The sequence below is a fragment of the Rhodopirellula baltica SH 1 genome (assembly GCF_000196115.1).
GTDB classification, from domain to species: Bacteria; Planctomycetota; Planctomycetia; order Pirellulales; family Pirellulaceae; genus Rhodopirellula; species Rhodopirellula baltica.
Genome location: NC_005027.1, coordinates 2,249,190 through 2,364,532, shown reverse-complemented (window position 1 = coordinate 2,364,532; position 115,343 = coordinate 2,249,190). Strand labels below are relative to the sequence as shown.

General features: G+C 54.9%; 104 protein-coding genes and 1 riboswitch (1 of these 105 only partly in view). Of the genes, 54 read left to right on the top strand and 50 right to left on the bottom strand.

All coding sequences use genetic code 11. The features are described 5' to 3' along the window. Position 1: 1 nt before the first annotated feature. Positions 2-1,447 carry a Gfo/Idh/MocA family oxidoreductase gene (locus RB_RS09195; protein ID WP_011119999.1) on the bottom strand — a complete coding sequence of 482 codons (1,446 nt, stop codon included), beginning with the start codon at positions 1,445-1,447 and terminating at the stop codon, positions 2-4. Between the two features lie 575 nt (positions 1,448-2,022). Between RB_RS09195 and RB_RS09190 the strand changes: the two genes are divergently transcribed. The 6 genes from RB_RS09190 (at position 2,023) to RB_RS09165 (ending at position 6,740) form a co-directional block, all read left to right on the top strand. Continuing rightward, positions 2,023-2,355 carry a HesB/IscA family protein gene (locus tag RB_RS09190; protein ID WP_007326964.1) on the top strand — a complete coding sequence of 111 codons (333 nt, stop codon included), beginning with the start codon at positions 2,023-2,025 and terminating at the stop codon, positions 2,353-2,355. A gap of 121 nt (positions 2,356-2,476) precedes the next feature. Next, complete coding sequence (nusB, locus tag RB_RS09185) at positions 2,477-2,914, top strand: transcription antitermination factor NusB (RefSeq protein ID WP_007326965.1); 438 nt, start codon at positions 2,477-2,479, stop codon at positions 2,912-2,914. Next, positions 2,911-3,534, top strand: a complete 624-nt coding sequence (gene ruvA / locus RB_RS09180; protein ID WP_007326966.1) for a Holliday junction branch migration protein RuvA — start codon at positions 2,911-2,913, stop codon at positions 3,532-3,534. Before nusB ends, ruvA begins: the two co-directional genes overlap by 4 nt. Before the next feature lie 437 nt (positions 3,535-3,971). Further along, on the top strand, positions 3,972-4,577 hold the full coding sequence (locus tag RB_RS09175; RefSeq protein WP_164921765.1) for a thioredoxin family protein: 606 nt from the start codon (positions 3,972-3,974) through the stop codon (positions 4,575-4,577). A gap of 8 nt (positions 4,578-4,585) precedes the next feature. Continuing rightward, entirely contained in the window at positions 4,586-5,569 is a 984-nt protein-coding gene (locus RB_RS09170; RefSeq protein WP_011119992.1) for a dihydrodipicolinate synthase family protein, read from the top strand. Between the two features lie 109 nt (positions 5,570-5,678). Next, positions 5,679-6,740 (top strand): GNAT family N-acetyltransferase, encoded by a 1,062-nt coding sequence (locus RB_RS09165; protein WP_011119991.1) that lies wholly within the window; start codon positions 5,679-5,681, stop codon positions 6,738-6,740. 58 nt (positions 6,741-6,798) lie between these two features. Here the strand turns inward: RB_RS09165 and RB_RS09160 are convergent, their stop codons facing one another. Both RB_RS09160 and RB_RS09155 read right to left on the bottom strand, forming a co-directional pair. After that, positions 6,799-7,668: a DUF1559 family PulG-like putative transporter gene (locus RB_RS09160; RefSeq protein ID WP_164922796.1), complete on the bottom strand. Its 870-nt coding sequence runs from the start codon at positions 7,666-7,668 to the stop codon at positions 6,799-6,801. Positions 7,669-7,806: 138 nt separating this feature from the next. Then, a complete protein-coding gene (locus tag RB_RS09155) occupies positions 7,807-8,727 on the bottom strand; it encodes a tetratricopeptide repeat protein (RefSeq protein ID WP_011119989.1) in 921 nt (306 codons plus the stop codon). Between the two features lie 2 nt (positions 8,728-8,729). On the opposite strand from RB_RS09155, the gene RB_RS09150 reads away from it, so the two are divergent. Beyond that, positions 8,730-9,743, top strand: coding sequence for an AEC family transporter (locus RB_RS09150; RefSeq protein ID WP_007326973.1), 1,014 nt, complete (start codon positions 8,730-8,732; stop codon positions 9,741-9,743). 12 nt (positions 9,744-9,755) lie between these two features. Here RB_RS09150 and lptE read toward each other — a convergent pair whose 3' ends face one another. The 3 genes from lptE to recO all read right to left on the bottom strand — a co-directional run bounded on the left by lptE (position 9,756) and on the right by recO (position 12,408). Then, the gene (gene lptE, locus RB_RS09145) at positions 9,756-10,307 is read right to left on the bottom strand and encodes an LPS assembly lipoprotein LptE (protein WP_011119987.1); all 552 of its coding nucleotides are present in this window, start codon (positions 10,305-10,307) and stop codon (positions 9,756-9,758) included. Then, positions 10,304-11,461 (bottom strand): tetratricopeptide repeat protein, encoded by a 1,158-nt coding sequence (locus RB_RS09140; RefSeq protein ID WP_007326975.1) that lies wholly within the window; start codon positions 11,459-11,461, stop codon positions 10,304-10,306. The genes lptE and RB_RS09140 overlap by 4 nt, the downstream gene beginning before the upstream one ends. A gap of 116 nt (positions 11,462-11,577) precedes the next feature. Beyond that, positions 11,578-12,408: a DNA repair protein RecO gene (gene recO, locus RB_RS09135; RefSeq protein ID WP_011119985.1), complete on the bottom strand. Its 831-nt coding sequence runs from the start codon at positions 12,406-12,408 to the stop codon at positions 11,578-11,580. A 762-nt stretch (positions 12,409-13,170) separates the two neighbouring features. Between recO and tpx the strand changes: the two genes are divergently transcribed. From tpx to RB_RS09090, 8 genes are all read left to right on the top strand, one after another. Continuing rightward, positions 13,171-13,689: a thiol peroxidase gene (gene tpx, locus RB_RS09125; protein WP_007326977.1), complete on the top strand. Its 519-nt coding sequence runs from the start codon at positions 13,171-13,173 to the stop codon at positions 13,687-13,689. A 91-nt stretch (positions 13,690-13,780) separates the two neighbouring features. Beyond that, on the top strand, positions 13,781-14,827 hold the full coding sequence (locus RB_RS09120) for a phosphatidate cytidylyltransferase (protein ID WP_011119982.1): 1,047 nt from the start codon (positions 13,781-13,783) through the stop codon (positions 14,825-14,827). A gap of 106 nt (positions 14,828-14,933) precedes the next feature. Next, positions 14,934-16,082: a PhoH family protein gene (locus tag RB_RS09115; RefSeq protein ID WP_011119981.1), complete on the top strand. Its 1,149-nt coding sequence runs from the start codon at positions 14,934-14,936 to the stop codon at positions 16,080-16,082. Beyond that, on the top strand, positions 16,079-18,463 hold the full coding sequence (locus tag RB_RS09110) for an HD family phosphohydrolase (protein ID WP_007330940.1): 2,385 nt from the start codon (positions 16,079-16,081) through the stop codon (positions 18,461-18,463). Before RB_RS09115 ends, RB_RS09110 begins: the two co-directional genes overlap by 4 nt. Then, positions 18,463-19,044, top strand: a complete 582-nt coding sequence (gene ybeY, locus RB_RS09105) for an rRNA maturation RNase YbeY (protein ID WP_164921764.1) — start codon at positions 18,463-18,465, stop codon at positions 19,042-19,044. The genes RB_RS09110 and ybeY overlap by 1 nt, the downstream gene beginning before the upstream one ends. Next, a complete protein-coding gene (locus RB_RS09100; RefSeq protein ID WP_011119979.1) occupies positions 19,041-20,333 on the top strand; it encodes a hemolysin family protein in 1,293 nt (430 codons plus the stop codon). Before ybeY ends, RB_RS09100 begins: the two co-directional genes overlap by 4 nt. A gap of 72 nt (positions 20,334-20,405) precedes the next feature. Further along, positions 20,406-22,310 carry an asparagine synthase (glutamine-hydrolyzing) gene (asnB, locus tag RB_RS09095; RefSeq protein WP_011119978.1) on the top strand — a complete coding sequence of 635 codons (1,905 nt, stop codon included), beginning with the start codon at positions 20,406-20,408 and terminating at the stop codon, positions 22,308-22,310. A 100-nt stretch (positions 22,311-22,410) separates the two neighbouring features. After that, positions 22,411-23,883: a hypothetical protein gene (locus RB_RS09090; RefSeq protein WP_390175018.1), complete on the top strand. Its 1,473-nt coding sequence runs from the start codon at positions 22,411-22,413 to the stop codon at positions 23,881-23,883. Positions 23,884-23,889: 6 nt separating this feature from the next. Here the strand turns inward: RB_RS09090 and RB_RS09085 are convergent, their stop codons facing one another. Beyond that, entirely contained in the window at positions 23,890-24,864 is a 975-nt protein-coding gene (locus tag RB_RS09085) for a DUF4465 domain-containing protein (RefSeq protein WP_231846341.1), read from the bottom strand. A gap of 250 nt (positions 24,865-25,114) precedes the next feature. Next, a riboswitch (cobalamin riboswitch) is annotated at positions 25,115-25,361 on the bottom strand. Between the two features lie 151 nt (positions 25,362-25,512). Between RB_RS09085 and RB_RS09080 the strand changes: the two genes are divergently transcribed. Next, positions 25,513-26,094, top strand: coding sequence for a TetR/AcrR family transcriptional regulator (locus tag RB_RS09080; RefSeq protein WP_164921763.1), 582 nt, complete (start codon positions 25,513-25,515; stop codon positions 26,092-26,094). 138 nt (positions 26,095-26,232) lie between these two features. Beyond that, entirely contained in the window at positions 26,233-27,057 is an 825-nt protein-coding gene (locus RB_RS09075; protein WP_011119974.1) for a haloacid dehalogenase type II, read from the top strand. 42 nt (positions 27,058-27,099) lie between these two features. On the opposite strand, the gene RB_RS09070 is transcribed toward RB_RS09075, so the two are convergent. The 4 genes from RB_RS09070 to RB_RS09055 form a co-directional block, all read right to left on the bottom strand. Continuing rightward, complete coding sequence (locus RB_RS09070; RefSeq protein WP_011119973.1) at positions 27,100-28,908, bottom strand: sodium:solute symporter family protein; 1,809 nt, start codon at positions 28,906-28,908, stop codon at positions 27,100-27,102. Between the two features lie 72 nt (positions 28,909-28,980). Beyond that, on the bottom strand, positions 28,981-31,095 hold the full coding sequence (locus RB_RS09065; RefSeq protein WP_164921762.1) for a family 20 glycosylhydrolase: 2,115 nt from the start codon (positions 31,093-31,095) through the stop codon (positions 28,981-28,983). A gap of 416 nt (positions 31,096-31,511) precedes the next feature. Beyond that, positions 31,512-31,982, bottom strand: coding sequence for a hypothetical protein (locus RB_RS09060; protein WP_011119970.1), 471 nt, complete (start codon positions 31,980-31,982; stop codon positions 31,512-31,514). 91 nt (positions 31,983-32,073) lie between these two features. After that, a complete protein-coding gene (locus RB_RS09055; protein WP_007330953.1) occupies positions 32,074-33,105 on the bottom strand; it encodes a DUF1559 domain-containing protein in 1,032 nt (343 codons plus the stop codon). 890 nt (positions 33,106-33,995) lie between these two features. Here RB_RS09055 and RB_RS09050 point away from each other — a divergent pair. From RB_RS09050 to RB_RS09025, 6 genes are all read left to right on the top strand, one after another. Continuing rightward, positions 33,996-34,235, top strand: a complete 240-nt coding sequence (locus tag RB_RS09050) for a hypothetical protein (RefSeq protein ID WP_011119965.1) — start codon at positions 33,996-33,998, stop codon at positions 34,233-34,235. A 235-nt stretch (positions 34,236-34,470) separates the two neighbouring features. Beyond that, positions 34,471-35,685, top strand: coding sequence for an ankyrin repeat domain-containing protein (locus RB_RS09045; protein WP_164921761.1), 1,215 nt, complete (start codon positions 34,471-34,473; stop codon positions 35,683-35,685). Between the two features lie 143 nt (positions 35,686-35,828). Then, a complete protein-coding gene (locus tag RB_RS09040) occupies positions 35,829-36,305 on the top strand; it encodes a protease complex subunit PrcB family protein (RefSeq protein WP_011119962.1) in 477 nt (158 codons plus the stop codon). A gap of 425 nt (positions 36,306-36,730) precedes the next feature. Further along, positions 36,731-38,167, top strand: coding sequence for a TolC family protein (locus RB_RS09035; protein WP_011119960.1), 1,437 nt, complete (start codon positions 36,731-36,733; stop codon positions 38,165-38,167). A 240-nt stretch (positions 38,168-38,407) separates the two neighbouring features. After that, entirely contained in the window at positions 38,408-38,653 is a 246-nt protein-coding gene (locus RB_RS09030) for a hypothetical protein (RefSeq protein WP_231846339.1), read from the top strand. A 35-nt stretch (positions 38,654-38,688) separates the two neighbouring features. Next, complete coding sequence (locus RB_RS09025; protein WP_231846338.1) at positions 38,689-38,832, top strand: hypothetical protein; 144 nt, start codon at positions 38,689-38,691, stop codon at positions 38,830-38,832. Positions 38,833-38,880: 48 nt separating this feature from the next. Here the strand turns inward: RB_RS09025 and RB_RS09020 are convergent, their stop codons facing one another. Continuing rightward, on the bottom strand, positions 38,881-39,105 hold the full coding sequence (locus RB_RS09020) for a hypothetical protein (protein ID WP_231846337.1): 225 nt from the start codon (positions 39,103-39,105) through the stop codon (positions 38,881-38,883). On the opposite strand from RB_RS09020, the gene RB_RS09015 reads away from it, so the two are divergent. The 3 genes from RB_RS09015 to RB_RS09005 all read left to right on the top strand — a co-directional run bounded on the left by RB_RS09015 (position 39,104) and on the right by RB_RS09005 (position 44,679). After that, positions 39,104-40,606, top strand: a complete 1,503-nt coding sequence (locus tag RB_RS09015; protein ID WP_164921758.1) for an efflux RND transporter periplasmic adaptor subunit — start codon at positions 39,104-39,106, stop codon at positions 40,604-40,606. The genes RB_RS09020 and RB_RS09015 overlap by 2 nt on opposite strands. A gap of 113 nt (positions 40,607-40,719) precedes the next feature. Beyond that, the gene (locus RB_RS09010) at positions 40,720-44,058 is read left to right on the top strand and encodes an efflux RND transporter permease subunit (protein WP_164921757.1); all 3,339 of its coding nucleotides are present in this window, start codon (positions 40,720-40,722) and stop codon (positions 44,056-44,058) included. A 105-nt stretch (positions 44,059-44,163) separates the two neighbouring features. Then, positions 44,164-44,679, top strand: a complete 516-nt coding sequence (locus RB_RS09005; protein WP_164921756.1) for a hypothetical protein — start codon at positions 44,164-44,166, stop codon at positions 44,677-44,679. Between the two features lie 198 nt (positions 44,680-44,877). On the opposite strand, the gene RB_RS09000 is transcribed toward RB_RS09005, so the two are convergent. From RB_RS09000 to RB_RS08985, 4 genes are all read right to left on the bottom strand, one after another. Next, positions 44,878-46,212: a beta-ketoacyl-[acyl-carrier-protein] synthase family protein gene (locus RB_RS09000; protein ID WP_011119953.1), complete on the bottom strand. Its 1,335-nt coding sequence runs from the start codon at positions 46,210-46,212 to the stop codon at positions 44,878-44,880. A 220-nt stretch (positions 46,213-46,432) separates the two neighbouring features. Further along, positions 46,433-47,770 (bottom strand): hypothetical protein, encoded by a 1,338-nt coding sequence (locus RB_RS08995; RefSeq protein WP_007329429.1) that lies wholly within the window; start codon positions 47,768-47,770, stop codon positions 46,433-46,435. Between the two features lie 144 nt (positions 47,771-47,914). Continuing rightward, positions 47,915-48,253, bottom strand: a complete 339-nt coding sequence (locus RB_RS08990; protein ID WP_007329428.1) for a hypothetical protein — start codon at positions 48,251-48,253, stop codon at positions 47,915-47,917. After that, positions 48,250-48,603 (bottom strand): 4a-hydroxytetrahydrobiopterin dehydratase, encoded by a 354-nt coding sequence (locus tag RB_RS08985; RefSeq protein ID WP_011119951.1) that lies wholly within the window; start codon positions 48,601-48,603, stop codon positions 48,250-48,252. Before RB_RS08985 ends, RB_RS08990 begins: the two co-directional genes overlap by 4 nt. An 89-nt stretch (positions 48,604-48,692) precedes the next feature. Here RB_RS08985 and RB_RS08980 point away from each other — a divergent pair, with 89 nt between their 5' ends. Continuing rightward, positions 48,693-49,382: an RNA polymerase sigma factor gene (locus RB_RS08980; RefSeq protein WP_164921755.1), complete on the top strand. Its 690-nt coding sequence runs from the start codon at positions 48,693-48,695 to the stop codon at positions 49,380-49,382. Positions 49,383-49,488: 106 nt separating this feature from the next. Further along, positions 49,489-50,415 (top strand): YihY/virulence factor BrkB family protein, encoded by a 927-nt coding sequence (locus tag RB_RS08975; RefSeq protein WP_164921754.1) that lies wholly within the window; start codon positions 49,489-49,491, stop codon positions 50,413-50,415. A gap of 46 nt (positions 50,416-50,461) precedes the next feature. On the opposite strand, the gene RB_RS08970 is transcribed toward RB_RS08975, so the two are convergent. The 10 genes from RB_RS08970 to RB_RS08925 all read right to left on the bottom strand — a co-directional run bounded on the left by RB_RS08970 (position 50,462) and on the right by RB_RS08925 (position 61,852). Further along, positions 50,462-51,685: an App1 family protein gene (locus tag RB_RS08970; RefSeq protein WP_011119948.1), complete on the bottom strand. Its 1,224-nt coding sequence runs from the start codon at positions 51,683-51,685 to the stop codon at positions 50,462-50,464. A gap of 23 nt (positions 51,686-51,708) precedes the next feature. Next, the gene (locus RB_RS08965) at positions 51,709-56,622 is read right to left on the bottom strand and encodes a PAS domain S-box protein (RefSeq protein ID WP_011119947.1); all 4,914 of its coding nucleotides are present in this window, start codon (positions 56,620-56,622) and stop codon (positions 51,709-51,711) included. Between the two features lie 441 nt (positions 56,623-57,063). Beyond that, positions 57,064-57,558, bottom strand: a complete 495-nt coding sequence (locus RB_RS08960; RefSeq protein WP_007329422.1) for a response regulator — start codon at positions 57,556-57,558, stop codon at positions 57,064-57,066. Between the two features lie 109 nt (positions 57,559-57,667). Continuing rightward, on the bottom strand, positions 57,668-58,459 hold the full coding sequence (locus RB_RS08955; protein ID WP_011119944.1) for a CDP-alcohol phosphatidyltransferase family protein: 792 nt from the start codon (positions 58,457-58,459) through the stop codon (positions 57,668-57,670). Positions 58,460-58,462: 3 nt separating this feature from the next. Further along, positions 58,463-59,614: an endonuclease/exonuclease/phosphatase family protein gene (locus RB_RS08950; RefSeq protein WP_011119943.1), complete on the bottom strand. Its 1,152-nt coding sequence runs from the start codon at positions 59,612-59,614 to the stop codon at positions 58,463-58,465. Between the two features lie 80 nt (positions 59,615-59,694). Next, positions 59,695-60,240 carry a DUF421 domain-containing protein gene (locus tag RB_RS08945; RefSeq protein ID WP_011119942.1) on the bottom strand — a complete coding sequence of 182 codons (546 nt, stop codon included), beginning with the start codon at positions 60,238-60,240 and terminating at the stop codon, positions 59,695-59,697. 121 nt (positions 60,241-60,361) lie between these two features. Beyond that, positions 60,362-60,541 carry a YqaE/Pmp3 family membrane protein gene (locus RB_RS08940; protein WP_007329418.1) on the bottom strand — a complete coding sequence of 60 codons (180 nt, stop codon included), beginning with the start codon at positions 60,539-60,541 and terminating at the stop codon, positions 60,362-60,364. A gap of 83 nt (positions 60,542-60,624) precedes the next feature. Next, entirely contained in the window at positions 60,625-60,888 is a 264-nt protein-coding gene (locus tag RB_RS08935) for a hypothetical protein (RefSeq protein ID WP_007329417.1), read from the bottom strand. 545 nt (positions 60,889-61,433) lie between these two features. Next, positions 61,434-61,577 (bottom strand): hypothetical protein, encoded by a 144-nt coding sequence (locus RB_RS08930; RefSeq protein WP_007330979.1) that lies wholly within the window; start codon positions 61,575-61,577, stop codon positions 61,434-61,436. Positions 61,578-61,624: 47 nt separating this feature from the next. Then, positions 61,625-61,852, bottom strand: coding sequence for a carbon storage regulator (locus RB_RS08925; protein ID WP_276665081.1), 228 nt, complete (start codon positions 61,850-61,852; stop codon positions 61,625-61,627). A gap of 384 nt (positions 61,853-62,236) precedes the next feature. Here RB_RS08925 and RB_RS08920 point away from each other — a divergent pair, with 384 nt between their 5' ends. Further along, entirely contained in the window at positions 62,237-62,410 is a 174-nt protein-coding gene (locus tag RB_RS08920) for a hypothetical protein (RefSeq protein WP_231846336.1), read from the top strand. Positions 62,411-62,627: 217 nt separating this feature from the next. Here RB_RS08920 and RB_RS08915 read toward each other — a convergent pair whose 3' ends face one another. The 10 genes from RB_RS08915 to RB_RS08870 form a co-directional block, all read right to left on the bottom strand. Then, positions 62,628-63,140, bottom strand: coding sequence for a hypothetical protein (locus RB_RS08915; RefSeq protein ID WP_164921753.1), 513 nt, complete (start codon positions 63,138-63,140; stop codon positions 62,628-62,630). Next, the gene (locus tag RB_RS08910; protein ID WP_164921752.1) at positions 63,130-64,593 is read right to left on the bottom strand and encodes a sigma-54-dependent transcriptional regulator; all 1,464 of its coding nucleotides are present in this window, start codon (positions 64,591-64,593) and stop codon (positions 63,130-63,132) included. The genes RB_RS08915 and RB_RS08910 overlap by 11 nt, the downstream gene beginning before the upstream one ends. Positions 64,594-64,762: 169 nt before the next feature. After that, positions 64,763-65,881: a glutamate--cysteine ligase 2 gene (locus RB_RS08905; RefSeq protein WP_011119935.1), complete on the bottom strand. Its 1,119-nt coding sequence runs from the start codon at positions 65,879-65,881 to the stop codon at positions 64,763-64,765. Between the two features lie 86 nt (positions 65,882-65,967). Next, a complete protein-coding gene (locus RB_RS08900) occupies positions 65,968-67,116 on the bottom strand; it encodes a M20 family metallopeptidase (RefSeq protein WP_231846335.1) in 1,149 nt (382 codons plus the stop codon). Between the two features lie 53 nt (positions 67,117-67,169). Continuing rightward, positions 67,170-67,499 carry a DUF4235 domain-containing protein gene (locus RB_RS08895; protein ID WP_007335925.1) on the bottom strand — a complete coding sequence of 110 codons (330 nt, stop codon included), beginning with the start codon at positions 67,497-67,499 and terminating at the stop codon, positions 67,170-67,172. A 118-nt stretch (positions 67,500-67,617) separates the two neighbouring features. Continuing rightward, positions 67,618-67,887, bottom strand: a complete 270-nt coding sequence (locus RB_RS08890; RefSeq protein WP_007329404.1) for a hypothetical protein — start codon at positions 67,885-67,887, stop codon at positions 67,618-67,620. 5 nt (positions 67,888-67,892) lie between these two features. Beyond that, complete coding sequence (locus RB_RS08885; protein WP_164921750.1) at positions 67,893-68,378, bottom strand: phage holin family protein; 486 nt, start codon at positions 68,376-68,378, stop codon at positions 67,893-67,895. 5 nt (positions 68,379-68,383) lie between these two features. Beyond that, positions 68,384-68,593 (bottom strand): hypothetical protein, encoded by a 210-nt coding sequence (locus RB_RS08880; RefSeq protein ID WP_011119931.1) that lies wholly within the window; start codon positions 68,591-68,593, stop codon positions 68,384-68,386. Continuing rightward, positions 68,590-68,976, bottom strand: coding sequence for a hypothetical protein (locus RB_RS08875; protein WP_011119930.1), 387 nt, complete (start codon positions 68,974-68,976; stop codon positions 68,590-68,592). The genes RB_RS08880 and RB_RS08875 overlap by 4 nt, the downstream gene beginning before the upstream one ends. A gap of 2 nt (positions 68,977-68,978) precedes the next feature. Then, positions 68,979-69,410, bottom strand: coding sequence for a CsbD family protein (locus tag RB_RS08870; RefSeq protein WP_007335921.1), 432 nt, complete (start codon positions 69,408-69,410; stop codon positions 68,979-68,981). 500 nt (positions 69,411-69,910) lie between these two features. Here RB_RS08870 and RB_RS08865 point away from each other — a divergent pair, with 500 nt between their 5' ends. Further along, positions 69,911-70,366: a TIGR03067 domain-containing protein gene (locus RB_RS08865; protein ID WP_231846334.1), complete on the top strand. Its 456-nt coding sequence runs from the start codon at positions 69,911-69,913 to the stop codon at positions 70,364-70,366. Positions 70,367-70,428: 62 nt separating this feature from the next. Beyond that, a complete protein-coding gene (locus RB_RS08860) occupies positions 70,429-70,917 on the top strand; it encodes a hypothetical protein (RefSeq protein ID WP_011119926.1) in 489 nt (162 codons plus the stop codon). Positions 70,918-71,031: 114 nt separating this feature from the next. Here RB_RS08860 and RB_RS08855 read toward each other — a convergent pair whose 3' ends face one another. Next, complete coding sequence (locus RB_RS08855; RefSeq protein WP_011119925.1) at positions 71,032-72,132, bottom strand: YheT family hydrolase; 1,101 nt, start codon at positions 72,130-72,132, stop codon at positions 71,032-71,034. A 325-nt stretch (positions 72,133-72,457) separates the two neighbouring features. Here RB_RS08855 and RB_RS08850 point away from each other — a divergent pair, with 325 nt between their 5' ends. The 5 genes from RB_RS08850 (at position 72,458) to RB_RS08830 (ending at position 78,472) form a co-directional block, all read left to right on the top strand. Next, positions 72,458-73,129 carry a hypothetical protein gene (locus RB_RS08850; RefSeq protein WP_011119922.1) on the top strand — a complete coding sequence of 224 codons (672 nt, stop codon included), beginning with the start codon at positions 72,458-72,460 and terminating at the stop codon, positions 73,127-73,129. A 289-nt stretch (positions 73,130-73,418) separates the two neighbouring features. Next, positions 73,419-74,840, top strand: a complete 1,422-nt coding sequence (locus RB_RS08845) for a mechanosensitive ion channel family protein (protein WP_011119920.1) — start codon at positions 73,419-73,421, stop codon at positions 74,838-74,840. Then, on the top strand, positions 74,837-76,105 hold the full coding sequence (locus RB_RS08840) for a DUF2254 domain-containing protein (RefSeq protein ID WP_011119919.1): 1,269 nt from the start codon (positions 74,837-74,839) through the stop codon (positions 76,103-76,105). The genes RB_RS08845 and RB_RS08840 overlap by 4 nt, the downstream gene beginning before the upstream one ends. Further along, positions 76,095-77,444, top strand: coding sequence for a mechanosensitive ion channel family protein (locus RB_RS08835; protein ID WP_164921748.1), 1,350 nt, complete (start codon positions 76,095-76,097; stop codon positions 77,442-77,444). Before RB_RS08840 ends, RB_RS08835 begins: the two co-directional genes overlap by 11 nt. Next, positions 77,444-78,472: an AI-2E family transporter gene (locus RB_RS08830; protein WP_011119917.1), complete on the top strand. Its 1,029-nt coding sequence runs from the start codon at positions 77,444-77,446 to the stop codon at positions 78,470-78,472. Before RB_RS08835 ends, RB_RS08830 begins: the two co-directional genes overlap by 1 nt. 640 nt (positions 78,473-79,112) lie before the next feature. Here the strand turns inward: RB_RS08830 and RB_RS08820 are convergent. The 8 genes from RB_RS08820 to RB_RS08780 all read right to left on the bottom strand — a co-directional run bounded on the left by RB_RS08820 (position 79,113) and on the right by RB_RS08780 (position 88,486). Next, positions 79,113-81,149, bottom strand: a complete 2,037-nt coding sequence (locus RB_RS08820; RefSeq protein WP_165447209.1) for a flagellin — start codon at positions 81,147-81,149, stop codon at positions 79,113-79,115. 989 nt (positions 81,150-82,138) lie between these two features. Then, a complete protein-coding gene (locus tag RB_RS08815) occupies positions 82,139-84,169 on the bottom strand; it encodes a right-handed parallel beta-helix repeat-containing protein (RefSeq protein ID WP_231846332.1) in 2,031 nt (676 codons plus the stop codon). Between the two features lie 438 nt (positions 84,170-84,607). Then, a complete protein-coding gene (locus RB_RS08805) occupies positions 84,608-85,651 on the bottom strand; it encodes an amidohydrolase family protein (RefSeq protein ID WP_011119907.1) in 1,044 nt (347 codons plus the stop codon). 152 nt (positions 85,652-85,803) lie between these two features. After that, a complete protein-coding gene (locus tag RB_RS08800) occupies positions 85,804-86,286 on the bottom strand; it encodes a pyridoxamine 5'-phosphate oxidase family protein (protein WP_011119906.1) in 483 nt (160 codons plus the stop codon). A gap of 154 nt (positions 86,287-86,440) precedes the next feature. Next, positions 86,441-86,713: a GlsB/YeaQ/YmgE family stress response membrane protein gene (locus RB_RS08795; protein ID WP_011119905.1), complete on the bottom strand. Its 273-nt coding sequence runs from the start codon at positions 86,711-86,713 to the stop codon at positions 86,441-86,443. A gap of 123 nt (positions 86,714-86,836) precedes the next feature. Further along, a complete protein-coding gene (gene dps, locus RB_RS08790) occupies positions 86,837-87,325 on the bottom strand; it encodes a DNA starvation/stationary phase protection protein Dps (RefSeq protein ID WP_007326579.1) in 489 nt (162 codons plus the stop codon). A 68-nt stretch (positions 87,326-87,393) separates the two neighbouring features. Continuing rightward, positions 87,394-88,200 carry an SDR family oxidoreductase gene (locus RB_RS08785; RefSeq protein ID WP_011119904.1) on the bottom strand — a complete coding sequence of 269 codons (807 nt, stop codon included), beginning with the start codon at positions 88,198-88,200 and terminating at the stop codon, positions 87,394-87,396. Between the two features lie 67 nt (positions 88,201-88,267). After that, positions 88,268-88,486 (bottom strand): hypervirulence associated TUDOR domain-containing protein, encoded by a 219-nt coding sequence (locus RB_RS08780; RefSeq protein ID WP_007335899.1) that lies wholly within the window; start codon positions 88,484-88,486, stop codon positions 88,268-88,270. 260 nt (positions 88,487-88,746) lie between these two features. Between RB_RS08780 and RB_RS08775 the strand changes: the two genes are divergently transcribed. From RB_RS08775 to RB_RS08755, 4 genes are all read left to right on the top strand, one after another. After that, positions 88,747-88,929 (top strand): zinc ribbon domain-containing protein, encoded by a 183-nt coding sequence (locus RB_RS08775; protein WP_007331008.1) that lies wholly within the window; start codon positions 88,747-88,749, stop codon positions 88,927-88,929. A 548-nt stretch (positions 88,930-89,477) separates the two neighbouring features. Further along, positions 89,478-89,945, top strand: a complete 468-nt coding sequence (locus tag RB_RS08765; protein ID WP_164922788.1) for a nucleoside deaminase — start codon at positions 89,478-89,480, stop codon at positions 89,943-89,945. Then, a complete protein-coding gene (locus RB_RS08760) occupies positions 89,938-90,408 on the top strand; it encodes a response regulator (protein ID WP_007331011.1) in 471 nt (156 codons plus the stop codon). Before RB_RS08765 ends, RB_RS08760 begins: the two co-directional genes overlap by 8 nt. Positions 90,409-90,439: 31 nt before the next feature. Then, positions 90,440-91,060 carry a DedA family protein gene (locus RB_RS08755; protein ID WP_011119898.1) on the top strand — a complete coding sequence of 207 codons (621 nt, stop codon included), beginning with the start codon at positions 90,440-90,442 and terminating at the stop codon, positions 91,058-91,060. A gap of 24 nt (positions 91,061-91,084) precedes the next feature. On the opposite strand, the gene RB_RS08750 is transcribed toward RB_RS08755, so the two are convergent. After that, complete coding sequence (locus RB_RS08750; protein WP_164921747.1) at positions 91,085-91,603, bottom strand: MgtC/SapB family protein; 519 nt, start codon at positions 91,601-91,603, stop codon at positions 91,085-91,087. A gap of 197 nt (positions 91,604-91,800) precedes the next feature. On the opposite strand from RB_RS08750, the gene coxB reads away from it, so the two are divergent. From coxB to RB_RS08720, 6 genes are all read left to right on the top strand, one after another. Further along, positions 91,801-92,733, top strand: coding sequence for a cytochrome c oxidase subunit II (gene coxB, locus RB_RS08745; RefSeq protein ID WP_164921746.1), 933 nt, complete (start codon positions 91,801-91,803; stop codon positions 92,731-92,733). Further along, positions 92,730-95,231, top strand: a complete 2,502-nt coding sequence (gene ctaD / locus RB_RS08740; protein WP_011119895.1) for a cytochrome c oxidase subunit I — start codon at positions 92,730-92,732, stop codon at positions 95,229-95,231. The genes coxB and ctaD overlap by 4 nt, the downstream gene beginning before the upstream one ends. A gap of 59 nt (positions 95,232-95,290) precedes the next feature. Then, on the top strand, positions 95,291-95,644 hold the full coding sequence (locus RB_RS08735; protein WP_164921745.1) for a transmembrane prediction: 354 nt from the start codon (positions 95,291-95,293) through the stop codon (positions 95,642-95,644). After that, entirely contained in the window at positions 95,644-96,315 is a 672-nt protein-coding gene (locus RB_RS08730; protein WP_011119893.1) for a cytochrome c oxidase assembly protein, read from the top strand. The genes RB_RS08735 and RB_RS08730 overlap by 1 nt, the downstream gene beginning before the upstream one ends. A 42-nt stretch (positions 96,316-96,357) precedes the next feature. Further along, a complete protein-coding gene (locus RB_RS08725; protein ID WP_011119892.1) occupies positions 96,358-97,452 on the top strand; it encodes a c-type cytochrome in 1,095 nt (364 codons plus the stop codon). A 201-nt stretch (positions 97,453-97,653) separates the two neighbouring features. Next, positions 97,654-97,998 (top strand): DUF3140 domain-containing protein, encoded by a 345-nt coding sequence (locus RB_RS08720; protein ID WP_231846330.1) that lies wholly within the window; start codon positions 97,654-97,656, stop codon positions 97,996-97,998. A gap of 87 nt (positions 97,999-98,085) precedes the next feature. Here the strand turns inward: RB_RS08720 and RB_RS08715 are convergent, their stop codons facing one another. After that, positions 98,086-98,988 (bottom strand): SDR family oxidoreductase, encoded by a 903-nt coding sequence (locus RB_RS08715; RefSeq protein WP_164921744.1) that lies wholly within the window; start codon positions 98,986-98,988, stop codon positions 98,086-98,088. Positions 98,989-99,295: 307 nt separating this feature from the next. On the opposite strand from RB_RS08715, the gene RB_RS08710 reads away from it, so the two are divergent. Beyond that, positions 99,296-100,282: an NAD(P)-dependent alcohol dehydrogenase gene (locus tag RB_RS08710; RefSeq protein WP_011119887.1), complete on the top strand. Its 987-nt coding sequence runs from the start codon at positions 99,296-99,298 to the stop codon at positions 100,280-100,282. Between the two features lie 363 nt (positions 100,283-100,645). On the opposite strand, the gene RB_RS08700 is transcribed toward RB_RS08710, so the two are convergent. The 3 genes from RB_RS08700 to RB_RS08690 all read right to left on the bottom strand — a co-directional run bounded on the left by RB_RS08700 (position 100,646) and on the right by RB_RS08690 (position 103,161). Then, positions 100,646-102,001: a dihydrolipoyl dehydrogenase family protein gene (locus RB_RS08700; protein ID WP_011119884.1), complete on the bottom strand. Its 1,356-nt coding sequence runs from the start codon at positions 101,999-102,001 to the stop codon at positions 100,646-100,648. Then, on the bottom strand, positions 101,998-102,510 hold the full coding sequence (locus RB_RS08695) for a carboxymuconolactone decarboxylase family protein (protein WP_011119883.1): 513 nt from the start codon (positions 102,508-102,510) through the stop codon (positions 101,998-102,000). Before RB_RS08695 ends, RB_RS08700 begins: the two co-directional genes overlap by 4 nt. Positions 102,511-102,594: 84 nt before the next feature. Then, positions 102,595-103,161: a type 1 glutamine amidotransferase domain-containing protein gene (locus tag RB_RS08690; RefSeq protein ID WP_011119882.1), complete on the bottom strand. Its 567-nt coding sequence runs from the start codon at positions 103,159-103,161 to the stop codon at positions 102,595-102,597. A 530-nt stretch (positions 103,162-103,691) separates the two neighbouring features. Here RB_RS08690 and RB_RS08685 point away from each other — a divergent pair. The 7 genes from RB_RS08685 to RB_RS08645 all read left to right on the top strand — a co-directional run. Next, the gene (locus RB_RS08685) at positions 103,692-104,531 is read left to right on the top strand and encodes a C39 family peptidase (protein ID WP_164922787.1); all 840 of its coding nucleotides are present in this window, start codon (positions 103,692-103,694) and stop codon (positions 104,529-104,531) included. A gap of 208 nt (positions 104,532-104,739) precedes the next feature. After that, complete coding sequence (gene sbnA / locus RB_RS08675; protein WP_164921742.1) at positions 104,740-105,768, top strand: 2,3-diaminopropionate biosynthesis protein SbnA; 1,029 nt, start codon at positions 104,740-104,742, stop codon at positions 105,766-105,768. Further along, entirely contained in the window at positions 105,765-107,402 is a 1,638-nt protein-coding gene (locus RB_RS08670) for an FAD/NAD(P)-binding protein (RefSeq protein ID WP_011119876.1), read from the top strand. The genes sbnA and RB_RS08670 overlap by 4 nt, the downstream gene beginning before the upstream one ends. A 142-nt stretch (positions 107,403-107,544) precedes the next feature. Further along, entirely contained in the window at positions 107,545-108,915 is a 1,371-nt protein-coding gene (locus tag RB_RS08665; RefSeq protein ID WP_164921741.1) for a Y4yA family PLP-dependent enzyme, read from the top strand. 603 nt (positions 108,916-109,518) lie between these two features. Beyond that, positions 109,519-110,703, top strand: coding sequence for an AI-2E family transporter (locus RB_RS08655; RefSeq protein WP_164921740.1), 1,185 nt, complete (start codon positions 109,519-109,521; stop codon positions 110,701-110,703). An 86-nt stretch (positions 110,704-110,789) separates the two neighbouring features. Then, a complete protein-coding gene (locus RB_RS08650; RefSeq protein ID WP_011119871.1) occupies positions 110,790-112,271 on the top strand; it encodes a catalase in 1,482 nt (493 codons plus the stop codon). Positions 112,272-112,429: 158 nt separating this feature from the next. Further along, positions 112,430-115,343, top strand: the beginning of a protein-coding gene (locus tag RB_RS08645; protein ID WP_011119870.1) for a choice-of-anchor Q domain-containing protein. Its footprint extends 6,257 nt past the window's final position; the window shows 2,914 of its 9,171 coding nt (coding positions 1-2,914); its start codon is at positions 112,430-112,432; the stop codon falls past the right edge of the window.

Genomic DNA, 115,343 nt, shown 5'->3' with positions numbered 1-115,343 from the left:
CTCAGGCTTCGTAAAGATAGCCTTCGCGAGGTTCGAAGCTCAGAAACGAGTTGGCTTCTTCGGAGCCAGCGAACTGTTGTTTCTCGTCGCCCCAGGTCAATGTCTGACCGGGGTAGCGAGTTGCGATGCAGCCGAGCAGCGCTGACTGCGTCATCGTTCCAGCGATCTGCAAATCACTGGTCAATGATTCCGACTTGCCTTCACGAGCTGCTTGAATCCAACGTTCGTAATGAGATTTCGACGTTTCATCGTTTTCTGCGGAGAGTTGCTCCACGCGTTTGCGTCCGGCTTGGCGTGCTTCCGCGAGTTCGTTGTCATCGTCGCTGGAAACGGCGACGATTTGTGGCATTTGGTCCGGTTCGCCTGCAAGCGTTGATCCAACCAATGTCATCTTCTTGCCGACAATCATGCATCCGCTTCCACCAGCCGAATAGCCTGGTTCGCCAGTCGTTTCATCGGCGATGATGGTTGGGGTTTCGGGTTGTTTGCCGCCGTCGTACCAAGTCAGCTTCAGCCCATTCGGGCAAACATCCGTCGCGTCGAACTCCATCTCGATTTGTGACCAAACCGGATAAGCGATCGACGTCGCGGTTTCGCAGTCAGCGGTGATGCGACGAGGCAGTTGCAAACCCATGGTCGTGAAAGCGGGGTCAAGCAGGTGGCAACCCATATCACCGAGTGCACCGGTGCCGAAGTCCCACCATCCACGCCAAGCGACCGGCAGGTAGCCTTTGCAGAACGGACGATCTGCGACGGGGCCGAGCCATAGATCCCAGTCAAGTGAAATTGGAGCTGTTGTCGATGTAGGCACCGAGGTCATGCCTTGCGGCCACTCAGGGCGATCGGTCCAACAATGCACGGATTCAATTTCGCCGATCACACCGCGCTCGATGATGTCCCTGAACGCTCGCATGTGCAGGCTGGAATGACCCTGGTTGCCCATCTGGATCGCCAACCCGGATTGCTTTGCCGCAGCCTTCAATCGTTGGACTTCGTCAAACGTCCGGGCCATCGGGCATTGCATGTAAACATGTTTGCCATGACGTATCGCGGCCAAGCCAATCGTGGCGTGGGTGTGATCGGGGGTGCTGATGACCACCGCGTCGAATTCCTTGTCGAATTCATCCAACATCACTCGATAGTCAGTGAATCGTTCGACGTCTGGGTGCTGGCAAAATGTTTTGCCCGCACGTTGGACATCGACATCGCATAGTGCGACGGGGGTTCCTCCGGCGTGGATCATCCGGCGGACATCGCGTGCCCCCTGGCCGCCGACGCCGATCTGAGCGAATCGAAATTGGTCGCTGGGGGGCGTTTTGCCCGGACCACCCAACACGTGCGGCGAAACCACCATCACGGATGCGGCGGCGAGCGATGAGCGTTTCAAAAAAGAACGGCGGTTGGCCGCTGCGCCGCGACCAATGCGGTTGGCGAGAGAATCGGACATAGAGATCACCTGACGGTGCGATAGAAGAGAAAAGGACACGCGAAAAGACTCGCTGTGATCGATCTCAGCGAACCTCCGCCTGCCGTGGAGCATTTTACCGGTCGAGCAGCTTGCGGGCCAAAATTTCAATTCTTGACGGGCAGATTTCACCCGGCAGAAACGTTTGCCAACGATTCCCGGGGCGTGCGGCGATGTCAAAAATGGCGGGAAACACCGTGTTGAATGCTAGCAACCCGGTGCTGGGTGGTTGCATTCCGAACCCGCACCTTCGGAGGCAAAATGAACCGGACACTCCTTCGGTGCGAAAAGAGGTTGTTGATTTGGCCGGCCTGCGGGTACAATCGTCAATCACTAAGTAGTGGGCCGATTGGTGCAAAAACTGCCAAGTTGACTGGTTTTGGCATTGGCAAGCCGTTTGCATTGTTGAAACGATTTGCATGGCTGCGGGCAGTGAACGAATATGGCCATTGACTGTTTATGTCGATGGAACAAGTTCGGGCAACTCGTTCTGTGCAGTTCCGACTCGGACCTAACTTCAAACAACTGTCCATCCATTCACGAGGATCATCCGAACGATGGCAATCAAATTGACTGAGCGCGCGGCCGAAGAAGTCATGCGTTTTCGCAAGGAACACAACTTCGACGATTCGATGCTATTGCGGATTGGTGTCGCCGGCGGTGGCTGCAGCGGATTCAACTACACGTTGAACTTCGACGACAGCTTCGACATGAAGGCTGATTCAAAGTATGACTGCCACGGTGTCAGCGTCGTGGTCGACAAGAAGAGCTCGCTCTACCTCGACGGCACCGAAGTCGACTGGTACGACAGCCTCGAAAAACAAGGCTTCACGTTCAACAACCCGAACGCTGTGAAAAGCTGCGGTTGCGGAAGCTCGTTCCAAGCGTAGTCGGCTCGCTCGATTACCAAGAAAATTCATCGAAAGCCGGCTCACTTCATCGAAGTGGCCGGCTTTTTGTCATGGTCGATTTTTGTTGTGGCCTAGTTGACACTTCTGAGGTCCCTGCGGGATGATCGCTCGCATGTCCACACGTCGACGCGCCCGCGAAATAGTCCTGCAGCTTCTCTACGAAGCCGATCTCAATGATTGGCGTGATGCAGCCACGTCACGCAAATTCATCCGCTCCCGTTTGCAAGGTCGAAAGGTCCTCACGGATTTTGCGGCTGAGCTTTTGGATGGCACGATGGCGCGTCGCGATGACATCGACGCGAAGCTCACCAAGCTTTCCACGAACTGGGCCCTGCACCGCATGCCGGTGACAGATCGCAACGTGTTGCGTTTGGGAGCCTACGAGATTCTCTACAGTGGAACGCCCGGCCAAGTGGCGATTTCCGAGGCGTTGACCTTGGCGAAACGCTATGGCGGCGAAAACAGCCCGCGGTTCATCAACGGTGTTCTGGATCGGTTGTTCAAGTATCACTCCAATCCTGAATCTGTTTCCTCATGATCGTTTCGATTGCTGGCAAACTGGTCCAAGTGGGCGAGATCAGTGTCATCATCCAGGCGGCCCCGTTTGACTATGAAGTCTACGTGGGCGACTACACCCGCCGGCAGTTGCAAAACCAGATCGGCAACGAAGTTCGGTTGCACACGCTGGACTACATCGAGGGCAACGCTCAAGGCGGACGCCTCACTCCGCGGCTAATCGGATTTTCAACGCTACCCGAGCGACAGTTCTTTGACCTGTTCTGCAGTGTCGATGGTGTTGGCGTGAAGAAGGCTCTTCGGGCGATGGTTCGACCCGTCAAAGAGCTCGCCGTTTTGATTGAAGAGCAAGACGCGAAAACGTTGTCAGCGCTTCCCGGCATCGGACCGGCAACCAGCGAAAAGGTCATCGCGAAACTGCGTCGCAAAATGCCTCGTTTCGCGTTGATGGTCGCTGGGGGAGAAGTTGCCGATGCGATGGAAGTCGAATCTCCAATCGTTTCGGATACCTACGATGCATTGGTCACGCTGGGGCACTCCGAGTCGGATGCTCGTAAGTTGATCGACGAAACGTTGGCAACGGGCAAGAAGTTCAAAGACACCGAGTCCTTGCTCACCGCAATCTATCAGCGGTCCAAGTAAGAATCGGTCGGGGAATAGTTGTCAGGTACCTTTTGCCGGAACGGCCCATGGGGTGCTTCGCACAAAAAGGTAACTGACACTTGCTTCCCGCTCATTGCTAAGCGACGAGTCAAAGACGGTTGTTGCAACCTTGCATGCCGTCTGATCCGAATCGGTGAACGGATTAGCCGCGCCAGCCAAAGACCATTGCCGGTGGTCGTTTGTCTAGGCGTTTGCGGCTGATTTCACCGCGTGAGGGTGAAGCATGTTCCGATCGAGGGGCGGCGATCGAGCGTTTTCTAGGCTGTCGTCATAAAAACGACGCAAATTGCCCGATCGCTAATTTTTGACACTTGTGAGGCCATTTTCAGACGCATAGGTTTCGACCGTTCTAGGTCCTCATGGCTTCCGTCTTTTCGCTGTGAGGGTTGTGTCTTTGCCTTACGAGGGGAAATCTCATGGCTCAGTCAGTGGTTGCGGGAAGCAACCGGATTTGCGGAACCGGCGATGATCGCCAATCTGTTTCGCCGCGTATCGGACGATGCGTTTCTTTTCTTTTTCGGTTTAGCTATGGATGGCGGATGGCGGCGATGACCGCATTCATTGGGCTCTTCTCATCCACCGCAAGTGCCGAGATGCCCATCATCGGCAAGGTGGTTTCGAGTTTGTCTGCATCGAAAGTGGCTCGACCGAGTGCCACCGAGCTTGTTTCGGCAGACACGCCAATGTGGCACGATGATTTTGACTCGGGATGGGCTGCCGCTCGGCGTTCTGGGCGACCGATGCTGATTTTCATCACGTCAGAGGATTGTCGCTTTTGCGACGCGATGAAACAAAACACTTTCTGCGATGCGAGCATCCGGTCTCGACTCGCCAATGGTTTTGTGCCGATCATCCTGCGGCCCGATACGAATCCGAATATCCTGGCTCGGATTCCAGTGACCACTTATCCGACGACATTGTTAGCCGTTCCGCGCGGCAAAGTGATCGCTCACCGAGTAGGCTATCAGCCACCTGACCGACTCCATGAACTGCTGGGGTTGGCTCCTTCCTCTCCGAACTGACACTCAGCATGAATCGACGCATCTCCGGCATTTTGACTCCCAACATCACGCCGGTGGATGACCGGGGACGCGTTGATGAAGACAAGCTGCGTGGGTATGTCGATTGGTTGATCGACCATGGCGTCGATGGTTTGTACCCCAATGGCAGCACGGGTGAGTTCGTTCGTTTCACCGCGGAGGAACGCCGTCACATCGTTCGGATTGTCGTTGATCAAGCAGCCGGACGGGTTCCCGTATTGGCGGGGGCGGCGGAGGCCAACGTCGAAGAAACGATCGAGGCCTGCAATGCTTATGGCGACATGGGGGTTCGAGCGGTCGCGATCGTCGCGCCTTTTTATTATCCGATCAGCAGCGAAGGCGTTCACGCTTACTACGCCCACATCGCTCGCGGCGTGCGGGTCGACGTGACGCTGTACAACATTCCTTTGTTTGCGTCGCCGATCGAAGTCGATGTGGTGATCCGATTGGCGGAAGAGTACCCGCGAATCATCGGTTTGAAAGACAGTTCCGGTGATCTACCGAACTTGATGCGAATGATGGCCGCGATCCGACCGATGCGAGACGATTTTTCGTTTCTGACAGGGTGGGATGCTGCACTCGCGCCCATGTTGATCGCGGGAGCAGATGGTGGAACGAACGCGACCAGTGGCGTATTGCCTGAGCTGACGCGTGCGATTCATCGGGCTTGCGCCGACGGTGATCACAAACTAGCGATGGAGTTGCAGTACATGTTGCTGCCGTTGTTCGACGCGATGATCGGCCTGGGAGAGTTTCCGGCGGGCTTCCGCGCGGGAGCGCGAGCGCGTGGATGGGACCTTGGTCGAGGCCGCGTTCCATTGTCGGACAAGCAACAAGCATTGATCGTGACGGCGGAACGAGAGATCAATGCGATGGTTCGATCCACCCAAGCAAAGATGACCGGTTCGTCGGAGTTGCCATTGGAAGCGATCCAAGTGATCGCTCGCCGCGTGATGGAACAACTCGAAAAGTAGTGTCCGCAATCCCGCGTGATGAGACTGGTGTGTGGGACACATGAAAGCGATTTCACGGTAGGATGAACCACCGACCTGTTTCGTTTTCATTGCACCGTGTTTTACCCTCATGGCGAACATCCGTCCGTTTCGCAACTCTGATCTTCCCGGCCTATTTGACGTTTGGATGCGTCACTGGGAAACCGCCGGTCAGATTCCGCCGGTCAGCGTTTCGATCTTGGAACGTGCCGTGCTTTCGCGAACGTTCTTTGATCCGGCCAGTCTTTTGGTTGCCGAGGTCGATGGTGAAGTGGTGGCGTGGTGCCATCAGTTCTCTGACGATTGGCAATCGCCGCCACCCGAATTGCTGGAAAGCGATTCGCCCGAAGCCATCGCGGAAGTCCCCGAAGTGGATGCGGTGCCAACATCGTTGGTCGCCGCAATTTGCTTTGCTGGCGAAGCCGGTTTGTCGATGTGCGATTCGTTGTTGATCGAAACGATGCAGCGGGCCGCGGACGCGGGAGTCAAACGCATTTGTGTCGGGCCCGTTCGCGATGCACGAAATGGTTATGGCGGGTTGCCGCCGATTGGGCATGGGTTGGGAGTCCCCGTGACGGACGCACGCGTGGCGTCGTTGTTGTCTCGGCATGGATTCCATGTTGCACGTAGTTTGTTGCGTTTGGTCGTGAACACATCGACCTATCGCCCGCCGGTCAATCGCGAATTTCTGCAACTGCGTCGTTCGACGCGGATCGATCGCTTGCCGATGTTGCCGCTGAACCATCGCACGGCGGTCGCGATGAGCCATTTCGATATGGAACGCAATGTTTTGGTTGATCACCAAACCAACGAGCAGCTCGCCGCGATGGATTTATGGGTGGGCGATCCGGAAGGCCAGGTCATGGATGGGGCCCGATCGATTCTCTCGCTGCGTTTAATGCATCCGGTTGAGCTGAATGGTTTTCCCGCGCCGCAGCCCAAGAAGGGTTTCGTAGCATCGATGGCCGAACGCGAATTGTCGACGCATGAGCAGTTTCTGGTCTCGTCGATCGTGCAGGCACTTTCCAACCGCCAGATCTTCACGGTTGAAACGACGATTGATTCCAATGCGGTGAAGTTGAAGGAACAATTTGCTACGCTGAAGTTCACTGAAGACGAACAAGGCCGTCAGTGGGAAAAAGACCTCGGTTGAGGTTTGGTGGACCCCAGGGCAATTCGTCGGCAGCGCATCTGAGCCGGCTCGTCCAGGATCATTCAGTGGTTGCCGCGTCGGTTCCGAGTTCCAGTTGGTCGTTGCGATTGACCATCGATCGGAACAGCGGTTGATCGATTGTTTCCGAGATAAACGTCACTGCTCCGTCACCTTTGATGATGCTGGCTCCACCAAAATGTCGGCTTCCTAATCCGCCGACAAAGCTCGGGTTCTCAAGTTGGTCAGCTTGCGGAATCGTGTTGATCACGTGTCCGGCGTTGCGAAGCGTTGACCGCGTGCCACTGCACCATCCAAGTTCTCCCGCGAAGGAAAGCTTCTCGCCGAACAGGATCGTCGAGGACATTCCGTCAGGGACTTCTTCCGGGCGAACCCAACCATTGAGGAACATCAGTCCGTCGTTGGACGCTCGGATTGGGCTGGCCGTGGAATGGTGCAGTCCCGCATAGCTCGCGTTCGTGGGCACAGAATCATCCGACGGGCAGCGGAAGACCGGAATCATCGTTTCGCGAATCAGGCGATTGGAATCGGAATAGATACTTGCTGCGGTATCAACCGATTGAAACAGTCCCACTTGGTCAACGTACGGGAGTGAGGCCAGTGCCCAGTTGTGATGATAGCCATCGGGTTCGCTGACGATGGCAAGATCGACTGGCGAGGCATCGGTGTTGGGTTCGTCCGGCGATGGGACGTCCGGCCAAAATCGAAAGGTTGCGTTGAATGATGCGGTTCCGGAAGGCAGGTGGGCTTGGTCGGTCGAGTAGGCCTGCATGGCTAGTCCCAAGCGGATCAAATTCTGATCGCAATTGCTTCGTCGAGTCAGCTCACGCATGTTGCGAACAAACGGAATCGACAACGCCAGCAGAATGATGAGGATGAACACCACAACGATGACTTCCACCAATGACACACCAGCGTGTCGCGGCCTTTTGCAGTCGCTGCTTGGGGAAGAAGTGGGGCGAGATGGAAGATGTCGGCGAGCGGGGAAAGCATTCATGCTCTGATTTTATCGAGCGAACGCGTCTCCGCGAAGAACGCTGAAACGAGATCAGGCCGCTTCTGAATAACCGGAGTTTGGTCGCTCGTCATCGAGGTCATGTTCCTCATTGGGCGAGAAGGATTGCAGTGCTGTGTCGATGGAGAGCGTTGCAGGATCGGATTCATCGTCATCGGCCATGTCTGCTTCACCGTCGTCCGACGCTTCCGCGACAGCAGGATGGGGGCCGGTTGTTTCGCTTGCTGATTCGGCCGTTGAGGCGGCAGGTGGTGGGCTGGTGTCGGTGTCTTCGATGTTCTCAGGTGTTTCGTGACCAGGGTCAGCGTCGTCCTGCAGTTCGCCTCGTGCATCGAGGTCGCGTTCCAGACGGGCGCGTTCGCTTTCCCATTCCAGGTTCCAAGCGGCGGCGGCTTCTAATTTTGGAATTTCGGTCAGCAGGGCATCAGCGGCGTTCAGTCGCCCGGTGTGTCTCAGCACGGCGGCCAGGAGCAGCAAAGCGGGCGGATCACGCGGTTCGATTGACAATCCTGCTGTCAACGCCTCTTCTGCCAACGCGTAGTTGCCCGTTAAATAGGCGAGCTGAGCCTCGGCGAAGCGGTCCGGTTGATCGCTGACTTGCCGCGGCGCCAGTAGCAATGGCAGTTCGCGGAACGAACGTACCGTCAGCACGACCCAGGCGGCGACGGCAATCCAGCAGGCCAGCATGACCAGTGCCCCGGACAACCAGCCGGGATAGATGAATTTAGCGATCAGCAATGCGTTGACGACCGCGGCAAACGCGACGGCGGTGGGCAGGGCTGACAATCGTCCGCGCCACCACAATTCCGACATCCCCGGCCACAGGCACGTCCAATAATGTTTCGCTTGGATCGACACGGTTTCCATCGCATCACAGATACGAAACCCGGTACCCGCGTGGCAAGTCGAAACGTGAAAACGGAAGCTCTCGACGATCGATGCGAGGAAGCTCACCCATGTTGATGGACCCGGAAGCTTTCGCCGTCATCATCAGCAGCGTGTTGGGGGTCTTTCTCGTCATGGGCGTCGGTGCGTTGTGCCGGATTCAGCATTGGCTGACGCACCAGGCCGACGTTTCGCTGGCCAAGTTGACCGCGAAAGTGCTGCTACCTTGTTTGTTTCTGGACCGGATTTTGGGCGATTCGACATTGGATTCGCTCGCGTCCGCGTGGCTGCCACCGCTGCTTGGGTTCACCATCACCACCTTTGGATTTCTGGCAGCTTGGTATGTCGCCAAGACGATCGGTCCATACGTTGGTCTGAAAACGGATGCTCAGCAACGTGCGTTTGCCCTTTGTGCCGGGATCTGCAATTACGGGTACATCCCATTGCCGCTGGCCCAGATCACTTATCCGAACGCGGAAGTCGAGATGATTTTGCACAACGTCGGCGTCGACATTTCGCTTTGGAGCGTCGGTGTGGCGATCGTGACCGGCAGCAACGGCAAGAAGCGTCCGAAGGATCAGCAGAGTGCTTGGCGTCGAAATTGGGAGCGAGTCAGCCCGGTCGCAACCAGTGCTCCTTTGATCGCGGTTATCGTCGCATTGTCGATTCGTGCAACGGGAGCGGAAACCTTGATTCCAACTTCGGTGATGCGATCGGTCGGGTTGTTGGCGTCCAGTTCCATTCCGCTGGGGCTGTTGCTCAGCGGAGCGATCCTGGTCGACTTCTTGCGAGCAGCGGACTGGAGCGGTTCCGCGCCGGTGATCGGGTTGGCGGTCGGATTCCGCCAGTTGTTCATGCCGATCGTGATGCTAGGGATCGCATCGGTGACGGTGACCGCGACGGATTTGAAGCAAGTGCTGTTGTTGGAAGCAGCGATGCCGTCGGCTGTGTTCCCGATTGTTTTGACAAGGCTGTACGAAGGCGACACGGCGACGGCTCTTCGGGTGGTCTTGTCGACTTCTTTGCTGGGGATTGTTTTGATCCCGGTGTGGATGGCGATCGGGGCGTGGTGGCTGGCCGTTTGATTTGCCAGGTTCTTACCAGCGAGCTTCCATTTGGCTGACGATTCGGTTCGCCAGGTCCTCGAGTGCTTTTTGAGTTGCCATATCGATTGATTGGCCGGCCTCGGGGACGAATCGTTCGTCTTGGCTGAACAAGATGGTTAGGTCATCGGTGGGCACGATTGAGTTCTTCATCAGCAGGCGACCTTGTCGGTCTGACCAAGAAGCTCGGACCTGGATCGCAGCGTCGAGGGCTCGCACGTAATCGGCGTCGTTCTCGGTGAGCACGCGTTTGGTTTCGTCGATGACTTCGCATCGCAGCACGGTGTCAGCAAGTGGATCGGCGGTGACCTTGTAAGGCGTTCGCAGTTCAATCTCTTTCGTGAGCGCCTCGGTCAGGCGAACGCCCAGGTCTTCGCGAAACGTTGCGTTGCGAATGATGGGCACGTGAACCGTGCGAATGTTTTGGGGGAACAAAGCGGCATTGCCGAGTTGGTACGGCGCGCATCCGATCAGGCATCCCGCAACGATTGTCACGAATAGGCTGAGCAGGGCGGTCGAGTGCCGGCGTTGCGTTCGAAAGCTCATCGGTAAATCGACTCGCTGCGTTCGCCGGTCGGTGAGTTGAACTTGGTTTCCAATGGCGATGAACGTCGGCTGTCCGGGAAGATTCGTTTCAGCAATGTGGCTGAAACGCGTTCGGCGGGCACATCGGGATAGCTGGTGATGGCTTCGAGTCGCTGGCGAGCACGGTCGGCAAACGGTGTGCTGGGGTAGTCACGCAGAATCATTTGGTAGTGCAAACGAGCGGCTCCGTATTCGGAGCGTTTCTCCCGATAGATCGCTCGGTCGTTCAGTTTTTCTGCTCGGCGGTAGGCGACTTCAGCGGCCGCGCGGGCGACCATTTCGGACGTCTCAGGATCTCGTAAGCGGTCAGGAAAACGTTCGCGGGTTTGGCGGACGAGCTTGTCAGCCTCTTCCAGCATCAAGCCACTGTATTTGGGGCCCGCGAAAACTTCGAGTTTGCAGCGGATGCCCATCAGGTGAGCGTTGAAAAAGTGGTCGCTTTCGGGAAACGTTTCGCGAAGGTCGGTCAGGAATTCGTCGGCGGTTTCGAAATCGCCTTGTCGCATGTATTCCACCGCAGCGGCCATCGTCGCGTCGTCGGCCAGACGGCCCGTCGGGTTGTCGTAGCGAATTTGGTCCAGCACGCGAACGGCGTGGCCTTCGGCGTCCAGTCGCGGTCGGCTGGCGTCGAAGAGGTTGAATTTGAACCAGTCGTCTTGGGTCGCGACTTCCGTGTCGATCCAGTACTGAGAGATCGCAAAGGCTCGAGCGGCGGCCTGGTCAACGTGACGGTTATTCGGGAATTCTTTGTTCAGGCGTTCGTAAACGTCCGCTGCGTCTGGCAATTGATCGGAAAAGAACAGGCTTTCCGCTTGCATGAACATCGCGTCCTGAGCGAGTGCGGTGCCCGGTTGTGCGTCGGCGGCTCGAGCAAACAATTTGGCGGCGCGAGCAAAGTCTTTCTTTTCCGTGCCCTCGGCTTCGCCATCACGTTCGGTTTGGTTGAAGCGAGAGGCGGCGCCACGGAACAATTGGTCGGCTTCCTGGTACAAATCGCGGGCTCGTTCCGCATTGGGTTGCTCACGCATCGTGAGGAACCGCATGGCACGGTCGGTGGTGTCTTTGGTGGAATCCCAAAAACCCGATTGGGCATACAGCGAATCAGTCACCAGCACGGGGCAGGCACAGACAGCAGCGGCGAATAAAAGCGAACGGCAAGACGTCACGAGCAACTTCCTTCGGTCAAGTTCGAAATGACTCGTTGGAGATACTCAACCTCGACTTCACAACGCTAGAGCGAATCAAGCTTGTCAGGCAGGAATGGTTGCATTCGAGGCGTCTGTCCGACCAGCGATTCCAGCGTGCGATTGAGCAATCCCCGAAGGTCTCGGTAGATTGCAGGAGTCATCGCGGGAAACAGGCGTCCGATCGGAAAGGCGGTCGACGGGGGTTGGCTGGGATTGTCCGTGTCCGCGTCGATGGTGGATGGCGGCAATTCTGGCTCGCTGGCCAGTTCACGTAGTGCGTCCAACGCATCCCAGCTGGCTGTCATCAGGTGACTTTGAGACGGACGGCAGTTTTCACAGACAACACCGCCACCGACCAGTGAAAATGAGGCTCGACGGCGGCTGCGTTCGGCGTCGCGACCGCAGACGGTGCACCGCTGTGTCGCGGGTGAATGTCCCAGCAACCGCAAGCATTGTGCGTCAAACGCCAACAGCGTTTTTGCGACATGGCCCTCGCCATCGATCATCCCCATCGCCGACAGCGTCATATCGAACAATTCGCGGTGCGGGTCATCGTCGTCGACCAGCAGCCGAAGCATTTCCGCGATGTAGTAACCGGCATGCAGACGTTCCAAAGATCGTTGGGCCCCGCGAAAACGTCGGCGAAGTTTGGATTCGGTCAGCAAATCCAGCGTATCGCCTGGTTTATCGATCAGAGTGATCGCGCAAACGGATAGCAGATCCAGCGAGCCTTCGAACGGTCCCTTGAGTCGGCGAGCTCCCTTGGCCAGCGCCGAGATTCGGCCCAGGTCCTTGGTCAACAACGTCACAATCAGGCTGGTTTCGCTGAAGTCCACCGTTCGCAGGACGATCGCCATGGTGGATTGATTGGTCATAGTGGCAACGAAGAGGGATCCAACCCAAAGTTGAGCATCGATTCAGCGACCCATCGCGGAGCGATCTACTGGGTGAACTGATTGCCGCGATCGACCGAAGTTGCGGTCAGAGAAAGCGTTGCGACATTGTAGAAGCGAGTTGCGCCCGAAGGGAGTGCGAGGAACCTTGAAATACGCAGCCGTTACATGCAAATCCCATTACTCCTGCGCACCCCGTCCGGACGCAAATCACCGCAGCGAACTTGTCGCTACGAATAGTGTGTTCTATTCGAACACGCTTTGTGAACATCTTAGCAACCTGTTGATTCAGTCGAATACCGAATGACAACAATTAGCCGATGGGCGTTAGCCCTGGTTGGCATTTGGCTAACCGCCGCCAACGCGGTACGGCTCATTCAATCAACAGCCCGTTAGTCGATGGGGGGCTTCATGGTGGTTAGGCGTATCCCACCACCACTTTGCGTAGTCTAGCTCGTTGTCGGTTTGGGGAAACCTGCGTCTGACCGAATTACCCCATTTGCGCATCCCTGAGAGCAGTTTGCAACCTGAAAGTACGTCAATTGCGTCAGATACCGCTCTAGATTCACAAAGATTTCAAATGTTCTTTTGGCCGGTTGCTGGACACGGTCGTCGAAAGCATCAAATTGACGGCAAAGTGGCGTGATTCGAGCAGGGGCATCGCCGGGGGTTCACGACCGGAACGGCGATGCGCATACTGCCGACTTCCCGTCCGACCTGTTCTCTCAATCAAAGTGAATTTCGATGAGTCAAAGTGGTGTGATCACGTTCAAAGGCAATCCGATGACTCTCGCTGGCAGCGAATTGGCCGTCGGTCAGGCAGCTCCGGATTTCAGCCTGCACTACGCCCACGAAGGTTTGAAGGAATTGAAGTTGGCCGATCTGAAGGGAAAACCTTCGATGATCAGCATCGTGCCCAGCTTGGACACGCCAACTTGCGCGACTCAAACGAAGAAGTTCAACGAGCAGTTGGGCGAATTGGGCGACAAGATCAACGCCGTGACGGTCAGCCGCGATTTGCCATTTGCTCAAGCACGTTTCTGCGGTGCAGAAAACGTTCAAATGCGAACCGCCAGCGATTACCAAACCCACGCATTCGGTGAAGACTACGGAGTCGAAATCGAAGAGCTGAAGTTGCTGAGTCGTGCCGTCATCGTTTTGGATGCCGACGGAAAGGTTGTTTACAAGCAAATCGTGTCCGAAGTCACCGAAGAACCAAACTACGACGGAGCCCTGCAGGCTCTGAAAGATTTGGTTGGCTAGTTGAACCAACGCCCTGGCCGTTGGCGTATTGGGCGATGATGTTTGAGTCACACGGTGATCGTCTTGAGAATGACGTTCGCCGTTTTGGGCTTTGACGGACAATTTTGAATCTGACTTTTCGCAAGGATCCCATTCATTGTTGATCGACCGGCTTCGCAGCGCAGCGGTGTTGATTGCGATCGCATTGGGATGCTTGTTCGTTGACGCGAAATTCAGCACCGCCGGAACGGAAGGTTTGCTTCTTGTTCCGTTGTTGCTTTTTTTCGCACTGGGAACGACCTGGGATGTCACCTCGTTGTTGATGTCGTCTGGTCGAGATGTTTGGCGAGCCGGGTGCATGATCGCCGTTGGTGCGATCAGTCTTGGCCCCGCCATTCCGGCGCTGGTCAATGCGGCGTCGCAGCTCAGCGGTGGTGCGATAGGTGCCTACCCAAGGGATTGCCCCATCGGACAATTGGGTTGGGTGATCACCATGGCGATTGCTTCGGTGTTTGCGTTGCTCATTCGCGAAATGCGGTCTTACGTTGCGGTAGTTCCTGAGCAGTTGGATGCCTCGACCGCGAAGGTGGACTCCGTTGTGTTACCGGCTTCCAGCAGTATTGACCGAACCATGCGGGCGGCGTTTGTCTCCCTGTACGTCGGGTTGCCAATGAGTTTGCTTTTCGCAATTCGGGGTTTGGGAAGCGACATCAGCACGTCTTGGGGATTGGCTGCGTTGCTGACGATGATCGCGACGACCAAGTCTGCCGATGCGGGGGCGTACTTCGCCGGCAAAACGTTTGGTCGTCACAAGCTGATCCCGCGACTGAGTCCAGGAAAGACTTGGGAGGGAGCGGTTGGCGGTGTCGTGATGTCGACATTGGTGGCGATGGCTTGTTTGCGGTGGTTGTTTCCAGCGTTGGTTTCCGACGCGATTCCGTTGAGTTCGCTGCCGTCGACCAGTTGGGCGTTCATCTTTGGCCCGGCCCTTGCAATCACCGGAATGGTCGGTGATTTGGCGGAATCGATGTTCAAACGAGACTGTGGGGCAAAAGATTCCGGAAATTGGCTTCCCGGTTTGGGGGGAGTCTGGGATGTGACGGATTCGTTGATTGCTGCGATTTTGCCGGCTTTTCTTTGTTTAGCGGCCGCGGCATGACGGCCCGTTGGCCTACCGTGAATTCTGCTCAATCCAACGTCGCACGATGGTCGGACCACGTGTGGGACGGTTAGAATTAGTCACTCTTTATGAAACGCTCTGACGCATGTCGGTCCAATCTGCAATGAACGAAGCCACGCTGTCGACAGCGGGTCCCAATGAAGTCCTGACGTTGTTCGGTCCTCGCGATCAACACGTGCGCAAGCTGCGACGGCTGTTTGGCGTCGACATCACGCATCGAGCTGGGAAAATCCGCGTCGCCGGAGAAGAGACTGGCGTCGGTGCCGCGATGCGCACGCTGGAAAAACTGCGTTTGCTGTGCCGCAAGAAAGGCTCGCTCAGCATCGGCGATATCGAGACCGCGGCGGCGGAAGAAGGTGCCAAGATCGAAAACGGTCGGCCACCGACGCCGAGTGGCGAAGCGATCAACTTACAAAACGCGGGTCGCAAAATCGCACCGCGAACTCCCGGACAAGCTCGCTACGTCGAAGCTATCCGGCAAAACGATTTAACAATCGCAACGGGGCCGGCAGGTTGCGGCAAGACTTATTTGGCCGTGGCCACCGCGGTCGAGGCTTTGCGAAACGAATCCATCAAGAAGATCGTGCTGGTTCGGCCAGCCGTGGAAGCTGGCGAAAGCCTTGGTTTTTTGCCGGGTGATTTGCGAGCCAAGCTGAATCCTTACCTGCGCCCGCTGCTCGATGCACTCGGCGAAATGGTTGACTATGACCAAGCTCGTGCATTGATGGAACAAGATGTCATCGAAATCGTTCCCTTGGCGTACATGCGAGGTCGGACATTGAACGATGCGTTCATCATCTTGGACGAAGCTCAAAACACGACTGTTGCACAAATGAAGATGTTCCTGACCCGAATGGGTGAACGGAGCAAGATGGTGGTCAGTGGCGACGCAACGCAGCTCGATTTGCCGCGTGGCGTTCGCAGTGGACTTCATGACGCGTTGTACCGACTCAGCAGCATCAAGGGGATCGCACAGATTCGCCTCGGAGCCGCCGATATCGTGCGTCACCGTTTGGTTCAGCAGATCGTTGCAGCGTATGAAGCTGATTCGGAAAAGTCGGACTCAGACGGCTCCGCAACGGAACGATCAGACGAAGGTTTGACCGAAGCCAATGCAGGTGATTCAGAGGCGCTCACCAAATCGCAGGATCGAACCTCCAGCGATTCGGCAGCGTCCAGCTCGGAATCCGAGCCGATCACGAACTCTGATTCGGAGACTCAACCGAGCGAATGAGCGGTGCGAGCAAAAGCGGGACGACCAAAGGCAAACAACGTGCGGGCAAAGAACGCATCGAGTCGCTAGGGATCCCGAAGTCCAAATGGGCGACTTGGTGGGACCGCAAAGACAAAGCGGAGTGGTCGCTTCGCGTCGGAATGACGCTGATCGCCGCGTGTACGATTCTGGTCCTGTGTTTCACTTGGAAACCAGCGTTCAGTTACCGAAGCGGTGCGATCCCGGCGCGGGATTTAATTTCGCGAGTGGACTTTCAAGTCGCCGACGCGATTGCGACGGGTGATTTGAAAGAACGTCGCCGTCGTGAAGTGATGACGCTGTACCGGAATTCGCCACAGCGGTTGGAGCAGTTGCGTGCGGCACTGAAAAACCGATTGTTCCTGGTTCTTGGTGCGGCCAACTATGAGCAGCTTGGCAAAGAAGAACGATCCGCTCTGACCGAATTCTATGAGGGCAGCGAGACCGCGCCCGACGGCGAATCACCCGCCGAAAGATTCGCGTTGCTCAAGCGAGTCTTCAGCAAAGACAAGGACTTGGCGACTTTGGAAGCTGCGGTCGATTCCGCAATGCTGAAGCTCTACAAAAACGGCATCCTTCAAGCCCCGCAGCACCCGCCCGAAAAAGGTTCGCAGCGGATGATTCGTGTCTTCACCGGTGACCAAACCGATGAAGCCGTGCCAGTGGAATTGTCAAAAGTCATCATCGCCGAAGCCGGCAATCAATTGGTCAAAGAACTCCGCGACCAATTCCGTTCGCGTTTTCCCGGCGACGAAGGTTTGATCGCTGCGGACATGATCGGTGACTGGTTACGAACTCGGTTGCCGGAATTTGAGACGCTGAAATACGACGACGAAGCCAGCCAAAAGGTTCGCGATCAAGCGGCCGCTGCGGTCGAAGACGTGATGATGACTTTCTATGCGGGCCAAACGAAATTGGCTGACGCGGGCAAACCGCTGACCGGACGCGAATTGGGGCTGCTTCGAAGTGAGTGGTCCAAGTTGGTCGAATCGATGCGTTGGGGCGACCGAGTCGCTCGCGTCGCGGCCTACGCCGGAATGATTGCCGCGTTGTATTTGCTGTGCGGTTCCTATATCTGGTTCGTCGATGATCGTTCGTTGCTGTTGGATCGCAACAAGCTCGTCAAGCTGCTCGCGTTGATGGTGGTCACGATTGTTTTGGCTTATCACGCGTCACGAGATGCGTGGCGAGCCGAGCTGGTACCACTTGTTTTGGCATCGATCACCGCCGCGGTGGTCTACGGTCGCGAACTCGCGATTCTGTTGCTGGCGTCGGTCTGTTTGTCCGTCATTCTTTTGCTCGGAGCGGACATTCCGAACTTGGTCGTCGTGACGGCGGCCTGCACCACGTGCACCTTGTTGACGGGCCGCATTCGTTCGCGAACTCACTTGGTCACGGTTGGTTTGATCTCAGCAACGATCACCATGTTCACGGTCGTGGGCGTTGGAATCGTGACCGGACAAACGCTTTCGTCTGGTGCACCGGGCGGAAACTTGGAAGGAATGCTGAGCGGCGGATCTTTGAATCACGTCGTCAACGGCTTGGTTGCCGAAGCCGGCTGGGCGGGCGTTTGCATTTTGTTCTCGTCCTTGGCGATGACCGGCTTGCTGCCTCTGGTCGAGAAAGCGTTTGGTGTGCAGACCGACCTCAGTTTGTTGGAGCTCGGGGATGCATCGCATCCGTTGCTGCGCCGTTTGGCTCAGCGTGCACCGGGGACTTACAACCACTCGATCAACGTTGCGTCGATCGCCGAAGCCGCGGCGGATGCGATCGGAGCAAACGGTTTGCTGGTTCGCGTGGGAGCGTACTTCCACGACATCGGCAAGATGTTCAAACCGGAATACTTCATCGAGAATCAATCGGCGGGAATCAACCAGCACGATTCGTTGCAGCCCGCGATGAGCACATTGGTCATCATCGCGCACGTGAAAGACGGAGCCGATTTGGCTCGCAATCACCACTTGCCTGAACCGATCATCGATTTCATTCTTCAGCATCATGGCACAACGCTGGTTGAATACTTCTATCGCGAAGCCGCTAAACGCAGCGAAGAAGATCCCAATCGTGAAGCGGTTAGCGACAAAGATTTTCGTTATCCGGGGCCAAAGCCGCAAACGTTGGAAGCGGCCGTTTTGATGTTAGCGGACACGGTTGAGAGTGCGTCGAGAACGTTGGTCGATCCGACGCCTGCTCGAATTCAAGGGTTGGTCGACGCGATCGCTCAAAAGAAGGTCGCCGATGGTCAGTTTGATGACTGCGGGATCACCTTTGCTCAGTTGCATCGTGTCCGACAAAGTTTGGTGAAGTCGCTGACGGCGATTTATCACGCACGCGTGAAGTATCCTGGACAACAATCGGCGTGATGGAACAGCCTTCAACCAACTTGACCGCGGATGTTCTCATCGATGAGGAAGCGGAACCTGACTTATCGATCTGGTTTGGTTGCCTCGAAACCGCACGCACCGAACTTGCCCAAGCGGCGATTGCTGCTGCGGCAGTCGAAGGATGTGATCGCGGTTCAGTCGGAGTTCGGATTTGCGACGATGCGACGATCCATCCCATCAATCGCGAATTTTTGCAGCATGATTACCCGACCGACGTGATCAGTTTCCCGTACGAGTTGGAACCTCCGATGGTCGAAGGCGAGCTCGTCGCCAGCTTTGAAACAGCGATTGAAAACGCCAGCGAACCGAGCAATCCGTTGTCGCCACGCGAAGAGTTGTTGCTCTACGTTGTTCATGGAACGTTGCACATTGTCGGTCATGATGATCAGTCACCCGAACCTCGCGCCGCGATGCGACGAGCAGAAATTGCCGCGATGAAACTGATTGGGATCGAATTGCCGCTGAGCAACGACGAGGACTCGGCACCAGAACAAGATGACTCGTTCGATGATGACGCGAGTGATTCCTCCGGTGGGATCATGAGTGGAGGCGTGTCATGAGCGAACTAGCGGATTGGAACGCGATGCCGCTCGCTGCGGTGGGTTTTGTTCTTGGCAGCATCGGCGGTCTAGGAAGTGAGTTGTTGGACCGGTTTGCGGGGCGTTCGCTGGAGATTTATTGCCGTGTCAAAAAGAATCGAGACCGTTTCGGTTCTGTTCTGGATCACCAGGACACGGTGATTCGAGCGGGGGCGTATTTGCACGTCATCGGTTCGGTGATGTTCGTGTTGTTCGGGACGATCGTTGTCGTCAACCGAGTCGATGTGGATCTCAACACGCTTCTCGCTTGGGGGATCGCGGCGGCTGGATTGACCATGTTGACTCACACGTGGTTGCCCAATGCGGTGACTCGGTTTGCATCGGCGCCGCTGCTTTATCACACATGGCCGTTCTGGCGGACGATGTCGTTTGTGATGCGTCCGCTCCACGCGCCAGGGGAACTGCTGGAAATCATTTCACGCCGTTTGGCCGGTGTCGAAGAGACCGAGGACGAAGACGAAGAACAACTCGAAGATGAAATCCGAACCATTGTGGCGGCGGGAACCCGAGAAGGTTTCTTCGCACCCGGCGTTCGCGAAATGATCCAAGGCGTGATGGAGCTTCACGAAGACACGGTCGGTCACATCATGACTCCTCGAGTCGACGTAAACGCAATTGCGGTCACGGCGACTTGGGAAGAAGCCATCGAATCAATCATCGAAACCGGGCGGACTCGTTACCCTGTTTACGAAGACACCATCGACAACGTGGTCGGTGTGTTGTTCGTGAAAGACTTGCTGCCGTATTTGGCTGGTGAAGGTTTACCCAACAAGCCGTTGCTGGATCTCTGCCGTCGGCCTTGGTCGGTTCCAAAGGACCGCAGCGTGGATTTGTTGTTGCGAGAGTTCCTTCACAGTCGCTCTCACATGGCGATTGTGCTCGATGAATTTCAACAAACCGCAGGTGTGGTCACGATCGAAGACGCTTTGGAAGAAATTGTCGGCGAGATTGTCGACGAATCGGACGAAGAAGAAGAATTCGAAATTCGCGTGATCGATGACGACACCATCGATGTCGACGGACGTGTCATGATCGATGATGTCAACGATCTGGTTCACTGGGATTTGCCGGAGAGCGATGATTACGAAACCGTCGCCGGTTGGGTGCTGCATCACACCGGAATGATTCCTACCGCCGGACATTTGCTCAATGTCGGTCATTGGGAAGTCGAAGTGTTGCACGCGACCAATCGAAAGATCGAAAACATGCGGATTCGTCGAACCAACGGTGAAAGCCAACGTGTCGGCTAGGTCGCAATCAGGCGGTCGAGTTAGCACCCCGTCATTTGAAATTCATTCCTGACTTTAGCCCTCTCGTTTTCTATGTGCGGTTTCACCGGCGGACTCTGGCAACGCGACGACCAAGCGATCAACGCCGATTTGTTGTCCAGGATGACCAATGAAATCGCTCATCGTGGCCCGGATGATTCGCAGATCTGGATGGACCCTGAACATCGCGACGCGACCGGGCGACCGATGGGCGTCGGCTTAGGATTCCGCCGGCTCTCGATCATCGACGTGGAAGGAGCTCGCCAGCCTCTTTCGAACGAAGATGGCCGGGTCCGAATGGTCTTCAATGGCGAGATCTACAACTACGAAGTGCTCCGCAAACGCTTGCAGGGTGCCGGTCACCAATTCGCGACCCAAGGCGACGGTGAATCGATCGTTCACTTGTATGAAGACATCGGAACGGATTGTTTTTCATCGCTCAACGGAATGTTTGCAATTGCGATTTGGGATGCCAGACGCAATCGAATTGTGCTGGCACGCGACCGGATCGGTCAGAAGCCTCTGTATTACTCGTACAAGAACGGGCGTTTGGTTTTCGCCAGTGAATTGAAGGCGTTGAGGTTGGTGCCTGGTGTCTGCGAAGAGGTGGACCCCAACGCGATCGACGAGTTCCTGACGTATCAATACATCCCGCATCCGGGCACGATTTTTAAAGGCGTGCACAAGCTGCCGCCGGGACACTTTGCGGTGTTGGATGAGCGTGGGTTGCGTGTGGAACGATACTGGAACTTTGATCCTTCGATCGAACGTCCGCTCGGTCGAGAAGAGGCGATCGAGAAAGTTCGTGATCTGCTAGCCGATTCTGTTCGCCTGCGGATGCGAAGCGATGTTCCACTGGGATCTTTCTTGTCCGGTGGCATCGATTCGTCGTTGATCACGGCTTTGGCGGGCGATCATACCGACACGCCATTGCGAACGTTCAGCATCGGTTTTCCCGTCGCTGATTTTGATGAGACTCGCTACGCCGCGCAAGTTGCCGAGCACTTGCAGACCGACCACACACGGTTTGAGGTTCAACCCAGCGGGATCGATATTCTTGAAAAGCTGGTGTGGCACTATGACGAACCCTACGGTGACTCATCGGCCGTTCCGACTTGGTACCTGTCCAAGCTCACCCGCGAAAGTGTGAAGGTGGCTTTGTCAGGCGATGGTGGCGACGAGCTGTTCGCCGGCTATGAACGCTACCGTGCGTTGTGGATGAGTCAAAAGATCGCTCGGTTGTTCCCGCTAAACAAGTTCCCGGGCATTGGATTGATCCAGCGATTGCCAGATTCCAATCGTCGGCGTTCCGTCGTTCGTCGTGCCAAGCGATTCTTGGAAGCTATCGACCAACCCGTTGTTCGACGTTACATGAATTGGCTTCAGATCTTTCCGGAATCAATGCGGGCGTCGATGTACAACGACGAATTTGTTCAGGCGTTGCCGGGGCATGATCCGGTCGACTTCTTGGAATCCGTCTGGGCTCGCAGTGAAGGACGCGATGTCGTCACGCGGGCATCCACTTCGGACATCCAGTCATATCTGCCGTGTGATCTGTGCACCAAAGTCGATATCGCGTCGATGGCTCACGGTTTAGAAGTACGGCAACCAATGTTGGATTATCGATTCGTTGAGTTGGCGGCATCGATGCCCGTCGAGCACAAGTTCCGAGGGCGACGAGGCAAATTGATCTTGCAAGATGCGTTTGGCGATCGAATACCCTCGTCGATCTTCACTCGACCCAAAATGGGTTTCGGCATCCCCATCGGACAATGGTTTCGCGAAGATTTTAAACCATTGGTCCATGACACGATGTTGGCATCGGACGCTCGGATCAATGCGTACTTTCGTCCCGAAGCGATCGCCGATTTGGTCCGCAGCCACGAAACCGGCGAGCAAAATCACGGCTACCGGTTGTGGAATCTGCTGGTGCTCGAAACCTGGTTGCGTCAGCTCTAAAGAAGATACAAACCAACGAGAGCTGGCTTGGTAAACTGCGGACTCTGTTGACCGAATCCCGGTTGGCATCGTGCTCTCGCGACCATGGTTGTTTCTTCAGATGCGTCGATCTTTCTGCTGGTTGGTGCCAGTTCTACTTTTGGGATGCTGCTCCGCTGTCGGTGCAGAAGACTTCTTTCTGACAATTGGCGGTGGCTACTCTCCCTCCGGCAATCAGGCATCGCTTGAGAACAACGTGATGTTCGCTCAGCGCGCGCTTGGCGAACAAGGTGTTTTGGGTGAGCACAACGATGTCTTCTTTTCTGATGGTGATGCGGTCGGCAAAGACCTCCAAGTAATGGATCCAAATTCGGTTCCCAAAGCCAACCGGTTGATGGCGGAGTTCTTTGGTAGCAGCAACGACTTGGGGCTGTCATATCGGAACCACAACATTCCAAATGTGAAAGGCAGCACCGAGCCCGACAACATCCGAAAATGGTTTGGCGGTGTGGGACAGACGATGAAGTCGAGCGACCGACTTTACGTTTATGTTACAGCTCACGGAAGCCGAAGCAGCGATCGTCAATCGCCTTATGACACGACCATTGCGACTTGGAACAACAGTGCGATTCGCATGACTGAGTTCGTCGAGATGTTGGATGGCTTGCCCAAAGGTGTTGACGTCGTCGCGATCATGGTTCAGTGCCATGCCGGCGGGTTTGCAAGATTCATTTTCAACGAAGGGGATCCTGAGAAAGGATTGTCAGACCAAAATCGAATTGGCTTTTTCGCAACAGTCCACGATCGTCCCGCATCAGGGTGCACGCCCGAAGTTGACGAGGCCAGCTACGTTGAATACAGCACGTACTTTTGGGCTGCGCTGTCGGGCCGAAATCGTTCTGGACGCTTGATCGAACGTCCGGACTACAACGGCGATGGTGTTGTTTCATTTGATGAAGCACATGCGTACACGGTGATCACCGCCGACACGATCGATTTGCCCGTGATGAGTTCGGGTGAGTTTTTGAGTATTCATAGCTTCTTTGATGAAGACGATCCCAAGTTGTTGAGAAACGACGAGTCGTACGCATTGATCTTGAGCCTGGCGACGCCTTCCCAACGAGCAATCTTGGAAGGTTTGTCCGAGCAACTGGAGTTAACCGGAGATCAAAGGATCACCGAGGCCTGGAAAACAACGCAATCGGATCAAAACCGAGGTTCGAGTCGTCGCCGGCGACGCTCGTCACCCGAAGAAGGTTTGCGTCGGCGGATCACGCGAGATTTGGAACGGAAATGGCCAGAGCTAGCGAACGTGCTGAACCCGGTATCCATCGATCTGTTGACCAGTCGCCAGGACGAATTTGTGGAAGCGATTGAAGACCACCCAGACTATCCAAGGTATCGCGAATTGCTTGCTGAAACGGATACTGACCAAGCCAAAACGAAGGTCAAGTATGAGCGTTTCGTTCGTATCGCCGACAACGTTGCTTTGGCAGAAAATCTACGTCGTCTCGGCGATGAAAAACTTATCTCTCAATTCAATGCGATCGTTGATGCCGAAAGTGATTCACTCAAGCAACGCGCCGGCGACTGATCTCGGTCAAACGAGTTCCGTTCCGGCGGTTTTTCGCACGCGTTTGGAAAGTCGGCGTCGTCGGATGACGGTTCCCACTAGCACGCTTCCGATGATCGCCAACGAGCTCGGTTCGGGAACCGCCGTCACGGTGGCAAAGTTGTCCAACGCGAAGTAGCCGGGCGTGTTCATTCCGTATGGGCCGACATCACTGGATGAAAGATTGAAATGCAAACTTCTAGCATCTGACATCGAACTGAGATCGATGGTTATCCAGTCGTCCAGAATGTAGTCCTGAAGAGAATCTGTGAGGCGGAAGTCTGCCAGGAAGACATCGATCGTCGTGTCGAGTATTTGGTTGTTGGCATCTATGCCAAATATCGAGAGTTTGAAGAAGTCCGGGTCCGACCCTGTGACTCCCCCAAATTGCTTTGCGAACGAGTCGCCATCACGCATCGATAGACCAGCGTAGGTGGCGTTGGTTATGTCTGCGCTGCTCGCTGTTTCCCCATCCGGCAAATAGATACTCGGTAAGGCCGTCAACGTGTTAACGTTTGTCGGCGTTGAGTTGGCGTAGCCAAACGCGACCGCGTAATTGTCTGATCCACCCGATCCAGAACCCGCAAAGGCACTGAATTGATTGGTATATCCCGGCGTCAAGTTATCGGTGTGATTGGAAACCGCGAAACCGCTCCAGCTTCCGTATAAGTCGTTGTAGCTGTTGGAAAAGCCGATTCCATCGGCGGAGAAAACACCGATGTGATCATTTCCACCGTATGTACCAGGAACGACGTCGGCGTTCGGGACGGGGCCGTTGTAGACACCCGAACCTCCCACATCCTGGCTTTCAAAATCAACCACCACATCGGCTTTCGCGGATGGCGCCGCGATTTGCCAAAGTGATAGGAGTGCAAAAATGATCAGGCAGTGACTGCGTTTTGACTGTGGGGTGCTAAATAGGTTTCGCAGGTGGAGATGGAGACTCGAGGGAAGCTTGAGCATGATTGACATTCGAAACGGGCTCCGCTTTGAACCAGATTCCGGCAGCGCATATCTTCCTCGTAGACTCAACTTCCGCGGCGAAATTGGCCGTGCGGACGTGAGACGATTAGCGTGGGAGAACGCGAGTGTCGAGAACAGGATTCAGAAGCTGGTGACGGAAATCCAGCGTGTCGACCATTGCAAGCTCAATAAAAAGCCTTGCGTTCTTGTCGATTCACGTTGCAACGTTCGCCTCAATCCAAGAAGGCACCAAAACGTCTTGTACGAGGTAGGTCTTCTGACTCACCACCACTTTGTTTGCTCATGGCCTTCTCACTCACGTTCACGTTGAAACGCGAAAACACGAGCAATGGCTGAATAGAAAAGCAAACAATGAGACTTCACTTGGAAGATCTCTGGCGGCACACAGCGGCCGGACCGTCCCGGAATTTCACCGGAGTTCCCTGTTCACTGACTCGGCAGAAACCAAATCAGTCACCTCGGACGTCGGCGATTCTATCTACGAGCCTTTGGCTGTCAACGCATTTTTAAACGCTTTGGATTCACCCGCCAAACGAGTGGTTTGATGACTGCATGAAGACATTCACAAGACATGGACCGCGATCAAGCTGGTTATCACAAACTGAGTCCGCTGCACAAGGAACGCTGATGCCCTGGGAAAAGTCATTTGAAAAGTCCGACGTCGTCGAGCAGTCGATGCATCTGTTTTGGGAGAAGGGCTATGCCGCCACTTCCATCTCCGACATCACTCGTGCAACCGGTATTCAACGTGGCAGTTTGTACAACGCGTTCGATGGCAAGGATGAATTGTTTGTGGAGTCGTTGTTGCGATACGACCAAGCCACACGGCAAACGATTCTCAATCGGTTACGAGAGGTCGACGATCCAAAGCAAGCGATTCTGTTGTTCTTTGACGGTGTGGTGACGGATTCGCTTGAAGACCCATGCAAGCGGGGGTGCTTCCTGGTGAACACGGCTTTGGACTATTCCCGGCACGAAGCAAAGGTCCAGCAAATGGTGGCGGTCGCTTTCGAGGAAATCGTGGGCTTCTTCGAAGCATCCATCCGTCGGGGACAAGATTTGAAGACCATTCCGGCAACCAACGAACCTGCATCGACCGCGAAAGCGTTGGTCGCGATGCTGGTCGGTACGCGTGTTCTCGGTCGCGGTGTGTTTGACGGATTGGCTTTGCGGCAGGTTGCGAACCAGGCCGAACGAATGCTTGCTTAAGTGATCGCAATTCGCCGTAGCGACGTGAACGTTCGACTTTGTCTCGGCGGTTCGTCCACGGCGATAATCATTTTGAAGAGCAGCGAGCACACAACGCTTGCACACTGTCTCTCTATTTGATTCCCTGTCGGTGCTTTCATGCCAATGCGATCCTTTCTTCTTCTTGCCCCACTGATTGCAATTGTTTTCGCGAACATTTCGCGAGCTCAAGAGACGCAAAACGAGGCTGCAAACGCGAAGCAATCGTCCGCCGCCATTCAAACAGAAAAGGACTCAAAGGTGACAGCTCCCAAAGTGATCGTGTTTGATGTGAATGAAACGTTGCTCGATCTGGCGGGACTGAAGAAGTCGGTTGGAGAGGCTTTGAATGGTCGAGAAGACCTTCTGCCGCTGTGGTTCTCCAATATGCTGCACTACTCGTTGGTGGAAACAATGTCGGGTGAATATCACGACTTTAGTGAAATCGGAACGGCCGCGTTGATGATGGTTGCCGAACGAGAAGGGATCGAGCTGGATCGAGAATCCGCGAATGCTGCGATCGGTCATTCCTTGCGGTCCTTGCCTGCTCACGCGGACGTTCGAGAAGGATTGGAACGGCTGTCAAAACAGGGGTTTCGATTGGTGAGTTTGACGAACTCTTCGAAGGTTGGTGTTGAGACGCAATTGAAGAACGCCGGCCTCACAGAGCTGTTCGAAAAACGCTATAGCATCGACCAAATCGAAAAGTACAAGCCTCATCCAGACACCTATCAAATGGTTTTGGATGACTTGGGTGTTCAGCCCGGCGAGGTTTTGATGGTCGCCGCGCATGCGTGGGATTTGGCTGGGGCGAAGAACGTCGGTTTGCAAACCGCATTCGTGAAACGGCCAGGTGCGGTTTTGTATTCCAACGTCCAAGAGCCCGACGTGATTGTCAACGACTTGAACGAATTGGCAGACGTTTTGTCAGAGGCAAAGCAATGACGATTGCTTGAACCAAGAAGTGCAAACTTGCACCGCTGTCAACTATGACTGGTCGGATGCACGTGCAGGTCCATCGATTTGCAGCGACGGCCAAGTTTTCCACAATGCGATCGCCGATGCGACGCACACGCTCAGGCTAACCGCTAGGCACAACCACGACTGGTAAAGCAAGTAGCCCGTGCTGAACAACGCGGAATAGACCAGGAATGTTGATGCCATCATAGCTTTCAAGCCAGCGGTGATTGAATCGCCGGTTGCAACGTGGATTCCGCTGTCGGCCAACTCATCTCGGATCGATTTCCATCCAGCACCGCCGGGTCGAATCTTCGTGACAAATCGTTTGAGAGTTTCGCGGTCGGTCGGCGGAGAAAGGAATGTGACCAGCATCCAAGACACCGTCGTAATCACGACGCCTGTCAAAAGCTGTTGCCATGAATTCAGTTCGGGTAGCCCCGTGTGCGGGTATCCAAACTTGAAGAACATCGCGATTGCCAATGAGACCGCCATTCCAGTGATTTCGGTGAATGCATTGATCCGCCACCAAAACCATCGCAAGATGTAAATCAGCCCAGTGCCAGCACCAATTTGAAGGATGATCCCAAAGCTTTCCATTGCACTTTCCAGGGTCAATGCAACCGCGCCCGCGACAATCATCAAACCGACCGTGGCCCAGCGTCCTATGGCTACCAAGCGTTGTTCGGTCGCGTCCGGATTTACAAAACGTCGGTAGAAATCGTGTGCGATGTACGACGCGCCCCAGTTTAAATGCGTCGAAATCGTTGACATGAATGCCGCAATCAAACTGGCGATCACGATCCCCAGCAATCCACTTGGCAGAAAAGTCAGCATTGCTGGGTAGGCGAGATCGTCTTGGACGATTTGTGGATCGATGTCGGGAAAAGCAACCTGAATGCTTTCTAGGTTTGGGAATACAACGATCGAAGCGAGAGCCACGATGATCCACGGCCACGGTCGCAATGCGTAGTGAGCCGCTTGAAAGAGCAGCGTTGCCAATGTGGCGTCTTTTTCGCTGCGTGCACCCAACATTCGCTGAGCCACATAGCCGCCGCCGCCCGGTTCCGATCCGGGGTACCAACCGCTCCACCATTGCACGGCAAACGGAATGATCATGAGCGGTATCAATGCGTCCATGTCGCTGAAGTCGGGCAGCAACGCTGTTTTGGATCGGACCTCTTCATGTTGAAGCAGGTTGGAGAAACCGCCGACCTCAGGCAAATTGCAAACCACGTAGGCCGCCGCGATCGCGCCGAACATCGCGACGATGAACTGAAAGCAATCCGTCAAAATCACGCCGCGTAAACCACCCAGCAACGTGTAGATGACGGTGATGGTGCCGGTGACCAGCACGACCTGGATCGGAGTCGCTCCGACCAGGACACCACCTAGTTTGATGCCAGCCAAAATGACGTTGGCCATGACCAAGGAATTGAAGATGACTCCAAGATAGATTGCACGAAATCCACGAAGAAATCCGGCTGTCTTGCCACTGTACCGAAGTTCGTAAAATTCAAGATCCGTTGAAACACCGCTGCGTTTCCAAAGCCTTGCGTAGACAAAGACGGTCAGCAAACCCGTTAACAAAAAGGCCCACCACACCCAGTTGCCGCTGACGCCATCGCGTCGAACAATCCCGGTGACCAAGTTGGGTGTATCGGCGGCAAAGGTCGTCGCGACCATGGAGATGCCAAGCATCCACCAACTCATCTGACCGCCGGCTAGAAAGTATTCGGCGAAGCTTTTGCCCGCTCGCCGACTCGCGAAGAGCCCGATCGAGGTTGTGATGACAAAAAACGCGATGATGATCGCGTAGTCGACGTATGAAAGTGCCATGTCCCTGCACAGGTTGGTGATTTGAGTGCGAGCAGCGATAGAAGATGCCGCTCGAGAGTCAATTCAATGATCTCAGAAGACTTGCACTTCGACGATTTTTGAGAACGAATCGAAAACGTAACCCTTGTTGCCATGCGTTCGGATACGAACATAGCGAACTTGGCGTGCAGTAAAACGATGCTCGACCGGAGAAGTGGGATCTGCGGGCTTCTCCATTCGAGACGCTACCTCCTCAAAGTCGACTCCATTGACGGATGTTTCAATGCTGTACTTTTCAAACGAGCCCGCAATGCTGTAGGCGAATACCTTGACTTGCTCGACCGACTGAACGTCTTCCAAATCGATCGTCAGAAGGATTGGTTCCGGATCGGCAGGATAACCCAGATAAAAGCCGAGGTTGTTTGTGCCGCCATCGGTGATTCTTTCGACTGAAAATGGAGAGCCTGAGGTTGTGCTCGAGGTGACCGGTTTGTGCAACGCGAGGTTAGCCTGGCTGTCCACCATCGTCAGATTTTGTCTGCTGCCGTGGCCAATCGACGAATCGCCGATGAATGCGGTCGCGCGAACGGTCGCATTGTCGGTTAGCGTGAATGGTCGTTGGTAGACAGTCGAATCTTTCGTTGGTTCCGAACCATCAGTTGTGTAGCGGATCTCGACGCCCGATTGGGAGGAGGCACCGCTGACGTTCGGCAATTGAAGTGTCACCTGCGTCGATCGATCGAAGATGCCATCGTCAGGGACGAGCATTCGGGTCGTTTCGATCGAAACCGGATAGAACGCGGCAATGCGAGCAAGTTCGGTTTGCGACGTGCGTTGTTGAAAGTTCTGGTAATCGCGTTTCGTGTCGGGGTTCCATGCGACTTCGGCAAATGGGATCAAGCGTGGAAAGGTCTGCTGAACGAAGTTCTCTTCGCGACCTTCCCACCATGGCATGCAGAAGCCGATGAGTTTGTCGGTGGAATCAACCTCGATTGGATTCGCGTACGTTTGGATTTGTGGATTCACATGTTTGAACTTCGTTAGCGACATCGTTTCATAGATGTGCTGAGGAGAAGTCATCGTGAAATTGGTGCGAGGATAATGATCGACCAAGTACAACGGATCCCAGGAAGCGTTGATCACACGATGTCCATTCTTGACCATCTGGTCGGCGGGATAGTTGATTGTTCGCCAATTCAGATGAATCACTTCCGGATGGACTCGGTTGTCGCCTGAGCCTGGGGCGGGGCCTTCCCAAACCAAAGTTTCCTTGCCTCGAGTCTTCAAGTAAGCGTGCAATTCATTGATCAGATCACGCTGCAGATTCTCAGGAACGCCAAACGCCTCGTCGCCACCGATATGGATGTAGGGTGAGGAAGAGAAAACCGCAATCATCTCGTCCAACAAAGTTTTGATGCCTTCGATGGCTTTGGGTGATTTTGTCAGGTCCGTTCCCGTTTTGCCAAAGACCTCGGGATAGTTGCGTCGTAGCAATTCCGAGTGGCCGGGGACTTCTAACTCGGGAATGATCGTCACGCCTCGTTGGACCGCGTATCGTTCGAGTTCTTTGAATTCGGGCAGTGTGATTTTTCCGTCCCACAGTTTGGGAAAGGCGGTGGACGGAAAGGCGATGCGTTGGTCATCAGTGAGGTGCAGTTGCACTGAATCGATTTTGTAGAACCAGAGCAGGTCGATCGCTTCCTTCAACAACGCGAGACTGTGAGGGTTGCGTCCCATGTCGATCATAAAATTGCGATATGACAACTTGGGTGCGTCTTCGATACGCATCGGAGGAATCGAATCCGATCGGCTTCCGCCAATCAGTTGCAGAAGTGTCGCGGTGGAGTGAGCGAAGCCCTTGATTGACGAGGCTTCTATCTGGATTTGCTTTTGAGTGATCGAAAGCGTGTAGGCTTCCGGAGACAGGTTTGGTGTGTGCGATATCAGAAGCACCGGATTGTTCGCGTCGGAAGTTTGCAACTGATGCTTCCCGGCGGTCATGCGTTCGAGATGCTCGCCGAAAATCTCCAGATGATCGCTCCAGCCCGAAATGGGCGGCGACTCGACGGTGATCATGCTTGGCAGAATTAGGTTCGCGCCGTCGCCTGGTTCGACCTTGGCCGGCAATGGAACAATGGAAACCTCGGCCGCGGCAATGAAAGTGGTCGAGGCAAGGAGCAGGTACGCGAGAAGGCAACGAACGAGCATGGGCAATCGATTTAACTTTGGATGTGGGATCAGGGATGCAAATACAAACTTGGGGTCGTATCGATAGATCGTGTCGAGTGATTTTGAGGCAAGTTGCAGAATGCTTTGCGAAAGAACAAAGCGAGCTCGCCTGAAGCTAATGAATGTCCGCCTCAATCGCCATCGGTCAGTGCCATCAGGCGAAGCAATTTCGCCAATCGGAGATGACTTCTCATGCGAGCAACGAAACGATTGAGCTGGACGCTTTGCGGTGAATCATTGGCGGAGCTTTCCGTTCGGTCGCTGCTGGCAGGGCGACCTGCCCCAACCTCTAGATGGAGCTCTTTCGTTGCACTCATCTCGCCCAACATGGAGCCGAGCGAGAGCGTCGTGTCGCGGCCGATTGCTGCTATCGGCCAGGTCGGATTCGCTGGACGCTATCGTCGCTTTGGTGGAACCGTTTCGCGTTTGAACTCGAGCTGAATTTCATCGTCCGATCCGGAAACCTCGAATTCAGATGTAAAACTTTCTTCGGATGGTGGGGCATCTTTCAGAGCTTGGTTAATAGCAGTCCCAACAGCCGCTTTGTTGCCTCCTTTCAAGAAGGTCAATTGAGCCTTGGGAGTTCGGTCGGCGGTGACGCTGACACGCAAATCAAAGCTGCCTTCCCGCAATTGCGATTCAGGCGGGATGGTGAACTGGCCATCGATAATGGGCGCCATTGCCGTCGGTGAGTCGACGTTTGCTTTGGGTACCAAGCTGATTTTGCCTTTCTCGATTGGAGATCCATCGATCGTTGCGGTACCCGAGAGGGAAATGCCTGACGGACCGCAGGCGACGAAGGTGCTTAAAGCACTGAGAAACAAGACTGCACGAAGGCAATCGGGGACAGAAGTCGTACGTAACATAGATTTGGCGTGATGACCGAAAGGCGTTATTAGGGAAGGGAACAGAAAGGCGTTTCAATGGAAATACCGAGACGTTGGCGGGTCGCAGAGGCTATTCCTGGTACGTATTGACCTCATGACCAGCCTTGGTCAAAAAGGCCGTCAGAACATCTTGTGCGATCGAGTACGTGACGAACTTGGTCGATCCATCGGCCATCACGAAGTGTGAACCACCCGGGTGATAGCTGAAGAAGAAGTGTTCATCGTTGTCGGGTAGGTTGCCCAGTCCGCCAGTCAAATCTGCGTCGTCCAGGATGCCGCCAACGCCATCCGAATTGACGGGGAAACCGTAATAGGGAATGAATCCACCACCCGCTTCGTCGGGTGAGTCGTAGCAAAGAACAGAGTGCCCCATTCCAAAAGGTGCTCCGGTGTAGGTCGTCAACCAACCCCCGGTCTGAACCGATCCTGCTTTCGCGGGAAAGAGTCCGCGTTCACCGATCAGCAACGTGTTGCTGGTTCCGTCGATTACCGATGCGAAGCGAACTGGTCCGAATGCGGATCCCTGGCTGTGGAACATTCCGTCGGCTGAAAACTTGAACGCGGCCGGGAACCCGCGAAAACCGGAAGCGTCGGTACCGTGATATTGATTCGAGGAACGACCGTAGTGGCCCGCATTTCCGAAGTAGTTGGTGCCGGCGCTGGTGGCAATCACGGTACTGCCAAAACCGACGTTGACCGGCGTTTGTGATAGCGGGTCACTGGGGCAGTTCAGCATCGGCACTTCAGTGAGGATCGCGTCAGCATCGAAGCTTGGGCCGTAGAGCATCAAGTCATCGGTGTCCAATGCGGACTGTTCCACATAAGGCAGAATGCCGCGAATCCAAGTCCGGCCAACGCCAACGAAATCGCGGTTGTCGGCCGACGCGGGAAACTGTTTGTAGCTGCTTTCGTAGTTGTGGCAAGCGAGCGCTAGCTGCCGCATGTTGTTACTGCACTGCATTCGACGAGCGGCTTCTCTGGCCGATTGAACCGCGGGCAGTAGAAGGCCGACGAGGACGCCGATGATGGCGATAACCACAAGCAGTTCGACGAGTGTAAAAGCGGCACGAGATTGTGTTTTGGCGTTTCGAGCGATGCTCACTAGATTTCCCTTTCAGTAGGCATGGATGAAGAACAAGTTGAACGGGCGACCACAACGAAACGGCGAGAATTCGTTCGTCTCGTTGCATGGACGGCAGCAGCGTTATCGCTGACGATCGCTACGGATCGATCCAAGTCGCTTATTGGTCTGGAGATGAGATCCGGTCTTGGGACGCACCGTTAAGCAACGTGTGGACCATTCCGATCGACCGGACTGGTTTGTTCGTAATCCATAGACAACATGGAATACCTGCGGGGATTTGTCTCACGTAACGTCTCGTTACAGCGGGCTGGTTTCACTGCGGGATGCCAACCACAAAGTCTATATTTGGAGAATTGAAGAACGAGGGTGAATTGCTTTCAGTTGAAGTGCAAAGTCTGTTGATTTCCGGCGGAAAGCAGTGATCAGAAAGTCCGCAGTGATGCTCAAAAAGAACGCGTCTTTGCCTAACGCAACGAAGGGGCGGGGGGCTACGTTTCCGTTCCGCCGAATGAGCACGATTCTCAGTTAGCGAGAGCGATCGAATGGTCCAGTTCGATCAGGCGGAGTACGTCGAACGCGTGTGCGCTTCGTACACTTGGCAGAATGATTGAGACGGTGCTATCAGGCGACACGGAGCGAGAGATCCGATATCGTATGTCAACCAGAACGCGAAGCCGCGACTGAACGAATCAGCCATCCAGCGATTCACGTCCGGTAAAATCGAAGAATTAGCCACACGACAAGACGGCATGTTGTCGTCCATTCGTTTTTGTGCGTCCTACCTCAAGGAACACGTGAAGATTGTTCGCATCTAAGCAGTTCGGCAGGAGTCTTACAGCAGTTGTTTTTTTGAGTAGCGTCGTTGCTCCCACGTACAACCGGGGCTAACGCCCAAACGGCTCACTTCGTTGTACCTGATCATTCCTGCCGACCTGCTTCACTTCGCCGCATGGTTTATGTACTGGGGCTTTGTTGCCAACACGGCACCATTTTGGCCGCCACTTCTCGTCTCCACCGTCTTCGCGCTCCGTGCGCAAAAGTATGACGCCGCTGGACTGACTACTCGCCTGCGTTGGTTAACCATTTCGTGGTTTTTTGCCATTTTGGTTTCGGTTGTCTGGTGGCAACCTCGCGTGATGGAATGGTGATTTGCCGGACGAATGACATCGTGGTTGCGTCGAGATTCGTCAGGAAAATTGGATCCACCATTGAGAGTCACGAAAATTGTTTCGTTGTTCTTTGGCCTGGTCTGGAAGAACGTTATGGGGCTGGTTTGAAAATTTCTGCTTTTTTATTTGAGGGGAAAACAGCGGGAATTCGCAGGAGGGAATGAGGCGGGACTGCACCGCCAACTTTCTTCTCTTTTGTGACGGAACCAAACCAATGCTTTTCCCGAAAAAATTCCTCAAAACACTCATCCCGGTTGTGCTCCCAGTGGCTTTTGCGGCGGCGGCATTGCAACCGACCCTGGCTATTTCAGCCCCCATTTCGGCGAAAGCGAATGCATCGACGATTGGATCTGAACAAGCGGTGCCGTCCCCGTCGTTGCACGAACGGCTTTGTGATGTGAATCCAAACTGGGTTTCGATCTTGGGTTCGGAGACGTTTGATCTTGATGGCGAATCCGAGGTTGGCGAAGTCCAGTTGCTTCAAAAACACTTCGAGTTGATGATCGAGCGACTTGAAAATGCGAAGGTCGATGACTTGAACGCGTCGCAAACAAAGCAACGTCGGGCGAATATCCAGCGGCTACGCGAATACGCGGTGGATGGTGTGTTCCCGCAAAACATTTTCGTGGCCGGACGCCGCCCGGTGTTCATCGACCCATGGGGAACTCACTGTGCGGTGGGGCATTTGATCGCGACGTCAGGCTACCCCGGATTGGCTCGTCGTATCAACGAGGAGCATCGATTGGATGAGCTTGGTGCGATCACAACTGATGGACTGCGGGAGTGGCAATTGGCGTCGGGGCTTCGCATCGAAGAACTCGCGTTGATTCAACCGCACTATCAGTTTCGAATGAACAGTCAAACCATCAAGTATCCGTCCGAGATTGAAGCATTGATTTTGGGTGATTCGTCCACCGTTTTGGAGGCGTTGGAAAAGGGTGAACTGAAGGTTGACAGCCGCTGTGGAGGCAAGACGCTTTTGCACATCGCCGCCGCGGCGGGTGACTTGAAGCTGGTGAAGCGTTTGGTGGAGATGGGAGCTGATCTGAATGCGGTCTCGACTTTGGGTTGCGACGAAGATGAGACTGGCAAAGGTGGAAAGCATTCACGGTTCGAAGTGCGGTTGGATGGATCCACACAAGTGACAAAAGGAGATCGCTATGCCGGGAAAGGTCGCGTCTACCAAACCGTCCGTGGTGCATTTGTTGCGGACGTGTTGCAGGACTTCTACGGCGGCTTGGCTGGCAAGAACGCACTGGAGTTTGCAACTGCCGAGCCTCGGCCGTCCAAGTATGGTGCTCCGATGTACGCGTACTATGGCAAGCGGATGCCGTTTGGTGGCGTCGGTAATGGAAGCAACCCGCTGGAGGAAGTGAAGACCAAACGAACCGAAGTTGCAAAGTGGCTACGTGAACAAGGCCTGAAATAGTCTTTGCGTTCGATGACGAGCGGCACGGTCGTCCGTGTCGCTCGCGAAGATTCGAGTGACGACGCTTTTATGCGATGAGTGCAACAAGCGAAGACAACGACAGAAGCTTTTCACGATTCCCCACTCAGACCAATCGAATTCCCATGACCAATTGCATTGCGTGCCAAGTTCTTACGATCCTTTTTTGTTTCGCCAGCGGATGTGTCCAATCGAAGGTGGATGATCTTCCAATTGTTGACGGGGAGCAGGTTCCAGTTCGTCAAACCATCGATGTCGGTCGGGTGATGCCGGCGGGCGTTCACGTGATTCAGTCAGTCGACGACTTTGTTGAACTGACAGGCCAGCCTGCTTACGCAGCCTCGCGAGCTTTTCAATCGGTTGATTTTTCAAGCGAATCGGTTGTGATCGCCGCCCGCGGGGAGTGCAGTACGACTGGTTATTCAATTCGAATCGTCGGCATCGCACTCAGCGAGGATGTTCTAAACATCTATTTGCGAGAAGGTTCGCCGCGTGGGAATGGGCCCGTCGGCATGGCAATGACTTATCCGACACACGCGATCGTCGTTTCAAAATTGCCCAATGTGATCAAAGTCATTTCGAACAAGTTAGAGGATGAGTGATCCGTCATGCCGGGCGGTTCATTCGAGTCGACGCCAGGACGGATCCGGTTCAGGAACTAACCCCGCTCTCCTGTTGTTTCAGTTTTGCGAGCGGGAAACGAGTGCGAGTTGGCTTTGTTGATCGGAATAACCGTTACAGGCGGACGTTCCGATCGGATGAATCGTTCGGGTTGTCGTAATGATGGCTGATACAGGCATCGTGTTGGACCGATGGAATGATCGGGCTAGTCGCGATTTTCAAGGAAGGTGTCATTGTGCAAAAGCATTCGGAACTCGGTAGGCGGACGCGAATTGCGAAACGCTTGCTGTTGCTGGCTGCATTGGGGATCAGTGGCGGTTGTCAGGCCATCGGAGAAAACCGCTCGGATCGATCGATAGTGGCTTCGGAGTCAATCGTGAAACCGCCAGCGGGATCAGAAGATCCAGTGAGCTCAATTCCGCGGGCCGGAATCGAACAAGTCGGATTCGATGAGTTTTCGCTGACGCGTGAAACAAAGCGAGAAGCGGTCGCCGTGAAAACGCCCGAGGAGCTCAATCCGATAAGCGACAATGACCTTACGTTGATTGTTGAGCCACAAACACTGCGTGATGCAATGGCATTGGAAGCTTCGGCAAACGAGCTCGAGTCATCGCAATCGTTGATGCAGAACGAATTTTCCGGACCGTTGTCAGCAGCGTCAACGCCGGCCGATTCAGTTCAACAAACTGGATTGACGTTGTCGTCGGTGGAGGCAATGGCGTTGGGATCGCACCCGGCGATCGCTGAAGCACGAGCGCGAGTTGCATTTTCGACCGGACAGGCCGTCCAAGCTGGTTTGCCATTCAACCCGGTTCTTCAGTATCAATCGGATGAGATTGGCAATGAATCGTCCTCGGGAATGCACTCGGTCCAGTTGTCGCAGCAATTTGTGACCGCGAACAAACTGGAGATCGCTCAACAGGTCCAAGCACACGAAGCCGAGCGACGACGTTCACAGTTGCGAATGGCGGAGTTGCGAGTGCTGACGAACGTCCGGTCGGCATTTGCTGCGGCGATCGTGGCTCAACGACGGGCGCAGATTGCCAACCAAATTGTTGATTTGGCGGAGAAATCGTTGAACAGTGTCCAGGACTTGCTGGACGCTCAAGAAGTTTCACGCGTGGTTTGGTTGCAGGCTACCGTCGAAGCCGAGCAAGCTCGTATCACCGCAGAGAATGCGGCAACCCAATTGCGAGCCAATCGTGGTGTGCTCGCCGCTGCGGCGGGTTTGCAGACTTTGCCGCCGGATGCTTTGGTGGGTGACATCGGCGAAGGTTTGGTCAAAACACCTTGGGAGACGTTGCTCGCCGAAATCACCGCGACCAGTCCAGAGATCACGGCTGCCGGATCGGCGTTGGAACGCGCACGTTGGTCACTGCGTTTGGCTTGTGCCCAAGTCACCCCAAATATCACCGGCCAGATTGGTGTCGGAGTTGACGCATCGACCGATGATACGTTCGCCAGCGTCGGCGTGAGCGTGCCTTTGCCTTTGTGGAATCGCAACCAGGGCAACATTCGAAGTGCTCGCGCCAGCATCGCTGAAGCGTCGGCAGCGATTGACCGAACGAGGCTGAGTTTAGAAGGACGGTTGGCCAGTGCAGCCGGTCGCTATCAAGTTGCGCTCGAGCGTTATCGCCGTCTGAATGAGAATGTTTTGCCGACCTCGGAAGAAACCTATCAGCTTTCGCAGCGAGCATTTGAGGCCGGTGAAACGGATTATATCCAGCTCCTTACCATTCAGCGAACGTTGTTCAACACGCGTTTGAGCGTCTTGGAAGCTGCCGCGGAAGCTCGCCAGGCCGCCGCGGAGATTGAAGGGTTGTTAGTGACCTTGGACGGTTGAGAAAGGTGACGGAAGAGTAATCCCCACGAAACATCGCCGTGCTTTTCAAGTTTTTGTCCGAAAACCAATTGCGATGGTTTCTTCGATCTGGCCTTCGTCGCCGGAACAACCGATAATATTGTCAACCTTTCACCTTCAGAGAAACCGTGTCCGCATTCTGTCGTTTCACCACCGCTTTAGCATTGCTGCTGCACCTGTTTTTCGGGTGTTCGATGCATCATGTAGTCGCATGCGGTGGGCATGACCACGACGGTTGTCAGCACGTCGGTGCGGTGGACGAATCGCCAAGTGTCCACGCTGGGCACCACCATCATTCGACAGGGCACGGAGCTTGTGAACATCACAGCGACGTTTGTGACTCCAATCCGAATGAGCATTCCGCCTATGCTTACGACTCGGTATGTGATGTCGGATGCGATTGTCAATCGGATCCCTGTGATGGTGACCACCCCGGATGTCATGGTGGGGCGGGTTGCAGTTTTGTGAATTCGAATGACGTGCAATTCGTCATTGAAATGCCCATGCTCTCTTATCTCGATACGCATTTGTATTGCGATGATCTTCGGAGTGCGGCGTTCAAAACGCGTGCGGTCGCTGACGATGTCGGCTGGATTGCGATGGGATCCCGTTATCACTGTGCTTTGCTGTGCACTTGGGTGATTTGAGTTTGGGAAGCCCCGCGATGCTTTGTCCGTGAGCGTGGTCAATCCACCTCAACGGTTCAAGCATCGTTCCGCTTTCATCCCCAAACCATTTTCTTGATCGGAACGAGCGAATCGTTCGCGATGGGTGCTGATTGACGTTTTGCGTCTGCTCATTTGAAGAGCTTCGTTTTCGTCTCGCCACCAACGCGAAATGAGATGCTTGGCATGACGGACAGCGTTTCCGCTGAACGTACGAGCGATCCGATCGTTCACCAAATGATTGTGCACTGTCATGACTTCATCCAATCAGTGGCTCGCGTCGTTGCGCACTTCGATTCTTTCGTTGTTGGCCGTCGTGATCGCCGTCGCAGCTGGTCTCTATTTCTTCACCGATTTTGCAAGTCGTTCGGCTGCCGTATCGGAGGCAAACGTCGAATCGGATGATCACGCTGGTCACGACCATCCGGACGACAGGCATGAAGGGCACGATCACGAGGGGCATGATGAAACGAATTCGCTTGAGCTGAGTGAGCAAGCGCGAGCCAATTTGCGGCTTCGTACTGAGCCAATCATCGTTGGTCCCTACACCAAGTATGTCGAAATTCCCGGAATGGTGACCGAGTGGCCGGGGAAGACGCATATTTCCATCACGTCTCCGTTGACCGGGGTGATCAACGCAATTCATGTCTCACGAGGTGAGCTGATTCAAAGCGGCGCACCGATGTTTCGGCTGAGGTTGACCCATCAAGATTTGGTTGAGACGCAAGAGAACTTTCTGTTGCAGCTGGGGCAATTGGATGTGGAAAATCGCGAAATCCAACGGTTGTCGGCGATCGCCAATTCGGGTGCGGTGTCCGGGAAAACTCGGTTGGCTCGCGAGTACGAACGAGAGAGATTGCTGGCGGGGATCCGTGCGGCGAAGCAGTCAATGTTGTTGCATGGTTTGACTGAACAGCAAATCGAATCGATCGAGCGTGATCGAACGTTGATTCGCGAACTGGTCGTTCGGGCACCGTGGGTGGAAGAGGACAACTCGCTACACCACGAGGCACTTAGTCGGGCGACGGACCGAATGGCCGGCAATCCTGACGCTCGAATCGCGTCGATGCAGCCACCTCCATTGGACGACCACGGGCACACGCACATCGACGCTGAGTTTGTGGTTTCAGAGTTGGATGTGCGTCGTGGTGAATCGGTTACGGCGGGCCAGCAGATTTCGCAGATATCTGACTTCGCTCAGTTGCTGATCGAGGGACAAGCGTACCAGCGAGATGCAAAGTTGCTTCGTCAGGCGGCCGACACGCACGCGGAAGTACAGGCGATCATGAACGGTGCGGATGGTGAAACCGAACTGTTGGACGGACTGAATGTGGTTTACATCGGTAACAAGGTGGAAGCCGAGTCTCGCTCACTTGCGTTTTATGTGGGGCTCGAAAATGAAATCGAACGGGATGAAACAAGGAACCAAAAGCGATACGTCAGTTGGCGTTTTAAACCGGGGCAACGTTTGACACTTCGCTTGCCGGTCTCGCGAATGGAAAATGCGATCGTGGTTCCGAAGGATGCGGTGGCGGAGGAAGGGTTGAATCGTTTCGTCTTCATCGAAAACGGTGATCACTTCGATCGAGTTCCGGTGGAAGTGATGGCCCGCGACAGTATTAACGTCGCGATCAGGAACGATGGTCAAGTTTGGCCGGGCCAGAGAATCGCGGTTCGCGGTGCTCATCAGTTGCAAATGGAAATGAAGAATCGTGGTGGCGGGGCGATCGATCCGCACGCAGGACACAACCACTGACCTCTGTCCATTCCGACTGTTGTTGAGATTCTCTTTGTGGCGGATCAGCACGGCAAACATTGCACGCTGCGTCACGCTACCACGCCAAACCATTCCATGAAAATTGGCCCACGATGTTAGACCGAATCATTCAATTCTCGCTGAGGAATCGCCTGCTGATACTGGTGGCCGCCGCGATCATGCTCGGCGTGGGGACCTGGCAAACCAGTCAGCTTCCGATTGATGTTTTTCCGAACTTGAACCGGCCACGGGTGGTCGTCATCACCGAAGCCCACGGGATGGCGCCGGAAGAGGTCGAAACGCTGATCACCTTTCCGTTGGAAACGGCGTTCAACGGGGCCAGTGGAGTCGAGGCGGTTCGCAGTAGCAGTGGAATCGGTTTGTCGGTCATTTATATCGAGTTCGGATGGAACACGGACATCTACAACGACCGGCAAATAGTCAATGAACGACTGCAACTCGCGTCAGAGCAATTGCCCGATGGTGTGAAGCCTACGCTGGCACCGATTTCGTCAATCATGGGCCAAATCCTGATGTACGGGATGTGGAGTGAAGGAGGCGAAACCGAGCCGATGGAGGTGCGGACGATGGCCGATTGGGTTGTACGTCAGCGACTACTGACGGTGCCCGGTGTGTCACAAGTTTTCACGATGGGCGGTGGGCGGAAGCAGTTTCAGGTTTTGATTGATCCGGACAAGCTGATTCAGTTTGGGCTCACGATCGAAGACGTTCACACGGCGGTGAACGAATCCAACATGAACGCGACGGGTGGCTACTTGGACGACCAAGGTGCCAATGAGTTGTTGGTTCGAGGACTTGGGCGCATCACTAGTCTGGACGAGCTCAAGCAGATCGCAATCACGATGCGAGCGGGCCGTCCGGTGACCTTGGCCGACGTCGCACGAGTGGTGGAGGGGGCGCAAGTCAAACGTGGTGACTCGTCGGCGTTCTTGCGAGACGAGGCAGGCAATGTCGAGGGCGGTCCCGCGGTGGTGCTGACGATCAACAAGCAACCCGGTAGTGACACGCGAAAGGTGGATCAGGCCATCGCGGAGGCACTTGAAGAACTCAGGGTTTCTCTTCCTGGCGACATTCGGATCGCTAACGTCTATTCCCAACGTTCATTCATCGATCGGGCGATTGAGAACGTGGTCGAGGCTCTGGCCGACGGCGGTGTGTTGGTTTTGGTGATACTGTTTTTGTTCCTGTTGAATTTCCGAACCACGTTCATAACGCTCACCGCAATTCCGCTGTCGATCATTTCGACCGCCTGTGTCTTTGCAATCTTTGGATTGTCGATCAACACGATGACGCTGGGTGGATTGGCGGTAGCGATTGGCGAATTGGTCGACGACGCGATCGTGGACGTTGAAAACATCTTTCGTCGGCTAAAAGAAAACCGGCATTTGGACAATCCTCGACCGGTGTTGCGGGTGGTTTACGACGCCAGTGTCGAAGTCCGCAGCAGCGTGGTCTATGGCACCGCGATTGTGGTGTTGGTGTTCATTCCCTTGTTTGCGTTGGAGGGAATGGAAGGAAAGCTATTTGTTCCTTTGGCGATGGGTTATGTCGTTTCTCTGATCGCATCGTTGGGGGTTTCGCTGACCGTGACCCCGGTTTTGGCATCTTTGCTGATGGTCGGAAAGCGAAATTGGCAAATGGTCGTTCCCGTATTGGCATTCGGGATCTCTGGATTGACCGTCACATGGATCTTGCCTCGGTTGTCACATTGGTTCATCGAAGGATGGCAGTTACCGGGGAGCACGCTCGTTTGGACGCTGTTGTTAACACCCGTGTTTTGGATCGTGATTCAGGTCTCGGAATGGTTGCTCGGTGGTGAAGACGCCGAAGAAGGTCGATTGCTCGAAGGATTGAAGGGGATCGCTGGATTGGCGATTCGGTTCAGCACGCGATTGGCGGTTCCTGTTCTTGCAGCAACTGCAGTGTTGGTTGTCTTCGCCGCGATCGCGCTTTCGCGGTTGGAGCGTGACTTCTTGCCTCCGTTCAACGAGGGCGCGGTCCAGGTCAACGCTTTGTTGGCCCCGGGAACGTCGCTGGCGACGAGCAATGAGATTGGTGTGGCGATTCAAGAGGAGCTGATGAAGATCGACTCGGTGAAGTCGGTGGCTCGACGGACCGGTCGAGCTGAACTGGATGAGCATGCCGAAGGGGTCAATGTCACCGAGATGTTCTTAGAAATTGCCGACGGAGCCAATCGCGAACAGACGATCGAAACGGTTCGCGAGACGATGGAAGAGTTTCCCGGCGTGGTGTCGAGTACCGAGCAACCACTCGCCCACCTGATCAGCCACATGATTTCGGGAGTGAAGGCGCAGATTGGTATCAAGCTATACGGCGATGACGTGGACGTGTTGCGAAACAAAGCCGAGGAGATGAAGCGACGCATCGCCGATGTACCGGGCTTGGCCGATGTGATGATCGAGCAACAAACAAACATCCCCCAACTACGAATCGATGTGGATCAGGTTGCACTGACTCAAAACGGATTGCGTCCCGCGAATGTGATGGAGTTGGTCGAGACTGCAATGAATGGGCAGGTGGTCAGCCAGATCGTGATGGGCCAACGAACGTTTGATCTGATGCTCCGAATGGATGAACCGTATCGCGAAAACATCGACAAGTTGATGCGATTGCCGGTTCCATTGCCAAACGGCGGAACTCTACCGCTTGATGAATTGGCCGATGTTTATCGAAGCGACGGGCCCAACATGATCAAGCGAGAGAAAGTGCGTCGCCGAATCGTGTTGCAGGCCAATGTGTCCGATCGTGGTGTGGTGGATGTGGTCAACGACATCCAATCAAGGCTAGAGGATCTGGAGCTTCAACCGGGATATTACTTGGAATATGGCGGCCAGTTTGAGAGCCAGCAATCAGCGACTCGTCGGTTGATGATCTTGTCGGGTGTCGCATTGATGGGGATGTTCCTGGTTCTCTACAAGCTGTTTGGCAACGTTAATTTTGCCATGCAAGTCTTGGTCGCATTGCCAACGGCGTTCGTCGGTGCCGTCGCGGCTTTGGTGCTCACTGATCAGAACCTAACGGTCGCCGCGATGGTGGGATTCATCTCACTATGTGGGATTGCCAGTCGAAACGGGATCTTGTTGCTCAACCACTATCTGCACTTGGTTCGTCACGAAGGGGAATCATGGACGCACCAGATGGTTGTGCGAGCGGGACAGGAACGCATGGCACCCGTGTTGATGACGGCGCTGACGTCTGGCATCGGATTGCTGCCGTTGGCGTTGGCGGCGGGAGAACCCGGCAAAGAGATTCTGTATCCGATCGCGACCGTGATTGTTGGAGGATTGTTCAGCAGCACGCTGGCGGAATTCTTTGTTCGTCCGGCTCTGTTTTGGGCGATTGGCCGAACTGCCGGGCAACAGATGGTTGCCGAAACCGCCGGAGATTTCGGTGAGTCTGTCGAGAAGTGAGAGAGATGTGTGTGACGTTGGCTTGGGGCGAGTTCGATACAACGAAGTCGATCCGAGCCATTTGTCGAGAAATCGTTGTTCCCCTTTTGTGTCCTTGGAGTAGAGATGAAGTTTGCACGGAACTTGGCGGTACTGGCTTGTTTGTTCACGGTGGGTTGCGGGGCAAAACCCGTCACGGATTCGGGAGCTGATCCGGACATGGTGGTGATGGAAGGAGCACCACCGGACTCGCTCGGCCATCCAGAACACGGGCCCAATGGAGGTGAGCTGATTGAATTGGGCAAAGAAGCCTTTCATTTGGAAATGCTTCATGACGATCAGTCGGTGACGCTGAATGTCTTGAATGGTGCCGCATCGGAAATGGTGGCGATCGATGCCGCTGAGTTGTCGGTCAGTTTGAAGCACGACGACGAAGTGAAGACGTTTGCTTTGCCCGCCTCGAACTCAACGGACGGCAAGGCGTCATCATTCACGATCACCAGCACGGAAATGGCTGGATGGATGAAAGAAGGTGCGGAGGGTGCCGTGACACTGCAGATCGATGGCAAATCCTACACCGGAAAGATCTCGCACGATCATGGGCATGAAGGACACGATCATGAAGGCCACGATCACGATTGATCGCGAAACGTTGTCGGCTTTGGCAGCGTGAGCCTTTCGTGAATGAATGCAACGTGTGTGCAATCAGTTCGAAACTTAGAAGCTTGAGTCGGTGGAGGATGTTCCGAAACCGGCGAGGCTCCCGGTCCGCGATTCGACTAGCCCTCGAGCGACCGGGAGCCGCCCTTTATTCGTCGCGCAGTATGAAGGTCACCAAGCTCAGCGAGGTTTGGTGATCCAAACGGCCGTCGTTTGTCCCTGCGGCGTGATGTTGAGATTGATGAAGTTGTCACCGGCGGATTGATCGTCGGTGGTCACTGCCGCAATGGGGCAGTTTTCATCAAGCTGTTCCAAGTTGCGAATCGGGAACAATTTATCGCCAAGGCTTTGTAGGCTGGCAATCATTTCGACCATCCCGCTGCCGGCACCGATGTTGCCGAGGTGACCTTTGGCAGTGGTAACTGGTGGTTGAGCTTCGGCGAATCCAAACACATCGGCGATCGCACCCGCTTCGCAAGCGTCCGTGTCCACGTCCGACAGTCCATGAGCATGAATGTGACCGACGTTGATCTTTCCTTCGGCAGGGGCAAAGCCGTTTTCGCGGCCTTTTCGGATCACGCCTCGCAGGACATTGGCGAAACCCTTTCGCATGGGTTGGTCACCGGCGGCAGGACCGACTGCACTGGAACTGCAAGCAACGATTTCACCATAAATCGTCGCACCACGTTTCTCGGCGTGTTCCAGTGACTCACACAGGAACGCGCCCGCGCCTTCGCCCACCACACTGCCATCACGGCTGGCGTCGAATGGACGCGACATGCGACTGGGGTCTTCCGTGTCCGATGCCAATTTCTCTTGCATCGAAGCATGCAGCGTTCGCAATGTGTGAACTCGCGAGCCGGTAGAGCCAACGACCAACGCATCTGCATGGCCACGCGAAATTGTTGAGACCGCTTCGGAGATTGCCGCACCGGCGGATGCTTCGCGAAGGGTGATGGAGTTATTGGGACCGCGAAGGTCGTTGTAGATCGCGATGTGCGAAGCTGGCATGTTGGGCAAGTACTTCAGCAACCACAGCGGGTTGACCTTTGGAAGTCCCAGGTCACCCCACTTGGTGAAGTCAAATTCACCATCGGTGGTGCAGGCGGCAATGCCCTCGGCGTATTCTTCGGGAAGCGACATGATGTAGTCGCATCCATAAACGACTCCCGTGCGATCGCGATCGAAGTCGTCAGGGTTGTGACCGCCGTTGTGTAGCGCCAACTGAGCCGCCGCGACTCCCATCTCGATTTCGCGGCACATCACCTTGCTGCCTTTTCGGATCGTTCGTTGCAACGATTTTTCGAGTGGTCCGTAGTCGCTGATGTGGCCGGTGAATGCACTCGCTTCGGCACCATTGCTGATGGGCAGAACGTCCGTCGGGATTTGCGTGAACGGAGCGATGCCGCTTTTGCCTTCCCGCAATCCGCTGAGGAGTTCTTCGGGAGTGTTACCGAGCGGACTGATCACGCCGATGCCGGTGATCACGACGCGTTGGGCGGAGGTAGCTGGCATGGATGACTATCTGGATTGGTTCGTATCCGGTCACATCAGACCGAATGGAATCGAAGCAGGAATGGAGGACTTTGCGGGCCGGCGAAGATAGCAAATCCGTCCGCGAAGCGGGAGCGGGACAGTGCACGTGAACGTTGGAGCCCACTGCGGACCCGCGTAATCGCGGATAAGAGTGGGCAAAACGTTAGCCGTTGGCAGCAAAGGTGAGCCGATGGGCAGATCAATAGCGGCCGCGATTGGGAGCCGAAACGCGGGACCCGATCTGTGGCACCAATGGGGTGGTGGTCAAGTTGTCAGAGGCACGGCCTCGGAATTCAACAAACATCAACGCGTCGGCTCGGCCCGCGGTGGTGCCGGTGATCGAGCTGAGGTTGAACAGTGGCAAGCTGGATTGAGGTCGCTCGGGGCTGGCCACCACACCGCAGGACAGCAGAAGCACCATGTCCGATGGCCAACGGAATCGTTCGTGCAAACGCCAGCTCACGAGCTGGGGCACTTCGATTTTGGTGCGGTGGACTTGGTTGTTCGGAAGTGGCAGGTCCAGTTCGACGGGCACGAATTTGTCGACTTGATCGATGTTGGCGTTGATCACGCAATCCAACGTGCGACCATCGACGCTGAGTAGCGGGCTGACTTCGATTTGGAAACCTTCTTGAATCTCACCGGTTTCGGGTTCGTACGGAGGCCAGTTGGCGGGCGAAGGTTTGACATTGAGGACGTAGTTGCGACCGCGAGTGCTGGCGAGTTTTTCTGTTTGTCCATTGTTGGTGATCAGGTCGACCGCTTGGACTTCGCGAACGTCGGTGCGTGAACGAAGCATGTTCATGACCAACGCGGCATTTTCCTTGGTCAGCAACCAGGCTTGCAAACCAGGCGATTGCACGTTGACGTGCTGCATCAACATGTGAGCGTTGCTTCGCCAGTTCGGGTTGCCGACGGTCATCAACCGAAGGTTCATAACTTGTGGTTCTTTGTCACCAGCAACAAAGCGTTCGACGATACCGCCGATGACCTGATGCATTTCGTTGGTGTGGTAGACCTTCAATTCGTCTCGGTCGGCACTCATGAACCCAAATGGTTCGGTGTGCCAAACATCCGTTCCGGTTTCGCGGACGATCCAGTCGACGATGGCTTGGTGAGGGCGATCGTGTTTGGTCAGGTAGCCGGTGTAGGGGCTGATGTTGTAAACGCGGTGTTCTTGGCCGGCTTCGCGTGGCAGTTGGCCACCACCGGAGAGTTGGCCGGTGGGGGCGGCACCGCCAGCGGGCAATGCATTCCGGTTGGCAGTGGTTTGCGGCGGCGTTTGCAGACTGGGCGGCGTGTTCGCTGCGGTCGGGCCGGCGGCTCGCGGCGCGAAGCCTTGCGAAGCGGATGGTGTTTCAGCCGTGGACGGGCCCCGAGCAACTGAATTGGACGGAAGGGTGAATCCACCCTGGCCGTACACATGATGGCTCGTTGCGGCGGTGCCAGCAGCGAAGAGACAGGCGGAGGCAAGTCCGCGAACAATTCGCGAGCGAAAGAAGAAAGGGAGACTTCCCGGAAGGTTTGCTTGGGCCATGGCGGGTCGCGTTTGAAAAGACGGGCATTGGTCGTTAGCAGTACGTTGGACCGCTTGCGAACACGCCTATACCGCATCGATGACTTTGGCAACAAGTCCGAAAGAATTGCGTCTTTTGCTTAAAGTACCGTTGCCGCGAGAGGATTAGCCTTCGAAAACCGCGTCTTTGATGTTTCTGACCAGCGATTGACGGGTGAGCGAAATCGATTGAATCGATTCGACGTTGACGCCCAGTTGTCGGCCAAGTTTGACCGCCAAATCAACGTCTCGAACACCGTGATACTGGTTCACCACCCGACGGCCCGCGGGGTCAGGGACCGAAATGGTTTGGTCACGAAATCGGTAGCTGGTTTCGAAGGCATCGGCCAGCTCGTCGATCCATTCTTGAGGGACTCGCCGGAGTTGACAGTGATCGACGCTCCAAAGATCGTCGCCGTTGCATTCGTCCAGCAGCGCCAGGGCTCGGTCGTAGGAAACACTCACGAGACAACCCGATCGATGTGGGCGGCCATCACAAAATCATTTTCACTCAAACCGCCGATCGCGTGGGTCGTCAGGACAACGCGAAGGTGCCGGTAACCGGTCAAATGCAGATCGGGATGATGTTGTTCCGCCTCCGCTAATTCGGCGATCGCGTTGAGATGCCGAACCGCGGTCTGGAAATCGCCCGTGTTCAACTTTCGCGATATTTGTTTGCCATCTTCCTCGAGCGACCAATTGGAAAGCTCGACCAGGTATCGCTTCGCGGCGTCGGCCGAGACGCGATCGATGCCGCCTTCGCAGGGAACACAGTGGCGGCTGGACCAGTCCGTTAATGTTTTGGATTCGTTCATGCACCGATTTTACCGCTGAGGGAATTGGATTCGTAGGTGGAAATTGAGGTTGATCGACGCATTTGCGATTTGCAGGTAATCTGGTGCTCATGAATGCTTCCGTTCCCTCACCGTCCGCCGCCAACGATCCTGATCGCGAAAATGAAATTCGCTTGATCGGTTTGATTCGCGAAGGTGATTCGCAGGCGTGGCAACAATTGATCGATCAGTTCGAAGGTCGTTTGTTGGCATACGCCCGTCGGCGAGTTGGCGATCTGGCGACCAGTGAAGACATCGTGCAAGAAACCTTCGTCGGTTTTCTTGTTTCGCTGCCGAACTACGATTCGCGTCGAAAGCTTGAGAGCTATCTGTTTTCGATCTGTAGCTACAAGCTGACCGATCACTTGCGGCAGTGTGGGCGACGTCCTGAATTGCCGTTGCTCGGACGCGGCAGTTCATCGGGTTCCGGTAGCGGCGACAATGTCGAAGCCGATGGTGTCCGCTTGCCAAGTTCGATTTGTCGCAGCGCGGAACGTCGGGAATTGGAGCAGGACTTGGTTGTCGAAGTTGTCCTCGAGCAAATTGCCAATTGGCAATCGCGTGGCAACTTTACGAAGTTGAAAGCGATCGAGTTGATTTTCGTGATGGGCCGTGGCAATCGCGAGGTTGCAGAGCAGCTAAACCTGACTCAGCAACAAGTCGCGAATCTGAAGAGCGATTTCCTGACTCGGATTTCGGCGGTCATCAAACGCCGTGAGCTCGATCTGGACGTGTTCCCCGAACTTCGAGAAAACGACTGATTTGCTTGTTCAGCGGGCTCGCAACCAAGTTGCGAGCTGATCGGCACAACGATTGCTGTTAAGGGAAAGACGTGGTCGTTTTTCCTTTCAATCGAGTGGTGGAGTTGTGGGTTTTCTCAAGCAAGTATTTTCGGAGTTTTCAAAGGATCGTTGCAGCACGCTGGCGGCTGCGTTGGCGTACTACACCGCGTTCGCACTGCCTCCACTGCTGTATCTGATGATGACGGTGCTGACGTTCAGCTTGTCGGTGATGTATGACAGTGAGCAAGCCACCGAAAAGGCGCAGGGGATTTTGCAGACGCAGGCTTCTCAGATGATTGGTAATCCCGCGGCGGTCGAACAGATTGAGACCATCATGGAGAACCACGAGCAGACCTCAGGGAAGTGGTGGAAAACGCTGCTGAGTTTTGCCGGGATTTTGGTTGGTGCAACGGGAGTGGTCTCCGCGTTGCAAGCAGCACTGAATCAGGTTTGGGAGGTGAAACCCGATCCTGAAAACAGCGGCATCAAAGACATGATCGCGAAACGATTTTTGTCTTTTGGGATGATCTTGGGTCTGGGCTTTCTGCTGCTGGTTTCATTGGTCGTCTCTTCGGTTTTGACCGCTTTGGGTGATCAAGTGGGTGGTTGGATTGGGATGTCAGAAACGGTCGCTCATCTCGCAAACTTTGCCGTTCAGGCATTGGTTGTGTTCGTCATCTTCGCATCCATTTTTAAGTTCATGCCCGACGCGATCACCAAATGGCGAGATGTGGCTGTTGGAGCCGCCGTGACCACGATCCTGTTTTTGGTCGGCCGCTACGCGATGCAGTTGTATTTTTCGATGAGTGAACCCGGGGCACAGCTCGGTGCCGCAGCCGCTTCGTTGGCCGTGCTGTTGGTGTGGGTTTACTACACCGCAATGATCGTTCTGCTCGGTGCGGAAGCCACGCAGGTTTACGCGGTCCGCTATGGCGATGGGATTCGACCCGAACCCAAAGCCGTTCGCGTGGTGGAAGAGATCAAACGAGATACCAAAGCAACCACGGCGTAGCATCGCCCACGTGGTTGCGTGTGATTGATCCTGTGCACTCGCTTTCCTAGAGCAGCCCGCTTTTGCGATCGTGATCGCGGCGGGTTGCTTCTTCGATCGCCGGCAGAATGTCTTTCGATAGCAGCCCAAGCTCTTCGGCGATCGCGCTGACTTCGATACTGTCCTTGACCAAATGCATTGGGACACCGGCCGCGGCGCTTTGTTTGGTGTAACGATCGACTTTCTCGTCGTGGTTGCTCATCGTCTCTGGATCAATGTCTCGAATGAAGATCGCGGGAATACGCTGACCGAATTCCTCTGCCGCAGTTGCATAAAGACGAGCGTCTTCTTGCCCCGAGTCGCCAACTAATACGAACGGCAAATGGGGAAACGCGTTCATCAAGTATCGAGTTTGTTCAAGCTTGCGATCATGTCCTTGCTTGATGAATTTGTCGTCGTCAATTCCAAGGTCGCGCAAGAACAACGGGCCTTTGGGGATTGCGTTGAGTTCTAAGAAATCCTCGAGCAAGTCGTAGAGATTCCACGGCGAAGACGAAACGTAGAAGATTGGATTGACGGGAGATCCAAAACGTTGGCCGTTGTGTTGCATCCATTCGTACAGCGATGCGACTCCTTCGAGCGGGGCTCGAGTTCTCGCGTTGCCGAAGAAAGTTAGCTTTGCCATCGTGCCGATGTCGGTCGCTCCCGTTCGAAGGATCGTGTCGTCGACATCACTGACGACGGCATACTTCGCATCGGATGAGACATGCATGACGTCGCAAACGGCGAACGATTCCAACGGTGAAATTCGATCGTCGTCCACAATTGCTAGTTGTGCCGGCATCCAAAATGCAAACTCGCTGTTGTCGGCTGTGCGTGGGATGTCGAGTTCGAAGTAGCCTTCGCTGTCGCTGACGGTTCGTCCAGTCACGCCCGCGAAGGATCCTTCGATCGTGACGCCGGGGACCTCGTCGCTGGCGAACCGACGCCACGTGTGCGCCAGGTTCTGCCACCATCGATCGTTGTGGAAATCTGGATCCAGAGGTGGGTTGTTGAGAATCCGGCCTCGAAGATGAATCGTGTCTGCCGTCGCGAATCCGGTGTAGGTTTGTATCTGGGGTACGCCGGCGCGTCCCCAACGCTTGCGAATGCGACGGATCGCCACGTCGGCCACATCATCGGCGGAAGATGCGGCTCGAGTCAGCCAACTGCGTAAGTCCGCTTGGAAAGATTCCGGTTTCGGTTCAGACATGAATGCTCTGTGGTTAATGGAAACGTTGAAAGCTTCCATTCAAAGCAAATTGGAGGCCGTTATCAGGCGTCTAGCAAACCTTTCGCGATGCGTAGCAAACGGTTGACCTTCAACGGTTTGCTCAAGTACTCGTCAAAGCCTTCAGTGATCAGACGGCGACGGGTGCCCTTCATTGCATCAGCCGTCAACGCGATCACCGGCAACTCGATCCCTCGTTGGCGAAGTTCTCGCACGGCCCCCAGTCCATCCAGTTCGGGCATCTGCATGTCCATCAGGCAAAGTTCGAACGGCTTACCATCTCTGCTCGCCGCCACGACCATGTCGACGGCCTGCCTTCCGTTTTCAGCAACTTCCACTTCGCAGCCCGCTTTCTTCAAAAAGTGTTGGGCCACGAAGCGAACGTCTCGCATGTCATCCGCAATCAAAACTCGTGCGTTGAGCTGGATGTCTTGGTCGAGTGATGACTTGGAATTGTCGTTGTCCTTTTCATCCGTCAATTCGATCGTCAGCTGGTCCATGGTGCCAATCGGATCGACTGGCAATCGGATAGTGAACTCGCTTCCTTCGCCTTCGGTACTGCTGACTTGGATCGTCCCACCCAACGCATTGGTGAGGCGTTTGGTGATGCTGAGTCCCAGTCCGGTGCCGCCAAAGCGATTTGAGATGGTCGCGTCCGCTTGGACGAACGGCTCAAACAGCGTTCGCAATTTCTCGTCCGCAATCCCGATTCCGTCATCGATGACTTTCAACAACAAGAAAGAGTCGTCGTCGATCTTTTCGGATCGCACCACCACTTCGACTCGGCCCTTCGGAGTGAACTTAATCGCGTTGGCAATCAAGTTGATCATGATTTGACGTAGCCGCGCGGAGTCGGTTGTGATTGTCCTTGGAAGTGGTTCGCTGACGTCAAAGTGCAGTGTGTTTTGGTAGTCCTGGGTTCGCATTTTCATTGTTTCGAAAATGTCGGCCAGGAGTTCACCCAATGAGACGCTGCTGGTCGCGGTGGTGAATTTGTTCGCTTCGATCCGTGACAGGTCGAGGACGTCGCCGAGCAGACGGAGCAGGTAATCTCCGTTTCGCTGGATCGTTGACAAGTATTCTTGGATGGTGCCTTCGTCGGGATCTTCCTGAAGGATTTTGGTGAAACCAAGGATGGCCGATAGAGGCGTCCGCAGCTCGTGACTCATGTTGGCAAGGAAGTGACTCTTCGCTTCGTTAGCAGCATCGGCTGCCAGCTTTGCTTCTCGCAATTCGTTCTCGACCTGCAGTCGGGTTTCGATATCGACGAAGGTCACCACGGCTCCGACAATTTTCCCGTCCTCTTGGATTGGATGACACCAATATTCAACCGGGAAGCTTTCGCCATCTTTGCGACAAAAACGTTCGTCGTACCGGTTGATCGCTTCGCCAGCACGAACCGCACCGAGAATTTGCAAAGAATCTTTCTCAAACGGATTTCCATTGGGATCGCAGGGTTGCGCGAGTTCCGCGAGTTCCTTGCCAACGATCTGGCTGCCGTGTTCGTAGCCCAGCAGTCGGGCTGCTTTTTCGTTGCTGAAAGTGCATTTGCCGTGAACGTCTAAACCAAACAAACCTTCGGCGGTCGAATCCAGCAACAATCGAATGGTCCGTTCGTTGGTTTCCGTTTGGCGAGCCGCTTCGATGCGTTCGGTCACATCGTTTTGAACACCAACAAAATGAGTCAGGATGCCGTTTTCATCGTGAACCGGGGTAATGTAGAGATCGTTCCAAAATGGCTCGCCATTTTTGCGATAGTTCTTGATCAGTTCGCGAACCGATTCACCACGGCCAAGAGCCCGTCGGATTCTCAGGACGGTTTCGTTGTCGGTGTGTTCTCCTTGCAAGAATCGACAATTGCGACCGAGGATCTCTTGCTCGGAGAACCCAGTCATGTCAGTGAAGCCTTTGTTCACAAACGAGATCGGGTGATCTTCCAAGGAGCAATCCGTGATGACAATTCCGTTGGCAGCCGACTGAACCGCTTCGCTGAGCAATCGCATCTGCGATTCATGGGTCTTGCGAAGAGAAATATCGCGGATCGATGCAAATAAAAGCTGTTTGCCCTGCAAGAAGACTGGCGTTAGCGCAACCTCGACGGGGAACTCTGTTCCGTCGCGTTGTTGAAGCCAAGACTCAAAAAGATTGCCACCTTTCGCATGAGCTTTCTCGAGCCGATCGTCGAACGATTTGGGGTCGGTTTCTGATTTGAAACGGGAAAGTAGTTGTCCAAGGATTTCTTCGTTTGAGTAACCCAGTTGATCGCACATCTTGCGATTGGCGTAGCTGATCTTTCCTTTTTGATCGAGCAAAACCAATGCGTCGATGTTCTGGTCCGCCATGAACTTGAACTTCAATACGTCGCGTTCGGCACGGCGTAGAATGTCAACGTCCACAAACGCTATGACGACGCCGTTGATCTCAGAGTTTCGCAGATACGGAAGGGCGCGGACCAAGTAGGAAGAATCGCGACAGCTGACTTCCCATTCCAATTCAACTCGCTCATCGCGAGCTTGCCGTACGCGTTCAAGAAACTGGTCGTCTTGGATAGGGTGAATGAAGGATTCAAAGGAGCGTCCCAGGTCGTTTGGTTCGATCGAAAGCAAACGAGAGATTTCAGGAGTGACCCTACGAACGCGGAGGTCGTCGTCCAAGAACACGACGCCAACACGAGTTGTTGCCAACAAGTTGACCATGTCGGCGTTTGCTTCATTCACTTCGTTCACACGAACTTGAAGCTCCGCGTTGACCGAGTACAACTCTTCGTTGACGCTCTGCAGTTCTTCGTTGGTGCTTTGAAGTTCTTCATTACTGGCGACCATTTCTTCGTTGGTCGCTTGCAATTCTTCGTTGGAAGTTTCCAGCTCTTCAATCGTGGCTTGCAGGTTTTGCCGATTGAAACTGAGTTCCTGTTCCAAATCTTCGATTCGCGAATGTGCCGCGGTCGAAAAGTCCAACAAGGTGCCTTCGGATTCAGTGGACTCATTGCTTGTGGTCAATGCATCACCAAATGCGGTGCGCATTTCAGATGCTTTGAATTGAATCAGCACGCACGAGGACGCGAGCTTCGGGACGTGATATGGCTCGACGATCAGTTCCAGAACGTGGTCGGGTCCGTCGACCGGCGAAGGGATGCCTTGGTAGTGGACGGCACTCTGTTGTTTGATCGCTTGCGTGACCGCGGCACCGATCGATGCACGCAATTCCTTCGGCACCATGTGAAGGATATTGTCCGATGGTGTGCCGCTGGGAACAGTCAGATATCGATTGGCACCCGGGAAGACATGAATGATCCGGTAGTCCGTGTCGATCACCAAGCTTGGTGGCATCTTGTCCGCCAGCAAGACGTTGTAAATCTCCAGCAGGTTTTCATTCCGCCGTTGCGGTGGCGGTTCGACGATGGAAGGTGTCTGGGGCGTTACCGGTGAAACCGATTGATTCGCGAGCGGCATTCGCAACTCGATCGGCAAGCGAACGTCGCGTCGTTTGCGAAAAATCTTCCACTGCGTGTTGATTGCATCAAACTCGTCGCCGATATCACCCACGCTTTCGCTCGGGCCCAGGAACAAGATTCCATTGGCCTTCAGAGAAAAGTGAAACAGCGAAAGTGTTTTGCGTTGAGCGGGCGATTGCAGGTAGATCAACATGTTCCTGCAAGACACCAGGTCCATTTGCGTGAACGGTGGATCGTTGATGACGTTTTGAGCTGCAAAGACGACACATCGACGAAGCTCATCCTTGACGACGTAGCCCGATTCACGCTTGGTGAAAAAGCGTGCGCGGCGTTCCAGCGATACTTCGCTCATTTGGGCTTCGGAATAACTTCCTGTTGCTGCGATTTGCAACGAGCCACGGTGCGGGTCGGTGGCGAACATCTTAAAGTCAACGTGCCGTTCTGATTGCTCGATGCCTTCACGCATCAACATGGCAATCGTGTAGGCTTCCTCGCCGGTTGCACAACCGCAGACCCAGATGCGAATCGTATCTTTTGCTTTCTCGATCAGCTCAGGGATGACGCGTTGTTCGAGAACACTGAAAGCCTCTCGATCACGAAAGAACTTGGTAACGCCGATCAATAGGTCACGATAAAGCTCGTTGACTTCGTCGGCATGTTCGTTGATGTGAGCGACGTACTCAGTGAGCGTGTCAAGGTGCAACAAGTCCATCCGTCGCTGAATGCGACGATGAACCGTGCCCGATTTGTAGTGGTGGAAGTTGATTCCATGATTCTTCTTGAGCAGTTGAAAAACGCGTTCCAATCCCGAACGTTGAATTTCGCCCATGTTGATAGGCTGATCCGCTTTGGTCCGTTGCCCATCGAAGAGATATTGTTGCAGAGCTTCTCCCATTTTGTCGGGAGCCAGTTCCATATCGACATGCCCGGTGTTTCGGGCGTTCATTGGCATCGAATCGAACTTGCATGTCATCGGATCCTGGATCACAACCAATCCGCCATTGTTGCTGATCTCGACGACGCCGCGGGATCCATCGCTGCCGGTCCCAGATAGAACGATCCCGATGGCTCGTTCACGGAGATCTTGCGCCAGCGATCGCAGAAATTGATCGATGGGATGCGTAAGGATCTTTTCGCTTCCTCGGTCGGTCAGCAACAACTTGCCGTTGCTGATGACCATTTCCTTTTTGGCGGGGATCAAGTAGATCGTGTCGGGCTGAACCTCGACTCCATTGTCGACGACTTCGACCGGGATGTCGGTGACTCGCCGGAGCAAATCATCCATGTGGCTTTTGAAGTCGGGCGACAGGTGCTGAACGACGACGAAGGACATCCCCGTTGCGACCGGCATTTTGCCGAAGAGTTGTTCGAGTGCTTCGAGTCCGCCGGCCGATGCCCCAATGCCGACGACGTGCTGGTGCGTTCCGCTCGAGGTCGAAGAATCATCTTCGTCCTCGGTTTCTGAGCCGAACGAAATATTCTGGGAAGCTTTGGTGTCAGCCATAGATGATGGTGTGGAAGGACTGGTTGCCGTCTACAGGCACCCTTCACTCATGGCGAGTTGTGCACCGGGCGAGAAGCCAATGAATCTGGTATCAACAACGAGTGAATCGCAGGGTCGTCACCACCTGGTCGCTAAGGACAGCAAAACGACCGGTCCGAACGACAAGGCACCCTAGCAAACGGAGTGCCGTTTTAGTGTAAGAGTGCGGGCTGCTCTGTCAATCTAACCAGGCCGCTTCCGCGAATCAGGCTGCGTGCAACGGAAGCGACGAGATGATGATATCAAATATAGAAACTATGCCGTTCCAGCACGCGACCATGGTGACTGCGGGATTGCCTGCGGAACTTCGACGCTTGACTGGAATTCGGTCAGCGTGGCATGGTTTCAACCATCGCCAACATGATTGCCAGTGGATTCGGCGTCGTAGACATGCACTGCCAATCAGAATTCGCGAAACTCCGATGCGATCCGGCGAAAGCGGGCTGACACCGAATGCGATGCCGATGTGTTTTCACCCAGAGGAATCGTTGTATTGCCCTGAGTCAGATAATTCACGCACGCACAAAGCTGTTCTTTCGAGACCGGCTTCTTCAGATAGGCGCTTCCGCCCAACGTGCCGACCATCCGCTGAATCTCGCCGTCTTCCAAACTGCTGGAGACAATGACGGGAATTGCCGCGACTTTCGGGTCGGCGTCCGATCGCACCGTTTGCAGCAAATGCAACCCGCTGAGATGCGGCATATCGATGTCGGCGATCACAATGTCCGGTGATTGTCGGCGGAGTTCAGCCAGGGCCGTCGCACCGCAGGATGCATGCACGACCGAGTAGCCGAGTTCTCGCATCCATTGTCCCAATTGCTCTCGGATGACGCGAACGTCGTCCGCAATCACGCACCTGCGAGATTGTTCAGGATCGTGGGGCGGTGTGGTTGGCATAAATACTCGTGGGGGTGGGGATAACTTGCGACCGATGTTGCGAACAATGTGCCAAACCGGTCTATCGTCCAAGATCGGGCCACTATATTCGTCGCAACAGCGGTCCTTGTCACGATGCCGCAGAAGGCTTTCGCGAAGAAGTTTGCGGTTCAGTTGAGTCATCCAACTCGAGCTTTCGATTTCGTCTTAATGCAAAGGACGCTGCTGAGTACAGAATCGGATAGACGAGAGAGACCAAAACCAGCCAGCTTGGCGGTTGAGGGTACAGCGGCAGCATGGCGACGAGCAACAACGCCCAGATGCCCGCACCAGCTAGCAACCAAGTTCGATGCTTCGCCGGCGCAAGGTTGGGATAGATCAACCAGATGGGTGTGACCGTTAATCCTGCCAACACCCAGATCATGATCGCAACCGGCCAGGGACCCCACCAGTGGTGCAGCAAACCAGCATAAAACGCGGCCACGTTCCAGTACGATGGAAAGCCGCGGAAGAACCCGTTTTGTTCGTCCTTGGCGTTGAGGTGAGCAAACCCGAATAGGCTGGCACCCATCGCAATCGCGACGGTGAAACCAAGTCCCTCGGGTAGCCAATTCATTCGCCAAACCAGCATCAATGGAATGAATGCAAAGGTGAGGTAGTCGAGCAAGTCATCAATTGTTCGACCGTCGATTGAATGTGCGAGCGTTTTGACTCGAAATCGTCGCGCGAGCGGACCATCGATCGCGTCAATGAACGTGGTCAGCAGCAACCAAACGAACACGCGACGCGGATCGCAATCGGACTGGATGATTTCATGCATCGCCAATGATGCTGGAATTATCCCCGACGCGGTGAGCGCATGCACTCCGTAGGCGGTCGCTCTGTGGCGAAACGATACTGGATCTCTGTTCGAGTCTTTCATCGGTCAGCCAATCGCGGGCGTTCGCATCGACACCGGTGTTGACGACATGTTGATCTCTTCCGACTCAACAGCCCGCTGCAGTTTTTCCTCGGCCTCTTCTTCGTCACTGGCCTTCTCTTCCAAGGGTTCCTGCTCTTGTTTGAGCACCGGTTGCAGTTGGAGATCGATCAAGATCGGAAAATGATCGGAGCCGACGTGACCCAATCGTTGCAAGTCGCGAACGCCAAAATGAGTTGAGTGAAAGACGTGGTCCAACGGAAAACGCATCCAAATGTGATCTGCATGAAACGAATTGAAGAACCCACGACCACGACGTGGATCAAGCAATTGACTGAGTCGAAGAAACAAGCGGGTGGAAGGAGACCACGCGACGTCGTTCAGGTCTCCGCCAATCACGATGGGGCGATCGTCCTCCGCCAATTCCTTCCCCCAAATCACCAATTCAGCGTCTCGCGCCGTCGCGTCGTTGTCTCGGATGGGTTCAGGTGGACGTGGGTGAACCCCGATCACGCGAATCTCTTCGCCACTGGGTAGTTCCACCATCGCATCGATTGACGGAATGTCGTCTTGAATTCGAAAGCGAATTTCGCTTTCGCGAATCGGCAGACGTGACAGCATCGCCATCCCGTACCAATTGTCTTGTGGGTAAATGATTTGGTGTGGGAAGATTGGTTTGAGCTCTTCGAGAATGGGCTTCCAGCGATCGTCGATTTCCGCCGCAATCACCATGTCGACATCGGTATCTCGGATAACTTGCGACCATTGTTCGAAACGATCGTTCTCCATCTCTACATTGGTCACCAACAAACGAAATCGACGTTGGTTAACTGATTCTTCGTCTGCTTGTACAACGTCCCATGTTGTCGCCTGCGTTTTGGCGAGAATTGTATAGGGAACGATGCGGAACAGATGCCATGCGGCAATCGCGGTTGCCAAAATGGAGATGGAGATGCAGCTGATCGCGGGGGCTCGCGAATTGACCATGTTGACGCTGACGAATGCGATCGCGGCGACAATCGCGATGAGAACAATTTGAACGCGGGGAAAATCCCATCCACGAATGAACCAATGCGGGTGCGAACTCAGCGGTGCGAGTGAGCCGAAAACCAACACGCCGAACAGCAAATAGATCAGGATGTTGAATGCGGTCGACATCTTGCCACCTTCCGGGTCTCAGGAACTTGGTGTGAAAACGCTGGTCAGGGTCTGACCAGAATCGATGATGCATTTTGTGATCAATGCGAGATCAATCGATCCGCATCGTAGACGTTTTGCAGCAACCGTGGATCGACTGGTGTGTTCGAGGATGAGTGAAGGACGGAAATGTCCCCCGTCGTTTCGAAGACCACCGCGAGGACTTGGTTGAAGTTGCACGCGTTGGCCTCCCTTAGTTTTCCCATTAAATCGTTTTCCGTCAGGTTGGCCCGACGGAGATTCTCATGAAGGATGGTTGAACCGGCCATCAATAACACCGGTTGGTTATCGATGCATTGGCTGAACTTGCTTGATCGGCGACGCAAGAACGCGATCGTCCACTGAATCACGAACAATGCGAGCAGCGAAAGTGCTCCCATGAACAGTGTGGGTGATGGCTGCGTGATGGTCGCCCCTAGAATCGAACCGGTCGCAATGGTCATCGCGAAATCAGGTGCCGACATCTTGGAGAAACTTCTCAGTCCCGTCACACGTGTGTACGCCAGAACTGCTCCGTAGGCGAAGACCGCTGTGAGCAGAATGCCGGCGATCTCAGTCGACGATATGTCAATCCACTTTTCAAACATCTGAGTCCATCCTGGTTGAGTGGCGTGGGTGTGGGTGGAAATAGAAAAGGGCGACTAAGTGATTTGTCACACCACCGGGTCGCCCAATTCGACTTCTTCAATTTCAACGTGAAGGTGCGGCCTACAGCACGACCAACAACGCATGGATGATTCCTATGATCCAGAAACCAACCAGAGTCAACACGATGTTCAGCAGGAACTGAGTTCCAACGCCCTTGTCCATGTAAACGGCAAGTGGTGGCAACAGGATCGCGAGCAACACTTTCAGAACAGTGTTTTCATTCTTTACAACGGTCGTCATTTCAATCTCCTCGATTCGGGACAGAGTTTGTTAACGTGGGACCCTTCGCAACTTCAACGTGCTGCGAAAGATCAGCGTCTTGATCACTCGTCCGCAGGAAGGTCGATGTCAACGTCAGGGGTGGTGATGGTCTTCTCTTTCATGTCCACGTCGACGTCGGGAACCTTGATCTTGCTTTCTTCCGTTGTCACGTCGACTTCGGGTGCGTCAACGTCATAGCCTGGCAATTGACCGCCATCGACGTCTACATCGGGCATTTCGCCGTCGCGTGTTTTCTCAACATCACAGCCAACGGTTGCAAAGCCCAGCGAAAGCGAAAGCAGCGTCATCAAAAATGTCTTGTTCATTTGGTTCTCAATTTGGATTGGATCGAGGAAGCGGCTGGTCGCCCGACCGAGTTAAGTGATTCGCGTCATTGCCGCGGAAGTACATCAAAGGCAAACGGTGTGCCAAGGTCTAGAAGAGCGTCATGAACACGAGCTGCTTACGCTACAAAGCGTCGTGGATATACCGGATCGCAAACTGTTCCGTCTGCAGTTCTCCATTCGGGCGAACGTCGCAGCAGTTGGGCAGCGAACAGGCGAGCTGTCAATTAGCGAATAAAAGCTGCTTCTTGTTCGGCACGTTGCCGATTGAGCTCGCATCGCGAGGTTTTGACGCCGAAGCGTTCAGGTTGGATCAATCGCAGCCAGACGAAATCGACGGCCGCAGAGGCAACAAGCTGGCTGGAGATCAGAAGTAGTCGACGATCGACTCAATTGTTGGCCATTCGCGCACGCTGGATCAAGTCGATCCTACGTTCCGCCACATGCGCACGATTCGGCTCTATGGTCGATGGTTGCCGGCGGCCAGCGTTGCGGGCAGTAAGATTTGATGCCTCTGCCAAATGAGGCTATGGCGAAGCAGCTTGGTTGGCGGCCAATGATTGTCGCTGCAACGGAAGCAGTGATCGGTCGACACTTTCAACGTTGAATCGAACGCGATGTTCGTACAACTGAGCTGAAGGTGGAGCCGAGTTGCTTTTCGGCGAAGACATGGTCAACCCAGCGAAAGCACGCTGCGAATCGTTTCAAATAAACAAGCTCACGCGTGATGCGCGGCGACATGAACCGAAGCAGCAGCGGTTCCACCCTGTTGAGCGGAACGCGTAGCGACTGGTTCGCTGGCAAGTTCGCCACGTTGGATCGAAACATCGCGTGGAGCGTCAATCGCGATCGAAACCCGATTTCCGCTGATCTTCGATACCGTAATGACCACGTTATCGCCAATGACCAATTTCTCACCAACTTTTCGACTCAGTACCAACATCATTTTCTTCCGTGCAACGAGGGAGTATTCATTTACTTTCTGAGCAAAGCAAACGACATGCCGCAAATTTGCGTTTTCGGTTCAAGTCGAGCTTGGGTCGTGTCCGACACGCGATTTCACGGCGTTTTAATCCGCGGAATTCCGAATGTTTCGCGTCTGAAGAAAGCAAGCAATGGTTTCTGATCAACCAACCGACAAGCTCGTTGAAGAATTTGCTCGATCATCAGCCGTTGTAACTCGTTCAACGTGGACCGGCGGTCGCGGCTCAGATGTTTGAAATCTTACTGAGTCACAGGATTTGGAATCTTAATGGCACGATCGTTGCGTCTGTCGTTCGTCCGATGTCCCGGCGGTTTGCGGGGACGCACTCGAACGAAGGATTTGATTATGGCCAACGATACTGGCATCATTGAAGAAACGAAAAAAGCTGTGACCGACAACGAGCGTCCGCTCGGTGAACAAGCTCCCGGAACCCCATTCATCTTCGTCGCATTGAGCTACCTTGCGGTGCTCGCCGTCGTTTCCGGCGTTGTTGCGTTGATCATGTGGTCGTCAAACTAGGCGACCGGTTTCGCTCCGGTGAGGCTGCCGTCGATCGTCTGCGAAGCTGCGATCGCCAATATCTCAGCCGTCATCGTCGTTTCGAACGCAGTCACGCGAGGCAGGCTGACTCACCAACAAGTCAATCGCCGCCGGCGTCAACCCTCCATAGCGAGCTAAATGCTGGCTTCGGGCTCGCGTCGCCCACCGCTCGCCCAAACAGCGGCTGCTTAAGCGACTACTTCCCGCTCTCGGCAAGTTCTTCGATCTCACCAAGCAAATGCTCTAGCTTGGGTGACACGGATGCGTGAGCGATCTGTGTCGCGTTGCCATCGTCTTTGCGCGCCGCATCGATCATCGGTTGAAGCTCATCGACGGGCGGGCCACTTTCAAAGGTACTCAGCAGGCCTTTGAGCGCGTGACCGACTCGAGCAGCTTCACCTAATTCAAGGCTCTCAACGTGAGTGTGTACCTGTTTCAGCATCGGTGGGCCATCTTCGGCGGCGATGCTAGCAAGCATCACGAGCATGTCTTCATCGCCGGCAACTCGTTGGAGAGCCGCGGCGAAGCGTTTGCGTTGGGCTTCGGTCATGGGAAAGTGGGTAGGGATGATGGATCGAGCGAACGCCGATCGATGGTAGGGAGGTGTGGGAAGTTCGCTGGTATCGCGATCCAACGAACTCTTTCGCGATGATGCAACCGTGGGTTCCGCCAGTGAACAGCGTCCCGCGATCGCAGTATCAGGACTCAACCGCAACGTCGCTTTTGAGCACGATGTTGTAGGAGTTGATTCGGTCGCGAAGTTTTCCGCGGGTGATTCCGAGTATCTCAGCAGCTTGGCTTTGGTTCCCGTCAGTTGACTGAAGCACTTGCAGGATCACAAAACGTTCCATGTACTCCATCGCTTCACCGTAGACATTGGTCGACTTTTCTTTCAGCAGACGTTGGACCAATTGCGGGAGCTGACTTCCTGGTGCTTCGCTTTCGAGTTTTTCGTTCGTGCCCGACTCTGACTTGGCTCCGCTGTTCCGTGTTCCAGCGATCGCATCCGGCAATGTGTCGGGCGTGATCACGGGCATCACCGTGTCCAAAACGCACCGGCGAATCACCGCTCGCAGTTGTCGAACGTTTCCGGGCCAATCGTAAACCGTCAGCAAATCGACAGCTTCCGGCGACAAGCCTTCCAAATCAGGTTTGTTGAACTCAATCTTCGCCTGCGCGAGGAAGAATCGAATCAGTGCCGGAACATCGCTCAATCGATCGCGAAGAGGCGGCAGTTCAATCGTGACACCGTTGAGTCGATACAGCAGATCTTCGCGATAGTCGCCGTCGACGACCATCTGTTCGAGTGGTCGGTTGGTCGCGGCGATGATTCGAACGTTTGTCGTCAGCTCTTTGTTGCCACCGACGCGTTCGAAGCGTTGTTCTTGCAGGACGCGGAGAACCTTGGCTTGGACAGTCGGTGCCATGTCTCCGATTTCGTCCAGGAACAATGTCCCGCCGTTGCACTGCTCGAACTTACCGATTCGGCGAGACTCGGCGCCGGTGAAGGCCCCTTTCTCGTGACCGAACAGTTCGCTTTCGAGCAAGTTGTCCGGTAGAGCGGCGCAGTTCACCGCCAGAAAAGTTTCGTCGCTGCGATGGCTGTATTGGAAAAGAGCCCGAGCGACAAGTTCTTTGCCGGTGCCGCTTTCGCCGCGGACCAAGATTGGGACGTCTTGCTTGGCGACTTTTCCGACTGCTTTGAAAACGTCCAGCATGACTGGCGATCGACCGATGAACAGTTCGGCGGATTGATCACCACCTTCGTCATCAGCCGAGATCGCAACCGGAACGCTGCTGATTTGCCGCTGCTCGATTGCTTTCTCGACAAGGTCGCGAAGTGATTCAACGTTCAGAGGTTTCGCGATGTAATCGAACGCACCCAACTGCATCGCTTCGATCGCGGTGTTGCTGGCGGCTTCGACCGTCATGAAGATCACCGGAATCCGACGATCATGTTCGCGAATTTCGCAGTAAACAGCCAATCCGTTTTGATCGGGAAGTTGGATGTCTAAAAGCACTGCATCGAATTCGCCTTCGCGAAGCAGTCCTAAACCATCTGCGGCATTCGCGGCGACCGACACGTCGGCAATGGGCGCCAGAGCTTTCTCAGCGAGAGCCAAGATGGTGCGATCATCGTCAATGACGAGGAGGTTGGGCATGGATTTCGACCACTTTGAGCGAGGTGCGGATTGGGCCCCCGTCTCATTGTGAGGGGCTTGGAGAGCGGTGCCTGCTGCCATAGGAGATCACCCAGTGTGAAAGATTATCGTTTGAAGAATCGTTTGTCGATCAGTTTGGTTGATGGCCGAGCAATTTTCGGGCCAACGATCAAGCGAGGATGGCGGATGGAACGGTTTCGGCGACAACGTTGGCGACCACGCTGCTCAATTCTCCGCCGCGTCTTTGGCGGTCAGCACCCGTTCCTGATTTGATCAGCTGGTTTGCGAATGCTTCGACTGGACGAGCCTCGCCGGTTGCTTTGAGAGCCGGATCGATTGCGGTCATCAGACGATTGAGCAATTCTGAAGCAGGAATCATTTCGCGAGATTCGGGATCAACGAGCTGTTCGTTCATTCCGTAGCGGGCCGCATGCCAGATCGCATACGACAGGACCGAGGGACGAATTGGGACGATCGGTTTGCCCTGTTCTTCTTCGGAGATCGCCAGCATCACGATCGCGCGGATCATGCCGACGTAGCCCACCGTTTCTTCCACCCGAGTCATCACGTCGGCTGCTCGGAACTCGATCGTGGGAACTCGAGTGGGTAAACGGATGTCCCAGTACAGGAAGCTCTCGTCCTTGATCGCTCCGCAAGCGACCAAGTCATCCACACAACTTTGGTAATCGGCCAACGAATCGAAGTGGGCGGGAGGACCAGCCATCGGCCACTGAGCCCAGAGCTCGCGACGATAACTCGCGTAGCCGGTGTCGACTCCGTCCCAATAAGGCGAGTTAGCGGTGATTGCCTGCAGAATCGGTAACCATCGACGGCAGCGATTCATGACCTGAATGCCCAGTTCGCGGTCTTCCATCGCGACATGCACATGGCATCCGAAGATGAACAAATCTCGAGCGATCTGCTGGTACCGATCCGTCATCGCTTGATAGCGATCCTTTGGAGTCAACGCATCGTCGGTTGGGATCGGCAACGGGTTCGTCCCTGCGGAAGCCAGCTCGGTTTCGTTCGAACGCGCCGCGTCGATCAGCATCCGCCGGGTCTGCGTGAGGGCGTCGCGGACTTCTTCCAATGAGCTGCAAACATCCGACGCCATTTCGATTTGGTTCAGATGCAACTCGTGCTGAATCTCGGAGTGAGCTTCTTCGGATCCACCATTCCGGCGAATCGTTCGCATGACCTCTTTGCAGTTCGGTATCAACGCACCGCTTCGGGGATCAACGAGCTGATACTCTTCTTCAACGCCGACGGTGGGGACTTGGAAGGACACGGTTGTTCTCCGATCAAGGTAGGATCCGCCGATTGGAAACCAGACCGGACAGAAACGAAGTGGATGAGACGAAAGAGACGAGCGGTCTAAGCGGCGGTCATGCCGGGATCATCGAGGATCGCCGCCATCGCCAGGACACTGGCGCCGATTGGCAACGCGGATTCATCGATGTCGAACTTCGGGGTGTGGAGCGGTTCGCTGCCGACGTCGATCCCGGCGACACCCAGGCGGAACATTGCCGCGGGAACCTGCTGGGCGATGAATGAAAAGTCCTCGGCACCCATGCTTGGTTGGGCGATGTCACGTACGTTGGTCTCGCCAAGAATCTCGATGCCGGCATTGCGAAGTCGGCGGGCGATTGCGGCGTCGTTGATCACGGGAGGCGTGTGTTGACCAAATTCCAGATCGATGCGGCAGGAATGAATTGATGCGATCGACCGTGAGATTTCAGCCATCATCTCTTTGGCTTTCTCAGCACTCTCCGCAGAAAGCGTGCGCAGCGTTCCGCTGATCGAAGCCGATGATGGCACCACGTTGGGTGCGTTGCCGGTGTGAAGACTGCCAACGTTGATGACGACGGCATCGCGAGCATCGATTGCTCGTGGGACTCGCCGATAGATGTCGGTCACCCACTGAGCCGCGGCACCGACCAGGTCGCCGGTGAGGTGAGGACGGGCACCGTGACCGCCCTGCCCTGACATTTCGACCGTGAACAGATCGCACCCGGCGGTGAAGGCTCCTTCGCGAATTCCGATCGTGCCAACCGGGCGAGTTGGATCCACGTGCAGTGCAATCGCTGAGTGGACGCCTTGCAGAGCACCGGAGCGAATCATGTGCAGGCCACCCCGACTGGTTTCTTCCGCGGGTTGAAAGATGATTCGGCTGTTGACCGCCATGCCTTCGCCGGCAAGTTCAGTCAGGATCGCGGCCGCACCGTACGCCATCGCGGCGTGAGCGTCATGGCCGCAGGCGTGCATGACTTGGTCCGTGCCGCTTGCGTATTCGTGCTGGACCATCGTCTGGATGGGCAACGCGTCAATGTCCGCTCGGATCGCGGTGCGTCCCAACTCTCTCGGTTCGCCAATGTCGACGAACAAACCTCGATTGTCTTCCGCGAGGGTTGGTTTGAGTCCAAGGTCTGCGATGATCTCGGCTAGGAACTCCGTGGTCCGATACTCGTAACCCGACAGCTCAGGGTACCGGTGGATGTAGCGACGAACTTCACGGATCTTCATCGCGTGTTTTCGCGATAAGTTCTCGAGCCGGTCGTGAACGTCTTCCGCTGTCATCATGATACCGACCGCATGGACCGATATGCCGTAGATGATGCGCGACGCGATGCGATGCGTGCGGCGCCAACGATCGCACCGGAGACCGCGCCCCATAGCAATGCTTCACGCCATTCAACTTCGTGCGAAGTCGGGTTCTTGGGCGGATCACGTTTCAGGGCCGCTTTCCAACCAAGTTGCAACCCTTGGCGAACCATGAATGTACATCCGATCGCCGCCGCAAACGCGATCATGTTCTCGGTTTGGCCGATCCCTGCGTTACGACCATCCGCATCTTCGTTGAAGAAGTCCACGGCTCGGTCTTTGATTTGCTCGATCTGTTCTTGCATCGAAATGTATCCTTGAAAAAAAAGAGCAACCGTTTGGGATTGCTCTGGCGAATGTTAAGTCACGCGATCGCGAGGGAACGCGTGGATGAAACGAGGCGGCGAGCGTTCGTGTTGGGAACTAGGGCTTGAGTTTCCAACCGACCATGACGCCCAAGCCGAATGCCCAGCACGCGGCGACATCGGGGTGGTCTTTGGCGTATGCCTTGGCCAAACCAAAGAGGTCTTGGGCTGGTTCCTTGACGTAGTGCTGAGCGGCGTCTTTGCCGAACTCAACGGCACCAGCGGCGACTCGGTCGGCAGCCACGCGAGCCTGGTCGGACATGCCATTCATGTCCGAAGGATTCGACGTGGTGCCAGTTTGACTGCGTTGTGTAGATGCTTCGTTCATGACGATTACCTTTCAGAAAGGGGAGAGACTGGATCGGGTGTGTAGTAGTGAGGTGGCTCGCGAAAATTTTGAAACGATTCGCGTCGCATTTGATTGCGAGGGGATGTGGAGGGCGAGATCATCGTGGCCTTGAGCCATCGCACGTTCTCGGCCAATTCGGACTTCGTTTCAGCCATCGCGGCGGTTGCAGCTTGAATCGCTTTGGCCGCGACCAGCATCAAAACGCCGACGATGACAAACGTTGCGATGGCGAGAGTTACCAACGCGCCGCCGGTCGAGAGTTCAGTCAACTCATCGAGTAGGAATCCAAAACCGACCAGCAACACGGTCAGAGCGGATCCGGCCAAGGCAACCGCGATGGCAGTGAAGATCGCGGCGCTGGTCAGCTTTCGTTTCGCAGCTTGGGCGTCGACGGACAGCAATTGCAGCTGCAGTTCGCACAAGTCGAGAACGTCTCGCAAGACTTTTTGGATGCTGGCGTTGTTTGGCATATCAATCACGAGGGTCGGCGTTTGACGAACCAACCAAGAGCGATGCCGACGACGCCCGCCGCGACGAGTGACGCGGTTGGGTACTTGGCAACGGATTGGTTGATGAATTTCAGTTTGCTGGGCGATTCGCCGCTCGCATCAGCATGACGAGACTCGGGGAGAGCCTCGTCAAACTCGATGCGTCGGGGCGGTCGCGAATGTGCGGGAGCGATCATGTGGATGTTCGGTTGGTCAGGATGCGGTTGATTTGTTGAGCCGCCACGGTGCTGGCTTGCCTGAGCGCGAGTGTCATCACGGTGCCGGCAATGCCCGCCATCAAACCTTTCTTGGCTGGCGCGGGAGTTGACTCCGTTCCGCTGGATGTTTCGCGGATGATGATTCGCTCCGGCGTTCGCTTGTTAGGCACGATTAGAAATCCGAGTGCCGCGACACCTGCCAAAATGGGCAATGGGTGCCGCGACATGTGATACTTCCAATCCGTTAGCTGACGGACTCGGACACGAGCGTCGTCAACTTCATACGGAAGCTCCGTTCGAATCTCAGCCATTCGCTGTTTGATCGCGGCGGATTGTTTCTTCGTTGCAAGCGTGGTCGCCATGACTATTTCTTGTTACCGAAGAACAGGATTGCACCAGCAGCGATGCCGAGTCCGAAAGCGATCGCCAGCGACTCGCCGGGACGTGTTCGAACGGTGTCGGCCAACTTGGCACCGTACTCGCCGGACTGCGATGCCAAACGCTGGTAGTTTTGGCGAGCGTAGGCGGCGGCGTCAGCAGCAGCGGCCTGAGCGGCTTCGCTGTATTGCTGAACGGTTTCAGAGGCCTGATCGGTGAAGTTTCGATTCAGCACGCTGTCGAGAAACTTCTCGATTTCGTTCTGCGTCGCACCGGTCTTTTGTTGAACGACGCCGACCAATTGTTCTGCCGAACCACGAGCCTGTTGCAGATCGTCTTCGGTCAATTGGCCCCAATGCTCTTTCAAGCGGCCTTTGACTTCGTTCCAGTGACCCTGCAATTCTTGACGATTAACCATGAGTTGAACTCCTTTAAATGTGTGTTGTCTCGGTTGCGATCTCGTCTGAGATGGCGGAAGAAGACAAACGCACATCGCGGGCCAAAACGTTTTCGTATTTCTGAAACCTTTTGATCGCTGATGGTTTCGTAATAGCTGGCGTTGGTGAAAACGAGGTCGAAGGATGGGGCCACCGGTGTGCTGATTCGTTTGGAAGCGTCGGGTGAACCGCGTTGGCGATGCGGCGGCGGTGCATTCTCGAGCATCTTGGTCGGTCGTCGCTCAAGTGGTGCTGCCGACACGCCGGATGATGCTGATTGCAGTTCATTCGTGTGACCGTCCAAACAAATCGGGTTTTGCGGCAGCAAGGTGGTATGGCGATTGCGTTTGGTTGCAATCTCAGGACGTTCAGCTTGAGAGGCTTTCGCCGCGAACGTTCACTCACCGAAGATGGGAAGGCAATTCTGATGTCCTCGGCGAGTTTGAAAACAATCCAATCACATTCAACGAGGACCACCCCAATGCCACGCTACACAATGCTCGCTGTTTTGCCCTGCCTCCTGTTCGCGTCCGTTGTTCCGGCTCAGGCCGACGAACACACCCAGCCCATGCTGAAACGACTGGCGGGCGTCTGGGAAGTTGAGGAGGGAATGAACCAAGGCGAGGAGATTCCTGAAAAGGAACTGGAAGGAACGATCATGAAAATCGAGAAGAACATGATCGTCACCTACGATCGAGAACAACGCGAAGTCTATCGCGCCCTGTTCACGCTCGACGAAACCAAGAAGCCCGTTCACATTGACATGACGACCGAGATGAAAGGGATGCCTCCCATGAAGTCGTTCGGGATTATCAAGATGGAAGAAGGCGATGAATTTGAAATTTGTTACGCATTGCCCGGCGCAGATCGTCCAAAGGAGTTCAAGTCTCCCAAGGGCAGCAAGGTGATGTTGTTTGAAGCCGAACGTGAAGACTGATTTCGTCGGCACCATCCCCACCGTAACACCAAATCGATTCGACCAATTCTTAGGAGAACGTCATGAGTCAACAATGCCTTGTCGCAGAGTATTCCGACCGCAAAAAGTTGGCGGTCGCCGTTGAGGCCCTTCAAAAGGATGGATACACGCCGGATGATTTCAGTGTCATCACGGCGGCTAAGCATCCGCATGAAGTTACGAGCGAGAACGCCAGCGGAGACATGGCCTCGTCGCCACCCGCTGAAAAAACGACCGGTGCAGCTACTTTAGCGGGAGGTGCCATCGGAGCGTTGTTGGCAGCACCGACAATGATCGGGCCATTTCTTGTTGCCGGGCCGATTGCAGGTATGGCTGCTGGGGCGGTGGGTGGCGGCTTGCTCGCTTCGATCAAGACATGGGGTTTGGACGACAAAGCCAGTGCCAATTACGAGTCCAATTTGAACGCCGGGTCGTCGCTAATCGTGGTGGAAGGGGACAAGGGCAAGCTCAACACTGCCGCTCAAACGTTGAAGACATGCGACCCCGTTTCGATTGAACGTTACGAAGCCTGATCCAGGCCGTCGTTCATTTGTACGATCGCCATCGAAAAATTGCACGAGGCTGAATTCGCATCCGGCGGATCAGCCTTTTTTCGTGCCAACGTACCGTTGTCACTCTCTGGGCCGTCACAAGACCGAGTCGAAAAATGCAATCGTGGCTGATTCGTGCCATCGTCGACGGCTTTGGTCGAAAAATCCTGTGTGGCCGCCGGATTCGCAAAGCATCGGGTAAAGAGCGTCGTTCTTTTCCCATTCGATCCCTTCGAATACCTCGGGAACGACGACGGGATCGTCTTTGGCATGCAGCAGCAACGTTGGAGTGCGGATCGATTGCATGGAGTCGACTGCCGAGTTCTCGGCGTAGTAATCTTTGGCACCGTCGTATCCAAAACGCGGTGCGGTGAACTGATCGTCGAGTTCCCAAACCGATGAGACCGACTTCAAAGTGGATCGTTCTTCGTCTGTTAGCTCAGCCGAACTTCTCAGCAATTCATCGCGTTGCTTGTTCAGTAGGTATTGATCAAATGCGTAATTTGATCCGGTTCGCAGATTCTTTGACGTGACTTCCATGTCCAGGGGAGCGGAGACGCTGACCGCGGCATTGAAATCCGAATCAGCTCCCGATTCGGCCAAGTACTTTAGCAACAAGTTGGCGCCCAACGAAAACGCAACACATGCCAGGCCGTTTCGCGTCCACTCTGGTCGTTCTGCTTTCAAGTGCTCGGTGAGATGGCAAACATCGGCTGTTAACCCGGGATGATGAAAGCGAGCGCACTTGGAAGCCGATCGTCCCGCACCACGATGATTCCATAGCAAGACGTCGTATCCGTTGGTGTTGAGTCGCTGGCCAAGCGAACGCATGTATCGACTCAGCGCGTGACCACCCATCCCATGAAAGACGGTGACGAGTGGCTTGTCGCCTCGTTTGTCCGTGGCGGGGAAGTAATAACCGCTCAGCTCATCCGGCGGAGTGTGGTCGTCAGGAACGGAGATTCCAATCGCGTCCGGTCGAGTGTCCAAGGAGAGTTGCGGATTCAGCCATTTCACCGAGATCGTTTGCAACCAACCACCGCGGCAGAGCGGATGCGGCTGAAAGGAATCGATTCCCTCGATTTGATCCGCGGCCACAGTGACGCGATGTTCGCGGTTTGTTTCGTCGTCGGGCATTGTTTCGATTTCGAAGATAGGAATCTCGTGATTTATCGCAGCGTTTCGCTCCAAGATCATGCGAATGAAGCAAGACGCGGTGAATGAGCGGACTCAAGTTGTCAGGCATCCGTCTTTCGGAGAATCCACCGTTCTGATTCCACCAGGAGTCTGAATTGCCGTATTTCGTGAGGAAAAAGCTTCCGCAACTAGCTGGTTGATTTCATTCACTTCGTTAGTGACCACGCGCACTCAGGCAGTTTCGAGGTTGTTCAGCACGTCGTATCGCATCGATGAAGCGGAGTGCCAAATGGGTTGCGAATTTCAGGCCAAAGCAGTTTGGAACGGTGTTTGCGTAGATCCTCTCATCACAAATTTTCTACCAAACTGAACTCGGGGATCGACGATGACACATTCAACCAACTCGCGACACGCCGCCGTGGCGATTGTGGCCACGGCACTGACCGTGATGTTCGCGATCACGGTCGCGAAAGCCGACGACGGGCTGTTCGACAACGACGGAGCATCGACCGCGGCCGGTGACATCCTGGAATCACGTGGCGATCTAGCGGAGGGACTGGGACGTGGTGCCGTACTGCGATCCCTGTCTGCGGAACGCTTCCAGGAAGCCATCGCCAAGCAACTTGAAAACCGAAAAGAATCGGTCGAGCTGTACTACGACATCAAGAAGCTTCGAGAGGAGCAACTGAAAGAAGACCGGATGTCGGCATCGGATCGAATGAAGATTGCGAACAAGCAAAAGCCTGATCGCTTGAACGAAAATCAAATCAAGCGAGATACCGGAGAGATCTATTGGCCCGAACCTTTGGACAGTCCTGTTCTGGAACCTTACCGCCGTCCAATCGAGCGAACGCTCGCGAAACGCTACCAGCCCGATGCTCAGTACCAGGAATTTGACTTCATCAAAGTTCACCGCATGGTGAAACGGATGGAAGAAGCGATCGATTCAATCCGAGATGAGTTGGACGTCCGTGAATTGGTTGCTCTGAAAGATTATCTGGTGCAGATCGATTACGAAGCACGCTTTGACAGCAAAAACAATCGCGTCGACTTCTGATCATTGGATCGGAGTCCGCGTCTTTTTGGACGAGATGCCCAAGTTCGTCGCCGAGCTTCATGGCATCTGTCTCGCCCCACAACATTTGTTCGAGCTTGGCTGGTACTTCAAGCTTCGTGCGTTAAGAGAGGCGAGGAGTTCGTGTCAGATGCAATGTCGGCGCGACCTTACCCAAGATGCTTTTACGTTGCATGGCGAAAAAGGTACCTGACACCTTTTTTTCAATATTGCAAAAGTCCACCGGATCGTTGCGCTTTCCTGATTCCTTTCACGCACCCGATGCCTGTTCATGTCTCGATCGATTGTCTGTTTTCGCGGGTTGCTGTTTGTGCTTATGCTGCTTGGTGGTGTCGGTGCACGAACGGCAGTTGCCCAAGACGATACTCCCACGGCCGATGACATTGCCGCCGAGGTGACGGGTGATGGTCAAGAAGGCGACAAGAATGCCGTGCAGGTTGCAGACGAAGTGCAGGTTGATCCAATCAATAGTGATCAACGGATCGAGACTCGGTTGCAAGAGATCATGGAAGCGACCGGTTGGTTCACGGATCCGGAGGTGAAGGTTGATCGCGGTGTCGCTTTTCTAAGTGGAACCTCGGACACAAAGAGCCACCGGGATTGGGCGGAGGCGACCGCAATCAAAACATCGGACGTGGTCGCGGTCGTCAATCGATTGAAGGTGGCGGAGCTCCCGCTTTGGAATTTTGCACCGGCAATCGCTTCATTGAAACAGCTTGGCCGCGAAACAACCGGTGTGTTGCCGCTGGTATTGGTTGCTCTGGCAGTCGCGATTTTGTCTTACTTCCTTGCTCGCGTAGGCGCAGGACTGACACGCTGGTTCACTCGTTCGCGAATCGATAGTTCGCTTTTACGGCAAGTCGTTGGCAACGTTGTCGGGGTTTTGATCTTCATCATCGGTGTCTATGTCGCGTTGCGTGTGTCTGGGTTGACCAGGTTGGCGGTCACCTTGTTGGGCGGCACTGGATTGGTCGGTTTGGCGTTGGGTTTCGCTTTCCGCGACATCGCCGAAAACTACTTGGCCAGCATTCTGATATCGCTGAATCATCCTTTCCGCGTGGGTGACTTGATCGAAGTCGAGGGAGCCAAAGGTTTCGTCCGTAAAGTGACGACTCGGGGAACGGTGCTGAACACATTGGATGGCAACCAAATACAAATGCCAAACAGCACGGTCTACAAAGGCAAAATCATCAACTACACAGCAACACCGCTGAGTCGGCGCGACTTCACTGTCGGGATCGGGTTTGAAGATTCAATTGTGGAAGCCCAAGAATTTGTCATGTCGGTCCTGGACGATCACATTGGCGTGGTGAACGATCCGGCTCCGATCGCGATCGTTGAATCGCTCGGGTCCGCCACGGTGAACCTGCGAGTCTATTACTGGTTCGACCAAACGACTCATTCACCGTTGAAGGTAAGCAGCAGCGTGATTCGGCTGGTGAAACAGAAGCTGACCGAAGCTGGAATCAGTATGCCCGACGAGGCACGGGAATTGGTGTTCCCACGAGGCGTGCCGGTTCAAATGGTCGAGCAATTGCCAGCGGCACCGCCAGCTCTGCCCGAAAAGTCTCAGCCGGCCGAAGAGCCAACCACCTCCGTTGGCGAAGGTGACTTGGGTGCCGAGCAAACCGAAGTCTTGCGGGCAACGGAAGACGATGAAACGGTCGAGGGTGAGGCGAACCTGATTGCATGAAGGCCTACCTCCAACAACTACTGTATCGAATCAAAGGAAGCTATTGGTTCATTCCATCGCTGATGGTGCTGTCCGCCATCGTGCTTTCGCAGGTCACCATTTGGATTGATCGAACCGTCGGCAACGCTTGGTTGCAACAATACTGGTTCACATCAATGAACCAACCCGATGGAGCACGTGCGTTGCTGGCAACCGTCGCGGGATCCATGATCACTGTGGCGGGCGTGACATTTTCGCTAACGATCTTGGCGGTCTCGCACGCGACGTCGCACTTTGGTCCACGGTTGCTGGACAACTTCATGCGAGACCGTGGCAATCAGATCACGCTCGGTACCTTTGTGGCGACGTTTTTGTATTGCCTGTTAGTGCTGCGAGTCGTCCGGGGCGATGCCGTGCCGGAAAGTTGGGAATTATCGGTCGAGGCCTTTGTCCCGCAACTTTCGCTATTCGTGAGTCTCGTGCTGACGATTGCGAGCGTTGGTGAACTGATTTACTTCATCCACCATGTGCCCGACAGCATTCATATTTCGACGGTGCTGCGTCGTTTGGCGATCGACATGTCGGAGAAGTTCGATGAGCTGTATCCCGAGACACTTGGACAAGCGTTGGACGAAGAGCAAGAGGTTCCGAGTTTGTCCAGCGATTTTTTGCACACGGTTCGTTCCGATGTGACCGGCTATCTGCAAGGGATCGACGATGATGAACTGATCCAATTTGCAAAGGAGCAATCCGCGGTTGTGCGTTTGATCAAGCGTCCGGGCGATTTTGTTCGACGCAGCGAAATCATCGCCGAGGTGACTCGCATGACGGAATGGAATGAGGAACATGCGAAGAAAGTACGCCACGGTTTCGCGATCGGATATTCGCGAACGCCAACTCAGGATGTCTTTTTCATTTTGAATGAGTTTGTGGAAGTCGCGACGCGTGCGTTGTCGCCTGGTGTGAATGACCCGTTCACCGCAATGCAGTGTATCGACTGGTTGTCGGATGGATTGGTGCAGTTGTCGCAACGAAAGCTCCCGACCCGCTACCGAATGGATGAACAAGACGAATTGCGAATCATCACGACCGAGGTGACGCGTGCGGACTTCGTTCAGTCGATGCTTTGGCAATTGGTTCCGTATGTCAGAAACGATCGGAATGCGTCGATCTACTTCATCGAATCAATGAAACGCGTGATTGAAATCTCGAACTGCAAGCCGCTCAATGAGCTGATTGAAGAACCCATCCGCGATCTCGAAAAGGCCCTCGAAGATGAAAACTGATTTCCAAATGAGTGGCGAGTCGCGTTGGAGTGACTGGGCATACAAGACGATTCGATACGTCTTCGTTCTAGTCGTCATGCTTTGCATCTCAGTTGCGGCGAATCGAGTTTCTGCGCAAGAAACGAGTGAAGCGGAACCGGTGGAAGACACCAACGCACCGGCCGAAACCGTTTCGGTGCAAAACATCAGCGACGACGATGCCATACGCGATCGGTTGACGAAGATCTTTGACTCGGCCAAAGAAGCAGGTTGGTTGTCCGACGCGGAAGTCGAACTGCAGAGCGGCATCGTGACAATTCGCGGGCAAGCCGACACGGAGGAACATCGTCAGTGGGCAGAAAATGTGGCTCGCAAAACCGAAGATGTTGTCGCGGTGATCAACGAGCTGTCCATTGACAGCGCCGTTGATCTCGCCTCGACGCGTGAGGTGGTAACCAAGTCATTGGACTCGCTGTGGACTGATTTTCTGGTTCGATCGCCACTCTTGGTTGCCGCGCTGTTCGTGGTGTTGGTGACTTCGTTGCTGTCGAAACTTGCGAGTTGGATTATTCATCGGCTGCTCGACAATCGAGGGATGCGTACCAGTCTGAAGGATCTGGTCAATCAATTGTCGTCGATTGCGATCTGGATCGTGGGATTGTTGATCGCGACGGTCGTCGCGTTTCCAGGGATGACTCCGTCCAAGGCATTGACCGTTTTGGGTTTGGGATCGGTTGCGATTGGTTTTGCCTTCAAAGACATCTTCGAGAATTTCTTCGCTGGTATCCTGATCCTTTGGGGATATCCGTTTGATCGCGGTGACTTCATCACATGTGGTGATCTGACAGGCGAGGTCAAGCAAATCACCATTCGCAACACGCTGATTCGAAAGCTGGATGGCGAGTTGGCCGTCGTGCCGAATGCATCGCTATTCAAGAACAATGTCGACGTGTTGACCAGTCAACCGCAGCGGCGAGTTCGCATCATTTGCGGTGTTGCCTACGACGAAGATGTCGACCAATCTCGGGATGTAATCAAGCAGGCGGTGCAGTCATGTGAGACGGTGCAAGGGAAGCGGACCGTGGAGGTTTTCGCCAAGGAGTTTGCTGACTCGAGCATCAATTTTGAGGTCGCTTGGTGGGCTGGATCCAAACCGCTGGATATCCGTCGAAGTCGCGATGAAGTCGTCGCAGCAATCAAGCGAGATTTGGACGCCGCCGGAATTGAAATTCCATTCCCGTATCGCACATTGACTTTTAAAAACCCTGAACACATTGGTTTCAAAACGACTGAGTCGGTTGTTGAGAACAAAGGTCCAGGCGATCACCGTTCCACTCCAACCGAAGAAAGTGAATCCTGATGGATCACGCCGCTTTTTCACGACGCGTTCTCTTGGCCAGCGGCATTGTTTTGCTGGTCGTTGCGACCGCGGGATTGCTCTACGTCGCTCGCAACTTGTTGCCGCTGATCTTTGGATCGGTGCTCATTGCGGTTGTTTTGAATCAATTGGCAGATCTCGTTGGGCGATGGGTTCCGCTGGATCTATCGCGTACCACACGAGTTGGTTTGGTGATCTCCACGATCGCGGTTGTGTCTTGTTTGACGATGTATTCGTTCGCGAACTCAGCGGCTCAGAAAGCGGCGCAGTTCAAAGACCGGATTGAGAATTCAGTCCAGGAAACTTTTGAATCGGTCAAGCAGCAACCGCTCGTTGAAGATCACCTCGAAGAAGATGCCAAGCTCAGTTCCATGATGCCTTCTTCTGGAAAATCCATTGGGTTGGCCAAGAACTTCTTTGCATCAGCGTTTGGTGGAATGGCGGACTTTTTGATCTTGTTGATCCTTTCGATTTACTTCGCTCTCAGTCCGGACAAATACCGAGTGGGTGCGATTCGGATGCTGCCAACCGGTTGGCGTGAGAAGACGTCGGGTCTGTTGTCTCAGTCGTCTACCACGTTGTGGCGCTGGATGATTGGTCGCTTGATTGCAATGGCATTGGTGGGAGTCGTATTTGGAATCGGGTTGGCTGTGATTGGCGTTCCAATGCCGCTGGAACTGGGCGTGTTCGCAGGCTTGGTAACCTTCATTCCCAACATCGGTGGCATCGCCGCCGTCGTGCCCGCGTTGTTGCTGGCATCGCAACAGGGATCGACCGCGCTCATTAGCGTTTTGGTCCTCTATCTGGTGATCCAAACGATCGAAAGCTACCTCATCACACCGATGGTTCAGGAACACCAAGTCGAGCTGCCACCCGCGATGGTGATTTTGGCGCAGATCATCGGAGGGTTGGTCTTTGGTTTCTGGGGGATCGTTTTCGCGACGCCGATGTTCGCGGTCAGCATGCTGTGGATCAAACAGATCTACGTGGAGGACTGGTTGGAAAGCTGATCGACTCGGAGCTCTGTCATTCAGAAAAGGGCCTAGCAGGCTGTTGATTTATTGAGCCGCACCGCGTTAGCGGCGGTTGATTAGACGCCAACCGGGGCTAACGCCCAACGGCTAATGATTGTCATTCGGTATGCGACTAAATCAACAGCCTGATAGGCTGCCAGCCTGTGACTGCGCAGAACACAGGGTGGAAGCCTATTACACCTTTCCTGTCCGACACTTGTTCGTCGTTGGTTGCGAAGCAGGTCAGCAGCTGTCTTTCGGCATTTGAACTGTGATGGCAAACGCCATCGCTCCCACGTACAACCGGGCCGAACGCTGGACTGCGAAATGGTTGCTTTTGGAGTCCTGACAGCGAATGCGATTTTTCGTCCGGCGTCTGTCTTTCTTCATCCTGCCGGGATGACAATTTGCGCAAACGCATGGCCGCCACAGCCCCAAATATTCAGAAGTCCAAGGCGAACGTCCAAACGGCTCACATGATTCTAGCAAAGCGTGAACAACAGGTGACGATGTTAGCGGTGTGGCGCAAGCCGCCCGGTGGGGAACCGGAGGGCTCGCGACCTTCCGCTACGTCACTTGTCGTTCACGTTGTCCTCACCAGATCATTCCAACAGACGTGCTTCAGGATTTAGCCGCGCTATCCGAGTAGCGACAGAACGTTTCGCGGGTTTTGATTGGCAAGTGAAAGCACATTGGTTCCAGATTGAACGAGAATCTGCGCACGAGTTAGATTCGCGGATTCTTGGGCGAAGTCAGCATCGCTGATCGACGACACTGCTTCTTGCAGGTTCGCTTTTGTTTCGTTGAGCGAGACGAGGCTGCTTTGCAGTGTCGTGGCTTGAAACGATCCTAATCGCCCACGCATGTTGACGACTTTATGCATGACTTCGTCGATGACTTTCGCCGCGCCGTAGACGTCGTTGGTCAGCGACTTCGATTGCCCGCTGCCTAGTTCGTAGAGGCGGCCAGAGCTGCCGCCCAGCTTTCCAGTCGAAACGCTGCCGATTCCCAGAGAAGCTTGCTGTGTGCTGGTGGCATCAGGTCCAAGTTGAAACGTGGCTCCTCCGCCGGTGATGCTGAAGCTGAAATTGCTACTGCTGCCGTCTTCGACGGTGATCGACAGGTCCAACGTGGAGGTGTTGATTGATAGATTGTTTCCGCTTCCGCCTGCTTTCACACCGTTGATGGTTGCTTCGACATCGCTTCCGAGTGCACGGGTTTTACTCAGATTGCTTTTGAACGTGCCGGCATCACTTTCGCCAATCACCTCGATTTCGACGGACTGGTTGCTACCGTATTCTTGGCTGGTAAAGTTCAGCCCGTTTTCAGTGCTCGCAACCACTCCGGTTGAGTCGCTGACCAAGTTGACCGCGGCAGCAATTTGAAGAGCGGTCGCGCCGTCGGAGAACTGGAAGGTTTCGCTGCCTGCACTACCCCTGAGCTCGAAGATGAGATCTCCGTTTAGCTTGGGCTCGAAATTGGCGGTGTTGGTATTGAAGTCGTCTGCGGTCAGATTCAGGCGTTGTGACGGTCCTGTGGTTTCTTCTCCATCGCTGTCGATCACCGTCGCAGTCAGTTCAGTGCCATCGGAAAGTGCCGGAAGATCGTTGACCAATTGAGCGATGTCGACGAACCCTTTAGATGTCTCGTCGGTACCCAAAGCGATGTTGACCGTGTTGGTCTGTTCATCGTAGGACGCCGTTGTCGCGGATTGATCCGAATCGGTATACGAGATCGCAATGTTGCCGCCATCACTGCGGGCAACTTCGATGCCGGCGTGAACCGGCCTGACGACGCCTGTTTGCTGGGTATTCTCGAACGGTCCTCCCTCCCAATGAGCTTCGATGCCCGGCAGACTGTTGATCGCGTTTGCACTCATGTTGATGCTGTGTGGCTGATCATAGGAGTCATAACGTAGCGTCAAAACGCCGTCATTGATCGATGCTGCTGGAAGACTATTGAAGCTGCCATCGTCGATGAATTGGACCGATTCAAAATCACCCGTGATGCGGATACCGCTGTCGTTGAGCACCGCATGATAGTACGTGTTCGTCGCGAGCTTGCTGGTGGCGACGGCGTCACCATCAAGTGGTGGATCAAACGCATTCGCGTTGACGGAAATGTCTGCCTTCGTTGCAGCCGCCGCGACGTTGACCTCCACATCCACGCTTCCCAGCGTTCCAAGATTCGCCTGGTCAATCGCGTAGTCGGCTATCCCGGGTGTGGTTGAAAGCGTGCTGACGTAGTCCTGTGAACCGTCAAGCAGTTTGCGACCTTGAAAGGTGGTCGTTTGAGAGATCCGATTGATGGCCTCGAGCGATGAGTCGATCTGCAGTTGATTCGCAGCGATCTCATCGCTTGACAACCCGCCGGTGTTGGCCGCTTCGACAACCAAGCCACGGATGTCATTGAGAAGGTTACCGACTTGGCCAAGGGCCGAATCGGCGGTGCTGATGATCTGGCTGGCTCGCGTCGTGTTGCTGATCGCTTTGGTCAGTCCCGTGATCTCGGCACGCAAAGCTCCACTGGCCAAAACGCCGGCTGGGTCTTCCGAAGCCTTGTTGATTCGCAAGCCCGTGGACAATCGCGTCAGCGATTGCTGCAGGTCATTGTTGCTGGACGCCAGACGATTCTGAGCGACCAACGATGAAACGTTGGTGTTGATGCGCGTCATGGCAGCGTGGGAAAGGCGAGCCAATTGTTGTTGTGAGAATGACGACAGAGATTCGAAAAACCATGACACGTTTTCAAGCAATGAAAAATCTTCCACGCAAGTTGTGTCCGAAAAATTCCGTGAAAGCCGCTCGCCCAATGCCGCAGCCGATACAGCCGCGTCAACCCGGTCAGGTCGTCCCAAACTTTCGACGAGATTTCAATTTCGCTTCGTGCCGACGTCGACAACGTCTTGCATGACGTAGCATCTGGATTTGTCGCTGAGTCCGAAAACGAGGCCTCGCACTGGTGAGGCAGAATCGTCGGCCGACCGGGAAAAAGGGTTTCACTGTCGGCGTGAAGGCTTGTTCACGAGGGACACGTGGCATGACGAGGAGAATGGCGAACGACAAAGTTTTTGCGTTGCGTCGAACGCCGAGCTCTTCGTTCACTTTGCGTGAGTCGATTGAAGATCATCAAGGAGGACCAGCGCATCGGTATCCGCTTGGCTGACAAAACCCAACCAGTCGAGCTAGTTCCAATGGTCGCTCACAAGTGGCAACTGGTCGAAGGTTCACGTCGGTTGGTACGGAGTCACTACAGGGACGCTCCACTCACCCGCATGCTTGACCAGTTTTGCTGTGATATCGATCAGGATCCACTCGTTGAGAGGATGCTCTGTCACAACACGACTTGAGGAACGTAGCTTGCCATTCTCAAACCACAGGCTGGGCCCGCTTCGGCAAGGGTGGATGGAACCTCGCCACTCATGTTGGAACACCGCGTTCTTGTCCAGTCGAATCGCGAATTTGCAACTCGTCGTGCCTTCGCTGTGTATTCGGCTGAACGCTCGCATTGGATGGTAGCGCCGCTTTTGCCGAGAGTGTCAGTGAACTGCAAAACCCTGTTCTCACTTTCAGCAACCGGTGACTCAATCACCTGGATCTCACCGAGTTTTGGAGTGACGAAAACGGATGCCCAAACTGGGAGCTCGCCATTCGTAAACTCTTTTCAAAATGCGAGTGGCGGCGGATCGGGAGCCTGACGCATCGTCGGCATCGGAAGCATCTTGGCTTGTTCTTTCCAGGCTGCGTCACCATAGACGCCTGCTTTTGAAACGTCGAATGGTTGGAAGCCGATCTTCTTCGCGACCGACGTATCCGCAAATCGGAAGTCGTCGTTCAATGGATCCACGAACAGCGGATCAGCAATGAGCGAACGTCCGCTCGTGTCGGCGTTGCCCAAGTCGACCGGTTTTCCCATCCGCCAATAGACGTTGCCACCAATTTCAACGCCATCGTCACCCCAGTTGCCATGAAACAGTTTCTCTGAGTCCCATAGAACGATGTTCTGCTGGTATGTGAACGAAAGATGCTTTTCAACTCGACTACGCCGAATCTGATACTCACGTCCGAAAGCAAAGACATTGTTGCGGATCACATTTTCACGACCGTAGTGTTGGTGATACCCTCCAGATTTGGTGCGATAGACAAGATTGTTTTCTAGCAAAATGCCGGTGCTGCCTTCGTCATTGTACAGCCCCCATCCCCCGTATCCCCATGACTCGATGTCGTGGATTCGGTTTCCTCGGAGCACAGTGCCCGGCGACTGCCCCAGCGTGTAGATGCCGCCCATGTCACTGAGCCAGCCTTTGCCGAGATGGTGTATGTGGTTGTTTTCGATTCGATTGCCAGTTGCCAAGCTTTGACCGTAACCCCAACGCCAACCCACCGAGATCCCGGTGTAGTACATGTCGGCGATTTCGTTGTGTGTCACCGCGTTGTCAGCACTGTTGCCAATCCAAACTCCCACCGCACATGGAAACAGATGCCCGGCGTCGTAGACGATGTTGTTGTCAACCGCGATGTCGTGGGTCCGTTCCAATTCATTGGACGCGATTCTCGTTTCACCGACGCGCACTCCACCTGCGCCCAGGTCGTGCACGAAGCTGTGTCTGAGAACGCCAACCGAGCAACCTTTGCGGAACCAAATCCCATAACCACCGGTGTAGCCGACCTCGCAGTGATCGAAAACGACGTTCTTAGTTCCGTCGATTTGCACTGCAGCTTCAATCGGAGAGGCCGCCTGCGATGGATCAAAGCCAGCCCGCGGGGTGAGCATCCCGCAATGACGAAACGCGATGCCACGAAATTCGAGACCATCAACAAACTGATCGTTCCCCGAGTCTCCTCGGATCACAACCAACTTGTCGCAGACGGGAATGGTGAAGTCAGCGTCGTCCATCGATTCACCGTCACGAGGTAGGTAGCTGAGCTGTCCTCCCGGTGCCAAGTAGAATTCCCCTGGCTCGTCGAGTGCAGCGGCATAATTCTCGAGGAGATATCCCGTGTGACGGGTCAAAGGGTTCCAGCTTTTCATCTTTTGCCCCGAGATGACCAACTGACCCTGCTTCACATCGGCACGGTCGAGAAAACGGCGAGTGGTGTCCCATTTGTGAAACGCCAGGATTTGGACTTGGCGAATCTCTTCGGAACTCAGGCCTTCCAAGCTGGCGACATCTTCTGGACGCACTGTCATTGTTTGCTGGGCGCGTTTCCCGTCGTCGATCAATTGTTCCTGGCAACTCACGATGTAGTGAAAGAAGGCGTCGGGTTCGCGTGCTCTCGCTGCGCGTTTCTCGTTGACCCACATCTGTTCGAACCGCCATTCCGGTGGGAGTTGCGTCGTCCAAATCCCTCCTTCGCCCTCGGTCCACTGGGACGTGATGCGGCGACCTCCTGAGATGACTGGAGAAGTCCCTGCTGCGGCTTCGTAGATCACATTGCCATCACCGAATTCGAAAGTCAGCGGCTGAGTGATTTCATAGCGGCCGTCTCCCACAATGACTCGAGCGGCTTCATCGGCATGGTCCAGCCGACGCCGGCGGATTTCGTCACGAGCTTCCGTCAGGGATCGAAACGGGCGGCTCTCACTTCCGTCACCACCGGCAACCGCACCGGAGGCGACGTACAACTTCCAATCGCTGTGAGCGATGTTCGACATGGTCAGGAGGGCAAACAGCAGACAGGCAGTCGTCTTCATACGAGATGGTCGACAGGTTTGTGGACAAAGAACGGGGAAGTGGTCAGCGATCGACCCCAAGCATGTTAGCCAAGAAGGCAAAGCAGATGTTCTTCCTTGGATAAGGCTTTGCTAAGGACCACGTGAACAACAAATGACGTAGCGGAAGGGCGCGAGCCCTCCGGTTCCTCACCGGGCGGCTTGCGCCACACCGCTAACATCGTCACTTGTTGTTCACGCGTTGCTAAGCAGGTCGGCTGGTGTCTTCCAGCATTTGAACTGCGATGGCAAATGCCGCTTTCCCACTTACAACCGGAGCGAACGCAAGGGCGGCTCACCTGGTTTTGGCCGATCATGCTTGCCGACCTGCTTGTCACACGATCTGGTTGACGCATACCAGCGTCCAATCTGATTTCAAAATGTTTGGCTTGGTCACAGGCCAATCGGCAAAAGGATCGCTCAGCGTTCCTGTTGGTCTTCGCGCGGCTTCCACTTGTACGCGGCCAGGGAGTTCTTCCAGAAGTACTTTTCCTGGAGCTCACGTGGTTTGTCAGCGAAGTATTCCTTCGCGATGCCCACGACTTCATCCAACGGAGCCGCTCGATCGCTATTGGGCCAATCGCTGCCAAAGAGAATGCGATCGTCTCCAAAGATCTCGATCAGTCGATCCAAGTTCGGGCGATGAATCTCCAAGTCCTTGACGATCTTGCCCGCGATGTGATGAATCACGCCCGAGAGTTTGACGTAGACGTTCGTTCGATCGTGCAGGTCTTTCAGAACGTTGCCGTAAGTCGTTTGGTTCGCCACGGTACGTTCCAAACGCGGTAAGTGATCGATGATGATGCGTAGGTCGGGCAGCTTTTGATTGAGCCTCACGACGGCTTCCATCAACCGCACGGACGGGTTGGCAACATCCAGGGACAAATCCAAGTCCGTCATCAACCGCATTCCCTTCAGAAACACATCGTCCTCAACCATCCGTGGCAAATCGTATCCCCACAGGGATCCGTAACGGATGCCTCGAAACAAAGGATTCTTCGCGTGCCGAACGAGCAGTTCTGCGAAGTCCGGTTTCTCCGGCCGCAGATTGCCGACCAGCCCGAGCATCATGTCATCGGGCTGCATGACTTGCAGTGCCCACAGGTTGTCTTCCACCCACGGGCTGGCTTCGACCTTGATTGCACCTGTGATTCCGAGCGGAACGGCAAGTTTGCGATAGTCAGCCGGCAGGGCGGTGGTCGGGGAATCACCTCCTGGACCAACGTACGGAGCCCCCTGAGGACGCGATCCGTCAAAGAGATGGATGTGACAGTCGATGATGGGAATAGGATCTTTTTTGGGACTCGGTGCCGCGGTCACGGACTCGGCCATCGCTGACGCTCCCACGGCGACTGTGCCCTTCACAAATCCACGACGGGTCATGTGCACATCGGAGAAGTCGGGATGGTTGGTCGTTGATTCACCCATCAAACGGTTCCCGTTTCGCGGTTTCGAGAGGGGCATTGGGGCTGACCCATTTCGTCAAGAATTGTGGTCGGGGAGTGGTAGTCTCAGCGTCGTTTGTCTTCGAAGGGATGTATCATACAAAAAGAGCACAATGAATAATCATCGTGCTCTTTGGAATGAACTCTCGGTTTGGCTCGTTGACGCTAGCCTCAGAGCGAAACGCTTGCATTGATGTTTTCGTCGGTCTCGGCCCGTTCGCCTTGGACATAAGCTTTGCCCGCACGCAGCAGATAGTTGATGCCGGTGAATCCGCTGTTGTCCCAGTACTCACCGCGTTCGGGCTCAACGCGAAGCAAAGTGATGTTCGGATCGTTCTTGCCTTCCGGGAACCAAACCTTCCACGCTTCTTTCCAGAGCTGTTCCAGCTTGGCTCGGTCATCGGTGACACGGCACTGACCGGACAGCGTGACGAACTTGTTGGACCCTTGCATCGTCACCGCCACATCGCGGTCCAGCATCAGCTCCGCAATTTTGCCAGAGTTTCGATTGGTGACGAACCACAATTGGCCGTCGTCCGTTGCTTCCGCGATTGCCATGGGGCGAGCGTCCAGACCGCCGTCATCTGTTTTTGTGATGAGCATCGCGGTGTCAAAATCTTGGACAAGTTCGATTAGCTTTTCGTGAGTATTCATCGTCCTTCTTTCGTTGAGAGTATTCGGAAACGATACGCAAAGGTCGCAAATCAGAGGCCAACGCGAACGAAAATCCGTCGATACGAAAAAAGGCGAGAGGGAAGACCTCTCGCCGATTGGTGATGACGATCGTGAACCAGCCGGTGACGGTCGATCAGTGAGTCATGGTTTGTTGAGGGCTGCGGTTCCAACGTGTCGCGATCGCGAGCACCGCGACGGCGCCGATGATCGAACCGATCCATCCGGAGGCTTGCATCGCCGATCCGCCAAACAACAGGAACGCGAGAAAACCGCCGACGAATGAACCGACAACGCCCAGCAAAATTGTTTTGACGATGCCAAGGTTCTGTCGTCCGGGATAGATCAGTCGTGCAAGGGCACCGACGATCAAACCGAAAATGATCCAGCCAATGATAGGAATCAACATGTGTAAGCTCTTTGAGTGAGTGTAGGGAAATGTCCTGCGTGCTTATGCCGTGTTCAATTGACAAGGTCTTTGCACACGGACCGGACGGCCGGGGAAGCCCGGCGATGGTGTCTGTTTTTGCGATCAGACTTCTTGAGCCTGCAACATCCACAGATGCTTCTCGAGTTCGCCCGAGAGTGCGATCAGCATGTCTTCGCTGATTGCGTCGAGATCGCCGAGTTTCTCGATCGCCGAACGGAGTGAATCAATGACTTGTTTCAATGCGTCCGCGACCCGCGAAATGGTTTCGGAAACCTTCACAAATCCCGCGGGGTAAGCATCGACGCTGCTTTCTGCGGCGACCGTGGAGACGCGACCATCGGCTGGGATTCCCAGCGTGACAATCCGTTCCGCGACTTCATCACTGCCCGCTCGAACGGTTTCGATGATCTCGTCAAGTTGCAGGTGAATGCTGCGGAAGTTCGGCCCGACCACGTTCCAGTGGGCTTGCTTCATCAGCAATGCCAGATCGATCAGGTTGGTCAGATTGTCTTGCAACAATGCGGTGACTTCCGCGTTGGTCTCGTCTTGAAGGATGTCACGCTTGAATTGGGTCTTGGTTGTAGTGGACATTGTTTAAACTCGTTGGTTTTCGTGATGGCAGTGACTGCCGTGGATAGTGAAAAGGCTCGGGTGGTGGGCTACTGAGCCAAGTAGTCCTCTCGGAATGCACTGGCTGCGAGAGGCGTGGCGGCTTCAAAGCCACCGTCAATCGGCCATCGTGCCCCAGTGACAAATCCCGCTTGCTCACCGGCAAGGAAGTTGATGACGGCGGCGACTTCATCGGGATGACCGACCCGGCGAACCGGGATGGCCTCTCGCGGAGAGCTTTTGGCGTCATCGGGATCCATGTCGTTCATCGGAGTGGCAATTTCGCCGGGTGCGACGGAATTGACGGTGATGTTGAGCGGCGTCAGATCCAATGCCAAACACTTCACCAACCCGCCCAGTGCGTGTTTGGTCATCGTGTAAAGCGTGTCGACGGGGCTAGCGATTGCTTCATGAGCACTCGTTACGACGATGATTCGTCCGGGAGTGGATTTCGGCTCGCCATCCAAACCGCCGGGAAGCATGTGATGAACCGCCCGTTGAATTGCCAACGTCGCACCGATGGTGTTGACGTTGAAAATGCGCTGAGCGGTTTCAACGTCCAGGTTGGGCATTGTTTGATTGACCATCATCCCGGCGTTGTTGACAAACACATCGAGTCCGCCCAGTTCGTCAACCATTTCGTCGACGACCGGATTCGCGGTTTCAGGGTTGGACAAGTCCAGGTGTTTGATCACACATGCACGTCCCTCGGCCTGCACCATTTCAGATGTGCGTTTGGCGTCGTCCTCACCGTGTGCGTAAGTGATCGCGACATCGTGCCCTGATCGAGCGAGGGCTACCGCGGTCGCGCGACCGATGCCAGTGCTTCCGCCGGTAATGATTGCTTTGCGGTTCATGGGATTGCGTTGTTAAGACTCTTGGATAGTTACGACTGCGTGGAACACAGGTTGGAAGCCGATGCCACTATGCGTCCTTCAGTTCGCTTTCACTCTTCAGCACGTGGTCACCGTCTTCTTGCTCGATGTAATAGGCGGGCTCGTCATCACTGGCGTTCCGCGTCACGTCGTTGCCTTTGATGGTCTTGGTAACTTTCTCTTTGTAGGACTCTTTGATTTGCCCCTTGGCCGTTCCACCGCCATAGTTCCACTCGACATACTGGTTGACTTGAAATTTTTGGCTCACGGGAAGTCCTGCTGGTTCGTGCGAAGTTCTTTGAATGAATAGGAGCGTCAATGAACGCGTTGCTGCGTCGTGATAAATGTGGAAGCAAACGCCGGGCCAAAACCCTGATCGTTAAGATTGGCTCGCCGATTGCGGGTCATCCCTCAACGGAAGAGCTCTCTATCCGATGCATTCTTCCGTGACTCACCAACCAGCAAGGTTCCGATGTCATTTGGAATGTTGCCCTTCAAATTCGATCGAACTTCAAACGGATCATCACGATGAACGAGCCCAAGCAAGACACCGCTCCTTTGAACCACACCCCGTGTCCCAAGTGCGGGAAGCAGGTGGACGACCGTGTTCCCGCGTGTCCCAATTGCGGTGAGAAGATTTACGTCGAGCATCCAGGCGGAATCACACCGACCAAGCACGAACCATTGCCCGCGAATGATCCCACGAAGTAATGGCTTGGCGATTAGCAGGCTGTTGATTTAGTCGCATACCGAATGACAATCATTAGCCGTTGGGCGTTAGCCCCGGTTGGCGTCTGATCAACCGCCGCTAACGCGGTGCGGCTCAATAAATCAACAGCCTGTTAGGCAATCGTTTCGGCGTTCAAGCCGAAACCCAGGGTGTTGCCCCTGGCTGTCATAGGGCTGCCCCGTTGGGGAGTGCGAACTTGGTTGTCGCACTGCTCCGATGGCTTTGAGTTGATTTGTTCCGATGCGGTTGATTGCGGACCAGATCACGTTCGCCATCAGGCCGTGGGTTCGCCTCAGAGCCACGCAACAGCATCCGGAACGGCAAGGTTTGGCGTGCCAATGTGAGTGACCGGCCAAAAAATGTGGTTGGCCGTCATTGCCGGTTTGGTGTTGCTCTGAATATGCGTGAATGGCTTTTGCTTCGGATCTTCGCATCGGTTGCGGCACGCTACTTGCGATGTATCTAAATCGTCTTTCAATCCCCACACCGGTCCAGATCTATGTCTTCATCCTCGGCAGTCAGTAGCGAAATGCTTCGCCAGTGGATGAAGTCCGTTGTGACGATGACGATTGAAGGTGTGGCGATGGGGGAGCATCCTTTTGGCGCGGGGGTCTTCACCGACAGCGGGAAGCAGATCGCAGTGGCTCACAACCAAGTGGTCTCACGTTGTGATCCGACCGCGCACGCGGAGGTGATGGCCATCGGCAAGGCGGCCAAAAAGCTGGGTGACCCGGATCTATCAGGATTGTGGCTCGTCTCGACTGGTGAACCGTGTCCGATGTGCCTGGCCGCAATCGGATTGGCTGGTATTGAACACGTTGCTTATGGCGCATCCGCATCCACGATTGAAACGGCCAACTTTGGCACGTTGGGTTTAACGGCCAGCGAACTTGCTGAGCAGTTGTCACCGCCAATCCAATTGACCGGCGGCATTCTAGAGTACGACTGCTCGGCTCTATTGATCAATCATCGAAAAAAGGACTCTGACGATGGTTGAATTGAATGTGCAGGTCGCCCACGAATTGCCGTTGCCGGCAATCGGTATGAGAAATGTCCTCGTCGTCGATGACGTGGCGGTGATGCGAACGATCATTTCTCGGGTTCTGCGTAACCTTCAAGTGGAAAGTGTTCAGGCGGCGGATGGTCGCGAGGCTTTTAGGCTACTATCCAAACAAACCATTGACGCAGTGATCACCGATATTGAGATGCCAAATTGGAGCGGCTTTGATTTGGTCGACGCCATGCGGCGATCGAAAGACCAACGAGTTGCGACGATGCCCGTGATTGTGACGAGCACACTGGGAAGCAAAGCGATCGCTCGCAAAGCTCGGCGGTATGTCGGTGTGTACTTTCTGCCGAAGCCGATCTCTGTCACTCGTTTGAGTGTCACTCTGAAGATGATTGCGACCAGTCGTTGGTTGCATGAACGATTCTCGGATGGTCGACGAATCTGTTTTTGAACCGACCAAACTTGTTAGCTTTTGATCAGTTATGGATCAGTGGATCGAGACGATTTTGGAGCAGTTTGATGCATTCGGCGTAGGAATGCTGATGCTGTTGGAAAACGTGTTCCCGCCAATTCCGTCCGAATTGGTGATGCCATGGGCTGGCTACTCAGTCAGCCAGGGGCAATCTTCTTTCGTCGCGGTTGTTGTCTCGGGGAGCATTGGATCGTTTGCTGGAGCCTGGGCGTGGTACTGGGTTGCTCGGCGAATCGGGAAGGAACGACTGGCAACGTGGTTGGACAAACACGGAGCCTGGTTGACCATCACGCGCAAGGATATCGATCAAGTCGATCGCTGGTTCGAGCAGTGGGGAGCCGCAGCGGTTCTTTTGTGCCGGCTGATACCTGGGCTTCGAACGCTCATCAGTGTTCCAGCAGGTTTCGCGGAGATGCCGCCAATGAAGTTTTCTGCTTACACGGCTGTTGGAACGGTCGCTTGGACGACGCTTTTGGCGGTGATTGGTTTGTGGCTGGGGAAGAACTACGGCGATCTGGCTGGTCCGCTCAGTTGGGTGAGTTCAGGAGTCATCGCAGTGATGTTGGCAATTTGGATTTACCGTTTGATCCAGCAACATCGTGGGCGACGTGGTTCCACATCGGTTGGATGACATGGTGACGAAAGAGCTCGCGAACTAACAACGATTCGAGGAAGCGTCGTTTTGATCGTTCTTTAAGTTTGATTCACACTTGCGATGCACCCAGCGTGCAATGCGACTCTCCACGTATCCTACGACCAACAGCACGAAGACGGCTGCCACCGCAACGCTGGTAGCGAGTGCCACTCGCTCGACTGCGGTGGCAACGCCAATGCCTGCGGTCAAGAAGATGCTCGCAGCGGTTGTCAGTCCTTCCACCTGTTCTCCTTTCTGGTGCACGATCGTGCCGGCACCTAAGAAGCTGATGCCCACCACGATCGCTTGAAGCACGCGAATTGGGTCGGCGCTGAGCATCGAATCGGGCTCCAATTCTTGGAAATGGTTCACCGCTTCCTGAGCCAGAAGCATCATCATGGATGCTCCGGCACACACAAAAATGTGCGTTCGGATACCAGCGGGTTTGCGAGCGAACTCGCGTTCAATTCCAAGCAGCGCACCCAAGCCACCAGCGGTGGCAATCGTCTGCAGTTGTGTGATGTCGAGGCTGTCTAACATGCGGCGATGGTCGAGCAAAACGTGTGCCCGATGCCAGCTTGCACCCGTCGGATCGGCAAGCCGAACGGTCTTGGAGTTTGCCTGCTGGCATGCAGATTGCTGCGGAATGCCGCAGTCCGGTAAGGCATCCGTTCTGCCAAACGGATGCTCGTGAACGGACGAATTGCAATCCAACTGAGCCTAAACCGACCAAGTCTATGACCTTCGCTCAATCTCAGTCCGCTCTCGATCACGCCGGTGTCGGCGCCGAATCAATTGCGGAGTTGTTTTGGGTGATGTTGATCGGCGGAACTTTGATCTGGCTGATCGTGGTTGGTTTGGCGGTCTACGCGATGGTGGTTCCCGGCGAACACGACCAGAAAAAAACAAGAATGCTGGTGATCGGCGGCGGAGCGGTTTTCCCAACCATCGTTCTGACGGCGTTGTTGACGTATGGATTGGCGATGTTGCCTGAACTTCAACGTCCGGCACCCGAAGGCAGCCAAGTAGTCGAGGTTTCAGGGGTTCGATGGTGGTGGCGAGTCAACTACCGGATGCCCGACGGGAAAAAAATTGAAACGGCCAACGAAATTCACTTGCCGGTGAACGAACCGGTTGAATTCAAACTCAAAAGCGAAGACGTGATCCATGCGTTTTGGATTCCTTCGCTCGGAGGCAAGGTCGACATGATGCCAGGTCGCGAAAATCGGTTGAAGTTGCATCCAACACGAGTCGGCGTTTTTCGCGGTGTATGCGCTGAATATTGTGGTGAAGCCCATACTCAGATGGCGTTTGATGTGATCGTTCAGTCGCGTGAGGAATTCGACGCATGGCTACACCAACAGGCATTGCCCGCGGTGTCGGGGTCTGATGTAGCAGAGGCCGGACGGGAAGTCTTCGAAGCCGCCGGTTGTGGTGCCTGTCATGCGATTCGTGGGACATCCGCAGATGGGGTTGTCGGACCTGACCTGACGCACTTTGGAAGTCGCCGGAGCATTGGTGCGTCGGTGCTGCCAAACAACGCGGACAATTTGACTCGGTGGATCAAGGAAACCCATCGCGTCAAACCTGGCGTGGAGATGCCTGCGTTCGAAGCGTTTGCCGATGACGAACTGCGATCTTTGGTTCGGTACTTGGGGGAATTGAAGTGAACGACCCGAGAGCGGATCGATTGTTGAAAGCATGGGAGACACCCAAAGGTTGGCGTTATTGGTCGGCGGTCAACAACAGCGAAGTTGGGCTGTGGTACACGCTCACCGCGTTTGGGTTCTTTTTGTTTGGTGGCGTGTTGGCGCTGATCATGCGTGTTCAGTTAGCGTTGCCGGACAACGATTGGCTGACGCCGGACCAGTACAACCAGATCTTCACCATGCACGGCAGCGTGATGATGTTTTTGTTTGCGGTGCCAATCTTAGAAGCAATCTCGATCATGTTGCTTCCCCAGATGTTGGGAGCACGTGATCTTCCATTTCCGAGGTTGTCTGCGTACGGGTATTGGTGCTTTCTGATTGGCGGCGTCTTCGTTTGCGGTTCTTTGTTCTTTGGCGTTGGACCTCGCGGCGGCTGGTTCATGTATCCACCGATGACAACGGAGTACCAAGACGGCATTGGGCCCGACATTTGGTTGTTGGGATTGTCGTTCATTGAAATCGCGTCCATCGCGGCGGCGGTGGAGTTGATTGTCGGCGTCTTGAAGTGCCGACCACCAGGCATGCGATTGAATCTGATTCCGCTCTACGCTTGGTACATCCTGGTGGTGGCGGTGATGATTCTGTTCGCCTTTCCGCCATTGATCGCTGGCGATTTGCTGATGGAACTGGAGCGGGCGATGGATTGGCCGTTCTTTGATGTCGAGCGGGGCGGGGATCCGATGTTGTGGCAGCACTTGTTTTGGATCTTCGGGCACCCCGAGGTCTACATCGTTTTTCTGCCTTCCATCGCATTGATTGCGATGATGGTTCCGACGTTCGCTCGCACACCGATGGCTGGATACGGTTGGATCATTTTGGCGGCCGTGGGGACGGGGTTCCTCAGTTTTGGATTGTGGGTGCACCACATGTTCACGACCGGTTTGCCGGGGATTTCGATCGGGATCTTTTCCGCTGCGTCCGAAGCCGTGGCGATCCCCACCGGTGTGCAGATCTTTTGCTTCATTGCAACGCTGTTGGTTGGGCGTGTTCAACGCAATGCTTGTCTCAAGTTCGTGCTGGCCGGGTTGGCGACGTTCATCATTGGTGGGCTGACCGGCGTGATGGTCGCGATCGCTCCGTTTGACTATCAAGCCCATGACACGTACTTCATCGTCGGCCACTTGCACTACGTGTTGATCGGCGGAACGATCTTTCCGATTGTCGCCGGATTCTATTACTACTACCCGTTTGTAACCGGGAAACGACTTTCCGAACGGTTGGGCAACATCACGTTTTGGTTGATGTTGATCGGTTTCAACGTTGCGTTCTTTCCGATGCACATCGCGGGTTTGATGGGGATGCCTCGCCGCGTCTACACCTTCCCCGGCGGAATGGGATTCGAGCTGCCCAATCTGATTTCATCGATCGGCGCGTTTGGTTTGGGAGCCGGATTCCTGGTTTTGCTTTGGGATGTGTTTCGTCCCAAGGGGAAACAACCTTTCGTACCTCGAAACATCTGGAACGCAGGGACGCTGGAGTGGAGCGGTGAAGTCCCGGATCTGCCCTGGGGAATTCGCTCGATTCCAATCATCGAGTCGCGGTACCCGTTGTGGGAGCAGGAGAATTTGTTGGCCGATATTGATGCCGGCAAGTTCTATCTGGCCGATGCGGAGGAAGGACGGCGGGAAACGTTGGTGACCAGTGCGGTCGATGCGGAATTGATGCATTGTTTGCGTGTTCCCGGGCCATCGTTCTTGCCTTTTTGGGCAGCGGTGTTCACCGGTGGAGTGTTCATCTTCTCGACCTATCACTGGTGGATCCCGGCCGGTTGTTGCAGTGTGCTTTCGTTCGGGACCATTGTGACTTGGTTGTGGACCGGAACTGCTGAGATCCCTGAAAAGGAAACCAAACCAGTTGGCTTGGGCCAATCGTTGCCGCTGTATGTATCGGGGCCTGCGGCGGTGGGTTGGTGGGCGATGTTTATTACGATGCTGGGCGACATGACCGCATTTATTTCGCTGGTCTTTGGATACTTCTTTTACTGGACCGTTCACGAAGACTTCCCGCCGACGCAGTGGAATGGCGAGCCGGTTGTCGGTGCCGGAACATTCTGGCCGTTGGTGTCCGTCGGCCTGGCAGTCGTCGCATGGTGCTTGGTCGTGATGGCTCGTCGTCTGAATCGCCGCGATCAACCAATCGGGTTTTATGCATCGAGTCTGTTGGCCGTCGCGATAGCAATGGCGTCCGGTGCGGCACTTGTTTGGGGGCCGTATTCCAATGGCATGGATCCGACCGTGCACGTCTACAGTTCAACAACCGGCGTGTTGGTGTTGTGGACGGTGGTGCATTTGGTGCTTGGCGGCACGATGTTGGTTTACTGCATCGCGCGGCGCCTGTTTGGAAAGATGGATGCCAAGCACGACGCGGATATCGTCAACGTCACCTTGGCTTGGCATTTCCTCCTGCTGACCGTCGTGATCACCGGATCGGTGCTGGCACTTTTTCCGTGGGTGGCCTGATGGATGAGAGCACAAACCAGCAACCGGTACCCCTGCATGATGATGGGCGACCACGCCCGATGAAGAAACGATTGTGGTGGATCGCGATTTCTCCATTGGTTTGGGCCGTTCATTTTTTGGCGTGCTACATCACCGTCGCGATTTGGTGCGAGAAAGGCGGCGACGGAGACCTGGTGCCGTTGCAGGTAGCCGTCGGGATTTTTACGGCAATTGCAATTTTCGCGATCGTTTGGGTGGGATGGTTGAGCTATCGAAATTTTCGACGTGCCGATCCGCCGATACCGTATGACTTTGACGATCCCACGGACCGAACACACTTCCTGGGCTTCACCGCGTTCTTGTTGTCATCGCTGAGCTTTGTTGCGACTTGCTTCACCGTCTTGGTTTTCCTCTTGGTGGGGAGTTGTGACTGATGAAACTTTGGATGTGGAATCTCGGCTGGGTTGTGCTCGGACTGGCATGGTTGGGGCCGTTGCCTGAACTCGCGCAAGTTTCTTTCGCGGCGCACATGACTTTGCATATGGCGGTGGTTGCGGTTGCGTCTCCGTTGCTGGCGATCGCCGCATCCGGCACACGGTTGGACCCGGTTGGAAAGGTCCCGAGTTTGTTTTCGCCAATTCCAGCTTCGGTGGGTGAACTGTTGATCGTTTGGGCGTGGCACGCACCGGGGCTGCATCATTTCGCTCGCCACTCATTGTTGGGATTCGTGATCGAGCAATCCATGTTTTTGGCGGCGGGAGTGTGGGTTTGGATCTCGGCCTTCGGAGGTTCGTCGCCACGTTCACCATCTCGCAGCGGGGCGGGGGTGATCGGTTTGTTGCTGACTTCCATGCACATGACCTTGCTTGGTGCGTTGCTAACACTTTCGCCAAGGCTGCTCTATTCGCATCATCATTCCGTTTGGCTGGATCCCATCACGGACCAACATCTTGGTGGGGCGGTGATGCTGGTGGTTGGAGGGATCGCCTTCTTGGCAGGTGGACTGTGGCTCACCAAGGATCTGGTGGGCGATGGCGAGAATCGTTCGTCGCGATTTTCGGTCGCGGCGCTTCAAAACCACTATCGGTGTGCACCTTATGATTGATTCTAGGTTTCGTCCTTCGACGCACGGCGATGGTGCGGGCTCATGCTGTTGACTTGGAAGCGAGCATTGCTCGCAGGTATCGTTCTGGGCATCCTGGGCACCGTCGTATTGATAAGCGGCGTGGTTCCGGTGAAGGCCAGCAGCGGTCACTGGCAAATCACGCGTTGGTTCCTGGATTTCGCGAGCGACCGATCGGTGAGTTTTCACTCTCGAGGGACTCAGCCACCCGAAGACGGCGAACTGAGGGATGTGCGATTGGGGGAAGAAATTTTTCAAACCAATTGTCGTTTCTGTCACGGTTTGCCGGGGAAGGAACAGCCTCCCGTTGCCAGGGGAATGACGCCGACACCGCCGCGGTTGGATCGATCACTGTTGGAAAAAGAACCGAGGGAATTGCACTACATCATTCAGCACGGGATCAAGTTCGCTGGCATGCCCGCGTGGCCCGTGCCGGCGCGAGGCGACGAGGTCTGGCCGGTGGTTGCTTATCTGCGGAAGTCTTTGGAAGAGGATCGTGAGACCTTCCGCGCCGAACGAACAGAAGACGACTTGGCGGCGATTGCAAAACTGCCTGTCCTTCAAGCTTGTATTGATTGCCATGGTGTGGATGGAGCCAGCCGAGCGGGCAAGCAGGTGCCACAATTGACGGGGCAAGCGGAAGGCTACCTTCGACAATCATTGCTCGCATTCCGCTCATCCGAACGATTCAGCGGTGCGATGATGCCGGTGTCTCACGATCTGACGAATCAGGAGATTGATACTCTTTCCAAACACTATCACGAAGCGACCTGGAACGATGTGCGAACCCGAGTTGACGACGATGTGGCGGATCAAGCGGCCATTGAACGAGGGCGTGAACTCGCGACGGTTGGTGATCGCGGTCGAAAGATCCCGTCCTGTCAAAAGTGCCACGGACCGCAAGCGGAGAACCGTCGTGATGACTATCCCAACTTGGCGGGGCAGTCGAAGTGGTATCTGCAGCAACAATTGGAACTTTTTGAGAAGCGGTCTCGCGGTGGGGCAAGAACGGCACGCTTGATGCATCCTATCGCAGACAAGTTGTCCAAGCGGGATCGTTCCGATTTGGCAGCTTTCTACGCTTCCTTGCAAACACCCAACCAACCTTCAGAGCACTGAATCGACGACGGGCTGTTGATTGAACAAGTTTCATAGATTGAGCGATCAGCCGATGGGCGTCTGCCCACGATTTCTAGTGAAGAATCGTTCGCGTTCCGACTGAGGAAATCAACAGGCTGCTGAGTTTCGGATTCAATCGGCTGAGGCGAGGAAGGCGTGATTTGCGTTCCCCACATACATCTATCAATGGAAGGTTTGACCATGGCTACCAGCCTATCTGAAAAGCAAGAAGAGATTTATGACGAGTTTTACGACCTCGTGAACATGCAGCCCAAAGAGATTGAGGATTGGTTGGAGACCGAAGAGTCCAAATCCGTCGGGCAAACCAAGGATGGCGATGACGAGTCCGTTGGTCGCCAATCGGCTCGCAAGATCATTGAGATCAAACGCACGAACAAGTCGGATCTTTCAGACGAACAAGTGGATCACATGCAGAAGGTGTGCGGATACATCAAACGGCATGTTGCGCAAGAACCCGATGGCGATGTTTCAGAGACTGATTGGTGCTACAGCCTGAAGAATTGGGGCCACGATCCGTCGAAGTAAAAAGAACGGCAGGCTCACCGGACGGGTGAGCCTGCCTTGCGGTTTGGAGGTTGAACTCTGCGGTTGAGTTTCGATGGATCGGCCGAATCAGACGGGGGTTCGACCGCCGGTGCACCCGAAGACTTCACCGGTCACGTAGCTGGCATCGGGGCTGGCCAACCAAACGTACAACGGTGCAAGCTCGATCGGTTGTGCAGGACGACCGAACAGGTTGTCTGCACCGAATTCCTCGAACTTCTCTTTGGGCATCGATCCTGGAATCAGTGGCGTCCAAACCGGGCCAGGTGCGACCGCGTTGACTCGCACGCCATGGTCCATCGCCAGTTTTGCCAGACCCTTGGTCATTCCCAACATGGCCGACTTGGTCGACGCGTAGGGCAGAAGATACGGCGACGGATCGTAACCCTGGATCGAAACCGTGTTGATGATGCTCCCGCCCGGTGGCAAGTGTTTCATCACGGCACGGGAGAGCCAGAAAGGCGCGTAGACGTTCGTTTTGAAAATTCGATCGAACAATTCTGTTGAAAACTCATCGACATCGTTGCCCGTTTCCTGGTAAGCCGCGTTGTTCACGAGAATGTCAATCGCACCGTGTTCCTGGCGAGTCTGCTCCACCAATTCGTTGCAGAACGATTCTTCGCGAAGGTCGCCGCGTATCACGGACACGTCCACGCCCGCTTGCTTGGCCACTTCAGCGGTCTGTTTCGCGTCCGTGTCTTCGGAAAGGTAGTTGATCGCGATGTTTGCACCTTCTCGGGCGTAGCAAATGGCAATGGCGCGACCGATGCCACTGTCTGCACCGGTGATCAATGCGGTCAGGCCTTTCAGTTTGCCGGAGCCCTCATAGCTCTCTTCGCCGTGATCAGGTCGCGGTTTCATTTTCTCGGTGCTGCCCGGCATCTTCATCGCTTCTTGATCTTTGAAAGGCGGTCTCGCATACGCTTGTCTTGGATCGACCAATTGAATGCGTTCTTCGGTAGCGGTGGACATTTTCAATCTCCGTTGATGACTGGAATTGGTTGGCGTTTAGATTTCACAGAGCATCGATTGGGTGATGCAATGGTTGCTTGATTCGAGTTGTGTTCCGATGCAAACAATGTTCCGATTGAGTGGAGGAAAGAATGTTTGTAGCGACCGTCAAAAGAATGCGAGGTGCTGAGTCCATGCCCGAGCGATGATTGCGGTCGATGTTCACCGGTCCGGAACACGAGTTGCATACGATTGGCGTTGAACAATTTGAAGACTCGCGAAATGCGAGAGTTCAGATCCGAACAAAACACCGTAGAAAGAGGCAGCCATGAGTGCGTCAGCGACAGAAAAGAAGTGTGAAACGATGAACGCGGTGGTCTATGACGACTACGGCGATGCGAATGTGTTGCATTCGGGTGTCGTTCCGTTGCCCGACCGATTGCCGGGCCAGGTGTTGATCGATGTTCGAGCATCGAGTGTCAATCCGATCGACTACCGGATTCGGCGTGGTGAGGTGAAGGGTTTGCTGCCGGGCGGGTTTCCTCGCGTGCCCGGATACGACGTCGCGGGAGTGATCGCGGATTGCGAGCCCGATGGTCCGTTTGAAGTGGGCGATCGGGTGATGGCGTTTCTCGACACCATGCGAGGCGGTGCGAGTGCCGATTTCGCGGTGGCCGCCGTGGATGTGACCGCTGCGATTCCTGATTCGATGAGTTTCAACGAGGCCGCGGCCGTTCCGTTGGCCGGAACGACCGCCCTGCAATCACTTCGCGATCATGGAAACATCGCGGAAGGAAAACGCTTGTTGATCAATGGCGCAAGCGGTGGCGTCGGAATGTTCGCGGTACAAATTGCCAAAGCATTCCACTGCCACGTCGATGCAGTTGCCAGCGGCGACAACGAGAAATTTTGTCGATCGCTCGGTGCGGACCACTTTTACAACTACGAAACGACCGACTTCACCGAATCAGATGAACGTTGGGACTTGATCTTCGATGCCGCCGGGAAGTCTGGCTATTGGGACGTCAAAAAGGTTCTCAACGATGGCGGTCGATATGTATCGACGGAGCCCGACGCGAAAGGCATGTTGATGACCTTGGTGACTTGGCCGATGTCGAAATCGGGAACCGTGATGCTGGCGAAACCCAACGCCGACGATTTGCGGACGTTGATCGAGATGAGAGAGAAGGGGCAGTTGCAGATCACGATCGATGCGATCTATCCATTCTCTCAGTTGAGCCAAGCCCACCAGCATGTCGAAAACGGCGTGGAGCGAGGCAAGGTTGTTCTGACCGCTGACGGCAGTGGGCTGTAATCTTGGGTCACTCCAAGCAGGTAGGAGCTATCAAAGTGGCATAGTCTTCCAGTCTTTTTACACTCTACATCACGAAACACCAAAGATTAGTGTCTGATTTGAGTGGATTAGTGTTCTGCCAGAGCGGCCAAGGGAACACTAATCTTCGCTGATCGAACACTAATGGTTCTTGGACAAAGGATGTTTGGCTTCAAAACGCCTGTGTTCCCTACGCAAGCGGCTTTCAAAAGATGTGGGGTGCAAAAAGGCTTCCAGCCTTTGCTTGCACAGAACACAGGCCGTCAGCCTGCCAGCGGGGTAGTTTAATCAGCCGGAACGCGATATCGTCCGGCTCGTCTCCGGCAACCCCTTGGGGCGTGAGATTCAAAGCATTGACCGGACGTCGGATGCGAAGGTTGGGAAGGCGAAGAGCGTGGACTTCATGTCGGTCGCGGTCAGATTGAACTTCATCGCAAGAGCGAACAAGCTGATGGTCTCCTCCGCGGACGGGCCGAGCAAATGAGCTCCCAAGATGGCATCGGTTTTGGAGTCGATGAGAATCTTGTATCCAGCGACGGTTGGTCCCGTCTTGCGAACGCTTCCCCATGAAGAGATGTCGTCGCTGAGAACCGTCAGGTTATCGTTGCTGTCGCGAGCGGCTTCTTCCGATAATCCAACCGATGCGATGCTTGGAATCGTGAACGCGACTTTGGGGACTTGTCCGTAGTCCGGCGTTCGTTCCAATGTTTCGGAGAACAAATTTTTCGCAGCGATGCGTGCGTCCTCGTTTGCCACGGGAGTTAGCCGAGGCATCCCGTTGTCGGCGCAGTCACCGGTCGCGAAGACTCTCGGATTGGTCGGGTTCTGCATGAATTGGTTGACTGCGATGCCCTTCTCACCGTGCTCGATCTCTCCTTGGGAAAGGCAGAGTTCGTCGATGTTCGGAACTCGTCCCGCACCGTGAACGACCAAGCCACACACAATCGGCGACTGCTCGTTGGCGAGATGAACCTGCAGGTGACCGTCGGCGGATTTATCGATGCCGATGATTTCGGCATTCATCTGAAAGCGAATTCCATGCTCACGAAGCGAATCGGTCAGTTGATTGACGAGATCCGGGTCAAACCCTGACAGAATTTGATTGTTCATTTCGATCACGGTCACTCGGCTACCTGCACGGGCAACGACTCCGGCAAACTCCATGGAGATGTATCCACCGCCAATGAACACGACGTGTTCTGGCATGGATTCCAATTCAAGGAATTCGTCGCTGCGTGTGACATGTTCCGCACCGTCGAACGAGAGTTCTCGAGGTCGCCCGCCGGTGCCGATCAAGAAACGATCCGCGGTCAGCTTCGTTCCCACAACATCGATCGTATCGGGAGAGACGAATCGAGCGACACCGTGAAAGGTTTCAATGCCATCCTCTTGGAACGACTGCTCCTTCTTTTCCGCGACGGGTTGAGTGAACTCCATCTTGAACGCGTGAAGTTGTTTCCAGTCAATCTTCACCGACGCGTCCGAAATCAGCTTCCCATCGCCACGGTGGATTTGATCGACCAATTGACCGGCGTTGACGTAAACCTTTTTGGGATTGCATCCACGCAGTGCGCAGACTCCTCCAAAGGTTCGCGAGTCGACCAGTGCGACCCGTTTGCCTGCTTTGGCAATCTTCGTGGCGACCGTGCCGCCGGAAGGTCCCGTTCCCAGGACCACCAAGTCAAAGTGTTCGCTGCTCATGGCAGTTCGATGTCCAATCCGTGATTGATACGGTTGGTGAAGTTTGCGAGTGCGACCGCGGCGGCGAGTGTAACAAGCTGCTTTTCATTGAGGAACAACTTCAGTTCCTTCACGACCGATGCGTCGACATTGGCCTTGGTCGTCAGTTGCTCGGCGTACTTCAGCACTGCTTGTTCTTTTTCATCGAACAAGTCGCCTGAACTCACATTCATCGAGTCCAGTTGCTGGTCGGACAACCCCGCCTTCTTTGCAGCCTGGCGGTGGTAGTGCGAGCAGTAGTCGCACGAGTTCAACTGGGACGCTTTGTAGTAGGCGAGTTCGCGATACTTTGCCGGCAGATCGTTTTGCAGGCCATCGTTGATCTGAGTCATCCCGCCCAACACATCGGGTTGATGTGCCAGCGTGCTGAAGATGTTCATCGATTGACCGAACTTCTCTTCGATCGCTTCGAGAATTGGTTTGGCTTCGTCAGGAGCTTCATTGATCGAGAGCGGCTGTGCGTAGGCCATGATTGGTTTCCGAATTTTGTGGGGGCGGATCTGGAAAAGAGGCAGGCCAGCTCAAACGAACTGGCCTGTTGATCGACGCACGGATCAGACCGTTTGCGCAGCGTGCTTGCCTTCAGCGAATTCTTCAATCGCTTTGTCACAGAACGCTGGCAAGTCGTCGGGGTTGCGACTTGTCACCAATCCTTCGTCGCACACGCATTCTTCGTCGACCCATTCAGCACCGGCATTCTTCAAGTCGGTTTTTAGACTTGGCCAAGAAGTGACTCGGCGGCCACGAACGACGTCCGCTTCGATCAACGTCCATGGTCCGTGGCAGATCGCGGCGACAGGCTTGTGTTGCTTGAAGAAGTCGCGAATGAAGCTGACCGAAGTTTCGCAGGTTCGGAGTGTGTCTGGGTTGGCCACGCCGCCGGGCAATACCAATCCATCGAAATCTTCGGCCGATACATTGGCGACGTTTTGATCGACCGTGAACTGGTCCGCTTTTTCATCGTGGTTCATGCCTTGGATCTTTCCATCCTTTGGCGAGATCAGAACGACTTCTGCGCCGGCGGCTTGGATTGCTTCCCATGGCTTGGTCAACTCGACCTGTTCGAACCCGTCGGTTGCGAGAAAGGCGATCCGCTTTTTGTTCAGTGTTTGGTCACTCATATTGTTGTCCTCATTTTTGAATTCGGTTTTGAACTGCGGAGGAGAGTGAACGCAGATAGCGTGCCGCGATAATGCCTTGTACAGAACACGAGAAGGACTGATCGGTAAAAAGTGGCAAAGGCTTCCAGCCTGTGATTGCGCAGAACACAGTCTGGACGCCTAACGGGCTGTTGATTTATTGAGCCGCACCGCTTTAGCGGCGGTTGATTAGACGCCAACCGGGGCTAACGCCCAACGGCTAATGATTGTCATTCGGTATGCGACTAAATCAACAGCCTGCGAAGACACTCTCTTTGTCTGACAGTTTTTGAACGCTCGTTGTTCAATGGGACGATTCCCGCGCGGAGTGACCGGTTTGCGGTCGATCGCAATTTGCTCAATGATTGATTCTGCTCATTACGGCCTGGGAATTGCGTTGATGCCGCAATGATGACCGGTGTTGGTTGCCGGCGCGATTGGTTTCGCAAGCGGCGGATCGCCATTTTGATGTACTTCTGTAGAAGGACGAACAGTTGATAGCGAGTGATTTGTTGATCGCGATGTTGGTGATGGCCGGGGCGTCGATTGCGTCGGGATGGTTCGCGTACGCGATCGCGTATTCGGACAAAGGCCAACGTGTGATGTTGTGTTTATCGCTCGCGGTTTTGGCGATGATCTACTTTCTGTTCTATGCATCGGGTCAGCTTTTTTGGGCCAGATACGTCTCCAATTCAGCAGCGATCGTCTACACCAACTTTGCATCGGTCTTTGCGGCACTGGCGGCTGGTTGGGCCTTGCGTCTTCCGAAAACACCCGCGTGGCGCCGTGGGGTTTTGTGCGTTTTGTTAGCGATGGGGTCCGCTGCCGCGAATTTTTGGCCATTGCTATCCATCGCGATTCGTCCGGCGCCCGCGGGCGGTGACGAGTGGAACAATGGTGTCGCGATGCAAACATCTTGGGCGACATGCAGTCCCGCTGCGGCGGCGACGTTGTTGCGTGCAGAGGGCATCAATAAATCTGAGTCTGAAATGATTCCTCTGTGTTTAACGGACTCGAGCGGCACGCCAACACTCGGTTTGTATCGCGGCATCAAACTGGTCGCTGATGGACAAAACCGATCGGTCAATGTGCTGGACGAAACACTGGACGAGATGTGGAATCGTGATGACTGGCCAGTGTTGATGGCGGTGGAGCTTCCGTATGGAGTGGACGACCGACGTTACGTTGATCAATGGGGATGGATTCCAGGGATGGGGCACAGTGTGGTCGCGTTGGGGCTGACGAGCGATGGGCAACGCATGCTTGTGGGAGATCCATCAGTTGGGCTGGAACAGTGGTCGAAAGATGACCTGCGAGTTCTGTGGCACGGTAACGGCATTCGCTTGGAATGATTGAGTTTGAGAATGCGAGAGGCCCATTCAAACGACACGAACTTCGAGAATTTGAGTTGATTGAGCTTCGTCGCGTCGCAATCGATGAAGCGGTGGAGATGACCAGCTTGAAGGTTGATCGCGAGTTCAATCGATCGGTGGGAGGTCATTGGCACAGTGATTGCGTTAGCAGGAGCAATTCAAATTTTTGCTCCTGAGCCAACCATCCATGAACCAACTTTCCTCGCGAGTTTGCAATGGCGTCCTCGATGCAATCGGCGGCACACCATTGGTTCGACTCAACCGATTTTTGGACCGACCTGATATTGAGTTGATTGTGAAATGGGAGGCGGCGAATCCGGGCGGAAGTGCCAAGGATCGTCCAGCCGCGAAGATGCTGTCCGAGGCACTCAAACGCGGTGAGATCGGCCCCGAAACCACGATCGTCGAATCGACGTCTGGGAACATGGGCATCGGTCTGGCTCAAGTGTGCCGGTACCACGGATTGAAATTCATCTGCGTCGTCGATCCTCGAGCACAGAAGCAAAACCTCTCGATCATCGAAGCACTCGGTGGCACGATTGAGCTAGTCACCCAGCCGCTGAAAGGTGATTTCCTGGCTGCACGCATCGCGAAAGTTTGCGAGCTGATCGAGACAACACCGAACAGTTATTGGCCCAATCAGTACGCCAACACCGACAACCCTCGATCACACTTTAAAGGAACCATCCGCGAAATCGATGAGACGCTCAATGGTGAATTCGATGTCTTGTTCGTGGCGACGAGCAGCACGGGGACCGCTCAAGGTTGTCGTGATTTTTTGAAGTCGCGAGGACGCGACGTTCAGGTCGTCGCGGTCGATTCAGTGGGCAGTGTTTTGTTCGGCGGGTCGTCTGGTCCTCGCAAGATCCCTGGTTTGGGTGCGGGGAAGGAACCTCGATTGGCGGCGGGCCAATCATTCGATCATCTCGTTCGCGTCTCGGATTTGGAATGTGTCGTTGGATGTCGCAGGGCGGCGCAGCGAGAGGCGATGTTGATTGGTGGTTCGGCCGGTGGCGTTCTGATGAGCGTCGGACGAATGCAAGAACAATTCGCTGGCAAGCGTTGCGTCGCGGTGCTCCATGATTCCGGCACGCGATATCTCGAAACAGTCTTTAGCGATGAATGGGTTTCGGAGTCGCTGGGTTGTACCAGCGAGGAACTCAACTATCTGGTCGGTTCTTCCTCGTTTGAGTTTTTTGAAGGAGTGAGCGCATGAGCGTTGCGATTTCAGGCGGTAGTGTCGCCGATTTTCCGGTGACCAATGACAATCCATCCAAAGCGCCGTTGCGTTTAGCAATCGTCGGTTGCGGGCCTCGCGGTTTGCAATGCCTCGACGCTCTTTCGCAACAGTTGTCGACAGACGAATTGTCGCGAATGGAGATCACTGTTTTTGAACCTTCGCCGTTTCCCGGCGCGGGATGCATTTACGATCCGAAGCAACCTCGGATGCTTCGAATGAATTTTGCGACTCAGCACATTGATTTTTGGAAGGTTGATTCCAATCAACCCACTCCACGATCCGGTTCATTGATCGGATGGTTGGATCGAAACTATCCGGAGTATGCCGCGTCGGATCAGTTTGTGCCTCGCGCCGTCGTCGGTGAATACTTGCACGAATGTTTTGAATCGGTCTGCAAACGTCTGCGTCGTTGGACGAAGTTGAAGGTCGTTCGCAGTCGAGTGGAATCGATCCGATGTGCCGCGAGCCAGGCGTCTAGCGGCGGTTGGTTGTTGTGGGATGGCAAAGACGAAGTCGCGTTCGATCGGGTTGTCTTGACGACTGGTCACGAAGGATTGCGCGGGTCGGACAGGGTGACTACGTCGGACGACGAAGCGTTTGTTTTTCCGGTGGAAACCAGCCTTTCATCCGAACGGATTCCGGCCGGAAGTGACGTTTGGATTCGAGGGTTTGGCTTGACCGCCATTGACGCCATCATGATGCTGACGGAAGGTCGTGATGGTCGGTTCGAAAACGGTGATGCACTGCCAGATTATATCCGCAGTGGAAATGAGCCGAAGCAGATCACGGTTCATTGTCGTTCAGGTCGGCCGATGTTGGCGAAGCCCACCGCGAAAGTGGAACCCATCACGGATGTGTTTTGGGAACCTTATCGAGAGGCACTGCGTGCGTGTGAATCGAATCATGGCAAGCTGAAGTTTCACAAAGACATTTGGTGCGTGATTTGTGAGGCGGCTGCGGAATCGTTGTCGCAATCGGGCACGGTGGTGACTCCGCGGGAAATCGACGAATGGTATCGTGGGTGGTCGCGATACAAGATGGACGAGGCGGCCGCACGTCGTGCGATGTTGCAGTCCTACGGCGTTGCGACCGGTGCACGACCGATTGATATCCCATTTGCACTCGGGGATGCGTGGCGTCGTTTGTACCCACAGATCGTTGAATTGGTCAGCTTCGGTGGGTTGGCCGCTGGTCAGTACAAGGCGTTTCAACAGGTGGCGATGGAAATGGAACGCATCGCGTTCGGGCCGCCGGCAGAGAGCGTTGCAAAACTGTTGCGGGTGATGCGAGATGGTTTGGTACAACTGTGTGATCAAACCGTTGCACCAGAAGGGGCTGTGATCGTTAACGCTGTGATTGCTTCACCAAGTCAGGCGGATGAATCCGGGCCGCTTTCGCAATTGATTTTGCGAGGTGATGTCGAGGTGGATCCGCTGACTGAAGCCATTCGCGTGAGTGATTCAGGAAACGTGCTGGGAGGTCGCAAAGGACTTGCCGTGTTTGGGCGTGCGACGGAGGGTTGGGTTGTCGGCAACGATACCCTTTCTCGAACGTTGCATTCGCAGATTCAGAACTGGGCCGGCACGATTGCGGTGGATATGCATGGATAAGGTACTCGACGTCATTTTTGAACGCTCTTTGGCTGGTCAAATGTTGGAAGGTCTACCCGCCGAAGATCAGGTATTGCAGACTAGTTCGCTGCGGAAGGGTTGCAGGGGTGTTTTGCCCCTGGATGCTCGGCTCGAACCGTGGATGAAGCGTTGTTTGCGTTCAGAAAACTTGTTCGATTTGGTTGAGACCTATGGTTCGCCACTGAATTTGGTGCGACCTCGAACAATGCGTCGCAACGTGGAAGAACTGAACGCGGTCGCTCGTGAGCGCGGTCTTGATTTCCGGGTGTTCTTCGCTCGGAAAGCCAACAAGTGTTTGGGCTTTGTCGACGAGGCGATTGAGTCAAATTTTGGAGTCGACACCGCCAGCGAGAACGAGCTGCGTCAGTGTTTGCAACAGTGCGTTCCCGCGAAAGATCTGATTTGCACCGCGGCGATCAAGAGCGACTCGCTGATCGATCTGTGTTTGCAACAACAGGTCTGCATCGCCGTGGACAACGATGATGAGTTGCAGGTCGTTGTTGACCGAGCAAATGAGCTTGGTCGGCAAGCTCGAATTGCATTGCGTTTAGGCGGGTTCCAGCACGAGGGAAACAAGCTTCCGACCCGTTTCGGTTTCGATGTGGATCGCGACTGTGATCTTCCTCAGCGTTTGACTTCATTGCCCGTGATGGTTCAAGGAATCCATTTTCATCTCGATGGCTATGACGCTGGGCAGCGGGTGTCGGCTCTTTCGGTGGCCATGGAATGGGTCGAACGATTGAGAGCAGTTGGACAGCCGGTCGAGTTCATTGACATGGGCGGTGGTTTCCCAATGAGCTATCTGGAAGAGCATCGCCAATGGGCGACGTTCTGGAAGGAACATCGTCGGGCGTTGTTGGGCGAACGTGACACACTGACTTATCGCGGGCACGGGTTGGGGCTGGCGATTGAGGGAGGACGCGTCGTCGGGCAGCCAAAAATGTATCCCTTCTTCCAGCGTCCTGTTCGAGGCCATTGGCTTGCCGGTGTTTTGGACTCACGGATCGAAGGAAAGACAATCGCGGATCGATTGGTGGAGCTCAATGTTCAGTTGCGTTGTGAGCCGGGACGAAGCATCTTGGACGGATGCGGACTGACCGTCGCTCGGGTTGAGTTTCGAAAACAGAACGCGGAAGGCGATTGGTTGATCGGATTGTCGATGAACCGGACGCAGTGCCGGACTTCGAGCGATGACTTCTTGGTGGATCCGATCTTGGTTCCGAAACAAAGCTCCTTTGGTCGTGCCACTGAGACGAAGCCGATGTTGGGTTACCTAGTCGGTGCCTATTGCACGGAATCGGAATTGATTTCGCTTCGGAAGATGCAGTTCCCAAGCGGCGTTCAGCGTGGCGATTTGATCGCGTTCCCGAATACCGCCGGCTACTTCATGCACTTTCTCGAAAGCCGTTCGCACCAATTCCCTTTGGCGAAGAATCTGATTGTCGACTCGCATCCCGTGCCGTCGGTTCGTCTTGATTTGATCGATGAATGAGCAGGCTGGTCGAGTATCGATCGTTGGTTCGCACGGTTTTTCGCGATGCTCGGCTTGCGGAACTCAAGCGCGGCATAGGCTTCCAGCCTTTTTATACCCCACGTCTCGAAACACCAAAGATTAGTGTCCGATCAGAGTGGATTAGTGTTCCGCCAGAGCGCGTATGGGAACACTAATCTCCGCTGATCGAACACTAATAGTTTTTGGACAGGGGATGTTTGGCTTCAAAACGCCTGAATTCCCAACGCAAGCGGCTCACAAAAGATGTGGGGTACAAAAAGGCTGGAAGCCTATGCCACTTAACCGCCGAGTTCGAGTTTGCTCAATTTTCCGTGGTGCGACGTTAGGCGTCGGGAAACCACAAGGACGTGCGAAGTTTTCGTGTGATGGATCGGCACGTGGTTTGCGAAAGCGTGGAAACGTGAAATAGCGACGATGACGCTCCCGGTGTGTGCGGTTGTTGGCTGTTTTGGTCGTGGGGCAACTCGAACCCGCGTCGGTGTTCCCTACTTGCTACTTGGATGTTGCCATGCAGTTGTTGTCGCTCATCCAATTGGGGTTCAAGTTTGAGACCGGTGGTCCGCTTTCGCAGGACGCCCGTTGATGTCGCACATCCATCAATTCCATACCATTCTGACCGGAGCCCGTCCGGAGCGACGACGCGAAAAGTCGGATGAGTTGGTGGCGGTCGAGCAGTTGTCGAAGAATGTTCGTTGGGCGTCGTTCGGCATTTGGTTATGCGCCGGATTTCTGACTTTGTATGCGTTGTACATCGGTCGAAACCTCTTCATGCCAATCCTGGTTGCCGGGTTCGCTTATCTGACACTCCGGCCAGTGGTTCGAGCGATGGGCCGAATCGGGATTCCATCCGGTGTTGCCGCGACCGCGATCATGCTGGCGATTGCGACTGTCTTCGGAACAATTGGCTATGTGTTGTCTGGTCCTGCGCAAGACATGCTGCAGCAGGTGCCGGGATCCATGCCCGAAGTCAAAGAAAAGCTGGGATTCATCTTTGACCATTTAGAAACCGTCAACCAAGCCACGGAAGACATCTCGGACACAGCCGACAAGGAAAACATCACGTCCGAGGAGAAACCGGTTCCGGTGGAAATCAAACAGCCGGCTTGGACAACCACGTCACCGTTGATCGCCGGGACGGGAAACGCGGTTTCGTTTGTCTCCATCGCCGCGGCGCTGTTGTTCTTCTTGATGGCGGCGGGTGATTCGTTGATCGTCTCCGTCGTCAGCTCGTTGCCTTCCTTTTCATCCAAGCGACGGTTCATTGAAGTTTTGGAAGGTGTTCAAGACGCTCTGAGTAGTTATCTGGCGTGGGTCACCTGCATCAACGCCTGTTTGGGTGTTTGTATCGGAACTGCGATGTGGTTGCTGGGGATGCCCTCGCCGTTGTTGTGGGGAGTTGCGGCCATGTTTTTGAACTTCATTCCCATCGTGGGCGCAATGGTCGGAATCGCGATGGTGTTCTTCGTCGCTCTGGTCAGCTTTGAACATGCATCGTTCGCATTTGTGGTCGCGGGAACTTACGCGACGCTGACAGCATTGGAAGGTCAGTTCATCACACCGACTCTGTTGGGCAAATCGATGAAGCTTTCGTCCGCGCTGGTGTTCATCTCAATCGTGATTTGGGGATGGATGTGGGGAATGCTGGGTGTGTTCTTGGCCGTCCCGATTTTGATTGCGGTCGTGATGGTGATGGAGAAGTTGGAAGCCACTTCTTCGATGAATGCCATGTTGAACGGCGCCGTTGGAAAGGCCGCAAATCCTGAGTGACCTTATCGCATCGCTGATCTGACTTCCCTTTTTGCAATCGTATCAATTCAAACTCGTTTCTATTCCTCTTCTAGCAAAGAAGTTCTATGTCCGAAGAATCCAAGTGCCCGTTTCAAACTCAGCAATTCGGCCGGGCGGTCGATGACAATCAGCATTCGCAAACCGCTGGACCACGTGGACCTGTCTTGATGCAGGACGTTCACCTGGTCGAGAAGATGGCGCACTTCAATCGGGAACGGATTCCGGAACGGGTTGTTCACGCAAAGGGCTTTGGAGCCTTTGGCACGTTCACGGTCACGAACGACATCACCAAGTACTGCATGGCGGATTTGTTCTCGGAAGTTGGCAAGAAAACGGAAACCTTTGCCCGTTTCTCGACCGTCGGTGGCGAAAGCGGTTCGGCTGACACGGCCCGTGACCCACGTGGGTTTTCGCTGAAGTTTTACACCGATCAAGGCGTCTGGGATTTGGTCGGCAACAACACGCCGATCTTCTTCATTCGCGATCCGTTGAAGTTCAGCGACTTCATTCGGACTCAAAAACGCGAGCCGCAGAATCACTTGCAGCCTCATTGGCGTCGTTGGGACTTTTGGGGCGAGGTGCCCGAGGCTCTTCATCAGGTGATGTTCCTTTACAGCGATCGTGGAACACCAAAGAGTGCACGCTTCATGAACGGCTACGGCAGCCACACGTTCAGCATGTACAACAAAGACGGTGTCCGGCACTGGGTGAAGTTCCATCTGAAGACCGAACAAGGTTCAGAGAACTTCAGTGCGGACGAAGCGATCAAAATGGCGGGCGAAGCGCCAGATTACTCGACGCGTGATTTGTTTGAAGCGATTGAGAAGGGCGACTTCCCTCGTTGGCGAATGCACATTCAGGTCATGCCCGAGTCTGACGCCGCAGATTACGAATGGCATCCATTCGATTTGACCAAGGTATGGCCGCACGATGACTATCCGTTGATTGAAGTCGGCGTGTTTGAACTCAATCGCAATCCGTCCAACTACTTCCAAGATGTCGAGCAAGCCGCCTTTGAGCCTGGCAACTTGGTCGAGGGCATCGGGATCTCACCCGATCGCATGTTGCAGAATCGCGTGCTGTCTTATCCCGATGCACACCGGTATCGGTTGGGTGTGAACTATCACCAGATCCCTGTCAATCAACCGCGTTGCCCGTATGCGACTTATCACCGTGACGGGACGATGCGAGTGGACGGAAACGGTGGTGGGACGGTTGATTATGAACCCAACAAGATGAACGGTCCGAAGGAGACCGGGCGAACGATGGAGCCGCCCATGCCAGTGCACGGCGATGGCGATCGCTACGACGAGTTCGCGTGCGATGACAAGGACTACTACGGCCAGCCTCAGATGTTCTGGAACAAGGTGCTGGACGAAGGAGCTCGCGAACGGCTTTGCACGGCGATCTCCAATTCGATGGCCGACAGCCCGGAGAACATCCGCGAAAAGATGTTGGCTCAGTTCGGCAAAGTGCATCCGGATTTTGAAGAGGGTGTGCGCAGTCGCTTGGATGCTCCCAAGTCACAACCGATCCCGATCGCATAATCGGCATATCTGTTGCTTTGTACAGCGATGGTCATCCCTAACTCGGGTGGCCGTCGCTTTTTTTGTGCGTCTCACTCGGTCAAACGCGGGGGATTGCGCGATCTGGGTGACCAGATATTGCCCCACCTCCCCCCATCTTTGACTCACCGGAGACCAGTATGTTCGGATTTCGTTCTGCCCGCTTGCTCGATAATCAATCACTTGATCAGCACGACACTTCTCATTCCGAAAAAGAACTTGGGAAATCTCGGAAACTGAGAGGACGCAGAACGAAAACACGCCGTGCAACTCTGAATCGATTGATCGGCGAGCGTCTCGAGGAGCGTCGTGTTCTGGCGGCCTATGTCGTCGACACTGCTTTGGACGTCGTCGCCGAAGATGGCATGGTCAGTCTACGAGAGGCGATTCAGGCGTCGAACAGCAATATTGCGATCAATGCGGATACCGAAGCCGGTAGTCCTACCTCGACCGAAATCGACAGCATCAGCTTTGCCGATGGCTTGAGCTCGATTCTTTTGGGCAGCGAATTGGAGATCACCGAATCGCTTCGGATCTCCTTGGGTGATTCATCCAGCCAAATCGTGAGTGGCGACAATGCATCGCGAATATTTGCGATCAACGCGTCAGGGGATGATGCGGTGAGCGTCGACCTTTCCGGGGTGACGCTGCGAGATGGAGTGGCGGAATCGGGCGGTGCCATCTACGTCGGATCGGGGCAATCACTCTCGCTCACCAACGTCACCTTGACGGGGAACATTGCGACTGGTGATGACGCTGACATGGGCGGCGGTGCGTTGGCCAATGATGGCGGAAACGTGACGATCGATGATTCAACGATCGTAGGAAACATCGCAAACGGTGCTTCGGGCAGCGGTGGTGGCATCCTGAACCTAGGAACATTGACAGTTTCCGGCGGCGAGATCAGCGACAACACGGCAAACCGTGCGGGTGGCGGGATCGAAGCCACCGCAGGTAGCAGCACAACGCTGACGGACGTGTTGATGGAACTCAACGTTGCTGGACCTGATGAATCAGCCGCGCCGGGCAACGGTGGTGCACTGCATATCTCTGGTGATGGCAACGCGGATATCTCGGGCGGAACGATACGCGACAACACAGCGGCCCGCGAAGGTGGTGGTCTTTGGAACAACACCGGGACGATGATTGTCGACGGAACGATCCTGACCGGCAACGTGGCCTCTGGTGATGCGGCGGACGACGGTGGTGGAGCGATCTTCAATAACGGTGGAACACTGACGGTCAGCAATGCAACGATCAGTGGCAACGCGGCTGACGGTGATTTGGGAAGTGGCGGCGGTATCTTCAGCACTGACGGTGCGGTGACGATTAACTTGAGCCAAATCGGTGGTGCGATTCCATCCGAGGGCAACACTGCTAATCGTGCTGGTGGTGGTATCGAAGTGATCGATGGGACGGTGACGTTGAACTTTGGAACGGATGTTTCGAACAACTTCGCTGGCATCAACGGTGGCGGATTGCACTCGACCGGAGCAGCCGATGTCACATCGAACTTGGCCATTTTCGGTAGCAACACGGCGGCGAGCGAAGGCGGAGGGTTGTGGAACTCATCGACCGGAACGATGACGGTCAACGGCGGGGCGATCACATCGAACGTCGCCAGTGGCGATGACGCCAGCAACGGCGGCGGCGGTTTGTTCAACGACGGCGGCACGCTGAACGTGATCGACGCGGTCATCGGATTCAACATCGCCGACGGTGTTAGCGGGAGCGGCGGGGGGATTCTCAATGATGGAGGATCACTCGCCATCAGTGGCAACACATCCGTTTCCAACAACCGAGCCAATCGGGCTGGTGGCGGGATCGAGGTGACCGGCGGGAGCACAACTTCGATCGCCGACGCATCGATCTCATCTAACTTGGCGGGGGTATCACCCGCGGTCGCGGCGCCCGGCAATGGTGGCGGACTGCATGTTGGTGACGACGGTGTCGTTACGATCACCGGTGGTTCGGTCACAGACAACGAGGCGGTCGAAGGTGGTGGACTTTGGAATTCGGCTGCAGGTTCGCTGACGATCGATGGGACCACGATCAGTGGAAACACGGCGGTTGAAGGGGGCGGCGTTTATAACGACGAGGCAGCAGCTTTGTCGGATCAGATGTTCTCGATGACCTTTGAGAGTCTTAATGGCTCCGGCGTTTCGGGAACCGGCATGGTGATCGTTCAATCGCCATCGGAAACAACTCGCACCGTTCGTGTCGTGATCGATGCGGAGGGGCTGCAAGATTTGTCCGGCATTCCCGGGGCAATACATGTCGCTCACGTTCACGGTCAATTCGCCGGCAATGCAAACTTGCCGATTCTAAATCAGGGCGATGGTCCGTTCTTCGACGGTGCAGGTGGAGCGGCCAATGGCTTTCCACCGGTCAACTCGGTGGCTCCATCTTTGGCCAATGACGATGGACGAACGATCGCCGACGGCTTCTTGGATTTCCTGGAAGGACGTCCGCAGTACGGGCCAGTCGTTTTGAATCTGACATCGACCCAGATGCGAGATGCAGGACCAAACGGTTCGAATCCACCCGACGGTGTTCCTCCGTTGTCGCACTTCCTCGCTTTGGCGGGTGCTGGTGACATCGATGCGGCGGCTCTGTTCCCCAATGGAACCGAGTTCAATCTCGACACGACCTACACATTCGATTTGACAAACGCGGATGAAGAACGCCAGTTCAACAATCTGGCACCGCTTGGTCTTCGCGAAGTCGTGCTGCATGGGCAGACGGTTGACACTGCGATCTCGGATGCAATTGATGCAGCGGCCATGGGGACTGCTCCGGGTGGCGTGGATCTGGGCGATGGGACATCGTTTCGCGTAACGGCTCCCGTTGCCGTTGCGTTGATCACTCCGGTCAGTGGCAGCGTGACGATCACCGACGCAACGATCACGGACAACACCGCGATCGGGGGCGATGCAACCGAAGGTGGTGGCGGAATTCATAACAGCGGGTCACTGTCAGTATCGGACAGCGAGATCAACGGAAACACAGCATCGGGTGCTGCCGGCAGCGGCGGCGGGATTTGGAATGCGGGGA

What these genes read in the sequence shown, in the direction of transcription:
- RB_RS08715 (WP_164921744.1), bottom strand. Translation starts at nt 98,988, where the DNA reads ATGTCCACCGCTACCGAAGAACGCATTCAATTGGTCGATCCAAGACAA.
- RB_RS08850 (WP_011119922.1), top strand. Translation starts at nt 72,458, where the DNA reads ATGACACATTCAACCAACTCGCGACACGCCGCCGTGGCGATTGTGGCC.
- coxB (WP_164921746.1), top strand. Translation starts at nt 91,801, where the DNA reads ATGACCTTCGCTCAATCTCAGTCCGCTCTCGATCACGCCGGTGTCGGC.
- RB_RS08800 (WP_011119906.1), bottom strand. Translation starts at nt 86,286, where the DNA reads ATGAATACTCACGAAAAGCTAATCGAACTTGTCCAAGATTTTGACACC.
- RB_RS08735 (WP_164921745.1), top strand. Translation starts at nt 95,291, where the DNA reads ATGAAGAAACGATTGTGGTGGATCGCGATTTCTCCATTGGTTTGGGCC.
- RB_RS08900 (WP_231846335.1), bottom strand. Translation starts at nt 67,116, where the DNA reads ATGAAGATCCGTGAAGTTCGTCGCTACATCCACCGGTACCCTGAGCTG.
- RB_RS09195 (WP_011119999.1), bottom strand. Translation starts at nt 1,447, where the DNA reads ATGTCCGATTCTCTCGCCAACCGCATTGGTCGCGGCGCAGCGGCCAAC.
- RB_RS08835 (WP_164921748.1), top strand. Translation starts at nt 76,095, where the DNA reads ATGAAAACTGATTTCCAAATGAGTGGCGAGTCGCGTTGGAGTGACTGG.
- RB_RS08700 (WP_011119884.1), bottom strand. Translation starts at nt 102,001, where the DNA reads ATGAGCAGCGAACACTTTGACTTGGTGGTCCTGGGAACGGGACCTTCC.
- lptE (WP_011119987.1), bottom strand. Translation starts at nt 10,307, where the DNA reads ATGAGCTTTCGAACGCAACGCCGGCACTCGACCGCCCTGCTCAGCCTA.
- RB_RS08760 (WP_007331011.1), top strand. Translation starts at nt 89,938, where the DNA reads ATGGTTGAATTGAATGTGCAGGTCGCCCACGAATTGCCGTTGCCGGCA.
- RB_RS09060 (WP_011119970.1), bottom strand. Translation starts at nt 31,982, where the DNA reads ATGTTACGTACGACTTCTGTCCCCGATTGCCTTCGTGCAGTCTTGTTT.
- RB_RS09070 (WP_011119973.1), bottom strand. Translation starts at nt 28,908, where the DNA reads ATGGCACTTTCATACGTCGACTACGCGATCATCATCGCGTTTTTTGTC.
- RB_RS08950 (WP_011119943.1), bottom strand. Translation starts at nt 59,614, where the DNA reads ATGTCGACCGCATTCAACATCCTGATCTATTTGCTGTTCGGCGTGTTG.
- nusB (WP_007326965.1), top strand. Translation starts at nt 2,477, where the DNA reads ATGATCGCTCGCATGTCCACACGTCGACGCGCCCGCGAAATAGTCCTG.
- RB_RS09150 (WP_007326973.1), top strand. Translation starts at nt 8,730, where the DNA reads ATGTTGATGGACCCGGAAGCTTTCGCCGTCATCATCAGCAGCGTGTTG.
- RB_RS08935 (WP_007329417.1), bottom strand. Translation starts at nt 60,888, where the DNA reads ATGAACAAGACATTTTTGATGACGCTGCTTTCGCTTTCGCTGGGCTTT.
- RB_RS09040 (WP_011119962.1), top strand. Translation starts at nt 35,829, where the DNA reads ATGACCAATTGCATTGCGTGCCAAGTTCTTACGATCCTTTTTTGTTTC.
- RB_RS08920 (WP_231846336.1), top strand. Translation starts at nt 62,237, where the DNA reads ATGGCCAACGATACTGGCATCATTGAAGAAACGAAAAAAGCTGTGACC.
- tpx (WP_007326977.1), top strand. Translation starts at nt 13,171, where the DNA reads ATGAGTCAAAGTGGTGTGATCACGTTCAAAGGCAATCCGATGACTCTC.
- RB_RS08980 (WP_164921755.1), top strand. Translation starts at nt 48,693, where the DNA reads ATGAATGCTTCCGTTCCCTCACCGTCCGCCGCCAACGATCCTGATCGC.
- RB_RS08650 (WP_011119871.1), top strand. Translation starts at nt 110,790, where the DNA reads ATGTCCGAAGAATCCAAGTGCCCGTTTCAAACTCAGCAATTCGGCCGG.
- sbnA (WP_164921742.1), top strand. Translation starts at nt 104,740, where the DNA reads ATGAACCAACTTTCCTCGCGAGTTTGCAATGGCGTCCTCGATGCAATC.
- RB_RS09030 (WP_231846339.1), top strand. Translation starts at nt 38,408, where the DNA reads ATGACCACGACGGTTGTCAGCACGTCGGTGCGGTGGACGAATCGCCAA.
- asnB (WP_011119978.1), top strand. Translation starts at nt 20,406, where the DNA reads ATGTGCGGTTTCACCGGCGGACTCTGGCAACGCGACGACCAAGCGATC.
- RB_RS08755 (WP_011119898.1), top strand. Translation starts at nt 90,440, where the DNA reads ATGGATCAGTGGATCGAGACGATTTTGGAGCAGTTTGATGCATTCGGC.
- RB_RS08860 (WP_011119926.1), top strand. Translation starts at nt 70,429, where the DNA reads ATGAGTCAACAATGCCTTGTCGCAGAGTATTCCGACCGCAAAAAGTTG.
- RB_RS08995 (WP_007329429.1), bottom strand. Translation starts at nt 47,770, where the DNA reads ATGGCCCAAGCAAACCTTCCGGGAAGTCTCCCTTTCTTCTTTCGCTCG.
- RB_RS08875 (WP_011119930.1), bottom strand. Translation starts at nt 68,976, where the DNA reads ATGGCGACCACGCTTGCAACGAAGAAACAATCCGCCGCGATCAAACAG.
- RB_RS08730 (WP_011119893.1), top strand. Translation starts at nt 95,644, where the DNA reads ATGAAACTTTGGATGTGGAATCTCGGCTGGGTTGTGCTCGGACTGGCA.
- RB_RS08775 (WP_007331008.1), top strand. Translation starts at nt 88,747, where the DNA reads ATGAACGAGCCCAAGCAAGACACCGCTCCTTTGAACCACACCCCGTGT.
- ruvA (WP_007326966.1), top strand. Translation starts at nt 2,911, where the DNA reads ATGATCGTTTCGATTGCTGGCAAACTGGTCCAAGTGGGCGAGATCAGT.
- RB_RS08830 (WP_011119917.1), top strand. Translation starts at nt 77,444, where the DNA reads ATGGATCACGCCGCTTTTTCACGACGCGTTCTCTTGGCCAGCGGCATT.
- RB_RS08845 (WP_011119920.1), top strand. Translation starts at nt 73,419, where the DNA reads ATGTCTCGATCGATTGTCTGTTTTCGCGGGTTGCTGTTTGTGCTTATG.
- RB_RS08940 (WP_007329418.1), bottom strand. Translation starts at nt 60,541, where the DNA reads ATGACGACCGTTGTAAAGAATGAAAACACTGTTCTGAAAGTGTTGCTC.
- RB_RS09005 (WP_164921756.1), top strand. Translation starts at nt 44,164, where the DNA reads ATGAAGTTTGCACGGAACTTGGCGGTACTGGCTTGTTTGTTCACGGTG.
- RB_RS08955 (WP_011119944.1), bottom strand. Translation starts at nt 58,459, where the DNA reads ATGAAAGACTCGAACAGAGATCCAGTATCGTTTCGCCACAGAGCGACC.
- RB_RS08655 (WP_164921740.1), top strand. Translation starts at nt 109,519, where the DNA reads ATGTCGCACATCCATCAATTCCATACCATTCTGACCGGAGCCCGTCCG.
- RB_RS08665 (WP_164921741.1), top strand. Translation starts at nt 107,545, where the DNA reads ATGAAGCGTTGTTTGCGTTCAGAAAACTTGTTCGATTTGGTTGAGACC.
- RB_RS08670 (WP_011119876.1), top strand. Translation starts at nt 105,765, where the DNA reads ATGAGCGTTGCGATTTCAGGCGGTAGTGTCGCCGATTTTCCGGTGACC.
- RB_RS09190 (WP_007326964.1), top strand. Translation starts at nt 2,023, where the DNA reads ATGGCAATCAAATTGACTGAGCGCGCGGCCGAAGAAGTCATGCGTTTT.
- RB_RS08840 (WP_011119919.1), top strand. Translation starts at nt 74,837, where the DNA reads ATGAAGGCCTACCTCCAACAACTACTGTATCGAATCAAAGGAAGCTAT.
- RB_RS09090 (WP_390175018.1), top strand. Translation starts at nt 22,411, where the DNA reads ATGCGTCGATCTTTCTGCTGGTTGGTGCCAGTTCTACTTTTGGGATGC.
- RB_RS09110 (WP_007330940.1), top strand. Translation starts at nt 16,079, where the DNA reads ATGAGCGGTGCGAGCAAAAGCGGGACGACCAAAGGCAAACAACGTGCG.
- dps (WP_007326579.1), bottom strand. Translation starts at nt 87,325, where the DNA reads ATGTCCACTACAACCAAGACCCAATTCAAGCGTGACATCCTTCAAGAC.
- RB_RS09025 (WP_231846338.1), top strand. Translation starts at nt 38,689, where the DNA reads ATGCTCTCTTATCTCGATACGCATTTGTATTGCGATGATCTTCGGAGT.
- RB_RS09020 (WP_231846337.1), bottom strand. Translation starts at nt 39,105, where the DNA reads ATGACAGTGCACAATCATTTGGTGAACGATCGGATCGCTCGTACGTTC.
- RB_RS09065 (WP_164921762.1), bottom strand. Translation starts at nt 31,095, where the DNA reads ATGCTCGTTCGTTGCCTTCTCGCGTACCTGCTCCTTGCCTCGACCACT.
- RB_RS08725 (WP_011119892.1), top strand. Translation starts at nt 96,358, where the DNA reads ATGCTGTTGACTTGGAAGCGAGCATTGCTCGCAGGTATCGTTCTGGGC.
- RB_RS08890 (WP_007329404.1), bottom strand. Translation starts at nt 67,887, where the DNA reads ATGAACGAAGCATCTACACAACGCAGTCAAACTGGCACCACGTCGAAT.
- RB_RS08795 (WP_011119905.1), bottom strand. Translation starts at nt 86,713, where the DNA reads ATGTTGATTCCTATCATTGGCTGGATCATTTTCGGTTTGATCGTCGGT.
- RB_RS08865 (WP_231846334.1), top strand. Translation starts at nt 69,911, where the DNA reads ATGCCACGCTACACAATGCTCGCTGTTTTGCCCTGCCTCCTGTTCGCG.
- RB_RS08985 (WP_011119951.1), bottom strand. Translation starts at nt 48,603, where the DNA reads ATGAACGAATCCAAAACATTAACGGACTGGTCCAGCCGCCACTGTGTT.
- RB_RS09015 (WP_164921758.1), top strand. Translation starts at nt 39,104, where the DNA reads ATGACTTCATCCAATCAGTGGCTCGCGTCGTTGCGCACTTCGATTCTT.
- RB_RS08820 (WP_165447209.1), bottom strand. Translation starts at nt 81,149, where the DNA reads ATGACGCGCATCAACACCAACGTTTCATCGTTGGTCGCTCAGAATCGT.
- RB_RS08965 (WP_011119947.1), bottom strand. Translation starts at nt 56,622, where the DNA reads ATGGCTGACACCAAAGCTTCCCAGAATATTTCGTTCGGCTCAGAAACC.
- RB_RS08885 (WP_164921750.1), bottom strand. Translation starts at nt 68,378, where the DNA reads ATGCCAAACAACGCCAGCATCCAAAAAGTCTTGCGAGACGTTCTCGAC.
- RB_RS09170 (WP_011119992.1), top strand. Translation starts at nt 4,586, where the DNA reads ATGAATCGACGCATCTCCGGCATTTTGACTCCCAACATCACGCCGGTG.
- RB_RS09165 (WP_011119991.1), top strand. Translation starts at nt 5,679, where the DNA reads ATGGCGAACATCCGTCCGTTTCGCAACTCTGATCTTCCCGGCCTATTT.
- RB_RS09010 (WP_164921757.1), top strand. Translation starts at nt 40,720, where the DNA reads ATGTTAGACCGAATCATTCAATTCTCGCTGAGGAATCGCCTGCTGATA.
- RB_RS09075 (WP_011119974.1), top strand. Translation starts at nt 26,233, where the DNA reads ATGCCAATGCGATCCTTTCTTCTTCTTGCCCCACTGATTGCAATTGTT.
- RB_RS08710 (WP_011119887.1), top strand. Translation starts at nt 99,296, where the DNA reads ATGAGTGCGTCAGCGACAGAAAAGAAGTGTGAAACGATGAACGCGGTG.
- RB_RS08945 (WP_011119942.1), bottom strand. Translation starts at nt 60,240, where the DNA reads ATGTTTGAAAAGTGGATTGACATATCGTCGACTGAGATCGCCGGCATT.
- RB_RS08930 (WP_007330979.1), bottom strand. Translation starts at nt 61,577, where the DNA reads ATGTCTTCGCCGAAAAGCAACTCGGCTCCACCTTCAGCTCAGTTGTAC.
- RB_RS08925 (WP_276665081.1), bottom strand. Translation starts at nt 61,852, where the DNA reads ATGATGTTGGTACTGAGTCGAAAAGTTGGTGAGAAATTGGTCATTGGC.
- RB_RS08765 (WP_164922788.1), top strand. Translation starts at nt 89,478, where the DNA reads ATGCTTCGCCAGTGGATGAAGTCCGTTGTGACGATGACGATTGAAGGT.
- RB_RS08690 (WP_011119882.1), bottom strand. Translation starts at nt 103,161, where the DNA reads ATGAGTGACCAAACACTGAACAAAAAGCGGATCGCCTTTCTCGCAACC.
- RB_RS09115 (WP_011119981.1), top strand. Translation starts at nt 14,934, where the DNA reads ATGTCGGTCCAATCTGCAATGAACGAAGCCACGCTGTCGACAGCGGGT.
- RB_RS09175 (WP_164921765.1), top strand. Translation starts at nt 3,972, where the DNA reads ATGGCTCAGTCAGTGGTTGCGGGAAGCAACCGGATTTGCGGAACCGGC.
- recO (WP_011119985.1), bottom strand. Translation starts at nt 12,408, where the DNA reads ATGACCAATCAATCCACCATGGCGATCGTCCTGCGAACGGTGGACTTC.
- ybeY (WP_164921764.1), top strand. Translation starts at nt 18,463, where the DNA reads ATGGAACAGCCTTCAACCAACTTGACCGCGGATGTTCTCATCGATGAG.
- RB_RS08960 (WP_007329422.1), bottom strand. Translation starts at nt 57,558, where the DNA reads ATGCCAACCACACCGCCCCACGATCCTGAACAATCTCGCAGGTGCGTG.
- RB_RS09085 (WP_231846341.1), bottom strand. Translation starts at nt 24,864, where the DNA reads ATGCTCAAGCTTCCCTCGAGTCTCCATCTCCACCTGCGAAACCTATTT.
- RB_RS09100 (WP_011119979.1), top strand. Translation starts at nt 19,041, where the DNA reads ATGAGCGAACTAGCGGATTGGAACGCGATGCCGCTCGCTGCGGTGGGT.
- RB_RS09080 (WP_164921763.1), top strand. Translation starts at nt 25,513, where the DNA reads ATGCCCTGGGAAAAGTCATTTGAAAAGTCCGACGTCGTCGAGCAGTCG.
- RB_RS08855 (WP_011119925.1), bottom strand. Translation starts at nt 72,132, where the DNA reads ATGATCTTGGAGCGAAACGCTGCGATAAATCACGAGATTCCTATCTTC.
- RB_RS09045 (WP_164921761.1), top strand. Translation starts at nt 34,471, where the DNA reads ATGCTTTTCCCGAAAAAATTCCTCAAAACACTCATCCCGGTTGTGCTC.
- RB_RS09000 (WP_011119953.1), bottom strand. Translation starts at nt 46,212, where the DNA reads ATGCCAGCTACCTCCGCCCAACGCGTCGTGATCACCGGCATCGGCGTG.
- RB_RS08720 (WP_231846330.1), top strand. Translation starts at nt 97,654, where the DNA reads ATGGCTACCAGCCTATCTGAAAAGCAAGAAGAGATTTATGACGAGTTT.
- RB_RS08895 (WP_007335925.1), bottom strand. Translation starts at nt 67,499, where the DNA reads ATGCAAGAACAGATCGAGCAAATCAAAGACCGAGCCGTGGACTTCTTC.
- RB_RS08910 (WP_164921752.1), bottom strand. Translation starts at nt 64,593, where the DNA reads ATGCCCAACCTCCTCGTCATTGACGATGATCGCACCATCTTGGCTCTC.
- RB_RS08880 (WP_011119931.1), bottom strand. Translation starts at nt 68,593, where the DNA reads ATGATCGCTCCCGCACATTCGCGACCGCCCCGACGCATCGAGTTTGAC.
- RB_RS08695 (WP_011119883.1), bottom strand. Translation starts at nt 102,510, where the DNA reads ATGGCCTACGCACAGCCGCTCTCGATCAATGAAGCTCCTGACGAAGCC.
- RB_RS08785 (WP_011119904.1), bottom strand. Translation starts at nt 88,200, where the DNA reads ATGAACCGCAAAGCAATCATTACCGGCGGAAGCACTGGCATCGGTCGC.
- RB_RS08870 (WP_007335921.1), bottom strand. Translation starts at nt 69,410, where the DNA reads ATGGTTAATCGTCAAGAATTGCAGGGTCACTGGAACGAAGTCAAAGGC.
- RB_RS08815 (WP_231846332.1), bottom strand. Translation starts at nt 84,169, where the DNA reads ATGAAGACGACTGCCTGTCTGCTGTTTGCCCTCCTGACCATGTCGAAC.
- RB_RS08970 (WP_011119948.1), bottom strand. Translation starts at nt 51,685, where the DNA reads ATGGAAGCTTTCAACGTTTCCATTAACCACAGAGCATTCATGTCTGAA.
- RB_RS08750 (WP_164921747.1), bottom strand. Translation starts at nt 91,603, where the DNA reads ATGTTAGACAGCCTCGACATCACACAACTGCAGACGATTGCCACCGCT.
- RB_RS08805 (WP_011119907.1), bottom strand. Translation starts at nt 85,651, where the DNA reads ATGCCCCTCTCGAAACCGCGAAACGGGAACCGTTTGATGGGTGAATCA.